104 protein-coding genes and 4 tRNA genes (2 of these 108 running past the window's edge) are annotated in these 114,750 nt (G+C 70.7%); 71 read left to right on the forward strand and 37 right to left on the reverse strand.

Annotated features, from left to right (window positions below):
• Both DEU37_RS02710 and ccsB read left to right on the forward strand, forming a co-directional pair.
• Positions 1–807, forward strand: partial view of a cytochrome c biogenesis protein ResB gene (locus tag DEU37_RS02710; protein WP_121189137.1) — the final stretch only. It extends 963 nt beyond the left edge of the window; only the last 807 of its 1,770 coding nucleotides appear in the window; its start codon lies beyond the left edge, outside the window; the stop codon is at positions 805–807.
• Between the two features lie 39 nt (positions 808–846).
• On the forward strand, positions 847–1,935 hold the full coding sequence (ccsB, locus tag DEU37_RS02715) for a c-type cytochrome biogenesis protein CcsB (protein ID WP_121189138.1): 1,089 nt from the start codon (positions 847–849) through the stop codon (positions 1,933–1,935).
• Between the two features lie 124 nt (positions 1,936–2,059).
• On the opposite strand, the gene DEU37_RS02720 is transcribed toward ccsB, so the two are convergent.
• Complete coding sequence (locus DEU37_RS02720) at positions 2,060–4,021, reverse strand: YhgE/Pip family protein (RefSeq protein ID WP_121189139.1); 1,962 nt, start codon at positions 4,019–4,021, stop codon at positions 2,060–2,062.
• Positions 4,018–6,909, reverse strand: a complete 2,892-nt coding sequence (locus tag DEU37_RS02725) for an MMPL family transporter (RefSeq protein WP_121189140.1) — start codon at positions 6,907–6,909, stop codon at positions 4,018–4,020. The genes DEU37_RS02720 and DEU37_RS02725 overlap by 4 nt, the downstream gene beginning before the upstream one ends.
• Before the next feature lie 172 nt (positions 6,910–7,081).
• On the opposite strand from DEU37_RS02725, the gene DEU37_RS02730 reads away from it, so the two are divergent.
• On the forward strand, positions 7,082–7,741 hold the full coding sequence (locus DEU37_RS02730) for a TetR/AcrR family transcriptional regulator (protein ID WP_121189141.1): 660 nt from the start codon (positions 7,082–7,084) through the stop codon (positions 7,739–7,741).
• 6 nt (positions 7,742–7,747) lie between these two features.
• On the opposite strand, the gene DEU37_RS02735 is transcribed toward DEU37_RS02730, so the two are convergent.
• On the reverse strand, positions 7,748–8,725 hold the full coding sequence (locus DEU37_RS02735; protein ID WP_121189142.1) for an o-succinylbenzoate synthase: 978 nt from the start codon (positions 8,723–8,725) through the stop codon (positions 7,748–7,750).
• Positions 8,722–8,883 carry a hypothetical protein gene (locus DEU37_RS14795; RefSeq protein ID WP_183043562.1) on the reverse strand — a complete coding sequence of 54 codons (162 nt, stop codon included), beginning with the start codon at positions 8,881–8,883 and terminating at the stop codon, positions 8,722–8,724. Before DEU37_RS14795 ends, DEU37_RS02735 begins: the two co-directional genes overlap by 4 nt.
• A gap of 69 nt (positions 8,884–8,952) precedes the next feature.
• On the opposite strand from DEU37_RS14795, the gene DEU37_RS02740 reads away from it, so the two are divergent.
• Positions 8,953–12,684, forward strand: coding sequence for a homocysteine S-methyltransferase family protein (locus tag DEU37_RS02740; protein WP_121189143.1), 3,732 nt, complete (start codon positions 8,953–8,955; stop codon positions 12,682–12,684).
• A 24-nt stretch (positions 12,685–12,708) separates the two neighbouring features.
• Here the strand turns inward: DEU37_RS02740 and DEU37_RS02745 are convergent, their stop codons facing one another.
• The 6 genes from DEU37_RS02745 to DEU37_RS02770 all read right to left on the reverse strand — a co-directional run bounded on the left by DEU37_RS02745 (position 12,709) and on the right by DEU37_RS02770 (position 18,774).
• Complete coding sequence (locus DEU37_RS02745; RefSeq protein ID WP_121189144.1) at positions 12,709–13,272, reverse strand: hypothetical protein; 564 nt, start codon at positions 13,270–13,272, stop codon at positions 12,709–12,711.
• Between the two features lie 9 nt (positions 13,273–13,281).
• Positions 13,282–13,479 (reverse strand): hypothetical protein, encoded by a 198-nt coding sequence (locus DEU37_RS14975; RefSeq protein WP_259457108.1) that lies wholly within the window; start codon positions 13,477–13,479, stop codon positions 13,282–13,284.
• Positions 13,480–13,635: 156 nt separating this feature from the next.
• Positions 13,636–14,043, reverse strand: a complete 408-nt coding sequence (locus tag DEU37_RS02755) for a glucose-6-phosphate dehydrogenase (protein ID WP_121189146.1) — start codon at positions 14,041–14,043, stop codon at positions 13,636–13,638.
• 170 nt (positions 14,044–14,213) lie between these two features.
• Positions 14,214–15,248 (reverse strand): bifunctional GNAT family N-acetyltransferase/class I SAM-dependent methyltransferase, encoded by a 1,035-nt coding sequence (locus DEU37_RS14920; RefSeq protein WP_220699811.1) that lies wholly within the window; start codon positions 15,246–15,248, stop codon positions 14,214–14,216.
• Positions 15,245–18,181, reverse strand: coding sequence for an ATP-binding cassette domain-containing protein (locus tag DEU37_RS02765; RefSeq protein ID WP_121189148.1), 2,937 nt, complete (start codon positions 18,179–18,181; stop codon positions 15,245–15,247). The genes DEU37_RS14920 and DEU37_RS02765 overlap by 4 nt, the downstream gene beginning before the upstream one ends.
• 44 nt (positions 18,182–18,225) lie before the next feature.
• A complete protein-coding gene (locus DEU37_RS02770; RefSeq protein ID WP_259457109.1) occupies positions 18,226–18,774 on the reverse strand; it encodes a hypothetical protein in 549 nt (182 codons plus the stop codon).
• Between the two features lie 114 nt (positions 18,775–18,888).
• Here DEU37_RS02770 and DEU37_RS02775 point away from each other — a divergent pair, with 114 nt between their 5' ends.
• From DEU37_RS02775 to DEU37_RS02785, 3 genes are read left to right on the forward strand one after another with little or no spacing between them, the layout of a single operon-like run.
• Positions 18,889–19,755, forward strand: coding sequence for a 1,4-dihydroxy-2-naphthoyl-CoA synthase (locus tag DEU37_RS02775; RefSeq protein WP_051498786.1), 867 nt, complete (start codon positions 18,889–18,891; stop codon positions 19,753–19,755).
• Between the two features lie 17 nt (positions 19,756–19,772).
• Positions 19,773–20,933 carry an AMP-binding protein gene (locus tag DEU37_RS02780; protein WP_121189150.1) on the forward strand — a complete coding sequence of 387 codons (1,161 nt, stop codon included), beginning with the start codon at positions 19,773–19,775 and terminating at the stop codon, positions 20,931–20,933.
• A gap of 55 nt (positions 20,934–20,988) precedes the next feature.
• Entirely contained in the window at positions 20,989–21,972 is a 984-nt protein-coding gene (locus tag DEU37_RS02785; RefSeq protein WP_121189151.1) for a 1,4-dihydroxy-2-naphthoate polyprenyltransferase, read from the forward strand.
• Positions 21,973–22,002: 30 nt separating this feature from the next.
• On the opposite strand, the gene DEU37_RS02790 is transcribed toward DEU37_RS02785, so the two are convergent.
• Positions 22,003–22,281, reverse strand: coding sequence for a DUF4229 domain-containing protein (locus DEU37_RS02790; protein ID WP_121189152.1), 279 nt, complete (start codon positions 22,279–22,281; stop codon positions 22,003–22,005).
• A 75-nt stretch (positions 22,282–22,356) separates the two neighbouring features.
• On the opposite strand from DEU37_RS02790, the gene DEU37_RS02795 reads away from it, so the two are divergent.
• From DEU37_RS02795 to DEU37_RS02805, 3 genes are read left to right on the forward strand one after another with little or no spacing between them, the layout of a single operon-like run.
• Positions 22,357–22,758, forward strand: a complete 402-nt coding sequence (locus DEU37_RS02795; RefSeq protein WP_121189153.1) for a PLD nuclease N-terminal domain-containing protein — start codon at positions 22,357–22,359, stop codon at positions 22,756–22,758.
• A gap of 1 nt (position 22,759) precedes the next feature.
• On the forward strand, positions 22,760–24,565 hold the full coding sequence (gene menD, locus DEU37_RS02800) for a 2-succinyl-5-enolpyruvyl-6-hydroxy-3-cyclohexene-1-carboxylic-acid synthase (RefSeq protein WP_121189154.1): 1,806 nt from the start codon (positions 22,760–22,762) through the stop codon (positions 24,563–24,565).
• A gap of 41 nt (positions 24,566–24,606) precedes the next feature.
• On the forward strand, positions 24,607–25,470 hold the full coding sequence (locus tag DEU37_RS02805) for a PPK2 family polyphosphate kinase (RefSeq protein ID WP_121189155.1): 864 nt from the start codon (positions 24,607–24,609) through the stop codon (positions 25,468–25,470).
• Positions 25,471–25,481: 11 nt separating this feature from the next.
• Here the strand turns inward: DEU37_RS02805 and DEU37_RS02810 are convergent, their stop codons facing one another.
• The gene (locus tag DEU37_RS02810; protein WP_121189156.1) at positions 25,482–26,744 is read right to left on the reverse strand and encodes an isochorismate synthase MenF; all 1,263 of its coding nucleotides are present in this window, start codon (positions 26,742–26,744) and stop codon (positions 25,482–25,484) included.
• Between the two features lie 71 nt (positions 26,745–26,815).
• On the opposite strand from DEU37_RS02810, the gene DEU37_RS02815 reads away from it, so the two are divergent.
• The 5 genes from DEU37_RS02815 to DEU37_RS02835 all read left to right on the forward strand — a co-directional run bounded on the left by DEU37_RS02815 (position 26,816) and on the right by DEU37_RS02835 (position 31,862).
• A complete protein-coding gene (locus DEU37_RS02815; RefSeq protein ID WP_121189157.1) occupies positions 26,816–27,373 on the forward strand; it encodes a hypothetical protein in 558 nt (185 codons plus the stop codon).
• A 39-nt stretch (positions 27,374–27,412) separates the two neighbouring features.
• Positions 27,413–28,126 (forward strand): class I SAM-dependent methyltransferase, encoded by a 714-nt coding sequence (locus DEU37_RS02820; RefSeq protein ID WP_121189158.1) that lies wholly within the window; start codon positions 27,413–27,415, stop codon positions 28,124–28,126.
• 137 nt (positions 28,127–28,263) lie between these two features.
• Positions 28,264–29,325, forward strand: coding sequence for a polyprenyl synthetase family protein (locus DEU37_RS02825; RefSeq protein ID WP_016464333.1), 1,062 nt, complete (start codon positions 28,264–28,266; stop codon positions 29,323–29,325).
• 64 nt (positions 29,326–29,389) lie between these two features.
• Positions 29,390–30,763, forward strand: a complete 1,374-nt coding sequence (locus tag DEU37_RS02830) for an FAD-dependent oxidoreductase (protein WP_121189620.1) — start codon at positions 29,390–29,392, stop codon at positions 30,761–30,763.
• Positions 30,764–30,905: 142 nt separating this feature from the next.
• Positions 30,906–31,862: an alpha/beta hydrolase gene (locus DEU37_RS02835; protein ID WP_121189159.1), complete on the forward strand. Its 957-nt coding sequence runs from the start codon at positions 30,906–30,908 to the stop codon at positions 31,860–31,862.
• Positions 31,863–31,886: 24 nt separating this feature from the next.
• On the opposite strand, the gene DEU37_RS02840 is transcribed toward DEU37_RS02835, so the two are convergent.
• Positions 31,887–33,320: a D-alanyl-D-alanine carboxypeptidase family protein gene (locus DEU37_RS02840; RefSeq protein ID WP_259457154.1), complete on the reverse strand. Its 1,434-nt coding sequence runs from the start codon at positions 33,318–33,320 to the stop codon at positions 31,887–31,889.
• A 281-nt stretch (positions 33,321–33,601) separates the two neighbouring features.
• Here DEU37_RS02840 and DEU37_RS02845 point away from each other — a divergent pair, with 281 nt between their 5' ends.
• Positions 33,602–35,356 (forward strand): long-chain fatty acid--CoA ligase, encoded by a 1,755-nt coding sequence (locus DEU37_RS02845; protein ID WP_121189160.1) that lies wholly within the window; start codon positions 33,602–33,604, stop codon positions 35,354–35,356.
• A gap of 32 nt (positions 35,357–35,388) precedes the next feature.
• The gene (locus DEU37_RS02850; RefSeq protein ID WP_121189161.1) at positions 35,389–36,264 is read left to right on the forward strand and encodes a DUF1295 domain-containing protein; all 876 of its coding nucleotides are present in this window, start codon (positions 35,389–35,391) and stop codon (positions 36,262–36,264) included.
• Positions 36,265–36,407: 143 nt separating this feature from the next.
• On the opposite strand, the gene DEU37_RS02855 is transcribed toward DEU37_RS02850, so the two are convergent.
• Positions 36,408–37,076, reverse strand: a complete 669-nt coding sequence (locus tag DEU37_RS02855) for a L,D-transpeptidase (RefSeq protein WP_183043563.1) — start codon at positions 37,074–37,076, stop codon at positions 36,408–36,410.
• A 213-nt stretch (positions 37,077–37,289) separates the two neighbouring features.
• The gene (locus DEU37_RS02860; RefSeq protein WP_121189163.1) at positions 37,290–37,778 is read right to left on the reverse strand and encodes a YajQ family cyclic di-GMP-binding protein; all 489 of its coding nucleotides are present in this window, start codon (positions 37,776–37,778) and stop codon (positions 37,290–37,292) included.
• A gap of 86 nt (positions 37,779–37,864) precedes the next feature.
• Between DEU37_RS02860 and DEU37_RS02865 the strand changes: the two genes are divergently transcribed.
• From DEU37_RS02865 to DEU37_RS02880, 4 genes are all read left to right on the forward strand, one after another.
• On the forward strand, positions 37,865–38,731 hold the full coding sequence (locus DEU37_RS02865; protein ID WP_121189164.1) for a phosphotransferase family protein: 867 nt from the start codon (positions 37,865–37,867) through the stop codon (positions 38,729–38,731).
• Between the two features lie 38 nt (positions 38,732–38,769).
• Positions 38,770–39,255 carry an FBP domain-containing protein gene (locus DEU37_RS02870; protein ID WP_061682544.1) on the forward strand — a complete coding sequence of 162 codons (486 nt, stop codon included), beginning with the start codon at positions 38,770–38,772 and terminating at the stop codon, positions 39,253–39,255.
• Positions 39,256–39,353: 98 nt separating this feature from the next.
• Positions 39,354–39,435: transfer RNA gene (locus tag DEU37_RS02875), tRNA-Tyr, on the forward strand.
• A 112-nt stretch (positions 39,436–39,547) separates the two neighbouring features.
• Positions 39,548–40,600: a hypothetical protein gene (locus DEU37_RS02880; protein WP_121189165.1), complete on the forward strand. Its 1,053-nt coding sequence runs from the start codon at positions 39,548–39,550 to the stop codon at positions 40,598–40,600.
• Positions 40,601–40,603: 3 nt separating this feature from the next.
• On the opposite strand, the gene DEU37_RS02885 is transcribed toward DEU37_RS02880, so the two are convergent.
• Entirely contained in the window at positions 40,604–42,169 is a 1,566-nt protein-coding gene (locus DEU37_RS02885; RefSeq protein ID WP_121189621.1) for an NAD(P)/FAD-dependent oxidoreductase, read from the reverse strand.
• Between the two features lie 31 nt (positions 42,170–42,200).
• On the opposite strand from DEU37_RS02885, the gene DEU37_RS02890 reads away from it, so the two are divergent.
• The 10 genes from DEU37_RS02890 (at position 42,201) to DEU37_RS02935 (ending at position 51,651) form a co-directional block, all read left to right on the forward strand.
• Positions 42,201–42,992, forward strand: coding sequence for an inositol monophosphatase family protein (locus DEU37_RS02890; RefSeq protein WP_036282812.1), 792 nt, complete (start codon positions 42,201–42,203; stop codon positions 42,990–42,992).
• 177 nt (positions 42,993–43,169) lie between these two features.
• The gene (locus DEU37_RS02895; protein WP_121189166.1) at positions 43,170–44,591 is read left to right on the forward strand and encodes a M23 family metallopeptidase; all 1,422 of its coding nucleotides are present in this window, start codon (positions 43,170–43,172) and stop codon (positions 44,589–44,591) included.
• A gap of 63 nt (positions 44,592–44,654) precedes the next feature.
• Positions 44,655–44,726, forward strand: a tRNA-Thr gene (locus DEU37_RS02900).
• A 35-nt stretch (positions 44,727–44,761) separates the two neighbouring features.
• Positions 44,762–44,838: transfer RNA gene (locus DEU37_RS02905), tRNA-Met, on the forward strand.
• Positions 44,839–44,997: 159 nt separating this feature from the next.
• Positions 44,998–46,725 carry an ABC transporter ATP-binding protein gene (locus tag DEU37_RS02910; protein WP_121189167.1) on the forward strand — a complete coding sequence of 576 codons (1,728 nt, stop codon included), beginning with the start codon at positions 44,998–45,000 and terminating at the stop codon, positions 46,723–46,725.
• Positions 46,722–48,758, forward strand: coding sequence for an ABC transporter ATP-binding protein (locus DEU37_RS02915; RefSeq protein ID WP_121189168.1), 2,037 nt, complete (start codon positions 46,722–46,724; stop codon positions 48,756–48,758). Before DEU37_RS02910 ends, DEU37_RS02915 begins: the two co-directional genes overlap by 4 nt.
• Positions 48,755–49,564, forward strand: coding sequence for a sulfite exporter TauE/SafE family protein (locus tag DEU37_RS02920; RefSeq protein WP_121189169.1), 810 nt, complete (start codon positions 48,755–48,757; stop codon positions 49,562–49,564). The genes DEU37_RS02915 and DEU37_RS02920 overlap by 4 nt, the downstream gene beginning before the upstream one ends.
• Before the next feature lie 91 nt (positions 49,565–49,655).
• Positions 49,656–50,105 carry a MaoC family dehydratase N-terminal domain-containing protein gene (locus DEU37_RS02925; protein WP_016464349.1) on the forward strand — a complete coding sequence of 150 codons (450 nt, stop codon included), beginning with the start codon at positions 49,656–49,658 and terminating at the stop codon, positions 50,103–50,105.
• Positions 50,102–50,515, forward strand: coding sequence for a MaoC/PaaZ C-terminal domain-containing protein (locus tag DEU37_RS02930; RefSeq protein WP_121189170.1), 414 nt, complete (start codon positions 50,102–50,104; stop codon positions 50,513–50,515). The genes DEU37_RS02925 and DEU37_RS02930 overlap by 4 nt, the downstream gene beginning before the upstream one ends.
• On the forward strand, positions 50,515–51,651 hold the full coding sequence (locus DEU37_RS02935; RefSeq protein ID WP_121189171.1) for a UDP-N-acetylmuramate dehydrogenase: 1,137 nt from the start codon (positions 50,515–50,517) through the stop codon (positions 51,649–51,651). Before DEU37_RS02930 ends, DEU37_RS02935 begins: the two co-directional genes overlap by 1 nt.
• A 15-nt stretch (positions 51,652–51,666) precedes the next feature.
• On the opposite strand, the gene DEU37_RS02940 is transcribed toward DEU37_RS02935, so the two are convergent.
• From DEU37_RS02940 to DEU37_RS14720, 4 genes are all read right to left on the reverse strand, one after another.
• Positions 51,667–52,425, reverse strand: coding sequence for a phosphatase PAP2 family protein (locus DEU37_RS02940; protein ID WP_259457110.1), 759 nt, complete (start codon positions 52,423–52,425; stop codon positions 51,667–51,669).
• A gap of 84 nt (positions 52,426–52,509) precedes the next feature.
• Complete coding sequence (locus DEU37_RS02945; protein ID WP_121189173.1) at positions 52,510–53,715, reverse strand: pyridoxal phosphate-dependent aminotransferase; 1,206 nt, start codon at positions 53,713–53,715, stop codon at positions 52,510–52,512.
• Between the two features lie 28 nt (positions 53,716–53,743).
• The gene (locus DEU37_RS02950; RefSeq protein WP_121189174.1) at positions 53,744–55,273 is read right to left on the reverse strand and encodes a DUF4127 family protein; all 1,530 of its coding nucleotides are present in this window, start codon (positions 55,271–55,273) and stop codon (positions 53,744–53,746) included.
• An 18-nt stretch (positions 55,274–55,291) separates the two neighbouring features.
• Entirely contained in the window at positions 55,292–56,008 is a 717-nt protein-coding gene (locus DEU37_RS14720) for a GntR family transcriptional regulator (RefSeq protein ID WP_183043564.1), read from the reverse strand.
• Positions 56,009–56,210: 202 nt separating this feature from the next.
• Here DEU37_RS14720 and DEU37_RS02965 point away from each other — a divergent pair, with 202 nt between their 5' ends.
• From DEU37_RS02965 to DEU37_RS02990, 6 genes are read left to right on the forward strand one after another with little or no spacing between them, the layout of a single operon-like run.
• Complete coding sequence (locus tag DEU37_RS02965) at positions 56,211–57,497, forward strand: ABC transporter substrate-binding protein (protein ID WP_183043565.1); 1,287 nt, start codon at positions 56,211–56,213, stop codon at positions 57,495–57,497.
• Positions 57,497–58,417 (forward strand): carbohydrate ABC transporter permease, encoded by a 921-nt coding sequence (locus DEU37_RS02970; RefSeq protein WP_259457111.1) that lies wholly within the window; start codon positions 57,497–57,499, stop codon positions 58,415–58,417. The genes DEU37_RS02965 and DEU37_RS02970 overlap by 1 nt, the downstream gene beginning before the upstream one ends.
• Entirely contained in the window at positions 58,398–59,276 is an 879-nt protein-coding gene (locus tag DEU37_RS02975) for a carbohydrate ABC transporter permease (RefSeq protein ID WP_121189176.1), read from the forward strand. The genes DEU37_RS02970 and DEU37_RS02975 overlap by 20 nt, the downstream gene beginning before the upstream one ends.
• Positions 59,257–59,943, forward strand: a complete 687-nt coding sequence (locus tag DEU37_RS02980) for an N-acetylmannosamine-6-phosphate 2-epimerase (RefSeq protein WP_259457112.1) — start codon at positions 59,257–59,259, stop codon at positions 59,941–59,943. The genes DEU37_RS02975 and DEU37_RS02980 overlap by 20 nt, the downstream gene beginning before the upstream one ends.
• The gene (locus DEU37_RS02985; RefSeq protein WP_121189177.1) at positions 59,940–60,878 is read left to right on the forward strand and encodes an ROK family protein; all 939 of its coding nucleotides are present in this window, start codon (positions 59,940–59,942) and stop codon (positions 60,876–60,878) included. Before DEU37_RS02980 ends, DEU37_RS02985 begins: the two co-directional genes overlap by 4 nt.
• Positions 60,879–60,882: 4 nt before the next feature.
• Positions 60,883–62,178: a chloride channel protein gene (locus DEU37_RS02990; protein WP_121189178.1), complete on the forward strand. Its 1,296-nt coding sequence runs from the start codon at positions 60,883–60,885 to the stop codon at positions 62,176–62,178.
• 3 nt (positions 62,179–62,181) lie between these two features.
• Here the strand turns inward: DEU37_RS02990 and DEU37_RS02995 are convergent, their stop codons facing one another.
• From DEU37_RS02995 to aceA, 4 genes are all read right to left on the reverse strand, one after another.
• Complete coding sequence (locus DEU37_RS02995; protein WP_121189179.1) at positions 62,182–62,757, reverse strand: TetR/AcrR family transcriptional regulator; 576 nt, start codon at positions 62,755–62,757, stop codon at positions 62,182–62,184.
• Complete coding sequence (locus tag DEU37_RS03000) at positions 62,750–63,592, reverse strand: alpha/beta fold hydrolase (protein WP_259457113.1); 843 nt, start codon at positions 63,590–63,592, stop codon at positions 62,750–62,752. The genes DEU37_RS02995 and DEU37_RS03000 overlap by 8 nt, the downstream gene beginning before the upstream one ends.
• 107 nt (positions 63,593–63,699) lie before the next feature.
• Positions 63,700–65,325 carry a malate synthase A gene (gene aceB, locus DEU37_RS03005; protein ID WP_121189181.1) on the reverse strand — a complete coding sequence of 542 codons (1,626 nt, stop codon included), beginning with the start codon at positions 65,323–65,325 and terminating at the stop codon, positions 63,700–63,702.
• A 129-nt stretch (positions 65,326–65,454) separates the two neighbouring features.
• Positions 65,455–66,771, reverse strand: coding sequence for an isocitrate lyase (gene aceA, locus DEU37_RS03010; protein WP_121189625.1), 1,317 nt, complete (start codon positions 66,769–66,771; stop codon positions 65,455–65,457).
• 138 nt (positions 66,772–66,909) lie between these two features.
• On the opposite strand from aceA, the gene DEU37_RS03015 reads away from it, so the two are divergent.
• Positions 66,910–68,391, forward strand: coding sequence for a helix-turn-helix transcriptional regulator (locus DEU37_RS03015; RefSeq protein ID WP_121189182.1), 1,482 nt, complete (start codon positions 66,910–66,912; stop codon positions 68,389–68,391).
• A 257-nt stretch (positions 68,392–68,648) separates the two neighbouring features.
• Positions 68,649–68,840: a hypothetical protein gene (locus DEU37_RS14725; protein WP_147424844.1), complete on the forward strand. Its 192-nt coding sequence runs from the start codon at positions 68,649–68,651 to the stop codon at positions 68,838–68,840.
• 28 nt (positions 68,841–68,868) lie between these two features.
• Here DEU37_RS14725 and DEU37_RS03020 read toward each other — a convergent pair whose 3' ends face one another.
• A complete protein-coding gene (locus DEU37_RS03020; RefSeq protein WP_259457114.1) occupies positions 68,869–69,552 on the reverse strand; it encodes an amino acid deaminase in 684 nt (227 codons plus the stop codon).
• Positions 69,553–69,630: 78 nt separating this feature from the next.
• Between DEU37_RS03020 and DEU37_RS03025 the strand changes: the two genes are divergently transcribed.
• The 16 genes from DEU37_RS03025 (at position 69,631) to DEU37_RS03100 (ending at position 86,342) form a co-directional block, all read left to right on the forward strand.
• Complete coding sequence (locus DEU37_RS03025; RefSeq protein ID WP_121189184.1) at positions 69,631–70,293, forward strand: hydrolase; 663 nt, start codon at positions 69,631–69,633, stop codon at positions 70,291–70,293.
• A 42-nt stretch (positions 70,294–70,335) separates the two neighbouring features.
• Positions 70,336–71,316: a phosphate/phosphite/phosphonate ABC transporter substrate-binding protein gene (phnD, locus tag DEU37_RS03030; RefSeq protein WP_121189185.1), complete on the forward strand. Its 981-nt coding sequence runs from the start codon at positions 70,336–70,338 to the stop codon at positions 71,314–71,316.
• Entirely contained in the window at positions 71,313–72,131 is an 819-nt protein-coding gene (gene phnC / locus DEU37_RS03035; RefSeq protein ID WP_121189186.1) for a phosphonate ABC transporter ATP-binding protein, read from the forward strand. Before phnD ends, phnC begins: the two co-directional genes overlap by 4 nt.
• The gene (phnE, locus tag DEU37_RS03040) at positions 72,128–72,940 is read left to right on the forward strand and encodes a phosphonate ABC transporter, permease protein PhnE (protein WP_121189187.1); all 813 of its coding nucleotides are present in this window, start codon (positions 72,128–72,130) and stop codon (positions 72,938–72,940) included. The genes phnC and phnE (DEU37_RS03040) overlap by 4 nt, the downstream gene beginning before the upstream one ends.
• On the forward strand, positions 72,937–73,770 hold the full coding sequence (phnE, locus tag DEU37_RS03045; protein ID WP_121189188.1) for a phosphonate ABC transporter, permease protein PhnE: 834 nt from the start codon (positions 72,937–72,939) through the stop codon (positions 73,768–73,770). Before phnE (DEU37_RS03040) ends, phnE (DEU37_RS03045) begins: the two co-directional genes overlap by 4 nt.
• Positions 73,760–74,617, forward strand: a complete 858-nt coding sequence (locus tag DEU37_RS03050) for a MurR/RpiR family transcriptional regulator (RefSeq protein WP_121189189.1) — start codon at positions 73,760–73,762, stop codon at positions 74,615–74,617. The genes phnE (DEU37_RS03045) and DEU37_RS03050 overlap by 11 nt, the downstream gene beginning before the upstream one ends.
• A gap of 149 nt (positions 74,618–74,766) precedes the next feature.
• Entirely contained in the window at positions 74,767–76,383 is a 1,617-nt protein-coding gene (locus DEU37_RS03055; RefSeq protein ID WP_121189190.1) for a glucoamylase family protein, read from the forward strand.
• Between the two features lie 30 nt (positions 76,384–76,413).
• Positions 76,414–77,049, forward strand: coding sequence for a TetR/AcrR family transcriptional regulator (locus tag DEU37_RS03060; protein WP_121189191.1), 636 nt, complete (start codon positions 76,414–76,416; stop codon positions 77,047–77,049).
• Between the two features lie 228 nt (positions 77,050–77,277).
• Positions 77,278–78,540 carry an extracellular solute-binding protein gene (locus tag DEU37_RS03065; protein WP_121189192.1) on the forward strand — a complete coding sequence of 421 codons (1,263 nt, stop codon included), beginning with the start codon at positions 77,278–77,280 and terminating at the stop codon, positions 78,538–78,540.
• Between the two features lie 5 nt (positions 78,541–78,545).
• Entirely contained in the window at positions 78,546–79,499 is a 954-nt protein-coding gene (locus DEU37_RS03070; RefSeq protein ID WP_121189193.1) for a carbohydrate ABC transporter permease, read from the forward strand.
• 12 nt (positions 79,500–79,511) lie between these two features.
• Positions 79,512–80,372, forward strand: coding sequence for a carbohydrate ABC transporter permease (locus tag DEU37_RS03075; RefSeq protein ID WP_121189194.1), 861 nt, complete (start codon positions 79,512–79,514; stop codon positions 80,370–80,372).
• A 31-nt stretch (positions 80,373–80,403) separates the two neighbouring features.
• Positions 80,404–82,296: a glycoside hydrolase family 3 protein gene (locus DEU37_RS03080; RefSeq protein WP_121189195.1), complete on the forward strand. Its 1,893-nt coding sequence runs from the start codon at positions 80,404–80,406 to the stop codon at positions 82,294–82,296.
• 46 nt (positions 82,297–82,342) lie between these two features.
• Positions 82,343–83,473: a LacI family DNA-binding transcriptional regulator gene (locus DEU37_RS03085; RefSeq protein ID WP_259457115.1), complete on the forward strand. Its 1,131-nt coding sequence runs from the start codon at positions 82,343–82,345 to the stop codon at positions 83,471–83,473.
• A 94-nt stretch (positions 83,474–83,567) separates the two neighbouring features.
• The gene (locus tag DEU37_RS03090; RefSeq protein ID WP_121189197.1) at positions 83,568–84,983 is read left to right on the forward strand and encodes a ferric reductase-like transmembrane domain-containing protein; all 1,416 of its coding nucleotides are present in this window, start codon (positions 83,568–83,570) and stop codon (positions 84,981–84,983) included.
• A 19-nt stretch (positions 84,984–85,002) separates the two neighbouring features.
• Complete coding sequence (locus DEU37_RS03095; RefSeq protein WP_121189198.1) at positions 85,003–85,536, forward strand: FMN-binding protein; 534 nt, start codon at positions 85,003–85,005, stop codon at positions 85,534–85,536.
• Positions 85,533–86,342 carry an FAD:protein FMN transferase gene (locus tag DEU37_RS03100; RefSeq protein ID WP_121189199.1) on the forward strand — a complete coding sequence of 270 codons (810 nt, stop codon included), beginning with the start codon at positions 85,533–85,535 and terminating at the stop codon, positions 86,340–86,342. Before DEU37_RS03095 ends, DEU37_RS03100 begins: the two co-directional genes overlap by 4 nt.
• A gap of 5 nt (positions 86,343–86,347) precedes the next feature.
• Here DEU37_RS03100 and DEU37_RS03105 read toward each other — a convergent pair whose 3' ends face one another.
• The 3 genes from DEU37_RS03105 to DEU37_RS03115 form a co-directional block, all read right to left on the reverse strand.
• On the reverse strand, positions 86,348–87,337 hold the full coding sequence (locus DEU37_RS03105) for a sensor histidine kinase KdpD (RefSeq protein ID WP_121189200.1): 990 nt from the start codon (positions 87,335–87,337) through the stop codon (positions 86,348–86,350).
• On the reverse strand, positions 87,334–88,008 hold the full coding sequence (locus DEU37_RS03110; protein ID WP_121189201.1) for a response regulator transcription factor: 675 nt from the start codon (positions 88,006–88,008) through the stop codon (positions 87,334–87,336). The genes DEU37_RS03105 and DEU37_RS03110 overlap by 4 nt, the downstream gene beginning before the upstream one ends.
• Positions 88,009–88,072: 64 nt before the next feature.
• Positions 88,073–89,608: a PucR family transcriptional regulator gene (locus DEU37_RS03115; RefSeq protein ID WP_121189202.1), complete on the reverse strand. Its 1,536-nt coding sequence runs from the start codon at positions 89,606–89,608 to the stop codon at positions 88,073–88,075.
• 154 nt (positions 89,609–89,762) lie between these two features.
• On the opposite strand from DEU37_RS03115, the gene gabT reads away from it, so the two are divergent.
• The 6 genes from gabT to DEU37_RS03145 are packed head-to-tail and all read left to right on the forward strand — an operon-like array spanning position 89,763 to position 97,809.
• Positions 89,763–91,112 (forward strand): 4-aminobutyrate--2-oxoglutarate transaminase, encoded by a 1,350-nt coding sequence (gabT, locus tag DEU37_RS03120; RefSeq protein WP_183043566.1) that lies wholly within the window; start codon positions 89,763–89,765, stop codon positions 91,110–91,112.
• A 36-nt stretch (positions 91,113–91,148) separates the two neighbouring features.
• Positions 91,149–92,510 carry an NAD(P)/FAD-dependent oxidoreductase gene (locus DEU37_RS03125; RefSeq protein ID WP_121189204.1) on the forward strand — a complete coding sequence of 454 codons (1,362 nt, stop codon included), beginning with the start codon at positions 91,149–91,151 and terminating at the stop codon, positions 92,508–92,510.
• The gene (locus DEU37_RS03130) at positions 92,507–93,391 is read left to right on the forward strand and encodes a universal stress protein (RefSeq protein WP_121189205.1); all 885 of its coding nucleotides are present in this window, start codon (positions 92,507–92,509) and stop codon (positions 93,389–93,391) included. The genes DEU37_RS03125 and DEU37_RS03130 overlap by 4 nt, the downstream gene beginning before the upstream one ends.
• A complete protein-coding gene (locus DEU37_RS03135; protein WP_121189206.1) occupies positions 93,388–94,941 on the forward strand; it encodes an APC family permease in 1,554 nt (517 codons plus the stop codon). Before DEU37_RS03130 ends, DEU37_RS03135 begins: the two co-directional genes overlap by 4 nt.
• A complete protein-coding gene (locus DEU37_RS03140; RefSeq protein WP_121189207.1) occupies positions 94,938–96,392 on the forward strand; it encodes an NAD-dependent succinate-semialdehyde dehydrogenase in 1,455 nt (484 codons plus the stop codon). Before DEU37_RS03135 ends, DEU37_RS03140 begins: the two co-directional genes overlap by 4 nt.
• 52 nt (positions 96,393–96,444) lie before the next feature.
• Positions 96,445–97,809, forward strand: a complete 1,365-nt coding sequence (locus DEU37_RS03145; protein ID WP_121189208.1) for an NAD-dependent succinate-semialdehyde dehydrogenase — start codon at positions 96,445–96,447, stop codon at positions 97,807–97,809.
• 22 nt (positions 97,810–97,831) lie between these two features.
• On the opposite strand, the gene DEU37_RS03150 is transcribed toward DEU37_RS03145, so the two are convergent.
• Both DEU37_RS03150 and DEU37_RS03155 read right to left on the reverse strand, forming a co-directional pair.
• Positions 97,832–100,633: a hypothetical protein gene (locus DEU37_RS03150; protein ID WP_121189209.1), complete on the reverse strand. Its 2,802-nt coding sequence runs from the start codon at positions 100,631–100,633 to the stop codon at positions 97,832–97,834.
• Positions 100,630–102,459: an HSP90 family protein gene (locus tag DEU37_RS03155; protein ID WP_121189210.1), complete on the reverse strand. Its 1,830-nt coding sequence runs from the start codon at positions 102,457–102,459 to the stop codon at positions 100,630–100,632. Before DEU37_RS03155 ends, DEU37_RS03150 begins: the two co-directional genes overlap by 4 nt.
• A 99-nt stretch (positions 102,460–102,558) precedes the next feature.
• Between DEU37_RS03155 and DEU37_RS03160 the strand changes: the two genes are divergently transcribed.
• The 6 genes from DEU37_RS03160 to rplA all read left to right on the forward strand — a co-directional run bounded on the left by DEU37_RS03160 (position 102,559) and on the right by rplA (position 105,888).
• Entirely contained in the window at positions 102,559–102,993 is a 435-nt protein-coding gene (locus DEU37_RS03160; protein ID WP_036290181.1) for a pyridoxamine 5'-phosphate oxidase family protein, read from the forward strand.
• Between the two features lie 131 nt (positions 102,994–103,124).
• A tRNA-Trp gene (locus DEU37_RS03165) sits at positions 103,125–103,197 on the forward strand.
• A gap of 96 nt (positions 103,198–103,293) precedes the next feature.
• On the forward strand, positions 103,294–103,557 hold the full coding sequence (gene secE, locus DEU37_RS03170; protein WP_167626531.1) for a preprotein translocase subunit SecE: 264 nt from the start codon (positions 103,294–103,296) through the stop codon (positions 103,555–103,557).
• Positions 103,558–103,610: 53 nt separating this feature from the next.
• Positions 103,611–104,609, forward strand: a complete 999-nt coding sequence (nusG, locus tag DEU37_RS03175; protein WP_121189211.1) for a transcription termination/antitermination protein NusG — start codon at positions 103,611–103,613, stop codon at positions 104,607–104,609.
• Positions 104,610–104,753: 144 nt separating this feature from the next.
• A complete protein-coding gene (gene rplK, locus DEU37_RS03180) occupies positions 104,754–105,185 on the forward strand; it encodes a 50S ribosomal protein L11 (protein WP_005050009.1) in 432 nt (143 codons plus the stop codon).
• A gap of 13 nt (positions 105,186–105,198) precedes the next feature.
• Positions 105,199–105,888 carry a 50S ribosomal protein L1 gene (gene rplA, locus DEU37_RS03185; RefSeq protein ID WP_121189212.1) on the forward strand — a complete coding sequence of 230 codons (690 nt, stop codon included), beginning with the start codon at positions 105,199–105,201 and terminating at the stop codon, positions 105,886–105,888.
• Between the two features lie 62 nt (positions 105,889–105,950).
• Here the strand turns inward: rplA and DEU37_RS03190 are convergent, their stop codons facing one another.
• Complete coding sequence (locus DEU37_RS03190) at positions 105,951–106,226, reverse strand: acylphosphatase (RefSeq protein ID WP_121189213.1); 276 nt, start codon at positions 106,224–106,226, stop codon at positions 105,951–105,953.
• A gap of 56 nt (positions 106,227–106,282) precedes the next feature.
• Positions 106,283–106,939, reverse strand: coding sequence for a LysE/ArgO family amino acid transporter (locus tag DEU37_RS03195; RefSeq protein WP_121189214.1), 657 nt, complete (start codon positions 106,937–106,939; stop codon positions 106,283–106,285).
• Positions 106,940–106,966: 27 nt separating this feature from the next.
• Between DEU37_RS03195 and DEU37_RS03200 the strand changes: the two genes are divergently transcribed.
• On the forward strand, positions 106,967–107,887 hold the full coding sequence (locus DEU37_RS03200) for a LysR family transcriptional regulator ArgP (RefSeq protein WP_121189215.1): 921 nt from the start codon (positions 106,967–106,969) through the stop codon (positions 107,885–107,887).
• On the opposite strand, the gene DEU37_RS03205 is transcribed toward DEU37_RS03200, so the two are convergent.
• The 4 genes from DEU37_RS03205 to DEU37_RS03220 form a co-directional block, all read right to left on the reverse strand.
• The gene (locus DEU37_RS03205; protein WP_121189216.1) at positions 107,874–108,926 is read right to left on the reverse strand and encodes an NADP-dependent oxidoreductase; all 1,053 of its coding nucleotides are present in this window, start codon (positions 108,924–108,926) and stop codon (positions 107,874–107,876) included. The two genes, DEU37_RS03200 and DEU37_RS03205, sit on opposite strands and share 14 nt — an antisense overlap.
• Positions 108,927–109,081: 155 nt before the next feature.
• Complete coding sequence (locus DEU37_RS03210; RefSeq protein WP_036316898.1) at positions 109,082–109,546, reverse strand: MarR family winged helix-turn-helix transcriptional regulator; 465 nt, start codon at positions 109,544–109,546, stop codon at positions 109,082–109,084.
• Positions 109,539–111,245 (reverse strand): MDR family MFS transporter, encoded by a 1,707-nt coding sequence (locus DEU37_RS03215; RefSeq protein WP_121189217.1) that lies wholly within the window; start codon positions 111,243–111,245, stop codon positions 109,539–109,541. The genes DEU37_RS03210 and DEU37_RS03215 overlap by 8 nt, the downstream gene beginning before the upstream one ends.
• Before the next feature lie 140 nt (positions 111,246–111,385).
• Positions 111,386–112,078, reverse strand: coding sequence for a YqaJ viral recombinase family protein (locus tag DEU37_RS03220; RefSeq protein WP_121189218.1), 693 nt, complete (start codon positions 112,076–112,078; stop codon positions 111,386–111,388).
• 318 nt (positions 112,079–112,396) lie between these two features.
• Between DEU37_RS03220 and rplJ the strand changes: the two genes are divergently transcribed.
• A complete protein-coding gene (gene rplJ / locus DEU37_RS03225; protein WP_005051470.1) occupies positions 112,397–112,885 on the forward strand; it encodes a 50S ribosomal protein L10 in 489 nt (162 codons plus the stop codon).
• 49 nt (positions 112,886–112,934) lie between these two features.
• Complete coding sequence (rplL, locus tag DEU37_RS03230) at positions 112,935–113,318, forward strand: 50S ribosomal protein L7/L12 (protein WP_005051460.1); 384 nt, start codon at positions 112,935–112,937, stop codon at positions 113,316–113,318.
• 69 nt (positions 113,319–113,387) lie between these two features.
• On the opposite strand, the gene DEU37_RS03235 is transcribed toward rplL, so the two are convergent.
• Positions 113,388–114,407, reverse strand: coding sequence for a LacI family DNA-binding transcriptional regulator (locus tag DEU37_RS03235; RefSeq protein WP_121189219.1), 1,020 nt, complete (start codon positions 114,405–114,407; stop codon positions 113,388–113,390).
• 227 nt (positions 114,408–114,634) lie between these two features.
• Between DEU37_RS03235 and DEU37_RS03240 the strand changes: the two genes are divergently transcribed.
• A protein-coding gene (locus tag DEU37_RS03240; RefSeq protein WP_121189220.1) for an ABC transporter substrate-binding protein crosses the window boundary here: on the forward strand, positions 114,635–114,750 show its 5' end (the start). 1,219 nt of this gene lie beyond the right edge of the window; the window shows 116 of its 1,335 coding nt (coding positions 1–116); the start codon lies at positions 114,635–114,637; the stop codon falls past the right edge of the window.

A 114,750-nucleotide genomic window follows, 5' to 3' on the forward strand; every position in this document is an offset into this window, starting at 1 on the left:
CATCCCATCGACATGGCCGGCGACCGCGTCTACCTCATGGGCAACGGCTATGCGCCGACCATCACGGTGCGAAACCCCGCGGGCGACGTCGTGCTGCACGAAGACGTCGAGTTCCTTCCGCAGGGCGCGACGATGACCTCGCTCGGGGTCGTCAAGGTCCCCGACGGGCTGTCGCAGCAGGTCGGTCTCGTCGGGTTCTTCTACCCGACAGCGGTCAAGATGGACACCGGTGCGCTCACGTCGTACTATCCGTCGCTGGCGAACCCCGTTCTCACCCTCGACGTGTACACGGGCGATCTCGGCATCGACGACGGCACGCCCCGCAACGTCTACGCGCTCGACGTCAGCGGCATGACGCAGTTGACCGGCCGCAAGATCAACGTCCCCTCGCTCGAGCTCGCCCCGGGCCAGACCGTGAACCTGCCGAACGGCCTCGGCACGATCACGTTCGACGACGCGAAGGCCAGCGGGGCTCGCGAGCAGGTCAAGCGCTACGTGTCCCTGTCGATCCACCGCGACGTCGGCGCGCCGTGGGTGCTCGGCTTCGCGATCGTCGCCCTCACGGGACTGCTCGCGGCGCTGTTCATCCCGCGCCGGCGCATGTGGGTCAAGGCCACGCCGGGTGACGGCGTGGTGCACCTCGAGTACGCGGGTCTCGCGCGCGGTGAGGACCCCGCGATCGCGGTGGCGGTCGCCGACATCGTCCGCGACCACGGTGCCGCGATGGATGCCGCGGGCACCGCCGGGTCGGCGCGTGCGCAGACCGCGGCATCCGCGGGTCAGGACGGCGGCGCCGGCCGGTCGTGACCGGTCCGGCGTGCAGCACGCCGACGTAGACTGATCGTCATGCCCGACGGCCTCCCTCTCGACGAAATCTCCCGGCTCCTGGTGTGGACCGCGGTCGCGATCTACGCGCTCGCGTTCATCGCCTACGCGATCGACCTCGGGCGCCGCTCCGACATCGCGATCCAGCAGAAGGATGCCGCGAAGCAGCGCGAGCTCGTCGGCGCGGGCGCGGGCGTCTCGGCATCCGCATCCACTGCTCCCGGCGGGTCTCTCGACGAGATGCGGGCCGAGCAGCAGGCGGCCAAGGCGGAGCTGGAAGCGCCGCTCGCCCGCCGCGCGCGCTACCTGTGGGCGCGCATCGGAACCTCGTTGACGGTGCTCGGCTTCCTCTTCCACGTCGCCGGCGACGTGCTGCGCGGCGTCGCCTCGGGGCGTGTGCCGTGGTCGAACATGTACGAGTTCGCCCTCACGGGAACGATGCTGATCGTCGCCGTCTACCTGGTGGTGCTGTTCAAGTACGACCTCCGCTTCCTGGGCACCTTCATCACCGGTCTCGTGGTCGTGCTGCTCGGCGGCACGGTGATCTGGTTCTACACCGCCGTCGTCCCGCTGTCCGACCCGCTGAAGAGCGTGTGGCTGGTGATCCACGTGTTCGTCGCGTCGCTGGCCACCGCGCTGTTCGCCCTCGCCTTCGCGCTGTCGGTGCTGCAGCTGATGCAGACCCGCCGCGAGCGGCTGGCGATCGCCGCCCTGTCGGCGCCGGAGGAGGGCGGAGCCGCTGCGGCCGCCTCCACGCCGCGCCGCCGCGGCCTGCGCTTCCTGCGGACGCTGCCGGCCGGCGACGTCCTGGAGGCGCTGGCCTACCGCTTCACGATCATCGGCTTCATCTTCTGGACCTTCACCCTCATCGCCGGATCGATCTGGGCCAACGATGCGTGGGGACGCTACTGGGGCTTCGACACGAAGGAAGTGTGGACCTTCGTCATCTGGGTGCTCTACGCCGGTTACATCCACGCGCGGGCGACCCGCGGCTGGCGAGGCACCCGTTCGGCGTGGCTGTCCATCGTCGGCTTCGCCGCGGTGATGTTCAACTTCACGATCGTGAACCTCTTCTTCAAGGGCCTGCACGTCTACAGCGGCCTGAACTGAGCCCGCGCTGCGGGCGCGCGGGCGGAGACGTCCGCACGGTCGCCGAGCCGGTGTGAGCTGCAGAAAACGGCTCGCGCTGCGGATATTGTCGCAGCGCGAGCCGTTTTGTGGCGCGGGGGCGGGGTCAGGCCAGGGCGGGGGATGCCGCGAGCAGCGCCCGGGTGTTCGCCGTCCGGCGGCGGGTCACCGCGATCGTCGTGGCGACGAACGCCAGTGCCGCCCACGCGATCATGCCGGCGAGTCCCGCACCGAGGCCGCCGGCGGGAGTGATCGCCGCCAGCAGCGCGGTGTAGGCGGGCGCGGTGGGCATGACGGCGGCGACCGAGGCGAGGATGCCGGGGATCGTCGAGACGATCCCGGTCGCCACCGCGAGCACCCCGACGAGCGTCGAGATCCAGCGGCCGGCGCCCCCGAAGACCGCGACCAGCGCCTGGTTGACCGCCGCGAACGAGACACCGGCGACGACGGCGAGGCCGGCGAACGCGAACCAGGTGCCGGCGTCGTAGTTCGCCGCGATCTGGGCGACACCCGCGACCAGCAGGCCCTGGGCGGCCCCGATGCCGGCGGCCGGTGCGAGACTGCGCAGGGCCAGGAGCACCGACGGACGCCGCGAGCTCAGCGCGTGCCGCGGCACGGCCTGGAGCGCGATGAACGAGCCGAGGCCCCCGAACCACAGCGCGAGAATCGCCAGGAGCGGGATCGCCGACGCGCCGAAGAGGTTGGTTCCGATACCGTCCGCGCTCACCGGGTTCGCGACGACCTTGGCGGTCGCGTCGGCCTGTTGCTGCGAGTAGGTGGGGATCTGCGAGACGGCCGAGTCCAGGCCCTGCGCCAGCGAGCTGGATCCGGTGGCGAGCTGGTTCACACCGGTGCTGAGCTGGGTCGCGCCGTCGGCGAGCTGCGAAGCTCCGTCGGCGAGCTGCGAGGCGCCGGTCGACAGTCCTGTGGCGCCGGTGGCGGCCTGGCCGATGCCGCCGGCGAGCTGGCCGAGGCCGGACTGCAGCGACTGCGCCCCTCCGGCGAGCTGGTTCACGCCCTTCACCGCCTCGGGGACGGCCTCGTTCTTCAGGCCGTTCGCGTACCCCGCCGCGTAGCCGGCGTTGGTCGCGGAGCTCTGGACGTCCGTCGCCAACGTCAGCAGCGCGGCGCAGGTGGGCGTCTGGACCGGCGACGCCGGGTTGCAGGCGTTCTCCACGAGCTGCTTCTGGTACTTCGCCGCGAGCTCTTGCGTCGCCGCCGCTGCCGCCGACGCGTACTGCGCCGTGGTCGACACCGTGCCGCCGAAAGTTTTCGGATCCGTGGAGGTGAACTGCGCGGACAGCTGTGTCAGTCCATCGGCGAGCTGGCCGGCTCCCGCCGCGGAATCGTTGGCGCCGGTCGTCAGCTTGTCGAGCCCCGACGACAGGTCGCTCGCCCCCGTGCCGAGCTGACCTGCGCCCGAGGCGAGAGCGGTCGCGCCGCTGGGCAGCTGGGCGGCTCCGTTGGCCGCCTGCTGCGCGCCGCTGGCGAGCTGGTCGGCACCGCCGGCGGCCTGACCGAGCTGGTCATGCAGGTTCGTGAAGCCCATGAGCACGTTGGTGAGGTACTGCTGTGACACGGCGCTGCCGAACACGGATGCCGCGGTCTGCGTGATCGTCGCGGTGATCGCGCCGTCGACGACGCGGCCGTCCGGAGCGGTCTGGACCTGGATCGTGGCCTTCTCGGGCGTCTTCCCCGGTGCGGTCGAGGTCGCGGCGGCGGAGAAGTTCTCCGGAATCGTGATCACCGCGTCGTAGTTGCCGTCGGCGAGGCCCGCGGCCGCGTCGTCGGTGTTGGAGATCACCCAGTCGAGGTTGCTGGGCACATCGGGGGAGCCTTCCACCAGACCCGCGGTGAGCTGGCGGCCCAGCGGAGCCGTCTGCCCGTTGATCGTGACCGGCTTGTCGTTGTTGACGATCGCGGCGCGCACGTTGTCGAGGCGCTCGGTGGGGTTGTAGAGCGCCGCGAGCAGGATGCCGCCGATCAGCACGGGCAGCAGGAGCACGCCGAGCAGCGTGAGCCAGGTGACGGGGCGACGGGAGCGGGCGCGTTCGAGGGAGAGAGTCATGCGGAGATCACCTGCGTGGGAGAGTCGGCGGTGCCGGTGGTGAGGGCCAGCGCGGTCACGCTCTGGCGGTGGGCGTCGGCGAGCACGTCGAGGGCGGGGCCCTCGCGACGGGCGGAGGCGACGATGGTGAGCGGATGGGCGGGAGCGCCGCTGCGGGTGGTGCGGGCGGCGGCGCGCTCCTGCGCGTCGCGCAGCAGCGCGGCAGCCTGATCGCGATCGGCGCCGGTCAAGGTGTCGAGACCGTCGATGACGACCATCGTGGTTCCGCCGGCGAGCGCCCGGCGCAGCTCGGTGAGGGGCGCGGCGGCGCCCTCCAGCAGAGCGACACCGACGTGCGCGCGCACCCAGGCGCCGCGTCCGGGCAGCAGGTGACCCGCGACGCGCAGGCGTCCTTCGCTCGGGTCGACCCGGCCCGCGACGGTGAGGACGAAGGCGCGACCGGCGCGCGGGTCGGCCGCGGTCGCCAGGAGCGTCCCGCCCTGCTCGAGGCGGATGGAGGAGGCGCGGAAGAGCGTGATGTCGCCGACCCCCTTGCCGCCCTCGACGCGGACCGACAGGTCGTCTGCGGCCAGCGCGCCGGTGTAGTCGGGCTCCGGCCAGGCGGTCAGCGCGAGCTCGCGCTCGACGGCCTCGCCCTCGATGTCGAAGTGCGGCAGTGCGCGGTCGAGCCACCTCGGCATCCACCAGGCCTTCTCGCCCAGCAGCGCCATGATCGCCGGTCCGAGCGTCATACGCACGAGGAACGCATCGACGGCGATGCCGACGGCGAGTCCGAGCGCGATCGGTTTGATCGACGTATCGCCTTCGGGGATGAAGGCCGCGAAGACGGCGAACATGATGACCGCGGCGGCGGTCACCACGCGCGCCGACGCCGTGAAGCCGCTGCGCACCGCCCCGACGGCCGTCTGCCGATCGGCCCGTCCGCCGCGAGCACGTCGGGTGTGCACGTAGTCCTCGCGCATGCGGGAGACGAGGAAGACCTCGTAGTCCATCGCGAGCCCGAACAGCACGCCCATGAGGATGATCGGCATGAAGCTGATCACCGGTCCGGTGCGCGTCACGTGCAGCGCGTCCGCCAGCCAGCCCCACTCGAACACCGCCGCGACGGCGCCGAACGCGGCGAGGATCGACAGCAGGTAGCCCAGGGTCGCCTTCAGCGGCACCCAGATCGAGCGGAACACGATCATCAGCAGGATGAACGACAAGCCGACCACGAACAGTCCGAAGGGCACCAGGGCGGCGCCCAGCCGGTCGGAGATGTCGATCGCGATCGCCGTGAAGCCGGTGACCTTGAGGTCGATGCCGTACTTCTGCAGCCATTCGTCGTGGTGGGCGCGCAGCTCCCGCACGAGGTCGGCCGTCTGAGGGGCGTCCGGTGCCGTGGTCGGCACGATCTGGACGAGTCCCGTGTCGGCGGTCTGGTTCGGCGTCGCGAGCGCCACGGTCTTCACGCCCGGGATCTTCTCGACGTCGGCCTTCAGATTGGCCATGAGCGTCAGCGGGTCGGTCGAGGTGACGATCGTGCCGGCGAGGATGAGCGGTCCGTTCGCGCCCGGCCCGAAGTGCTCGGCGGTCAGGTCGTAGGCCTGCCGCGCTTCGCTGGAGGCGGGCTGCATGCCCGCGTTCGGCAGGGCGAGCTGCAGGCTCGACGCGGGAATCGCCGCGATGCCGAGCACCAGGATCACCGACAGGGCGCTGACGACCGGATGCCGGGTCACGAGCGCCACCCACGGGTTCGTCTTCTTCGAAGCTGACGACGCCGCCGGTGCGGCGCTGTCCTCGGCATCCCCCCGCGTGCGCGCCGCGCGGCGACGGCGCCCGAACGGGATGCCGCGCCCCAGACCCCGCGGCCAGCCGGCGACGCGGCCCTTGGCGAAGCCGAGGAGCGCCGGGGTGAGGGTGACGGCGACGGCGACCGCGACGGCGACGGCGCCCGCGGCGGCCAGACCCATCGTGGTGAGGAAGGGGATGCCGGCAAAACCCAGACCGACGAGCGCGATCAGCACCGTGACACCGGCGAACATGACGGCGGAGCCGGCCGTGCCGGTCGCGCGCGCGGCGGACTCCTCGGGATCGATACCGGCGCGCACCTGGTCTTGATGTCGCGCGACGATGAACAGCGCGTAGTCGATGCCGACGGCCAATCCGAGCATGATCGCGAGCATCGGCGTCGTGGAGGACACCGTCGCGAAGGCCGTCGAGGCGAAGATCAGTACGACCGAGAGCACCACCCCGATGATCGCGCTGACGAGGGGGAACCACGCGACGGCGAGGGAGCGGAACGTGATGATGAGCACGAACAGCGCCACGAGCACGCCGATGATCTCCGTCACCGACAGGCTGGGCAGCGATGTCGAGAACAGATCGCCACCGACCACGACCGTGGATCCGGCCGGGAGGGCCGAGCCGAGACTCGTCGCCATGTCTTGAAGGGCGGTCTTCGTGGCGGCGGGGACATTGGTGACGCTGCCCTCGAACTGCAGGCGGATGAGCGCGGCCTGGCCGTCGTCGCTGACCATGCCGGTCACGTTCTTGTTGAACGGATCGGTGACCGCCAGCACGCCGTCGAGTTTTCCGAGATCGGTGACGGTCGTCGCGATCTGGTCGTTGTAGGGCGCGTCGTCGACGTGCTGACCGGGCGCCGCCACGATCACGTACTGCGCACTGGTGCCGGCCGCCTGGGGGAAGGTGCGGTTGAGAAGCTCCAGGCCCTCCTGCCCTTCGGTCCCCGGGATGGAGAAGGAGTTGTCGAACCCCTTCACGGCGCCGGTGGCGACACCCACCCCGACGGCGCCGCCGATCACGCCCAGCAGCAGCAGCCACGACACGAGGACCCGCCAGGAGTGGCGGTACGACCAGCGGCCGAGCGAAAACAGAAGTGTGGACACGGGGTGCTCCGGTTCAGACGTTCGGGACAGTGACGGACAGGGAATGTTCGATACACCGCTGTATCCGATACACAGATGTATCCTAAGAGCAGGGATTCGCGCAATCCTGAGCACTCGATGTGAACTGAGACGCACGACGACGGCGACACCGTCGTCGACGAAGGGAGGGACAGTGACCGACATCGCCGACCGCACGGATGCCGGCCGCCCGCCCAGCCAGCGCCGGGAGCAGACCCGCGCTCGTCTGCTGGATGCCGCTCACGAGGTCTTCTCGGAGGTCGGCATGGATGCCGCTTCGGTGGAGGCGATCTGCGAGCGGGCCGGCTTCACGCGCGGCGCGTTCTACTCCAACTTCGAGACGAAGGACGAGCTGTTCCTGGCGCTCGTCACGCGCCTGTCCGACGCCAAGCTGGACGCCGTGGAGAGTCGGGTGCAGCGCCTCTCACCCGACGGCCAGATCGACATCTCCGATCTCGTCGGTCATCTCGGAGCGCCCTTCGGCGAGGAGATGGACCCGCACCTGCTCACCGAGATCCGCGCCCAGGCTCTGCGCGACGAGCGTCTGGCCGACGCCTTCCTCACGCTGCAGCGACGCGTCATCGAACGGATCGAGGGCTTTCTCCAGCACATCGTCGCCACCTACGGGCTCACGCTCCGGATGCCGATCCCCGATGCGGCGCGCGTGCTCCTGGACGTCTCGAACGAGACCTGCACGACGGCCACCCTGGAGGGCAAGTCCTCCGATCGCGTCACGGACGACCTTCGTCGCCGTATCGAAGCCCTGGTGCCGGCGATCGTCGCCGACGACGGCGCCGCGGTGTTCCGCTCCTAGACGCTCCTAGATCAGCGCGGCGCAGCGCTCGAGGCGTTCGAGCCACCAGGTGCGACGATCGGGGGATGCCGCGTGGCGGGCCAGGAGCTCGGCATCCGGTGTCACACGCCCGACCGGCAGGCTGCCGTCGACGGGCCGCAGCGGTGCGCGCGTGACGTCGGCGGCGAGCAGCGATGCCGTGCCGAGGCCGCAGTCGTAGGGCAGTTCAGGGAGCGCGGCCGCCAAGGTCACACCCATCGCCAGGCCGATGCTCGTGTCGAGGGCGCTGGAGACGACCGCGGGAAGGCCCGCGTCGGCGACGATCGACAGGGCGCGCGCGACCCCGCCGAGCGGCTGCGCCTTGATGACGAGCAGGTCGGCGGCGCCCCGGCGCGCGACGTCGAGGGGGTCCGCCGCCTTGCGCACCGATTCGTCGGCGGCGATGGGCAGGTCCCAGTCGGCGAGGCGTTGGCGCAGCTCGGCGAGCTCGTCGACCGACGCGCAGGGCTGCTCGAGATACTCCAGGTCGAACCCGGCCAGGGCGTGGGCGGCATGTTCGGCCTCATCGACGTTCCAGCCGCCGTTCGCGTCGAGTCGCACGCGACCTTCGGGACCCATCGCCGCCCGCACCGCGCGCACCCGCGCGACATCGTCGGCGAGCGTCTGCCCACGCTCGGCGACCTTGACCTTCGCGGTGCGGCAGCCGTCGAAGCGGGCGAGCACCGCCGGCGCCTGGTCTGCGGCCACGGCGGGAACGGTCGCGTTCACCGGAACGCGATCGCGCACCGGCGACGGCTGGTGCCGCCAGCCGTAGTCGATCGCGGCCGCCAGCCAGACGGCGGCTTCGGCGTCGTCGTACTCGAGGAACGGCGAGAACTCCGTCCATCCTTCGGGGCCTTCGAACAGCACGGCCTCGCGGTGCTCGACGCCGCGGAAGCGGGTGACGAGGGGGAGTGAGACCACGTGCGCCGCAGCGAGCAGATCGGCGACGGACGGCGTCGTCACGGAATGAAGTTCACGTAACGCGCTTGGCTGACGGCGAGGTGCTGGGCCTGCAGCATCTCCTGCTCGCGGCTGGGCTTTCGCGCGTTGCGCTGATCTTGGGTCTCGGGCGGGCCGAGCACCGCGTCGCGGATGCGGGTGAAGATCGTTCGGATCGACATGATGCCTCCTTTCATCCACCTTGTCACACGGCGCCGCCGCGCAGAAGGTGGTGACCGTAGAATCGGGCGGTGACCGCCTCGATCGCCGCCGCCCGCTTCGCGCTCGACATCGACGGTGTGCCCCGCACCGCCCGCGCGCAGGCGCTGCTGGACGCCCTGTCGCAGCGGGTCGTCATCGCCGACGGCGCGATGGGAACCATGCTGCAGCGCCACGATCTGCAGATCGACACGGACTTTCAGGGCCTCGACGGCTGCAACGAGATCGTCAACGTCACACGTCCCGATGTGGTCGGTGCGATCCACGACGCCTACTTCGCCGTCGGCGTGGATGCCGTGGAGACCAACACGTTCGGCGCGAACTGGTCGAACCTCTCCGACTACGGCATCGACGACCGCATCACGGAGCTCGCCGCCGCCGGGGCGCGGATCGCCCGCGAGCGTGCGGAGGCGGCGGAAGCGGCCGACGGGCGGATGCGCTGGGTGCTCGGGTCGATGGGGCCCGGGACGAAGCTGCCGAGCCTCGGCCACACCACCTACGCCCATCTGAAGGAGACGTTCGCGCTGCAGGCCGAGGGCCTCATCGACGGCGGCGCCGATGCGTTCCTCGTCGAGACGAGCCAGGACCTGCTGCAGACCAAAGCCGCGATCAACGGCTGCAAGCAGGCGATCGTGGCCCGCGGCATCCGGCTGCCGATCTTCGTCGAGGTGACCGTCGAGACCACCGGCACCATGCTCATGGGCTCGGAGATCGGGGCGGCGCTCACGGCGCTGGAGCCGCTGGGCGTCGACGCGATCGGCCTGAACTGTGCGACCGGGCCGGCCGAGATGAGCGAGCACCTGCGCCACCTCTCGAAGCACTCGTCCGTGACGATCGCGTGCATGCCCAACGCCGGGCTGCCGGTGCTGACCGCCGACGGCGCCCACTATCCCTTGACACCGACGGAGCTCGCGACCGCGCACGAGCAGTTTGTCCGCGAGTTCGGGATCGGGCTCATCGGCGGATGCTGCGGCACGACGCCCGAGCACCTCGCCGCGGTCGTGGAGCGGGTGGGCCGGCTCTCCGTGGGGACCCGCACCCCTGACCGCGAGACACCGCCGGGGCACCGAGACACCGAGAGTGCACCGGTGTCTCGGCGCGAGAACGGTGTCTCGCTGGCGTCAGCGATCGAGACCGAGCCGGGCGTCGCGTCGCTGTATCAGCACGTGCCGTTCCGGCAGGATGCCAGCTACCTCGCGATCGGGGAGCGCACCAACGCGAACGGGTCGAAGGCGTTCCGCGAGGCGATGCTGGAGGGCCGGTGGGACGACTGCGTCGAGATCGCCCGCGGGCAGATCCGCGTCGGCGCTCACCTGCTCGACGTCTGCGTCGACTACGTCGGGCGCGACGGCGTCGCGGACATCCGCGAGGTCGTGTCGCGGTTCGCCTCGGCATCCACTCTTCCGCTCGTGATCGACTCGACCGAGCCCGCCGTCATCCAGGCCGGGCTGGAGCTGATCGGCGGACGTCCCGTCGTGAACTCGGTGAACTACGAGGACGGCGACGGCCCGGCATCCCGCTTCGGGCGCATCATGCCGCTCGTCAAGGAGCACGGCACCGCGGTCATCGCCCTGACGATCGACGAACAGGGGCAGGCGCGCACCGCCGAGGACAAGCTGCGCATCGCGTCGCGCCTCGTCGACGAGCTGGTCGGGGCGTGGGGCATGCGGGTCGAGGACATCATCGTCGACTGCCTCACGTTCCCGATCGCGACCGGCCAGGAGGAGACCCGCCGCGACGCGATCGAGACGATCGAGGCCATCCGCAGCCTGGTCGCGAAATACCCGGGCATCAACACGACGCTCGGCGTCTCGAACGTCTCGTTCGGACTCAACCCCGCCGCCCGCTCGGTGCTCAACTCGGTGTTCCTGCACGAGGCGACGCAGGCGGGGCTGACCAGCGGCATCATCGACGCCGCGAAGATCGTGCCGTTGGCCTCCCTCCCCGACGAGCAGCGGAAGGTCGCGCTCGACCTCGTCTGGGACCGGCGCGAATGGGATGCCGACGGCACCCTCACCTACGACCCGCTCGCGACGATGCTCGACCTGTTCGCCGGGGTCGACACGGCGGCCCTGCGCGATCAGCGGGCCGCGGAGCTCGCGGCCCTGCCGGTCGGCGAGCGACTGGAACGCCGGATCATCGACGGCGAGCTGAAGGGTCTCGAGGCCGATCTCGACCTGGCGCGCGCGGGCGGCCCGGACGCGGCCCCGCTCACGCCGCTGCAGATCATCAACGACCACCTCCTGGAGGGCATGAAGGTCGTCGGCGAGCGTTTCGGGTCGGGTCAGATGCAGCTGCCGTTCGTGCTGCAGTCCGCCGAGGTCATGAAGACCGCGGTGGCCTTGCTCGAGCCGCACATGGAGAAGACCGACGAGGCCGGCAAGGGAACGATCGTGCTGGCGACGGTGCGCGGCGACGTGCACGACATCGGCAAGAACCTCGTCGACATCATCCTCACCAACAACGGCTACACGGTGATCAACCTCGGCATCAAGCAGCCGATCGCCGACATCATCGCCGCCGCCGAGGAGCACAATGCCGACGTCATCGGCATGAGCGGCCTGCTCGTCAAGTCGACGGTGGTGATGAAGGAGAACCTGCAGGAGCTCTCGGCGCGCGGGCTCGGCACGCGATGGCCGGTGATCCTCGGCGGCGCGGCGCTGACGCGCGCGTACGTCGAACAGGATCTCGCGGAGCTCTTCGACGGCGAGGTCCGCTACGCGAAGGACGCGTTCGAAGGGCTCGCCCTCATGGAGCCGCTCGTGCGGATCGCGCGCGGCGAGGCCCCGGATGCCGTCGGCCTGCCGCCGCTGAAGAAGCGCATCCATGCCGCGGGGTCTCGCCTGACCCTCACCGAGCCCGAGGCGATGCCGGCGCGGTCGGACGTGGCATCCGACAATCCCGTGCCCGCCCCGCCGTTCTGGGGGACGCGCATCGTCCGCGGCATCGCGCTCGCCGACTACGCCGCGTTCCTCGACGAGCGGGCGACCTTCATGGGGCAGTGGGGGCTGAAGCCCGGCCGCGGCGAGGGCGGACTGTCGTACGAGCAGCTCGTCGAGACCGAGGGCCGGCCGCGCCTGCGGTACTGGCTCGACCGCATCCTCGCCGAGCGCATGCTCGACGCCTCGGTCGCCTATGGGTACTTCCCGGTCGTCTCCGAGGGCGATGACATCGTGGTGCTGCACCACGGGGATGACCCGACCGGTGTGCTCGGTGTGCCGGGGCTCCTCGCGCCGGATGGCGGCTCGGGCGGCCCGCTCGGAGCCGAACGGCTGCGCTTCCCCTTCCCGCGCCAGCGCCGCGACCGGCACCTGAACCTCGCCGACTTCGTACGCTCACGCGCGTCGGGACAGGTCGACGTCCTGCCCGTGCAGCTCGTGACCGCCGGAGCGGCGATCGACGCCGTGACCGCGAAGATGTTCGCCGAGGACCGCTACCGCGACTACTACGAGCTCAATGGCCTGGTCATGCAGCTGACCGAGGCGCTCGCCGAGTTCTGGCACGCCCGCATCCGCGCCGAGCTCGGTTTCGCCGCGGAAGACCCGGCCGACACCGCCGGTCTGTTCACGCTCGACTACCGCGGTGCGCGCTTCTCGCTGGGCTACCCCGCCTGCCCCGACATGGAGGACCGCCGCAAGGTCGTCGAGCTGCTGCGTCCGGAGCGGATGGGCGTCGAGCTCAGCGAAGAGCTGCAGCTGCACCCCGAGCAGTCCACCGACGCGTTCGTGTTCCACCACCCCGAGGCGACCTACTTCTCGGTCTGAACGGGGCGCGGCATCCGTCGCCGTTCAGCTCTGCGGCAGGGCGGCGACGTGGGCGGCGATGCGGGCGAACACCGTCTGCTGGGCGGCGTACGACGCGCGCCAATCGCCGGGGATCAGCAGGCTGTGGTCGGCATCGGCGACCTCGGCGACGTGCGCCCGAGTGCCGTCGATGCGGTCGCGGCGCCAGGCGGCATCCGCTGTTCCCGCCACGACGAGGTGATCCTCGGATGCCGCGTTCAGCGCCTGCGCGACGACGTCGTGATGCACCAACGGGGTGAGCCAGACACCCGGGATGCCGGCGGCGATCGCGAGCGGTGCGGCGAAGGTGCCCAGCGACTTGGCGACGACGAGGTCGGGGACGCCCTCGAGTAGCGCTGTCACGTCTGCCCAGGCTCGGCGGCCGAACGCGGCCGGATCGTCGGCTGCGGCATCCGTCCACGCGACGGCGTACACGTTCCAGCCCGCCTCGGCGAGCATCAGTCCGCTCCAGTGAAGCAGTGGCGCCTGCGCCGTGTAGCCGCGCCCAGGGAGCAGGACCGCCGTGCGGGCGGCATCCGCGTCGGGGGTGAGGCGGTGCAGGACGACCATTCCGCGATGCTAGCGGCCCGCGGCTGGGGTCCGGCGGCGGAGCAGGACCGACGCTCCGACGGCGATCAGCGCGACGAGCGCCGCGAAGCTCAGGGCGTACAACGGTCCGGCCCACGGCGAGTAATCGCCGCCGTTGATCTGGAACGTGTCGGCCATCCCCATGCCGATGTCGAACGATGCCCAGAAGTAGCCGGGGGCGCCGAGCACGATGAGTGCGAGGTAGACGCTCGCGACCGAGGTGATGGAGAGGTCACGGCGGCGGACGGTGACGATGAGCGCGGCGATCGCGAGGAGGGGGCCGATCGCGAGGGTGATGTAGACGCGGAGCGCCCGCGCGAACGGCGAAGCTCTGCGGGCCGGGTGTCAGCCGACGCGAGCGCCGCACATGCCGCACACGCCCGTGGCGGGCACCTGCACGAAGCAGTCGGGGCAGAGCACGGCCTCGCGCTCGGGGATGATCGGCGCGGGCGCCTTGCGCGGCGCCGCCGAGCCGGCAGCGGCGCGCGTGCGGCGAGCGCGTTCGGGTACCGCGGCGGCGGCGGGTGCGAGCTTCGCGGCCGGCTTGTGGTCGGAGCAGTAGAACCGCACGAAGCCGGCGGGGTTCGTCGGATGCCGGTGCTTCACCACCCACAACGCTTCGCGCGGCCACGGCTCACTCGTGGGACCGCAGCCGGAGCATCGCGTGGCATCGCCGGGCACGGCCTCGGCTGCGGCGACGGGCAGCTCGAAGGGGAGGGCATCGCGCCAGTCCGAGGAGTTCCTGATCTGCACGATTCGTCCTTCCGGCGGCATCCTCGGGTGGATCACGCCGTGCCCCATTCTCCCACGCCGGTGGATGCGCGTGCCCCGCCTCACCGGCCGCGACGACGCAGAAGCGGTTGCCTTCAGGATCTCGGCGGAGAGGTCGCCGACGCGGATCACCACCGACCCGACGGTGAGGATCAGTCGCGGCTTCCGTTGCGCGCCGTGACCGTGATCCACGCCTCTGCTGCGTGCGGTGAGGACGAATCCCACACCTCGACGTCGGTCCAGCCGGCGGTGGCGAACGCGTCGGCGAGAGCATCCTCACGCCAGAGGACGAAGTGCCGCGGCACCTCGAGTTTCGCGTCCGACCAGTGCTCACCATCGCCCTTCTTGAATGACGCGATCATCACGCCGCCCGGTCTCGTCGCCATACGCGCGCGGCTCAGCACGCCGCCCAGTCGTGGTCGCTCCACGTGCAGCAGGACGGCGCTGGCGAAGACCCCGTCGTACGGTCCGCCGAAGTCGGCATCGCGCACGTCGAGCAGCCGTGCGCGATGACCAGCGTCGTGCTGCATGGCCACGAAGGATGCCGCGGCATCCGTGCGATCGACCGCAAAACCGGCCGCTTCCAGCGCGTCGGCGTCGCGACCCGGGCCGCTGCCGAGTTCCAGCACGCACGAACCCACGGGCAGCCGTGCGGCGAGCTCGGCGACGAGCGGCGATGGCGTCGCGGGCGTGCGCTGCGCGTAGCGCCGAGCGTGCGCACGGTAGGCGTCGAGCGTGAGCTCGGCCGGCTCCCCCAGAGGGTCCAGGAGGCAGTCGTAGCGCTGTCTGGTCGGCCAGCGCGGGTCGCGTGGCGCGTCTGCGACGACGAAGCCGAGGCGACGGTAGAAGTCGACGGCGTCATCATCGGTGCTCGCATACAGGGGTCGCGTCGTGTCGGCGCGGCGCGCGGCATCCACGAGACGGGAACCGAGCCCCGTTCCGCGTGCCTCGTGTGCGACGGCGATGTAGTGCAGCTCGGTGCGGTCTTCGCCGTGCGTGTCGGCGCCGAACGCGGCGAAGCCGAGCACGCTGCCGTCGACCGTCCCGACGACGGTCATGGTGGGAAACTCGACGTCGCGGATGCGGATGAGGGCGTCGGTGTCGAGACCCGCAGCCTCCCCGAGCAGGGCGAGGAACCCGTCGGTGTCGATCTCCTCGGCCGTCAAACGCCGCACCGTTGCCGTCACGATTCGACTGTAGCGAGAGCACTCCGAGGGCGTGCGCCGGGGCCGTGTGGTGGCGCGGCTGCCACCGGCTTCGCCCGGCGCAGGCAGCGCAGCACGGCGCGCCCGACGAGACAGATCCCGATGATCGTGGTGAGCGCGCGCACCGTGTCCCAGCTGAGGGTCGAGGTCACGAGCGAGTAGACGAGGAAGGTGCCCAGATTCTGCGGCAGTGGCGCCCCCGGAACATACGAGATCGATGTTCCGGCGCCGACGGCGAACGGCCAGAACCACATGTTCATGATCAGCCCGAACGCGTACGCGGCGGCGGCGCCGTAGCCCACGAGCATCGCGATCTCCGCCCCACCGCGCACGCGCCGCGGCAGGAGCCCCGCGCCGGCCGCGACCCACGCGCAGGCGAACATCTGGAACGGCAGCCACGGCCCGACGCCTCCCCACAGCAACGCCGACAGCCCCACGGATGCCGCGCCCAGCAGCAGCCCGAAACGAGCGCCGTAGGCGCGGCCGGCGAGGATGAGGAGCACGAACAGCGCCTCCACGCCGCCGACGCCGGTGCTCGCGATGCGGACGGCTGCCCCGATGGCGGCGAGCACCGCCAGCAGCGCCAGCGTCTGGGCGGAACGGACCGTCGTGTCGAGCGCGGCGAGCACCGTGAGCACGGCCAGGGGAGCGAGGGCCAGCGCGATCGGACCGATGGCGGCCCCTGCCTGCGCGGGCACGGCGGCGGCGACCAGAGGCCACAGGAACGCCGCCGCCGCCGCGACGTTCGCCGCGACCAGCGCGACGGTCAGCGCTCGTCGACGCGGCGGGAGGCTCACCGGCGGGGGAACCGGCGCGCCCCGAAATCCTCGACTGTGCGTCGGATCGTTGCGTGGCGGCGCCTCGACGTGATCGGGGGCCACGGATGGGAGGGGTTCGGCGCGGGATCCGACCGGTGCCGTGGTGTCGAGGACCGACGCGGGACGGCCCGTGGCCGGGGTGTGCGACGTGGCAGCGTGTACGTCTTCGGGGGCCGTGGTGAGCCGCCCGGCCTCCATGCCGAGCACGCGGTCGGCGCGGGAGATGACCGCGGCGTCGTGGGTCGCGACCAGCACGGCGGTCCCGGCATCCGCGACGCGTGCGAGGGCGGCATCGACCATCCGCCGTGCGCCGGGGTCGAGTCCGCGCGTCGGCTCGTCGACCAGCAGCACGGAGGGGCGCGTCGCGGTCTGGATCGCGAGAGCCAGGCATCGCCGCTCGCCGGCGGACAGATCGCGCGGATGCCGGCGCCCCAGCTCTCCGTCCTCGTCGCCGCGTCCGAGCAGCGCGGCGACGCGCGCGAGGGTCGTCCCCACCGACATATGCGCGCGCCGGTCGGCTCGTCGGCAGTCGGCGGCGACCGTGTCGCGCACGAACAGCGCGTCGGCGTCGTCGGGCACCAGCCGCACGTCGCGAGCGTGCGCGCCCGTGGCGAGGGCGACCAGAAGGCTCGACTTGCCGGCTCCGTTGGGCCCGACCAGCGCCACCACCTCGCCCGGGTGCAGCGTCACGGCGACATCGTCGACGGCCAGGCGCTGCCCGTAGCGGACGGTCACCCGCGTCGAGAGCGCCGGTTCACAACTCCGGAGATCCGCTGCGGTCGCGGCCCGCGACGGCCCTTCGGCGGGGAGGGGAGGCGGAAACTCCGGAGTTGTGAACGGCGCGGGTCGGGTGGTGACGGTCGCGGGCGTCGCTGCGGATGCCGCGGTGAGATGCAGCCACACGTCCGCGACGCCGGCGAGCTCGGCGCCGCGGTGCTCGGCGACGATCACGCACATGCCGGCCTCGTGCGCGAGTGCGCCCAGCAGCGTCACGATCCGGGAGCGCGCGGTGCGGTCGAGGTCGGCGAGCGGTTCATCCACGAGCAGCAGCACCGGCTGCTCGATGATGGCGGCGGCGATGGCGACGAGCGTCGCCTGGCCGGCCGAGAGCTCCCGCAGCGGCCGGTCGAGCAGTCCGGCGACACCCACCCGGCCGGCGACGTCGCGGACGCGCTCGTCGACGAGCAGGCGGGCGAGCCCGCGCAGCTCCAGCGCCAGCCCGATCTCATCGCGCACGGTCGTCGTCACGAAGCCGGCGCGGGGGTTCTGCAGCACCACGCCGACGAGTCGCGACAGGTCGCGCGGCGGCGTGTGGACGCGGTCGTGCCCCGCGACCTGCAGGACGCCGTCCAGCCACCCGCCGTCCAGGTGGGTGTGCAGCCCGCTCAGCGCGCGCAGCAGCGTGGTCTTACCGGATCCGCTGGCGCCGGTGATCACCGTCAGCGAGCCGGCGCGGATGCCGTCGCCGGCCCGATCCGCCCCGACGCTCCACCCGTCGACGGCCACGACCGCGTCGCCGGCGAAGCCGAGGGTGAGAGGTGCGAGGGCGACCGGGCGGTGGCAGTCGCCCTCGAGCCCACGGCCGGCGTATCCGCGCAACTCCAGCGACGCTCCGACGGCGGTGGCCCGTTCGATCGTCGCCTCGAGCAGTGGCGCCAGCGCCCGGATGCCCGCGCCGAACCCGCGCTCGCCGCGCAGGCGTTGCGCGCGCCGGGCCGTGCGTGCCGCATCGGCGAGCGCCGGAAGCGTGGCCCACGCGATCGACAGCGCCCGCGCGAGCCCCTGGAAGGGACCGCGCCGTGCCCCGCGCGCGAGCAGTCGCGGCAGATCGAGCAGTGCGCTGAGCACCCCGAAGGCGATGATCGTCAGCGAGATCGGCAGCGCGCCGACGACGGCCGACGCCAGCCCGTCGACTGTGACCGGGCCGAACATCTGGACGTGGGCGAGAGGTGGAGCGAGTCGCCACACCGGCAGCGGCAGCAGCACCGTGCCGCTGCCGTCCGCGCCGTGGAAGAGCACCCGGTACACGACCCGGACCGCCACGAAGCCGACCGCCAGCGCGAGGGCGGCGCGCAGGGGACCGGGGCGGAAGCTCACGCGCCGAGATTACGCGCGTCGGCAGCGATCAGCGGCGCTCGGGTTCACGCCGCGGGTGCAGCGGGGACACCGTCGAGGGTGAACAGCAGCTCGACGCTCTCACCGGGTTGCGCCGTCAGCGTCGACAGGCCCTCCTGCGCATAGTCCCAGGTGCCGCCCTCGGTCTTGGTCCACAGAGCCCAGTACGCGAAGCCCGCGGGCATCGATTCGCACTTCTCGATGTACGCGGGGTCCTTCGTCGAGCCGACCGGCTCGGATGCCGAGGGCAGCCCGTTGACGCGGCAGACGACCTGGTCGCCGTACTGCTTCGTGCCCTCGACGGTCAGGCCCGCAGCGGCGACGATGTCGGCAACGGCGATCTTCTCGGTGGTGGCGTAGCACCAGGTCTGGGACGTGCCGCCCTTCAGCGCCGAGGAGTCGACGGCGAGAGTGACCCCTTTGCCTGTCGGACAGGTGCCGTCCACGAGGGTCTGACCCGGATCGGGTGATTCGGTCTCGGCGCGCTCGGCCCCGCCGGTCGACGCGCAGGCGGACAGGCCGAGCGCGAGGGCGCCGGCGGCGAGCAGGGTCAGGATGCGGGGAGTCGACGTCACCGCTCCAGCGTAGGGGGAGCGGGAGGTGCGTCCCGGCCGGATCACGGCGCCCGCGCGTAGGCTGGGCGGGTGACCGACTCCTTCGTCTCCGAGCTGTTCGATCCCGCGGAGTGGATGCTCGCTGCGGGTGCGGACGCGTACACCGACATCACGGCGCACGTCTCGCGCGACGGTCGCATCGCGCGCATCGCGTTCGACCGTCCCGAGGTGCGAAACGCCTTCCGCCCGCACACCGTCGACGAGCTCTACCGCGCCCTCGACATCGCCCGCCAGGACCCGCGCATCGGGGTCGTGCTGCTGACGGGCAACGGTCCGAGCCCGAAGGACGGCGGCTGGGCGTTCTGCTCGGGTGGCGACCAGCGCATCCGCGGTCGCGATGGCTACACGTACGCCGCCGACGACGCGACCGCTCCCGACCCGGCCCGCGCCGGTCGCCTCCACATCCTCGAGGTGCAGCGCCTCATCCGTTTCATGCCGAAGGTCGTCATCGCGGTGATCCCGGGGTGGGCCGCGGGCGGAGGGCACTCGCTGCACATCGTGTGCGACCTGTCGATCGCGAGCGCCGAGCACGGCCGTTTCAAGCAGACGGATGCCGATGTCGGATCGTTCGACGCGGGTTACGGGTCGGCATACATGGCCCGCCAGGTCGGCCAGAAGATCGCCCGCGAGGTGTTCTTCCTCGCCGAGGAGTACTCGGCCGCGCGCGCCTACGAGATGGGTGCGGTCAACCGCGTCGTGCCGCATGCCGAGCTCGAGCGCGAGGCGGTCGCGATGGCGCGCACCATCCTCGGCAAGTCGCCGACGGCGATCCGCATGCTCAAGTTCGCTTTCAACGCGATCGATGACGGGATGGTGGGTCAGCAGGTGTTCGCGGGGGAGGCGACCCGACTCGCGTACGGCACCGACGAGGCCGTCGAAGGCCGCGACGCCTTTCTGCAGAAGCGCGATCCCGACTGGTCGCCCTACCCCTACCACTACTGACCTCCCCGGAGACGAACGTGCGCCTGGAGAGGGTCGACGCGACGGATGCCCGCGCGGTGCTGCGCGGTCTGCGCTCGGCGGTGCTCGGCGCCGGGCCCGCGATCGCGCTCGGCGGAGAGGACGACCTGCCTCGGGACGTGCCGGCCGGGACGGCGGTGGTGGTCACCACGTCCGGTTCCAGCGGCTACCCGAAGGCCGTCGCGCTCAGCCGGTCGGCGCTGACGGCGTCGGCGATGGCGACGGCCGCGCGCATCGGCAGCGGATCGTGGCTGCTCGCGCTGGCTCCCGGCTACATCGCCGGTGTGCAGGTGCTGGTGCGCGCGCTCGTCGCAGGCAACGAGCCCGCGGTCGTCGCGGGACTGTTTCGTACCGCGTCGTTCGTGGCGGCGGCATCCTCGATGGCGTCCAGTCGCGGGGGCGAGCGGGTGCCGACGTTCACCTCGCTCGTCCCCGCACAGCTGCAGACGCTTCTCGACGACCCCGCCGGATGCCGCGCGCTCGCCGGCTTCGCGGCGGTGCTCGTGGGTGGGCAGGCCCTGCCGCCGGCGCTCGCCGCCCGCGCGGATGAGGTCGGCATCCGTGTCGTGCGCACCTACGGATCGAGCGAGACGGCCGGCGGCTGCGTGTACGACGGCATCCCGCTCGACGGCGTGGACGTGCGGATCGTCGACGGAGAGGTGCAGGTGTCGGGGCCGACTCTCGCGGACGGCTACCTCGGCGATCCGGCGCGCACCGCCGCCGCGTTCGTGCGCGACGAGGCGGGTGTGCGCTGGTATCGCACCGGCGACGCCGGTCGCTTCGACGGTCGGCTGACGGTCACCGGCCGCCGCGACAACGTCATCGTGTCGGGTGGAGTCAACGTCTCGCTCGACCGTGTCGAGCGGATCGTCCGCACCCTGCCCGGATTCGTCGATGCGGTCGTGGTGCCGGTCGCCGACGAGCGCTGGGGTGAGGCGTCGATCGTCGTCGCGGTCGGCGCCACGTCGTCGGACGCGCCGGTCGATGCCGACCTGCCGGGCGTCCGTGACCTCGTCGGCGATGAGCTCGGCGCCCCGGCGCGGCCGCGTGCCATCCTTCGAGTGCCGCGACTGCCGACGCTCTCCAGCGGCAAGCCCGACCGGGCCGCCCTCACGGCGCTCGCGCGTACGTGGGCGGAGCGCGCCGGCGACAGCCGCTGACGCGGGCCGTCGGCGTCACAGCGGATCCATGCCCATCCGGGCATAGGATTCTGGCGTGGCAGGCAGCACCCGGAAGAAGAAGTCGCGCGCGGCGCATCACCCGAAGCAGAAGCCGCGCGGCAACCCGCAGCGCGCGCGGGTGTCGGGCGACCCCGCGCACGTGACGCGGGCCACCGCGCGCGACTGGATCGGCGCCGCGCGCCTGCGGACGCTCCCGCTCGCCGTCGCGCCTGTGGTCATCGGTACGGGTGCGGCCCGGCTCGACGATGCGCCGCTGCGCTGGGTGCTGGCCCTCTGCTGCCTGATCGTGGCGGTCGCGATCCAGATCGGCGTCAACTACGCGAACGACTACAGCGACGGCATCCGCGGCACCGACGACCACCGCGTCGGCCCCGCCCGCCTCACCGCCTCGCGCCGGGCGAAGCCGCGCACCGTCCTCACGGTCGCCCTGGTCTTCTTCGCCGTCGCGGCCGTGGCGGGCCTCGCCATCATCATCCGCACCGGTTACTGGTGGATGGCCCTCATCGGGGCGGCCTGCCTCGTCGCCGCGTGGTTCTACACCGGCGGAAAGCGGCCCTACGGCTACGCGGGACTCGGCGAGCTCTTCGTCTTCGTGTTCTTCGGTCTCGTCGCCACCGTGGGCACCACGTTCGTCCAGATCGGCACCGTCCCGCAGGAGAGCTGGTTCGGCGGCGTGATCGCCGGCCTGCTGGCCTGCGCCGTGCTGCTGGCGAACAACCTCCGCGACATCGATCAGGACCGCCTCGCCGGCAAGCGCACCCTCACCGTGCGCATCGGACGCCGTGCCACGCAGGTGCTGTTCACGGCGCTCGTCGTCGTCGCCTTCGCACTGGTCGCCGTCCTCGCGCTGTTCTACCCGCTGGGGTGGCTGGCGATGCTCGCGCTGATCCCCGCGGCGTGCGCCGTGCTGATCGCCTGGACCTACCGCGCACCGCGCGAGCTTGTCGTCGCGCTGGGGCTGACCTCGCTCACCTCGCTGGCCCTGTCGATTCTGCTTTACTGGGCCTTCACCGGCTGAGCACACGCCCTCGCGGGGCGCCCGAGGAGCTCACTCCGAGGGCGTCGAGGTGACCTGGTCGGCCGCGGCATCCTCGGCGTCCTCGTCGCGGTCGCGACGGGTGCGGCGCCGCGCGGCGAGACCCGCGGTCAGATCGTCCAGCGGGCGGCGCAGGAACAGCACCGAGAGGCTGAGTCCGATGAGGGCTGCGAAGATCGCCGACAGCCAGTAGTACTCGCGCATGATCTGGAAGAGCATCATGATCGCGAACGGCACCACGAACACCAGCAGACGAAGGACGGTGTAGACGAGGGCCGAACGGACACGCATGCGTCCAGCCTACGCGCGCGGCGTCGCGCCGCCGACCTCGGATCTCGCGGTGTTCGCGCCGCCTAGGATGGAAGGGTGGTGCGCGTTCTGCTGCCTCTGGCGCTGTTGCTGATCGCCTTCTGGGTGTACAGCATCGTCGACTGCGCCCTGCAGCCGCCCACGCGTCACCGCGGCGTCAGCAAGCCGCTGTGGATCGTGATCGTCGTGCTGCTTCCCGTCATCGGCGGCCTGATGTGGTTCGTCGTGGGTCGCGGCCGCGCACAGCGCCAGAGCGCCTTCCGGGCGCCGGACGACAACCCCGACTTCCTCGGGAGCCTGCGCAGCGTCTCGATCGCCGATCAGGACGAGCGCATCCGCCGCCTCGAGGAAGAGCTCGCCGCCCTCGACGCGGAAGGCCCCGACCCCGACCGCGGCCCGCGTCCGCCGGTGACCGGCGATGACGACCCGGACGAGCACCGGCGCGGCAGCGTCGCCTGACATGGACGACAGCGCTCTGGCCGGTCGCGCACCGGCGACGGATGCCGCGGCCGCCCTCCTGGGCCGGTTGGCCGAGCTCGGGGTCGCGCACATCGTCGTCAGCCCCGGGTCGCGCTCGCAGGCGCTCGCACTCGTCGCCGCCGAGTTGGAGAGCCGCGGCGACGTGCGCGTGCACGTCCGCATCGACGAACGCGTCGCCGGGTTCACGGCGCTGGGCATCGGCCGCGAGTCGGGCATGCCCGCCGTCGTCGTGTGCACCTCCGGCACGGCGGTCGCGAACCTGCTGCCCGCGGCTCTCGAAGCGCATCACGCCGGAGTGCCGCTGCTCCTGCTCACCGCCGACCGTCCGCCGGAGCTGCGCGGGGTGGGCGCCAACCAGACGACGCGCCAGCCCGGCATGTTCGCGCCGAACATGCGCCTGGAAGAAGACCTGCCCGTCCCCGACGCGCTCGATGTGGACGGCACCGGCGAGCAGTCGATGATGCTCCGGCGCGTCGCGGAGGACGCGGTCGCCGCCGCTCTGGGCACGGGTACGCGCCAGGCCGGACCGGTGCACCTGAACCTGCCGTTGCGCGAGCCGCTCGCCGGCGCGCTGCCGCCGTGGCTGGGCGCCACCGAGCTCGACCTGCCCGCTCCGGCGCTCGGCCCCGACGTCGCCGGCGACGAGCTGAGCACGACCGAGCCGTCGGGAGCGCTGTACCAGGGCGGCGGCGGCATCGGCGAGGCGAACCATCCCGCCGATCCCGAGCTCGACCCGCACGTGCTGGTGCGCGGTCCCCGCACCGTGGTGGTCGCCGGCGCCGACGCCGGACCCGCCGCCGAAGCACTCGCCCACGCGGGCGGATGGCCGCTGATCGCCGAGATCGTCAGCGGCGCCCGCTTCGGCCGCAACCTCGTCCACGGCTACCGCGGGCTGCTGCGCGACCCGGAGCTCGGCGGGCGCATCGAACGCGCCGTCGTCTTCGGCCATCCGACGCTCACCCGCGAGGTCACGGCGCTGCTGTCGCGTGCCGAGGTCGAGGTGCTCGCCGTGCGCGGGCCGGGAGAGCCCCTGAACCTCAACGGCGTCTCGGCATCCGTCGACGCCGTCGTGGCCGCCGTCGGCGACATGGACCGCGACTGGTTCGGCGCCTGGATGCGGGCCTCGCGCGCGGCATCCGTCGATCTCGCCCCGCCGGCTCCGGATGCCGCCGCGCTGTCGTCCGCGGTACCCGCCGAACGCCTCGGCGCCATCGCGTCCGAGCTCGCCGTCGCGCGCGCCCGGATCGATCGGGTGGGCCTCGTGGATGCCGTGTGGCGGGCGACCTGGCCGCACGACCGGTTGTTCTTCGCCTCGTCGCGCCTCGTGCGTGTGGCTGACGGCGTGCTCGCCGGCAAGAAGGTGCCGGTCCACGCGAACCGCGGTCTCGCCGGCATCGACGGCACCATCGCAACAGGCATGGGGATCGCGATCGCGAGCCAGACCGGCGGCGACGTCGGCGTGACCCGCGTGCTGACCGGAGATCTCGCGTTCCTCTACGACGTGGGGGCGCTCTTGCTGCCGGTCGGTGAGACAGCGCCGCGGCTGCAGGTCGTGGTCGGCAACGACGGCGGGGGCACGATCTTCGACGGCCTCGAGGTCGCCGAGATCGCCGGGCCCGACGCCATGCAACGCGTGCTGTACACGCCGCAGGACGTGGATCTGGCCCCGCTGGCCGCCGCGTACGGCTGGGAGTACGTGCGCGTCGCCACGCGCGCCGAGCTCGACCAGGCCCTCACCGCCCGCGTCGTCGGGCGACAGATCATCGAAGTCGCCCTCGCTCGCTGAACGTCCTGGCCCTCTCCGCCTGCCCGCGCCATGATGTGGGGATGACCGCGAGAAGCCAGAAGAACTGGAACGCCGATCCCGCCGACCTGCTGCGCGCCGGCCCGGGCTTCCGCCTCGCCGACCTCGATCCGGCATCCACCCCGGGCTACGACGGCGACAAGGACCACGGGCAGAGCGACCTCGAGGCGGGCGCGGACGAGCTCGATGAGCTGCAGGAGCGCCTCTACGCGCAGAGCCGTATCGAGGAGGGGGCTCCGGCAGTGCTGCTCGTGCTGCAGGCGATGGACTCCGCCGGCAAGGGCGGCATCGTCCGCCATGTCGTCGGAGCGGTCGATCCGCAGGGCATCGCGCTCGCCGCGTTCAAGAAGCCCACACCGGAGGAGCTTGCGCACGACTTCCTGTGGCGAATCGAGAAGCGGGTGCCCGAACCCGGCTTCATCGGGGTGTTCGACCGGTCGCACTACGAGGATGTGCTCATCGGGCGGGTGCGCGCGCTCGCTCCTGCCGAGGAGATCGAGCGCCGCTACGACGCCATCGTCGCCTTCGAGAAGGGGCTCGTCGATCGCGGCATCCGGATCGTCAAGGTGATGCTGCACATCTCGGCCGACGAGCAGAGGGATCGGCTGCGGGAGCGGCTGGAGCGGCCCGACAAGCACTGGAAGTACAACCCCGGCGACGTCGACGAGCGGCGCCTGTGGGACGAGTACATGGCGGCGTATCAGACGGTGTTCGAGCGCACCTCGACGCCCGAAGCCCCGTGGTTCGTCGTGCCCGCGAACCGCAAGTGGTACGCGCGCCTCGCCGTCCAGGCGCTGCTGCTCGACGCGCTCGAGGACATCGATCCGCACTGGCCCGTCGCCGACTTCGACGTGGATGCCGAGAAGAAGCGCCTCGCCGACAGCTGACCCGAAACGCGCTACGCCAGGGCGTCGACGATCGGGCGGAACTTCACCCGGGTCTCGAGCATCTCTGCCTCGGGGTCGCTGCCGGCGACGATCCCGGCGCCGGCGTGCGCGCGGAACGGGATGCCGTCGGCATTCGCCGCCGCGAGATCGAACTGGGCCCCGCGCAGCGCGATCGCCCATTCGCCGTCGCCGTTCGCGTCGACCCACCCCACGGGCCCGGCGTAGCGGCCACGGTCGAACGGCTCGATGCGACGGATCGCGGCCAGGGCGGCGGCCGTCGGCGTTCCCGCGACGGCGGCGGTCGGGTGCAGGACGCCGAGCAGGTCGAGGGCGGAGGTCTCGGGCGCGGTCGTGGCCTCCACATCGGTCGCGAGGTGCCAGACGTTCGGCAGTGCGAGAGTGAACGGCTGCTCGGCGGCCGCCAGCGCGGTCGCGTGCGGCGAGAGGGCATCGACGAGACTGCGCACGGCGTACTGGTGCTCGGCGAGGTCCTTCGCACTCGTCGCCAGGCGCAGCGCCGCCTCACGATCGGCATCCGGTCCCGACCCCCGCGCGACGGTGCCGGCCAGCACGCGCGCGGTCACCTGGCCGCCCGAGACGGTGACGAGCGTTTCGGGGCTCGCGCCGATGAGCCCGTGCACGGCGTAGACCCACGTGTCGGGGTACGCGGAGGCGAGCGAGCGTGCGAGTCGGCGCAGGTCGGCGCCGGCGGGAACCGTGCCGGCCAGTTCCCGCGCGAGCACGACTTTGCTGACCTCGCCGGAGGCGATGGCGGCGAGCCCGGCACGGACCGCATCCTGATAGCCCTCCGGGGTCAGCGCGCCCGGTCCGACCGCGGCCGACCAGTGCGGGCCGTAGCCGATGGCCCGGGGCTCGTCGGGCTCGGGAGCGCCGTCGTCGGGCAGCACCCAGGTCACCCACGTGCGACCGTCGCGCGCGCCGACCGTCATCCGCGGCACCGTCAGCACCGCGGTCGCGGACGACTGCGCATCGAACGGCAAGGCGCCGAAGGCGATCAGACCGCTGCCGGGAACGCCGACGTGGTCGTCCACCGTGGCCACGTCAGCAACCGCGCGCCAGCGGTCGGCGAGCGTCGCGGCATCCGCTGCGGGCACCTCGATGCGCAGCGCCGAGCCGACGCCGACGAGCCACGATCCGCGACGCGCCCACACCAGGGGGTCGGCCGGGTCGGCGTATTCGAGGAGGTCGTCGAGCTCCGCGATCTCCCGGCTCACGATGCGCAGACGGGGCGGGAAGAGCGGCGCGGAACTCACCCGATCAGCCTAAACCGCCGGTCGACCACCGGAGTCGGGCGACGAAGGTCAGGGCGGGTTAGGCTCCGGCTATGACCGATCGACCCGCGCCCGGCACCCCGCTCGTCTTCCGCTGGCGCAAGTGGGACGGCGCGCCGCACTGGGAGCACGACTGCGTCTACCTCGGCAGCGACGTCCACGGCGATTGGGTGGGTCAGCGCGACGGCTGGCGCAGCGCCCGACCGGGCATCGACACGGTCAGCGACGGCGACAACGTCACTCTGATCCCGCCGAGCGGCGAGTACGCCGCCACCCTCAATGCGACCCACCCGCGCATCGCGATCTACATCGACGTCGCGTGGGATCTGCGCTGGGATGCCGCGGCGGACCCCGACGGCATCCCGAGCCCCACGGGCATCGACATGGACCTCGACGTCGTGCGCGCCCGCGACGGGCGCGGCATCTGGATCGACGACCGCGACGAGTGGGAGGAGCACCGCGTGCAGTACGGGTACCCGCTGGACATCGTCGAGCGGCTCGAACGCGTCGCCCTCGAGCTCGAGGGTGAGGTCCGCGCCGAACGGGCGCCGTACGACCAGGCGACGGCGGCGCGCTGGCTCGCCGTTCTCGCGGCGCTGCCGACGCGCTGAGCGCCGCCGCGGCGTCGGCAGCGCGCCTAGGATCGAAGGGTGAGTGAGCACCGCGCCGACCTGGGCAAGGATCCGTCCCGCGTGAGCGGCATGTTCGACGAGGTCGCGGCCGGCTACGACCGCACCAACACCGTGCTGAGCCTCGGCAACGACCGGCTGTGGCGCATCGCCACGACGCGTGCCATTGCCCCGCGGCCCGGCCAGCGCATCCTCGATCTCGCCGCCGGAACCGGCGCGAGTTCGGTGGCCCTGGCCCGCAGCGGCGCCGAGGTGGTCGCCGGCGACTTCTCGCCCGGCATGATCGCCGAGGGCCGCCGTCGGCACGGGCACGTGCCCAACGTCACGTTCGTCGAAGCCGACGCGATGGCACTGCCGTTCTCCGATGGAGAGTTCGACGTCGTCACCATCTCGTTCGGCCTGCGCAACGTCAACGACCCGAAGAAGGCGCTCGCCGAGATGCTGCGGGTGACCGCCCCCGGCGGCATGCTGCTGGTGTGCGAGTTCTCGCACCCGCAGAACCCCGCGTTCGCGAGCCTCTACCGCTTCTACAACGACCGGATCCTGCCGACCGTGGCGCGCACCGTGAGCTCGAACGCCGACGCGTACGACTACCTCAACGAATCGATCAAGGACTGGCCCGACCAGGTGACGCTGTCGTCGTGGATCCGCGATGCCGGCTGGACCCGCGTCGCCCACCGCGATCTCACCTTCGGCATCGTCGCCCTGCACCGCGCCGTCAAGCCGCTCGCCTGACACCGCTTTTCGACCCGCTGCGCTCGCTCGACGACCGGGCGGGGGAGCGACTCCCGGTCGTCGAGCGAGGGCGCGCAGCGCCCGAGTCGAAACGGCCTCCGCGACCGCGCGTGCGGCGGCCCGGGTAGGCTGGGAGGGTGACTGCGAGCTCCTCCGCTGCCGGTGCGCGATTGACGGCCAACCTCGGTCTGACCGAGCGTGTGCTCGCCGGTCCCCGGATGCGCAAACTGCTCGCCGTCGTGGAGGACGGCCTCGACCGCGTCGAGGACACCCTCGCCCGTGAGCTGCGCGTCAGCGACGCCCTCGCCGATGCCACGACCCGCTATCTCTACGAGGCAGGCGGCAAGCGGGTGCGGCCCATGCTCACCCTGCTCACCGCGCAGCTGGGCGAAGGCACCACAGAGAACGTCATCACGGGTGCCACGGCCCTGGAGATGACCCATTTGGGCTCGCTCTATCACGACGACGTCATGGACGGCGCGGACGTGCGTCGCGGGGTGCCCAGCGCCCACGCCGTCTGGGGCAACAACGTCGCCATCCTCACCGGCGACCTCATGTTCTCGCGCGCCAGCCAGCTCATGGCGCAGATCGGCGAACGCGCGATCCGTCTGCAGGCCGACACGTTCGAGCGTCTCGTCCTCGGACAGATGCACGAGACGGTCGGCGCTCAGGCCGGAGAGGACCCCGTCGAGTTCTACCTCCAGGTGCTGGCCGACAAGACCGGATCGCTGATCGCGGCATCCGCTCAGGCCGGCATCCTGTTCTCGGACGCGCCGTCGGAGTACCGCCGTCCCGCGCTGGAGTACGGCGAGAAGGTCGGCGTGGCCTTCCAGCTGCTCGACGACGTCATCGACCTCTCCGACGATCCCACCGAGACCGGCAAGGTCCCCGGCACCGACCTGCGTGCCGGCGTTCCGACCATGCCCTACCTGCTTCTCGCCCGGGCCGCCGACCCGGCCTCGCGCGCGTTGAAGGCCACGATCGACGACGGCGTCGCGCGCATCGCCGACGGGGCCGACCCCGCGATCCTCGATGAGGCGATGCAGCAGCTGCGTGCGCACGCCGTGACGGCCGAGACCCGTGCGAAGGCGTACGAGTGGGCGGATGCCGCGATCGCGGCGATCGATCCGCTTCCGGCCGGGCCGGTGCGCGACGCGCTCGTGAAGCTCGCCCACGTCATCGTCGACCGCTCCAGCTGATCGCGTCTCGACCCGGGCCTGCCGGCCCTCGCCCCACGACCGGATGAACACGAAGGACACACCCATGACCAAGCTGAGGCTGGCCATCGTCGGCGCGGGCCCCGCCGGCATCTACGCGGCGGACATCCTGTTGAAGGCCGAGCGCAAGTTCGACGTCTCGATCGACCTGTTCGACCACCTCCCCGCTCCCTACGGACTCGTGCGCTACGGCGTCGCCCCCGACCATCCCCGTATCAAGGGCATCATCACGGCCCTCCGCGACGTGCTCGATCGCGGCGACATCCGCATCTTCGGCAACGTCCGCTTCGGTGAGGACATCACGCTCGACGATCTGAAGCAGCACTACAACGCCGTGATCTTCGCGACCGGTGCGATCAAGGACGCCGACCTCGACATCCCCGGCATCGACGCGGCCGGCTCGTTCGGCGCGGCGGACTTCGTCAGCTGGTACGACGGTCACCCGGACTTCCCGCGCGAGTGGCCGCTGGATGCGGCATCCGTCGCCGTGATCGGCAACGGCAACGTCGCGCTGGACGTCGCCCGCGTGCTCGCCAAGCACGCCGCAGACCTGCTCGTCACCGAGATCCCCGCGAACGTGCAGGCGGGTCTGGAGGCCTCGCAGGTCACCGACGTGCACGTGTTCGGTCGACGCGGCCCCGCCCAGGTGAAGTTCACGCCGCTGGAGCTGCGCGAGCTCGGCGAGCTGCGCGACGTCGACATGGTCGTCTACGACGAGGACTTCGACTACGACGAGGCGTCGCGCGCCGCGGTCGCCAGCAACAAGCAGGTCATGGTCATCGACCGGGTGCTGCAGTCGTGGCGTCAGCGGCCGGGCGTCAACAACGCCGGCGGCGAGGCGTCGCGCCGGCTGCACCTGCACTTCTGGGCCAAGCCCGTCGAGGTCAAGACCGATGAGACCGGCCGCGTGGCGGCTCTGGTCTACGAGCGCACGCGACCCGACGCCGAGGGCGGCGTGGTCGGCACCGGCGAGCTGCGCGAGGTGCCGATTCAGCAGCTGTACCGCGCGGTCGGCTACTTCGGATCGCCCCTGCCGGGCGTGCCGTTCGACAAGAAGCACGGCGTGATCCCCAATCACGAGGGACAGGTGCTGCACAAGGACTCCAACGAGCGCGTGCCCGGCGTGTACTCGACCGGCTGGATCAAGCGGGGCCCCGTGGGACTCATCGGCCACACGAAGTCCGACGCGATGGAGACGATCAGCCATCTCATCAACGACCAGGCGTCGTGGTGGCAGCCGGCCGATCCCTCTGTCGAGGCGATTCCGGCGCTGCTGGCCTCGCGCGGGGTCGCCTGGACGGATCTCGACGGGTGGCACCGCCTCGACGAGCACGAGGTCGCCCTCGGCGCCCCGCACGAGCGCGCGCGCATCAAGGTCGTCGACCGCGACGAGATGGTCCGGGTCTCGCGCGGCGAGTAGGCCGCCGGCGCGCCTCGGGAGGAGATTTCGCGTCGGGAGGTCGTTTTCGCGGCATCCGTCCTCCTGAATGGAAACCTCCGCCGGTCCTGCGGCCGTAACCGGCGTCGATGCTTCGCACGCGGCCCGCGGATAGGCTGGCGGCATGGCGGGCGATTGGGGTGCGGACATCCTCGGGCCGGGCTTCGAACAGCAGACGCTCGAGCTGGCGGCGGACGCCGGTCCCGCCACGCTCGTGCGCTCCCTCCCGCGGATGCCGTGGCTGCGGCCGCTGAACGGCGTGGACGTCCTGTACGTGCACGGCTGGTCGGACTACTTCTTCCAGACGGAACTGGCGCGGTTCTGGACCGGGCTGGGCGCCCGGTTCTACGCCCTGGATCTGCACGGGTACGGGCGGAGCCTGCGTCCGGGGCAGACGCCCGGATACGTCACGACGCTCGACGACTACGATCCCGACATCGCCGCCGCCCTCGCCGCGATGGGCACGCACGATCGGGCCCGGCGGCTCGTGCTGCTCGGGCACTCGACGGGCGGGCTCACCCTCAGCCTCTGGGCGGCGCGGCATCCCGGCGCGGCCTCCGCCGTCGTGCTCAACAGCCCGTGGCTCGAGTTGCAGACCGGTGCGATCGGGCGTCAGGCCATCGCGCCGATCATCGCGATGCGCGCCCGCATCGATCCCCTCGGCGCGCACCCGGTCGTCGATCTCGGCTTCTACACGCGGGCGCAGCGCGAGCTGGGCACCCTGCCCGACAGTCCCGAGGGGTGGCGGCCCGAGCGGGGCTTTCCGACTCATCCGGGTTGGCTCGCCGCCGTGATGAGAGGCCACGCCGCGGTCGCCGGGGGGCTGACGATCGACGCTCCGGTGCTCACCCTGCTCTCGGCCGCGTCGACCACGCCGCTGCAGTGGACACCGGAGATGACGTCAACCGACAGCGTGCTGGTGGTCGCCGATATCGCCCGCGCGGCGACGCGACTGGGGCCGCTCGTGACGATCGCGCACATCGACGGTGCGATCCACGATGTGTTCCTGTCGGCGCCGGCGTCGACGGATGCCGCGTACGGCGTGCTGCGCCGCTGGCTCGTCTCGGGCGCGCTCGGCTGACCCGTCCGCTCAGCCGCCGGGCGCTCAGCCGCCGGGCGTCGGACTCGGGGTCGCGGTCGGACTCACACTCGTGCTGTTCGTCGAGCTCGGCGACGGCGCGAGGCCGCCGAGCAGCGAGGGATGGGTCAAGCGCCACCCGTCGTCGGGCGGCGCGATCGTTCCCCGCACGGCCACCGCGACACTGGCGCTGCGCCCGCCGGAGGTCCAGGTCGCGATCCCGACCTGCTGACCGTCTTCGCCGGTCGGCGGGATCGTCAGCGTGATCGAGGCGGTGATCGGCGTGTCCGACCAGGTGAGCAGGCTCTCATCGCGCGACAGCACGAGCTGCGCCTCGCCGCCCCAGGGGCTGGTCACCGTGCCGACGGGCGTTCCCGCTTTCGCAACCGGGACCAGGTGCACGCCGGCGGCGACGCTGCGCAGTGCGGCCGTGACGTCGGCATCCACCTGCTCCCGCGATTGCCCGTCCAGCGAGACGCCGACGATCTTGAGCGGTTCGCCCAGTCCGGGGTTGCTCGTCGCGGTGTAGAGCAGGGCGAACGTCCCGGCGCCGAGGTTGCCCGTCTTCAGGCCGGTGACACCGTCGCTGCCGAGCAGATCGTTGGTGTTGTCGACCTCTCCGACCGTGGGGACGGTGGCAGACGGCATCGACGTGATCCGGGCGAGGGCCGGATCGGCTGCGGCGAGCTGTCCGATGGCGAGCAGATCGCTGGGCGTGCTCGTGTTGCGCTCATCGATGCCGGTGGGCTCCACGATCGTCGTTCCGTTCAACTGGTGAGCCTGGAGCCACGCGCGCGTCGCGGACACGTAGCCCGAACGCGACCCGAATGCCCACATCGCCACCGCATCGGCGTAGTTGCTCGCGGACGGCAGCAGCATGGTGGTCAGGGCGTCGCGCAGCGACATGGAGCTGCCGGTCGGCATGGCGGCCACGGTGGCGCCGAGCACGTAGTACTGGTCGTAGAGGGCGTGGTCGGCCTTGTCGAACGTGATCGTCGGGCCGGGATCGTCGGCATTCTGCAGGGGATGCGCGTCGAGCACGACGAGCGCGGTGATCAGCTTGCTGATGCTCGCGATCGGTCGCGGCTGGTCGTCACCGCTCACCGCGTGCAGCCCTGCCGCACCCAGGTCGCCTGCGGCGCCGACGACCGAGATCGCGGCGGCCCGACCCGAGGGCATCGTCAGAGCCGCCGGGGCGCCCGGGGCCACGGTCGGAACGCGTGTCGACGTCTCGAGAGCGGGTAGCGGCGCGGAGAGGGCCCACGCCGTGTAGCCGCCGGCGCCGGCGACGATCGCGAGCACGACACCCGCGGCGATCAGCCAGCCGCGCGTCCGGCGCCGGCGACGACGGCGCAGGCGCTCGGCATCCGCGTCGGACAGTGGCGCGCGCGAGGCGCCGCCGGGGGCCGAGGCCATCAGGTCGGCGAAGTCGTCGAGCCCGTCACCGTGCGGCGTGTTCATCGGCACCGCCGCACGATGTCCGGACGGGCCGAGAGGGTCAGTGTGACGGCGAGGGAGCTCACCCTGCGAGCGTATCGCGTGAGTGTCGCGCGCCCGGAGTGCGGCGGGGGCGTCTCCGCGGCGGTGGCGACGGTGGCTCATACCGTGTCGGCGGGCGTTTCGGCAACCCGTCCGGGTATCGGACCCGGTCGTGTCAAGATTCTTGAGCGGACCTCCGATCCGATCGGGCCACGGCTCCGAACAAGAGGCAATCATGCCCGTCCCGAAGGAGAGTTCTGCCCGTGAGAGAAGTCTCGACTGCGCCGCTCGCCGACCTCTCGGCCTACCGCAACGTCACCGACTTGCTGATGCGTCGGGTCGACGAGGCTCCCGCCCACGTCGCGTTCGACGTGCGCGAGGGATCGGGGTGGCGGCCGGTGACGACGGCGGAGTTCGCCGCGGAGGTGCGCGCGGTCGCCAAGGGGCTGCTGGCCGACGGCCTCCGACCGGGTGATGCCGTCGCGATCATGGCGCCGACGCGTTACGAGTGGGCCGTCGCCGACTTGGCCGTCTGGTTCGCGGGCGGCGTCGTCGTGCCGGTGTACGACTCGTCCGCGCCGAGCCAGGTCGCCGCGATCGTCGCCGACGCCGGCGTGCGGGTCGCCTTCTTCGGCGACGAGCGCTCGAGGGCGGCGCTGACGGCGGCGGGTGTGCCGGTCGTCCTGGCGCTGACCCGCGGCCTGGCGCGTCTTGCCGCACGAGGGGTCATCGTGGATGATGCCGCGCTCGAGCGCGCCCGCACGGATGCCGGGCCGAGTTCGCCCGCGACGATCGTCTACACCTCGGGAACGAGCGGCACCCCCAAGGGCGTCGTGCTCAGCCACGAGAACTTCCTCGGGCAGGTGCTCAACATCGCCGCCGCGTACTCCGACATCGTGCGCGCGGACGGCAGCACCGTCATCTTCCTCCCCCTGGCGCACGTGCTCGCCCGCGGGCTGCAGCTGATCTGTCTCGCCAGCGGTATGCGCATCGCTCACCTGTCGGAGCCGTCGGAGGTCGTCGCCTCGCTGGCCGAGCTGCGGCCCACCTTCCTCGTGGTCGTGCCTCGCATCCTCGAGAAGATCGCCGCGGCGGCCGGGGCCAAGGCCGCCGACAAGCGCCTGGGGCGCGTCTGGGCTGCCGCGGTGCGCACCGCCACCGAGCTCGCACGGCGCGAAGAGCAGATCGACGACGGCCAGACGCCGGCATCGTCCTGGAGCCTGCAGCTGCGTCGCCGCGTGTTCGATGCCCTCTTCTACCGCCGCATCCGCGCTCTCATGGGCGGACGCATCGGCTACGTGCTCTCGGGCGGGGCGACGCTGCCGTCACGGCTGTCGTTGCTGTTTCGCGGCATGGGCATTCCGGTGATCGAAGGATACGGACTGACCGAGACCACAGCGCCGCTCACCGGCAACCTGCCCGGTCGCATCCGGTCGGGCACCGTCGGCGTGCCTCTTCCCGGCTCGACGGTGCGGATCGCCGACGACGGTGAGGTGCTCGCCAAGGGCGTCGGCGTGTTCGCCGGCTATCGCGACCCGGACGATGACCGCGACGCGTTCGTCGACGGCTTCTTCCGCACCGGTGACCTCGGCAGGCTCGACGAGCGCGGCCGTCTCGTGCTGGAGGGGCGCGTCAAGGACGTGGTCACGACATCCGGCGGCAAGACCGTCGCCCCGGCGCGGTGGGAAGCGGCGATCGAAGAGCACCCTGTCATCTCGTCCGCGGTGACCGTGGGGGAGGGGCGGCCGTATCTGACCGCGCTCATCGTGCTCGATCAGGACGCGGTGACCGCCGCGCGCGGTGGCGCCGTGGCGTTGGATGACCCCGATTTGCGCGCGGAGGTGCAGCGGGCGGTCGACGCCGCCAACGCGCTGGTCTCGCGCAGCGAGCAGGTGCGCCGCTTCGCGCTCGTCTTCGCGGATGCCGAGGACCGCGAGATCGTGACCCCGACGCTGAAGATCCGGCGCCGTCAGCTGCTCGATCGCGAGTCGCGCACGATCGACGCCCTCTACCTCTGACCCGCTGCACGTCCCTCAACCGGAGATCTCCCATGTCACAGCGCCCGGGCGCCATCATCGTCACCATCCTCGTCGCGCTCGGCATCGGCGCGGGGCTCGCCGTCGCGGGAGGAAGCGCCGGTCCGACCTGGGGCGGCATCCCGCTGTTCGCGCTCGCGGTCGTCGCTGCGTTCGTGATCCAGGTCGTCGCCTACATTCCGGCGGCGCTGCTGCGCACCGAGAAGTTCTTCGACCTGACCGGAGGTCTGACGTTCGCGCTGGTCGCGGTCGGACTGCTGGCGGCGGTCACGCCGGCGTCGGTGCGAGCGTGGGTGCTGGCCGCGATGATCGTCGTGTGGGGCGTGCGACTGTCCGTGTTCCTGTACGTGCGTGTGCACGCGCAGGGCACCGACGGTCGTTTCGACGACATCAAGGTCAACCCGTTGGCGTTCCTGCGGGTCTGGATCATCCAGGGCCTGTGGGTCGCCGTCACGTCGTCGGCCGCGTGGGTCGGCATCACCGCCGCGACGGCGGATGGGCTCGACGTGTGGATCATCGTGGGTGCCGTGGTGTGGCTCGTGGGTCTGGTCATCGAGGTCGTCGCCGACGCGCAGAAGGCGGCGTTCCGCAAGGATGCCGCCAACAAGGGGCGTTTCATCGACTCGGGCGTCTGGGCGTGGTCGCGGCATCCGAACTACTTCGGCGAGATCCTCGTCTGGGTCGGCGTCGCGATCGTCGCGCTCCCGGCGGCCGTCGGCTGGCAGTGGGTCACCGTGATCTCGCCGCTGTTCGTGATCCTGCTGCTGACGCGGGTGAGCGGCATCCCGATGCTGGAGAAGCGCGCCGACGCGCGCTGGGGTGACGAGCCCGCGTACCAGGAGTACAAGAAGCGCACGCCGGTACTGGTGCCCGGTTTCGGCCGGGGGTAGGGCCTCGGGCGGCCGGGGGTGAGGGTCGCAGGCGGTCGGGGACAGGCGATCGGCTCGGCGCAGGCAGATCGCCCCGCGATACGCCTGTTCTCGCCGGATCGCCTGTTCTCGGCATCCGCCTGACGGCGGGGGATGCCGAGGATTCAGCTCACGGTGACGCGGGTGCCGACCTCGACGTCCGCGTAGAGACGCGCGATCGCGTCGGTGGGCATGTGCACGCAGCCGTGCGAGCCGTTCTGCAGGTAGCCGTCGGTGCCGAACGGGAAGGTCTGCCACGACGCGTCGTGGAAGCCGACGTCGCCGCCCTGGAAGGGCATCCAGTACGCGACCTGGTCGTCCCAGGAGCCGTGACGGTCGTGGCCGGCGAGTTCGGTGTTCCGCGTCATGCGGGTGATCGCGAAGGTGCCGGTCGGCGTGGCGTAGTCGGGGTCGAAACCGGAGGCGCCGGTGGTCACCGCCGAGTCCATCAGCAGGTTCTCACCCGAGCACTCCCAGAGGTGCTGCGCCGCGATGCTGACGTACACGTGCAGCACGCTGTTCTGGGCCGCGGCGCGACCGGGCCCGGTGCAGTGCGCGTCGGGGACCGGGCTGGTGTGCACCGTCCACACCGCCGGGGTCGGAGTCGGCGTGGGTGTCGGTGTCGGCGTGGGGGTGGAGGTGGGCGTCGGGCTCGCGCTCGGCGTGGCGGCCGCCGTCTGCTGCGCGGATGCGGCCGCAGCCTGAGACCCGCAGCCTGCGAGAAGCAGCATTCCCGCGGCGGTCACCGCGGTCGCCGCTACCAGGCGGCGTGAGCGTCGTCGGATGTCATGCACGCCGAAACCTTACGGTTCCCGGTGATGAATCCGGTGAGTGCCGGGGCGAGGTCGGCCGTTCGCCCCGGTGCCCCGTCGCCTCGTCGACCGGGTGCCCCGTCGCCGCGTCGCCCCGGTGCAGGCAATCTGCCCGGCGCAGGCGAAGACGGCCCAGATCGGCCTGTTCTCGGCAGATCGCCTGCGCCGAGCCGGCCGCTGTGCCCGGTGGCCGCCTTACCGGTAGTTGACGAACTGCAGGTCGACGTCGAGGTCGGCCGCCTTCAGCATCCGCTGCACTTCCTGCAGGTCGTCGCGCGACTTGGACTGCACGCGCAGCTCATCGCCCTGGATCTGCGCCTTGACCGACTTGGGTCCCTCGTCGCGGATGAGCTTGGTGATCTTCTTCGCATTCTCGGAGGAGATCCCCTCCTTGAGCGTGGAGGTGATGCGGTACTCCTTGCCAGAGGCCTGCGGCTCACTCGACTCGAGCGACTTCAGGGAGATGCCCCGCTTGATCAGCTTCGACTGGAACACGTCCAGCACGGCCTTCGCGCGCTCTTCACTGTTGGCCTTGATGAGGATCGCCTCGCCGCTCCAGTCGATCGACGCGTCGGTGCCCTTGAAGTCGTAGCGCTGCTCGACCTCTTTGCGGGCCTGGTTGAGCGCGTTGTCCGCCTCCTGGCGGTCGATCTTGGAGACGATGTCGAAAGAGGAGTCAGCCATGCGTGGCAGTCTAATCGCGCGCGCTCGCGCGGGCCGAGGATGCCGAGGGCCGGCCGCTCATCGTGCGACCCCCATAGGGTCGAATCATGTACACCGGCTTCGTCGCTCCCGCCGATGATGTCGTCGACGATGTCGTCGCTCGCGCGCTGGGCGCTGCAGGGGAGCGGGTGCCGCGCGGCGACTGGCAGCGCGTGGAGCACGGTTCGGCGAACCTCGTCGTGCTCGCGGGGCGCGTGGCCGTGCGAGTGGCTCGCACCGCGGACGCGGCATCCGAGGCCCTCCGGGCCCAGCGGCTCATCGACGCACTGCCGGCACTGCCTTTCGCGGTGCCGCGCTCCGCGGCGCCGGCGATCGATGACCGTGCCGCGGGCGGTGTGGTCGCGATCGCGCAGGAGCGCGTCGACGGCGAGCCGCATCCGAGCGGCAGCGGCGACCCCGTCGAGCTCCGACGCCTCCTCGACACTCTTCACGAGACCGACCTCGCCCCGCTTCGAAGGCACCTGGCTCATCGACACACCTTCTTCGGTGGCGAGGAGGGGCTGCGTCTCATGACCGGCGAGGCCGTCGCGATGCTCGCTCCGACGGCCCGTGAGGGCGCTCGCCGCGCGGCCGAGGCCTTCGTCGAGCTCGCGCCGCACGGTGATGTGCTGACGCATGGCGACCTGGCCGGCAGCAACGTGCTGTGGACCGATTGCGTCGCCTCCACAGTTTCGGGGCTGATCGATTGGGATCTCGCTGCCGCCGACGACGAGGCGAAGGACGTGGCGGCGCTCGCGACATGGCATGGGTGGGATGCCGTGGCGCAGATCGTGCCACCTGAAGTCACCCACCGCGCACGTGTCACGGCGGCGACCTACCCTCTGCAGCTCCTGTGCTTCGCGATCGCGGGAGGCCGACCCGCGACGGAGATCGAGCGCGCCCTCACGCGGGCCAACGACACGTACGCGAGCTGACCGGCCCGGCGCGGCGGGCCGGTTCGTAGACTGGACGGATGCAGCCGCTCACGGAGAACCAGGTGCGCGCCGCCCTCGTCAACGCGACACCCGATGAGCTCGACCGCGTGGGCGTTCCGCTCTCTCTCGTGCTCGCGGACTGGGATCACCTCGATTTCCTCGCGTGGTCCGACCCCGACTTCCGAGGTCGGGGCTACATGATCGTCGAGCGTGACGGCGTGCCCACGGGGATCGTGCTGCGCGCGGCATCCGGTTCCCGTCCGCGCGCGGCGATGTGCAACCTCTGCCACACGATGCAGCCCGGCAATCAGGTCGCCCTGTTCACGGCGCGACGGGCGGGGGATGCCGGGGATCGCGGCGACAGCGTCGGCACCTACATCTGCGCCGATCTGGGCTGCCACGAGAACGTCCGCCTTGCGGCGCCGCTCGCGCCGAGCGAGGTGCGTGCCAGCGTCGATCGCCGCATCGACGGGACGCGCCACCGCGTGGAGGCCTTCGTCGAGCGGGTCGTGGCGCCGGTCTGACGCCGGCTGCGGCCTCTGGTTTTTGGGAACGCGTGCGGCCGGGTAAGATGGTTGATCGCGCCTCCGGTCGACTGTAAAAGCCGGGCGGGTGCGCACTTGGCGAGTTACCCAAGCGGCCAAAGGGATCTGACTGTAAATCAGCCGTCTTCGACTTCGGGGGTTCGAATCCCTCACTCGCCACCCACCGAAAGGCCCCGCAGATGCGGGGCCTTTCCTGGTCTGCGCTCTCCACGCGGACCGACCCCCGTGACAGGATGGGGGCACGGCTGGATGCCCGACGAAGGGGAGAGACATGACCGAACCGACGAGTTCGCCGCAGTCGAACAAGATCCTGCGCGCGACGATCTGGGTCGCGATCGGCGCTCTGATCGCCGCCGCGCTCGTGTGCGTGGTCTGGGTGCTGATCGGGGACTCGAACGGCATCGTCGGCAAGGCGTTCCTGACGATCCTGCTGCTCGCGGGCTTCGCGGGCGTGGCGATCGCCGAGTCGAACATGGCGCAGAACCGGCCCACCTGGCTCGCGCTGACGAGCATGATCTCGTGGGTGCTGATCCTGCTGGTCGGGGCGTTCCTCATCTGGATGCCGACCAGTGGCTACTTCGGTGTCGGTGCCGAGCGGCTGTTCAAGTTCATCGTCATCGCGCTCATCGTCCAGGGCGCTCTCCTGCACGCCCGCCTCTTCCTCAAGGCGTTCCAGCGCCACCAGACGACCTTCACCTCCATCGTCACCTACGTGACCATCGGCCTCGTCGTCATCCTCATGGTGATGCTGGTGCTGCCGCTCATGACCGACGAGTTCGTCACCTACCGTCCGCTCTACTGGCGCGTGGTCGTCGCGCTCGCGATCCTGTCGGCGGTGGGCACGGCGCTCCTGCCGCTGGTCAACGCCCTCTTCGCCCCGAAGCGTCCGCGCCCGCACCTCGCCGCCCCCTACGGCGCGGCCCCCTACGGTGCCGCCCCCTACGGCGCGGCTCCTTACGGCGCGGCGCCCTACGGCGCGGCGCCCTATGGTTCGGCCCCGCTCTCCGTGGCGGCGCCCGCGGCGCCGGCTCCCGCGCCCGCTGCCCCCGCTCAGCCGGCGGCTGCCCCCGCTCAGCCGCCTGCGCCGGCACCGGCACCCGCTCCGGCGGCATCCGCACCGTGGCCCACCTTCGCCGACGGCGTCACGCCGCTGCCGGTGTTCCCCGACGGCTCGCCGGACTGGAACGCTTACTACACGGGTCAGCCCTCGCCCGGCGCACGCTTCTGGTTCGCGGAGGGCGCGAGCGCCCCGACGGCTCCGGCCGCGCAGGGGCACGACGGGTACCCGCCGGCCCCGCCGCTGCCGCCCCAGCAGCACAGCTGAGCGTCAGTCGAGCATCTCCAGCGCCGCCATCGCGGCGTTGTGACCGCCGATGCCGCTGACGGCGCCGCCGCGGCGCGCGGCCGAGCCGCACATCAGCACCCGCTCGTGCGCCGTCGCCACGCCCCAGCGCTCGGCCGGCGTCTCGAGCGGCTCGTCGTCGCTCGCCCACGGCCACGACAACGGCCCGTGGAAGATGTCGCCGGCGGTCATGCCGAGCGATCCCTCCAGGTCCGTGGTCGTCCGCGCTTCGATGCACGGCGAGCCGTCGGGCGCGACGTACAGGCAGTCGGCGAGCGGTTCGGCGAGCACCGCGTCGAGCGAGCGGGTCGCGGCATCCACGAGCGTCGACCGGTAGTCGGCGCTCGAGAAGCCGGCGGCCAGTCGGTGCGGAACCTGCAGGCCGAAGAGCGTCAGCGTCTGGGCTCCCGACTGCTGCAGGGCCGGCCCGAGAATCGACGGGTCGGTGAGGGAGTGGCAGTAGATCTCGGCGGGGAGGGGGTGCGGGATGCCGCCATCGGCGGCGGCCGCGTAGGCGTCGTCGAGCTGGGCCATCGTCTCGTTGACGTGGAACGTGCCGGCGAAGGCCGCTTCGGGCGAGACCGTCGTGTCACGCAGACGCGGCAGACGTGACAGCAGCATGTTGACCTTCAGCTGTGCGCCCTCCGGGGCCGCGTCGTCCGCGGGGTCCGCCGCGTCGCCGAGGAGCCGATCGAGCACCGCGGGGCCCACGCCGCTGAGAACCAGGCGTCCGGTGAGGATCTCGCCCGAGGCGAGCGTCACGGTGCCGCCGGGCGCGACCGCGCTCACGGTCGCATTGACGCGGATCTCGGCGCCCGCGCGGCGCGCCGCGTTCTCGAGCGCGGCGCTCACTCGGCCCATGCCGCCGACGGGGACGTCCCAGTCGCCGGTGCCGCCGCCGACCACGTGGTAGAGGAAGCAGCGGTTCTGGCGCAGGGAGGGATCGTCGGCCCAGGAGAAGGTGCCGATGAGACCGTCGGTGAGGGCGATGCCGCGCGCGATGTCGGTGCCCAGCCCGTCGCGCAGCAGGCCGCCCAGCGGTCGCGTCGTGAGCGCGTCCCAGAGCGCCGTGTCGGCGACTTCCGCTCGCATCTCGCCCGCGCGGCGCAGGGGCTCTGTCACCGAGGGGAAGACGGTCGCAGCGAGCGGGAGGACGCGGTCGGTGAACGCCTCGAAGCGCTCCGCCTCGCGGAGGTCACCGGTCGTGCGGATGACGCTCGCGGTGGTGGCCGCGGCATCCGCGTTGTCGATGAGGATGCCGCGGGACGGGTCGGCGGGGTCGGGGGTGTACGACGAGTAGCGGCGCCGTCGCAGGTCGAGGCGCAGATCGAGGTCGTCGATGATCGTGCGGGGCAGCAGGCTCACGAGGTACGAGTAGCGCGACAGGCGCGCATCCACGCCCGCCCACGGCTGCTCCGACACCGCGGCGCCGCCGACGCGGTCCTGCCGTTCCAGCACGACGACGCGCTTGCGCGCCCGGGCGAGATAGGCGGCGGCGGTGAGGGCGTTGTGGCCACCGCCCACGATCACGACGTCGTAGTGCGCGCTCATGAGGCCACGGTAGTGCGCGTAGCGTGGAGGCATGGTGGATGCCGCGCAGTGGGAAAAGATCGCCGTCGACATCGCACGGGAGGCCGGCGCGCTCGCCCGGCGTCGCCGGGCCGAGGGTGTTGCGGTGGCGGCGACGAAGTCCACACTCGCGGACATCGTGACCGAGGCCGACCGCGAGGTGGAGCAGCTCATCCGCGACCGGCTGGCCGCAGTCCGGCCCGACGACGGCTTTCTCGGGGAGGAGTCCGACCCGCAGCCCGGCACGAGCGGTGTGACCTGGGTCGTCGACCCCATCGACGGTACGGTCAACTACGCCTACGGCATTCCGCAGTACGCGGTCAGCATCGCCGCCGTGACCGGGGAGGCGACGCCCGAGACGTGGGTCGCACAGGCCGCGGCGGTCTACAGCCCCGCCGTCGACGAGCTCTTCCACGCGCACCGCGGTGGAGGGGCCTGGCTCGGCGATCAGCCTCTGCACGTATCGACGGTGACGGATGCCGGGGCCCTCCTCGCGACCGGCTTCGGATACGACCCCGCCACCCACGACGGCGATCTGGCGCGGGTGCGCCGGATGATGGTGCTCGCCCGCGACCTGCGTCGCGCCGGCGCGGCCTCGCTCGACCTGGCCTACGTCGCCGCCGGGCGGCTCGACGGGTACTTCGAGCGCGGGCTCAAGCCGTGGGACCACGCGGCGGGGGCGCTGCTGGTGACGGAGGCGGGCGGCATCGTCGGCGGTCGCCCGGGCGGCGCGCCCGGTGCGGAGATGACGATCGCGGCCGGTCCGGAGCTGTTTCCGCGGATGCGCGAGCTGCTGGAGGTGTGAGGCGTCCGCGGGTTGATAGGAACGTGGACCGTGTGTCCATGGCATTCCCAGCGACCACGATGTAGTGTTTACCCGATCGTTATCTTTGCCGGCCCGAACGGCGAAGCGATCCGAAGCCCGTAGTACGTCGTCGTGCGGAGCCCCCCTTCCGCGCGGCCTGACGAGAGCCTGTGTGATTTGACCCCCGACACCCCCGCGGCCGATGCGACGCCCTCGCGGCGTGCCAGCCGACGAACCGAGTCGGCCGCAACGCCGACCGGGCCGGGTGCTCTGACCCGCGCTGAGTACCGTCGCCTGGCTGCCGAGGCCGCCGCCGTGGCCGCGCCCGTGGACGATGCTCTGCCCGCTGCTTCCGCCGTTGTCGTCGAGGTGGCGCAGCCCGAGGCGCCCGTCGAGTCCGCGCCCACCGAGCCCTCCCTCGCCGAGTCGGTCGTCGCCGACGTCGCTGCGGCGATCGTCGCCGAAACCGTCGTCGGCGCACAGCCCGACGAAGCCTCCCGTCGGCGTCTGCGCCGTGCCGCGCGAGCCGTGTTCGAATCGGTCGCCACCGAGGATGCGTCCGCGGTCGCCGTGACGGCGGCCGCCGCCGTCGACCACGAAGCGGATGCCGTGCCCGCTCCGGTCGCCGACCAGCTCCCGAGCGATTCCGCGTTCGTCGCGGCATCCGAGAGCTGCGACCTCGACGAGTTCGAGTTCGCTGCCCGCCTGTTCTCCTTCACGGGGGAGATGCCCGTGCAGCGTCCCTCGACCGCCGCTGCCGAGCCGGCGGAGCCGGTTTCCGCTGCCGAGGCCGTCGTCCATGTCGTCGCACGCCGCCGCCCGCGTGGCGCGGCGATCGCCAAGCGGATGGCTGCGGCGTCGTTCTCGGTGGGCGTCATGGCGGTCGTCGGCCTGCTCGCCGTGGGCACGACCACGCCGGCGGCTGCGATCGCCTCGGCATCCGACTCGTCGAACACCGCCGCGCAGCCCACCGTCGTCGCCGCCAGCCAGAAGCTGACGAAGAGCTCGGATGCCGGTCAGATCCAGGCGTTCGTCGCTTCGGGAACCGATGCTCCGACCGCGCTGGATCGACCCGAAAGCTACAACGTCACGTCGATGTCGGAGCTTGCGGCCGAGTCGGGCGTGCGCCTGTTCGCGAACACGTGGGTGAACGACCCGTCGTCGCCCATCCAGTACCCGTTCCCCGTCGGGGTGCCGATCTCGGCCGCCTTCGGGTCCATCGCGTACCTCTCGGAGTTCGCCACCCCCCACAACGGCGTCGACCTGACCCCGGGTGAGGGCGCGGAGATCCACGCTGTCGCCGCGGGCACCGTGCGCATCGCGACCGAGTCCGGTGGCGACTACGGTGTGACGGTGCTGATCGACCACATCATCGACGGCCAGCTCGTCTCCACTCGCTACGGCCACATGCAGTACGGCTCGCTGCAGGTGAAGGTGGGCGACAAGGTCACCGCCGGACAGGTCATCGGCCGCGTCGGACAGACCGGCAAGGCGACCGGACCCCACCTGCACCTCGAGGTGCTGCTGGGGGGCACCACTCGCATCGACCCGATGCCGTGGCTGGCCGAGCACACCAAGCCCGGCCACACCGTCGGCTGAGCCGATTCTGTCGGACGCCCCGGCTCTGATATTCTTTTCTGGTTGCCCCGAGAGGGGTGGCACGCCCCGATAGCTCAGTGGCAGAGCACTTCCATGGTAAGGAAGGGGTCGTCAGTTCAATCCTGACTCGGGGCTCGCAGCATCCACATCTCGCCGTGTGGGTGCGGCGCGGCGGGGTAGCTCAGTTGGTGAGAGCGCACGACTCATAATCGTGAGGTCGCGGGTTCAAGCCCCGCTCCCGCTACCAAGAACCCAGATCAGCCCCGGACAGTCCGGGGCTGTTTTGCGTTTTGGGCGGTGGAGCTCGTACGCCGCCCCGAGGCACGGTTCGCAGCACGCGACGAGTGCATGTCCGAGCCCGGCGATAGCATGAACCGTTCCCACCCGGCCCGTAGACGGAGTCCTCATGCTCGGAAAGCTCCTCGTCCGGTATCTCTGGACGTACAAATGGTGGCTGCTGGGCGTGCTCGTCTTCCAGTTCGCCTCCGCGATGGCATCCCTCTACCTGCCGCGCCTGAACGCCGACATCATCGACAAGGGTGTCGCCGCGGGCGATACCGGCTACATCTGGTCGCGCGGCGGCTTCATGCTGCTCATCGCGCTGGGGCAGATCGTCGCCTCGGTGATCGCGACGTTCTTCGCCGCGCGCGCCGCGATGAGTGCGGGGCGTGACATCCGCCGCGACGTCTACGACAAGGTCAGCGGCTTCTCCGAGCGGGAGGTCTCGTCCTTCGGCGCCGGCACGCTCATCACCCGCAACACCAACGACGTGCAGCAGGTGCAGATGCTCGCGATGATGGGCGCCACCATGCTCGTCACCGCGCCGCTGCTGGCGATCGGCGGCGTCATCATGGCCGTCCAGCAGGATGCCGCGCTCAGCTGGCTCATCGCCGTCGCGGTGCCGACGCTGCTCGTGATCGCCGGTTTCATCATCAGCCGCATGGTGCCGTTGTTCCGCGAGTATCAGGGCAAGCTCGACGGCGTCAACCGGGTCATGCGCGAGCAGCTGACCGGTGTGCGCGTCGTCCGCGCGTTCGTGCGTGAACGCATCGAAGAGGCCCGGTTCCGCGTCGCGAACACCGACATCATGGTCGTCGGACGCAAGGTCGGCTCACTGTTCGTGCTCATGTTCCCGCTGGCGATGCTGGTGCTCAACCTCACCGTCGTCGGCGTCATCTGGTTCGGCGGCATCCAGGTGGATGCCGGGGACGTCCAGATCGGCACCCTCTTCGCCTTCATGCAGTACGTCGGTCAGATCCTCATGGGCGTGCTCATGGCGACGTTCATGACGATCATGATCCCGCGCGCCGCCGTCTCCGCCGATCGCATCGGCGAGGTGCTCGACTCGACCGATGCGCTGCACCGCCCGGCGCGACCGGTCACGCAGTTCCCCGACCTCGGCGCCGTCGAGTTCGACGACGTCACCTTCAGCTACCCCGGCGCAGAGGCGCCCGTCCTCGAGAACATCTCGTTCCGCGCCGCCCCCGGCCAGACCGTCGCCATCGTCGGATCGACCGGTTCGGGCAAGACGACGCTCGTCTCGCTCATCCCGCGACTGTTCGACGTGACCGGCGGCACCGTGCGCGTCGGCGGCGTCGACGTGCGCGAGGCCGACCTCGACGAGATGTGGCGGGGCATCGGCTACGTCCCGCAGCGCGCGTTCCTGTTCACGGGCACGGTCGCCAGCAACCTCCGCTTCGGACGGGAGGACGCGACCGACGACGAGCTGTGGCAGGCGCTCGAGATCGCCCAGGGGCGCGATTTCGTCGCCGAGATGGACGGCGGCCTCGATGCGCGCATCGCGCAGGGCGGCACCAACGTCTCGGGCGGTCAGCGCCAGCGCCTGTCGATCGCTCGCGCCATCGTGCACCGGCCGCACGTGCTCGTGTTCGACGACTCGTTCTCGGCGCTCGACGTCACGACCGATGCCCGGCTGCGCCAAGCTCTCTGGCGCGCGCTTCCCGAGGTGACCAAGATCGTCGTCGCCCAGCGCATCTCGACCATCGCGGATGCCGACGTCATCGTCGTCCTCGACGACGGGCGCATGGTCGGCATCGGCACGCACGAGGAGCTTCTCGCCGCAAACGACACGTACCGAGAAATCGTCGAATCGCAGTTGGGAGTCGACGCATGAGCGCGCCGAACACCGCCGCCCTCTCCGAAGAGGAACGCGAAGAACTCGAGCTCGCCGAACAGGCGCGGCTCAACTCCGGCTCGTGGGATTCCGTCGCCCCCGGCAAGGCCGCCAACTTCGGTCGCAGCTTCGTGCGGATGATCGGCCTGCTCGCCCCGTACAAGTGGACGTTCGGGTTCGTCTCGCTGCTGGGCGCCATCGGCGTCGTGCTCGCCGTCATCGCACCCAAGGTGCTCGGTGAGGCGACCAACATCCTCTTCGAGGGCGTCGTCTCGGCATCCCTCGCTGCGCAGTTCCCCACGGGGACGAGCCAAACCCAGGTCGTCGACGCCCTGCGCTCCGCGGGGCAGAACGACATCGCCAACATCGTCTCCGCGATGCACGACTTCCAGGTCGGCGCCGGCGTCGACTTCGAGCGTCTGAAGTGGGTGCTCGTCGCTGTTCTCGCGATCTACGTCGTATCGGCCGTGCTCACCTGGCTGCAGGGCTACGTCATCAACGTGATCATGGTGCGCACCATGTGGCGCCTGCGCGAGTCGGTCGAGGCGAAGATCAACCGACTGCCCCTGTCGTACTTCGACCGGGTGCAGCGGGGCGAGCTCATCTCGCGCGTCACGAACGACATCGACAACATCACCCAGACCATGCAGCAGTCGTTGTCGACCGCCGTCACCAACGTGCTGACGGTCGTCGGCGTGCTCATCATGATGTTCTCGATCTCGTGGCAGCTCGCGATCGTCGCCCTCATCGCCCTGCCGCTCATGGGCGTCATCTTCGGAGTCATCGGCCCGAAGTCGCAGAAGGCCTTCGCCACGCAGTGGCGCAAGGTCGGCCGGCTCAACGCCCGCGTCGAGGAGTCGTTCTCCGGTCACGCCCTCGTGCGCGTGTACGGTCGCGAGAAGGATTCGCGGGAGAAGTTCCAGCAGGAGAACGAAGAGCTCTACCAGGCGGCGTTCAAGGCCCAGTTCCTGTCGGGCCTGATGATGCCGGCGATGATGTTCATCGGAAATCTCTCCTACGTCGGCATCGCCGTGCTCGGCGGCCTCATGGTGGCGTCCGGGCAGCTCCGGCTCGGCGACGTGCAGGCCTTCATCCAGTACTCGCAGCAGTTCACCCAGCCGCTGTCGGAGCTCGGTGGCATGGCCGCCGTCGTGCAGTCCGGAACGGCCTCGGCCGAGCGCGTCTTCGAACTCCTCGACCAAGACGAGCAGGAGCCGGATGCCGAAGACGCGCCCGCCCTGCGTGAGGGACGCGGCGTCATCGAGTTCCAGAACGTCGCGTTCTCGTACAGTCCCGACAAGCCGCTCATCCGCGACCTGTCCTTCCGCGTCGAGCCGGGCCAGACCGTTGCGATCGTGGGTCCGACCGGCGCGGGCAAGACGACGCTCGTGAACCTGCTGATGCGCTTCTACGAGCTCGACGGCGGACGCATCCTCCTCGACGGGCAGGACATCTCCGCGCTCACCCGAGACGACGTCCGCTCGCGTACCGGCATGGTGCTGCAGGATCCGTGGCTGTTCGCCGGCACGATCCGCGAGAACATCCGCTACGGCAACGAGGAGGCGTCCGACCTCGAAATCATCGAGGCCGCCGTCGCGACCCGGGTCGACCGCTTCGTCCACTCCCTGCCCGACGGGTATGACACCGTGCTCGACGAGGATGCCGCCAACGTCTCGGCCGGGGAGAAGCAGCTCATCACGATCGCGCGTGCGTTCGTCGCCGAGCCGAGCGTGCTCATCCTCGACGAGGCCACGAGCTCGGTCGACACTCGCACCGAACTGCTGTTGCAGCATGCGATGTCGGCGCTGCGCGAAGGGCGCACGTCGTTCGTCATCGCGCACCGCTTGTCGACGATTCGCGACGCCGACCTCATCCTCGTGATGGAGCACGGCGACATCGTCGAGAAGGGCAGCCACGACGAGCTGATCGCCGCAGAGGGCGCCTACTGGCGCCTCTACCGCTCGCAGTTCGAGCAGGCCGCCGCCGGTGCCGACGACCCGACCCCCGAGGCCGGCGGCGGGACCGACGCGTGAGCGGCGGTGCGCCCGCGACGCCCGCCCGGCGTCGCGACCTTCGCTTCGTGCTGTCGTGCGTCGGCGTCGGCCTCGCCGCCGGTCTGCTGTCGGGCCTGTTCGGGGTCGGCGGTGGCACCGTCATCGTGCCGATGCTGGTGCTCCTGCTGCGCTTCGACCAGCGGCTCGCGGCGGGCACGTCGCTGGCGGCCATCGTGCCCACGGCATCCGTCGGCGTCGTCTCGTACGCGATCCACGGGTCCGTCGCCTGGATCCCCGCGCTCATCCTCGCCGCCGGAGCCGTCGTCGGCGCGCAGATCGGTTCCTGGCTGCTCGCCCGCATCCCGCAGAACGCGCTGCGCTGGGGATTCGTCGGCTTTCTCGCCGTCGTGATCGTGATGCTGTTCATCGTCGTTCCCTCACGCGAGGCCGCTCTCGAGCTCACCGTCGCGTCCGGAATCGGCTTGGCGGTGCTGGGCCTGTTCACCGGTGTGATGGCGGGCTTGCTGGGAGTCGGCGGCGGGGTGATCGTCGTGCCCGCCCTCATCTTCCTCTTCGGCACGAGCGACCTCATCGCGAAGGGTACGTCGCTGCTGATGATGATCCCGACCGCGATCTCGGGTACCGTCGGCAACGTCAAGCGCCACAACGTCGACCTGGTCGCCGCCGTGCTCGTCGGCGTCGCGGCCTGCACGACGACGGCTCTCGGCGCCTGGATCGCGACGCTGCTGTCGCCCTTGGTCGCCAACATCCTCTTCGCGTGCTTCCTCACCTTCATCGCTGCGCAGATGGCGGTACGGGCCCTTCGCGCGCGCCGCGCGCGCTGACGCGTTCATCCGTCCCGAACGGTCGCCTCGGCGGGTTTGATGCGGTGCCGGTGGACGGACGAGCGGGCAGCGCCGTCGGTAGGATCGAGGGGTGTCAGTGAATCCTGAGCTGGTGGGTCGTGTCTTCCCGCCGACCGCTTCCTATCTCGTGGGCCGCGAGAAGGTGCGCGAGTTCGCGCGCGCCGTCTTCGCCGACGCCCCCCAGCACCTCGACCCCGCCGCCGCACAGGCCCTGGGTTACCGCGACGTGGTCGCACCGCCCACGTTCGCGATGGTCATCCAGGACCTGACGATGCAGCAGCTGCTGGCCGTCGAGGACTCCGGCATCGCCCTGGAGCGCACCGTGCACGCCGAGCAGCGCTTCCGCTACAGCCGTCCGATCGTGGCCGGAGACGAGCTGACGGCGCAGCTGAGCATCACCGGCATCCGCCCGTTCGGCGCCGGAGCCATGGTGACCAGCGAGGCGGAGATCACCGACGCCGACGGCGAGCACGTCGTCACCGCCACATCCGTTCTGCTCATCGGAGGCGAGGTCTCGTGACATCCGCAGCCCTGGAAGTCGGCACCGTCGTCGCCGAGCGCACCGTGCACCTGACCCGCGAGTCGCTCGTGCGCTACGCGGGCGCGTCGGGGGATTTCAACTCCATCCACTACCGTGACGACGTCGCCGCGCGCGTGGGCCTTCCCGGCGTGCTCGCGCACGGCATGCTCACGATGGGCCTCGCCGTCGAGACCATCGTCGAGTGGCTCGGTGATGCCGGCCGCATCCTCGAGTACGGCGTGCGCTTCACGCGTCCCGTCGTGGTGGATGCCGAGGATGGTGCCGACCTCTTCGTCTCGGCCAAGGTCGGCGCCCTCGACGACGAGGCCGCCCGCATCGACCTCACCGTCACGTTCGGCGACACGACCGTGCTCGGCAAGGCGCAGGTGCGCGTGCGCCACCAGTCCTGATGGCCGAGATCACGCCGGTCCCGCTCGCCGACCTGACGACCCTGCGTGTCGGCGGCACGCCCCTGCGCATGGTCGAGGCCCGCACCCGCGACGAGCTCATCTCGGCGCTGCAGGAGGCGTGGTCGCAGGGGGAGCCGTGGCTCGTGCTCGGCGGCGGCTCGAATCTGCTCGCCGGCGACGAGCCCTTCGACGGCACCGTCGTGCTGGTGCGCACCTCCGGCATTCAGCGTGTCGAGGGTGCTCGGGAGGGTCACGTCCGCCTGCGCGTCGACGCCGGTCACAACTGGGACGCCCTCGTCGAGTACACGGTCGCGGCCGGGCTGGCCGGCATCGAGGCCATGAGCGGCATCCCCGGCTCTGCCGGCGCGGCGCCCATTCAGAACGTCGGCGCGTACGGGCAGGAGATCGTCGAGACGCTCGTCGAGGTCGAACTGCTCGACGAGGCCACCGGCGAGGTGGAGACCGTCTCGGCCGACGCACTCGGCTTGGGCTTTCGCACGTCGGTGCTCAAGCAGCACTACGGTCGGGGCGCCGAGCGCTCCGGCGTCATCGTCTCGATCACCCTCGAACTGCAGGACGTCGGCGCCGGCGACGTTCCCGTGCGCGGCGCTCAGCTGCGTCAGGCGCTGCGCCTGGCTCCGGATGCCGCGGTCTCGCTCCGGTGGATCCGCGAGACGGTCCTGGCGACACGGGCCGCCAAGGGCATGGTGCTCGATGACGCCGATCCCGACACCCACAGCGCCGGGTCGTTCTTCCAGAACGCGATCGTCTCGGCATCCTTCGCGCGCACCCTCCCGCCCGAGTGTCCTCGTTGGCCGATGGCCGTGGAGATCGAACCGGTCACCGTCATCCCCCTGGCCGCCTTCGACGGCGTCGTGCCTCCGCCGGTCTCGGTGCAGCCGGATGTCAAGGTCAGTGCGGCCTGGCTGATCGAGCACTCGGGTCTCGGCAAGGGCTTCCGGCTGCCGCGCTCACGGGCGGGATTGTCGACGAAGCACGCGCTTGCTCTCACGAACCGCGGCGGAGCGACGGCCGGCGAGGTCGCTGAACTCGCGCGTTACATCCAGCACCGTGTGCAGTCCGAGTTCGGTCTGCTGCTGCAGCCCGAACCGGTGCTGGTGGGCGTCGAGCTGTAGGGCTCCCGCGCTGCGTCAGCCTTCCTGTGTCTCGACGTCGCCGTGGCGGCGCGGTCCCGGCGCGGCCTCTGCCGGCTCGGGTCGCGGCACTTCCCGCAGGAACGGGACGAGCGGCATGAGCATGCGCACCCAGATGATCCGCGCGGCCGGGAAGACACCCAGCGCCCACAGCACCGACGCGAGTGCGTCGGTGGGGTAGTGCACGCCGAGGATCGCGACGGAGAGCACGACCACGACGACCGCGACGGTGCCGAACACGATCGCAGGCCGGTGCCAACGTGTGCCCTTCAGCATGAGCACCAGGGCGAGCACCAGCGCGGTGACGAAGACGACGTGTCCGCTCGGGTACGACGGATCGACCGGCATCTGCGCCACCGGGTGCGGCAGCAGGGTCGCGTCCGGACGCGGGCGGCCGACCGCGATCTTGACGATGTCGGACGGGATCCAGGTCAGGGCGATCGTGCCGGCGAACGCGATTGCCAGAGCCACCCGGCCACTGAGCGCCCAGACGATGCCGGTGACGATCACAGTGATCACGATCGCCGGCACGGGGGAGAACAGGTCGTAGACGAGGGCGGTGACCTGGCCGAGGCCATCGATGTGCCAGCCGTTCATCGCCCGGGACAGATCTGCGTCGATGGGCGCGGCGCGCAGGGCCAGACCGGCGCTGATGAGGAACACGATCGTCGCCAGCCCGACGACCAGCTTGGTCGCCGGGTGCTCAGACGGTGCGAGCAGCGCGTTGCGGCGGCGGCGCGATCTGCGCGACGCCACAAGGAGGGAGGATGTCGACGGGCGCATGGAGTCCGATCGTTCTCCGTCCGGCTATGTGCTGTCTGAGTGTGCGAGGGCGTCGGATCAGTCGGTGCCGAACAGCTTCTGCAGGCGCTGGACGCCCTCCAGCAGCTGGTCGTCGCCGAGCGCGTAGGACAGACGCAGGTATCCCGACGGGCCGAACGCCTCACCGGGAACGACCGCGACCTCGGCCTGGTCGAGGATGAGGTCGGCGAGCTCGAGCGAGGTGTCGACCCGGGTGCCGTTCCATTCCCGTCCGAGGAGACCGGTGACGTCCGGATAGACGTAGAACGCGCCGAGCGGGTTGGGCACCGTGACCCCCGGGATCTTGGCGAGCTCCGAAACGATCAGCCGCCGCCGCCGGTCGAAGGCCTGACGCATGTCCTCGGCTTCGGTCTGCGGTCCGGTGAGCGCGGCCAAGGCCGCGCGCTGAGCGACGTTGTTGACGTTCGAGCTCAGGTGCGACTGGAGGTTGCCGGCGAGCTTGATCGCGTCGGCGGGGCCGACCATCCAGCCCACACGCCAGCCGGTCATCGCATAGGTCTTGGCGACCCCGTTGACGAGGATGGTCTGTCCGGCCAGCTCCGGCACCGCGTCGACGATCGACACGGCCCGCGCGCCTTCGTAGACGAGGTTCTGATAGATCTCGTCGCTGATCACCCAGATGCCGTGCGCGAGCGCCCACTCGCCGATCGCCTTCGTCTCCTCGGGTGTGTAGACCGAGCCGGTCGGGTTGGAGGGGGAGACGAAGACGAGCACCGTCGTCTTGTCGGTACGGGCGGCCTCGAGCTGGTCCACGGTGACCTTGTAGTCCTGGTCGGCGCCGGCGAAGACCTCGACCGGGATGCCGTCGGCCAGCGCGATCGCCTCGGGATACGTCGTCCAGTACGGCGCGGGCAGGAGCACCTCGTCACCCGGGTTCACGACCGCCTGGAAGGCCTGGTAGACGGCCTGCTTGCCACCGTTGGTCACGATGATCTGCGACGGGGCGACCTCCAGGCCCGAGTCGCGAAGGGTCTTCGCGGCGATCGCCTCGCGCAGCACGGGCAGGCCGGCGGCGGGCGTGTAGCGGTAGTTCGCGGGGTCGTGGAGGGCGTGCGCGGCGGCATCCACGATGAACTGCGGCGTCGCGAAGTCGGGCTCGCCGGCCGCATAGGAGATCACGGGGCGGCCGGCCGCCTGCAGGGCCTTCGCCTTCGCATCGACCTTGAGGGTCGCGGACTCGGCGATGGCGGACAGCTTGCGGGACAGGGGAGCGCGTTCGGTCACAGGCAAAAGCGTAGTGCGTCCGGTTCGCTCAGCGCCGTGCGAGGGCGATGTCGATCTCGAAGCTGCGATGCCAGGGCAATGCGACCGAGACCACCGTCCATGGATCGTCGCCGGCGAGCAGGTCGTCCAGGCGACTCTGGAGTTCCACGCCGATGCGGTGGAGGGCTCGGGCTTCGGTCTGTTCGTCGACGGGACCGATCGCGCCTCCGAAGACGTCGTTCTGCATCGCCGGGCGGATGCCGCTCTGATACGCATGGTCATCGAGGATGCGGGTGAGCAGCGCCTCTCGGAGGGCATGAGGGTCGGCAGTGTCGTCGCGGCGCCCGACCCACCACGCCGTCGCCTGCGCGACGGCGCCGCCGATCGCGTTTCCGGCCGTGTTCCAGCCGCCGTACGAGGTGAGGTGCAGCAGCAGCCCCTCCGCAGCGAGCCGGTCGACGAGCAGCGGATCGCTGCCGTTGCTGTAGCGGACGTCGGCCAGCGCGACGATGGCGCCCGACGCGAGCGCGTCGCGCACCGCCGCCACGGTCGCGTCCACGGCCGCCGGATCGGAGCGCGGTACACCGCCGAAGCAGTCGCCGTGGTCGGGATCGGGCGCGTGGGCGACGAGCACCGCGTCGACCGGGCCGGTGTCCTCGGTGACCACGCCACCGGCGGCCACGATCTGTCGCACGAGGCTCTCGCGCACGGGGGCGTTCTCGAAGTTCGGGATGCGGGTGAGGCCGTCGTCTTCGCCGCAGACGATCCGCCACGTCGGGCGGCTGTCCCCGGCGGCGACGAGCGCGCGTGCGACGAGTGCGGCGCCGACCTCGTCGGCGCCGGGGTACATCATCACCTCACCGCCGCGCGGCAGGGCGCGCGCCCAGTGGCGCAGCCAGATCTGTTCCGCCGATCCGGCCGAGTAGGCGGCGGTGTCGTCCGCGGTCACCGCGAGGGCATCGATGACGCCCTCCTCCCGCAACCCGAGAGCGGCGAGGTTGATGATGTGGTTGCGCAGACGCCGACGCTCGAAGTCGCTCCGTTTGCTGCGGGGAAAATCGGTGGCGGGAGTCTGGGGGTGTTCGCCCGGCACCAGATCGGCTTCCAGCGCGTGGTGGAGTGCGCCGCCGAACGCGTGGAGTGCGCGGCCGTACGTGCTCCAGTACTCGGGCTCTTCGACGGCCGAGTAGGAGTCGCTGGCGCGCATGACCAGGGATGCCGCGGTGATCACGAGCGCGGGGTGGTCGGCGGCGGCGCGGAGCTCGTGGAGCTCTCGGAGCAGGTCGAGGCGGTCCAGCGCGATGCGCGGCGAGTCCGCCGTGATGCGGGCGGGGATGATGCCACCGTGCACGAGCGTGTCGATGCAGACGACGAGGTGGTCCACGCCGTCGCCTCCCGCCGAAGCGGCTGCCACCTCGCGAAGCCAGCCGTGCAGCGCGTCCACGTCGGCCGGCGTTCGGAACCTGGGCAGCGCGTCGACGGGCGGGATCAGCAGGTCGACGCCCGCGATGGCGGCGACCTGGCGGGGCAGCTGGATGTTGACCGGTCGTTCGTCGAGCGGAACGAGGGCGATTCGCATGCGGTGGGTCCTGCTTCCTCAGCGCGAACGATGGATCTGGAGCTCGTAGTGGTAGCGATCGCCGCGGTAGGTCGACTCGGCGTACTCGATCGCACGGTCCTGCGCGTCGAAGCTGGTTCGGGTCACGAAGAAGCAGGGCGAGAACGCCGGTGCCTGCAGGATGTCGGCCTGTTCGGGGTCGAGGACGCTCGCCTGGATGCTCTGCTCGGCCCACTCGATCCGCATGCCGTACTGCTGCTCCAGGATCCGGTAGAGCGAGTCGTTCCCGACGTTCTGGATCAGCCCGGGGAAGAACGACGGGTTCAGGTACGAGTCTTCGAGGGCCATGGGCTCTCCGTCGGCCGTGCGCGCGCGGCGGATGTGGAAGACATCCTCCGACGGGCTCATGCGAAGCCGCGCGCCCAGGCGTGCTCCCGCCGGGATCGTCTCCGTGACGAGGAGGGACGAGCCCGGCTCGAGTCCCCGCGCGCGCATGTCCTCGCTGAACGAGGTCAGCTCCACGGATTTGGCGATGCGAGGAGCGGCGACGAAGGTCCCGGCGCCCTGGACGCGGTAGACGAGGCCATCGTGTTCCAGGCGGTCGAGCGCACGGCGGACGGTGAGTCGGCTGACGTCGAACTCCGTCGCCAGGTCGCGCTCGGTGGGCAGGCGGGAATGCGGCTCGAGCCCTTGCCCGATCACCTCGACGAGGTGCTGTCGTAGGCGTTCGGACTTGCTGTGCTGCGCGTCGGTCATGGTGCTCCCGCGGATCCTCGGCAGGGGGGGGGACATCCGCTGCCGTGTGCGAATTGGATCTAACCATTGCACAGAAACGGACCGCATGTCGAGGCGAGAGAACACGATATTTCGGGAATCTCTTGACACGCCCCGAAAAAATGGAGTACACCAATTTCTACCAAGCTTCACCACCCGAACCCACGCACCTCGAAGGAACACCATGGAACTGACCATCACGGGACGGCGGGTCCTCACCCGCGCCGTCGCGCTCTCCGGCGTCCTCGCGGCGTCCGTCGCTCTGGGAGGCTGCGCGGCGGCCGCGCCCTCCGGCCCGACCACGATCACCTTCTCCTATCTGTGGGGCGGAGAGGAGGCGAAGGCGCTGGAGAAGATCATCGCCGACTTCAACGCCAGCCAGTCCGACATCAAGGTCGTCGGTGTCTCAAGCCCCGACGCGCAGAAGCAGCTCACCTCGATGTCCTCCAGCAACGGCAGCTTCGACATCTCCGACAACTTCGGCAACACCGTCGGCTCGTGGGCCTCCAAGGGGATCCTCGCGCCCCTGGACGACTACCTCGCGGCGGAGAAGGTCGACACGTCCGCGTTCGCGCCGGCATCCATGGAGCAGATGACCTTCGATGGCAAGATCTACGCGCTCCCGATCGCGGTGCACACCCAGCAGCTCATGTACAACAAGGACCTCCTCGACAAGGCGGGTGTGAAGCCGCCCACGACCATGGATGAGCTCGCGGATGCCGTGAAGAAGCTGACGGTCGTCGACGGAAGCGGGGCGATCACGCAGATCGGGCTCGGCAACCCCTCGGCATCCACTCTGTTCACGACCCTCGGTTACGCCTTCGGTGGCACCTGGGACGGCGCCGACGGCAAGACTCCCACCCCCGACGACCCCAAGAACGTCGCGGCCCTCGACTGGTACACCACGACACTGACCGACACGTTCGGTGCCGACAAGATCGCGACCTTCGCGTCGGGTCTCGGCCAGTACATGTCCGCGCAGGATCCCTTCTACACGGGCAAGCAGGCGATGGTCGTCGACGGCGAATGGCAGGCGGTGAACATCCCCAAGGTCGCCCCGAACCTCAACTGGGGCGTGATCGACATCCCGGCGGCCACCCCCGCGCTCGCCGGGACCACGCAGGTCACGACCAGCACGCTGTTCATCCCGAGCAACTCGAAGCACAAGGCCGAGGCGGCGAAGTTCCTCGCGTACATGGTGCAGGACAAGCCGATGGTCGATTTCACGCTCGCCCTCGGCAACCTGCCCTCCAAGACTGCCCTGCTGGACGACCCCGCCTACGCCGAGATCCCCCACTTCGACTCGTGGTTGAAGGCGCTCGCGAGCCCCAACGCGAAGTCGCTCGCGAGCCAGCCGTACAGCGCGCAGTACTCCACCGACCTGGCGACGGCCTTCGACGACATCGTCCGCGGCGTCGCCGGCCCCGATGAGGCGCTGGCCTCCGTCGCCGGCAAGGTCTCCTCGTACTGATGGCACCGACCGCCCCCCGCGGCGCGCGACGCCAGACCCTTCTGGGTCTGGCGTTCGCGTCGCCGTTCCTCATCGGCGCCGCTGTCTTCATCGTGTGGCCGGTAGTGGCCTCGGCGGTGTACAGCTTCACCGACTTCAACCTCTTCCAGCCGCCCTCGTGGGTCGGCCTGGACAACTACGCCCAGATGATGCGGGACGACACCTTCTGGAAGGCGTTGGCCAACACGCTGTTCCTCGCGTTCTTGGGCGTGCCGCTCACGATCCTCATCTCCATCGGTGGCGCCCACCTGCTGAACCTCCCGGTGCGCGGTCAGCCGCTCTACCGCGCCCTGGTCTATCTGCCGACGATCGTGCCGATCGTGGTCGGCGGTTACCTGTGGCGGTGGCTGTTGAACACCCAGTATGGATTCGTCAACTACTTCCTCGGGCTGCTGCATCTGCCGCAGCCGGAGTGGCTCGAGCAGCCCCAGTGGGGGAAACCGGCGATCGTGTTGATGTGTCTGTGGACGATCGGCGGAACCATGATCATCTATCTCGCCGCGATCAAGGACGTGCCCGCCGAGCTCTACGAGGCCGCCGAGCTCGACGGCGCAGGCTGGTTCGCCCGGTTCCGCTACGTCACGTGGCCGACCATTTCTCCCGTCACGCTCTTCCAGATCATCGTGACCGTGATCGCCTACCTCCAGATCTTCACGCAGCCGTATCTGCTCACCCAGACGCGACTGAACGAGGCGAGCGGGGGACCTGGCCAATCGATGATCAGCTACGCGATGTACCTGTACCAGAACGCCTTCGTCTTCTTGAAGATGGGCTACGCGTCGGCGATGGCCTGGGTGCTGTTCCTGCTCACTCTCGCGATCACGCTCGTCCTGCTGTGGTCCTCGAAGAAATGGGTCCACTATGGCTCTGACCGCGACTGACCCGCGGCAGGCGGGCGCCTCCCGTCGGCGGACGACGGCGCGCCGCGCCGCGCGCACCACCGCCCGATACCTCGCGATCTGGCTGCTCGTGCTGGCGTTCGTCTTCCCGTTCCTGTCGATGCTGAGCACCGCGTTCAAGCTGCCCGACGACATCTTCAGTGCGCCCCCGTCGCTGTGGCCCACCGAATGGACGCTGCAGAACTTCGTCGCGGTGTTCGAAGAGATCCCGTTCTGGCAGTACCTGCTGAACACGATTGTGATCGCGGGCCTGTCGGTGCTGGGAATGCTCATCGCGTCGCCGCTGGTGGCCTACTCGCTGTCGAAGATCGGATGGCGCGGTCAGCGGCCGCTGCTCGTGATCGTCATGGCGACGATGATGCTGCCGCCGCAGGTGACCATGATCCCGCTGTTCCTGATGTGGAACGGTCTCGGAGCGACGAACAGCATCATCCCGCTGGTCGCTCCGGCGTTCTTCGGCACGCCGTTCCTCATCTTCATGCTGCGCCAGTTCCTGACCTCGGTGCCCAACGAGCTGCTGCAGGCCGCGCGGATCGACGGGGCCTCCGAGCTGCGCATCTACTGGTCGATCGTTCTCCCGCAGGCACGACCCGCGCTCATCACCGCCGCGATCTTCCAGTTCGTCTGGGCATGGACCGACTTCCTCAATCCGCTCATCTATCTCAACGACGCGAGCAAATACACGCTGTCCATCGGTCTGTACTCGTTCTTCGGCGAGCGGAACCTGGAGTGGGGTCCGCTGATGGCGGCATCCGTTCTGTTCACCCTTCCCGCGCTGGTGCTGTTCGTCGTCTTCCAGCGCTACTTCGTAGGAGGTGTCGGTGCCGGTGCACTCAAGTGAAGACGCCGTCGTCGCGGTCGAGGGGAGACTGATCGTCTCGTGTCAGGCATCGAACGGATCTCCGCTGCGTCACACGCCGACGATCGCGCGGCTGGCCGCCAGTGCGCTGCGCGGGGGCGCCGCCGCGCTGCGCATCAACGGCGTGCACGACATCTCCGCTGTGCGAGAGTCGACGCACGTCCCGATCATCGGGCTCGACAAGCGGATGGGGGTGCGCCGGAACGTGATCACGCAGACCGATGAGCAGGTCGTCGCGCTCGTGGATGCCGGGGCCGACATCGTCGCGGTGGATGCCACCCTCGAAGTCGTGGCGGACGTCGCGGCGCGCGTACGCAGCGCGATCACGCACGCGCGCGTCGCGGTGATGGCGGATGTGTCGACGTTCGACGAGGGGATGGCCGCGTGGGATGCCGGGGCCACCTTCGTCGGCACGACGCTGTCGGGCTACACGCCCTACTCGCCACAGCACCGTGGGCCCGACCTCGACCTCGTCGCCCGACTCGCGGCGCGCGGTGTTCGCGTGCTCGCGGAGGGCCGCTTCCAGACGCCCGCCGAGGTGGCCGCGGCTTTCGACGCCGGCGCCCACGCCGTCGTCGTGGGGGGAGCGATCACCGATCCCATCGCCATCACGCGCCGCTTCGTCGCGGTGACCCCTGGAGCGCGATGAGCGTCCGGGAGGAGAGCGCACGGGCCGTCGTCGCCGTCGACATCGGCGGCACCAAGATCGCGGCCGCCCTCGTGCGCGAAGGCGGGCAGATCGGCCACCGCGTCCAGCGGCCGACCCCGGCAGCGAAGGGGGCGGCAGCCATCCTCGATGCGGCGGCCGCGCTCGTGCGCGAGGTGATCGAGGCGGCCGGTCCGGTCGCCGCGGTCGGCGTCGGCAGCGCAGGGGCCTTCGATGAGGACGGCATCGTCACGCACGCTACCGATCATCTCGCCGGGTGGCGCGGCACTGCCGTGGCCGCAGGACTCGTCGCACGGCTCGGTGTCCCGGTCGTCGTCGTCAATGACGTGCACGCGGCCGCGCTCGGGGAGCTCGCCCTGGGCTCCGACCGGGACCGCTTCGTCTTCGTCGCGGTGGGGACGGGCATCGGAGGAGCCGTCGTGTCCGAGGGCGTGCTGCTGCGCGGTGCATCCGGGATGGCCGGATCGATCGGGCATCTGCGCGCAGCCACGATGCGCGGGCGCGTGTGCTCGTGCGGCGGCCGAGACCATGTCGAAGCCTTCGCGAGCGGGCCGGGTATCGAGCGCTCGTTCGCGGAGCGCACGGGCATCGCGGTGCCGCTGCGAGAGGTCGCTCGACGAGCGCGGGAGGGCGACACGGTGGCCGCTCAGGTGATCGCGGCGGCCGCCGACGAGCTGGGCGCGTCGCTCGCTCCGGTGATCGCCACCGTCGACCCGGGCCTCGTGCTGCTCGGTGGCGGCGTCTCCGAACTGGGAGCGGCGCTCGTCGAGCCGCTCACCGAGGGGCTGCGGGCGGAACTTCGTGCCCCTTTCGCCGACGTGCGGATCGAGATCGCGCGCGCCGGCACGGATGCCGCGCTGCGGGGCGCCGCCTGGCTCGCGCGTGTCGGGAACGACGCAGCGCGTGCGCTAACGTGACGACGTGACCGGAGACGCCCGTGCCCGCCCGCCTCGCCGCCTCTCCGGTCTGTGGGGGCTGGTGCGTCTGGGCCTTGCCACCCTCTGCGTCGGTATCGCGACGGGCCTGGCGGTACTGCTGCTCGTCTGGATCGTCCACTCCGTGGAGCACCTGGTCTGGGGAAGCGCCGAGGGGCCGTTCCTCGATGGGCTCGCTCTGCCATCGCCCTGGTGGCTTCCGATCCTCAGCCTGAGCGCCGCCGGCGTGATCGCGGCCCTCGGCTGGTACCTGCTCCGCCGGTTCGGGCGGCGCATCGCGAGCGTCGAAGAAGGAGTCGCCGGAAAGCGGATGCCGGCGCTGGAAACCCTTGCCGACACCGTGATCCAGGTGACCTCTGTCGGCCTCGGCGCCTCGATCGGCAAAGAGGTGGCGCCCCGAGAGCTGTCGGCGATGGCGGGCTCGAAGCTCGTCGGCTGGTTCCGCATCGACGCACGCTGGTCGATGATCCTCGTCGCCTCCGCCGCCGGCGCGGGTCTCGCCGCTGTCTACAACGTGCCGCTGGCCGGGGCGCTGTTCGCGATCGAGATCCTCCTCGCGCGCTTCAGCGCGGGCGCCGCCGTCGTCGCCCTCTCGGTGAGCGCGGTCGCCACGGTCGTCGCTCGTCCCCTGGTCGCCGACGACTCGCTGTACCACGTCGCGCCCGTCGCCGTCACGCCGTCCCTTCTCGTCGCCGCCGTGTTGATCGGGCCCCTCATGGGCTGGGGGGCGACGAGCTTCTCCGCAGTCACCGCCCGGCTGTCGCGGCACCGCCCCACCGGGTGGAAGCTGCTCGTCGTGCTGCCCGTCACGTTCGCCGCGGTCGGTGTGCTCGGCGCGTTCTTGCCGCTCATCCTCGGAAACGGACGTGCCCTCGCGACCGCCGGCTTCGATCTCGCTCAACCCGCCTACCTGCTGCTGGCGCTGGCCGTGATGAAGTACGTGGCCACGTCGGTCTCGCTCGGCTCCGGTGCGATCGGCGGCACCCTGCAGCCGTCGGTGGCGATCGGCGCGGCGCTGGGCGCTGCGGCCGCGGCCGGGTGGGCGTTCATCTGGCCCGGTGCCGACGGCACCGCGCTGGCCATCGTCGCGGCGGGGGCGTTCCTCGCCGCCAACATGCGGGCGCCCTTCACCGCGATCGCGCTGATCATCGAGTTCACCGGAACGGGATTCACCCTGCTGCTGCCGATCTTCCTCGCGGTCGCGGGCTCGCTCGCGGCATCCCGCCTCACGACGGGCGGCGGTCTGCGCCGCTTCGCGCCGATCGATCCCGGTCGGGAGTGAGCCTCAGTTCGGCCAGGTCGACAGCATGCGGTCGAGGCCGGCGATCATCCGGGCGAAGCTCTGCGACATGGTGACCGGAAGGGCGAAGCCGCCCCCGTTCTCGAGTGCGCAGAACCCGTGCAGGGCGGCGCGCAGAGCACGTGTGGCGTCGATCAGCTGATCGTCGGCGATGTCGTAGCCGCGCAGCGTCGCCGAGACGACCTGTTGCACCTCCGCCGCGGCGGCGGCATGCGCCTCCTCTCGCGCCTCACCGGGCAGGGGTGCGCGCTGGGTGGCCGCATATCGTCCTGGATGCCGCAACGCGTACCCCCGATAGGCGTGCGCAAGACTGTCCAGTGCCGCCGTGCGGGACACGCCGACAGCCGCGGCCTGCAGCTCCCGCGCGAGCTCATGCGTCGCCTCGGTGGCCGCAGCCGAGCGCAGCACCTCGAGCGAAGCGATGTGCTTGTAGAGGCTCGGCACCTTCACGCCGGCGCGGCCGGCGATCTCGGCGAGGGTGAGAGCGTCGAGACCGAGCTCGTCGATCGTCTCCAACGCCAGCGTCACCACGGCATCGCGGGTGAGCCCGGCCCTAGGCACCGGCCACCTCGCGACAGAACGCGACCAAGGCGGGACCGACCTGCTCGGGGTACTCGGCCTGCGGGTAGTGCCCGGCGCCCTCCACGAGCACCACGCGGGCGCGCAGGTGCTCGCCGATCCAGGCCGCTTCGCCGCTCGGGTCGCTGAAGTCGGGGTCGGCCGTGCCCATGATGACCAGCGCCGGTGCCGACACCTCGGGGATCCGCTTCTCGGCGAGGCTGTGGTCGGTGCGCGTCGTGCGCGCGAATGCGGCGGCGGCGCCCGGGCGGCGCATCGCGTCGCGGATCGCTGCGCGGTGCTCCGCGAAGTCGGCGGGCCGGCTGCCGGGGGAGAGCTGGGGCAGGTAGGCGAGCCAGGCCGCGCGGGCCCACGGCCGGAGCATCAGCAGGCGGAACGTTGCGGCGGCGAACGGGTTGGTCGGCGCGTTGCGGACGAACGGGCCGACCAGACCCAGGCCGTTGACGGCGGCGGGCTCCTCGGCGGCAGCCCAGACGGCCGCCCCGGCGGCCATCGAGTTGCCGACGACGACGGCGGGGCCGCCGAGATGCGCGATGAGCGCGAGGATGTCGGTGCCGGCCGCCACGTCGTCGTACGCCGTGAACGTCGCATCCGACTCGCCGTGACCGCGCAGGTCCATCACGGCGACGCGGAACCCGGCCTCGCGCAGAGCGGGGACGGTGTAGCGGTAGCTCGCGGCGATCTCGCCCATGCCGGGAACGCACACGACGAGCGGACCGTCACCGCTCACGCGGTACGCGATGCGACCTTCCGGCCGATCGAGGTGATGGACATCCAGCCGGGCGAAGGCAGCTGAGGGAGAGGACGTGGTTGTCATAGCCATAAAGCTAATAGCATTAGCCAACTCTGTCAACGTCCTTCCTGCAGTGCGCGACAGTGGGGGTGGATGCCGCGGCATCCACCCCCACTGTGCGACGCGGACCGTCAGTCGGTCAGGTAGTCGGCGTAGGCCCCGAGCGTCAGGAACGTCGGGAAGTCCTCACCGAGGGCGACATCGCGGAAGATCGCCGCCGCGTCGTCGAACCGGTCGCCGTCCTGGCGCGGCACCTCGGCCAGGACCTGCGCGATGAGACCCTCGATGTACTCGCGCGTGATGCGGGTGCCGTCGTCCGTCGTGCGGTCCTGGTGGATCCACTGCCACACCTGGCTGCGGCTGATCTCGGCGGTCGCGGCATCCTCCATGAGGTTGTCGATCGCGACGGCCCCGAGCCCTCGCAGCCACGCCTCGATGTAGCGGATCGCCACCGACACGTTGCCGTACACGCCCGCCGCCGTGACCGGCAGTCCGATGTGCACGTCGATGAGCTGCGAGGCCTGGACGTTCACCTCGGGGCGCTGGCGGTCGATCTGGTTGGGACGCTCGCCGAGTACGGCGTCGAACTCGGCCCGGGCCACCGGGATCAGGTCGGGGTGGGCCACCCAGGTCCCGTCGAAGCCGTCGCCGGCCTCGCGCTTCTTGTCGGCGGCGACCTTCTCGAACGCCTGCGCCGTCACCTCGGGGTCGCGCCGGTTGGGGATGAAGGCGCTCATGCCGCCGATCGCGAAGGCTCCGCGCTTGTGGCACGTCTTCACGAGCAGCTCCGTGTAGGCCCGCATGAACGGCACCGTCATCGTGACCTGGCTGCGGTCGGGCAGCACGAACCGCGCGCCCCGGCCGCGGTAGTTCTTGATCATCGAGAAGATGTAGTCCCAGCGGCCCGCGTTCAGACCCGCGATGTGGTCGCGCAGCTCGAACAGGATCTCCTCCATCTCGAACGCCGCCGGCAGCGTCTCGATGAGCACCGTCGCGCGGATGGTGCCGTGCGGAATGCCGAGGTAGTTCTCACTGAAGGTGAAGACGTCGTCCCACAGCTTCGCCTCCTCCGCCGACTCGATCTTCGGCAGGTAGAAGTAGGGGCCCACACCGTTGTCGATCAGACGCTGCGCGTTGTGGAAGAAGTACAGGCCGTAGTCGACGAGCGAACCGGATGCCGCGAGGTCGCGACCGGCGCGGTCGGTGTAGCGGATGTGCTTCTCGACCAGGTGCCAGCCGCGGGGACGCATCACGATCGTGGGGGTCTGCTCGGCGGTGACGCGGTACTGCTTGCCCTCGGGGCTCGTGTACGAGAGCTGTCCGCGGATCGCGTCGAACAGCGAGAGCTGACCTTCGATGACGTTCCGCCAGGTGGGGCTCGTGGCATCCTCCTGGTCGGCCAGCCACACCTTCGCGCCCGAGTTGAGCGCGTTGATCGTCATCTTCGGGTCGGTGGGTCCGGTGATCTCGACGCGGCGATCCTCCAGTCCCGGACCCGCCCCGGCGACCTGCCACTCGGCATCCTCGCGGATGTGGGCCGTGTCGGAGCGGAACTGCGGGTCGTGCCCGTTGCCGATCTCGAAACGGCGCCGCATCCGGTCGGCGAGGCGGTCGTGACGCCGGCCGGCGAAGCGGACGTGCAGCTCGGCGAGGAACGCGATGGCCGCGGGGGTGAGGATCTCCTCGTAGCGGTCGCGGATCGGTCCCGTGATGGTGATGGTCGATGCGGGCGCGGTGCCCGTGGCGGTGGGAGTCATGGCCCTGCTCTTTCTGTGTCGTGTGTGCGTGGGGTGCGGCGTGTCGACTCGGCCCTGCGGGCCTCGCTCAACGACCGGGAGTGCGTGTTCCGGTCGTTGAGCGAGCGCAGCGAGTCGAAGCGCGGTGTCTCAGTGGAACTGCTCGGCCTCAGTGGATCCCACCAGAGCCAGGGTCGCGCTGTCGGGGTTGAGCGCCGTGGAAACGACGTCGAAGTAGCCGGTGCCCGCCTCGCGCTGGTGCTTGGTGGCGGTGTAGCCGCGGGCCTCCGCGGCGAACTCGGCTTCCTGCAGCTCGACGTACGCGCTCATGGCACGCTCGGCGTAGCCGGAGGCGAGATCGAACATCGAGTAGTTGAGGGCGTGGAAGCCCGCGAGGGTGATGAACTGGAACTTGTAGCCCAGGTCGGCCAGCTCCTGCTGGAAGGTCGCGATCTGCTCGTCGCTGAGGTGACGCTTCCAGTTGAAGCTCGGCGAGCAGTTGTAGGCGAGCATCTTGCCGGGGAACCGCTCGTGGATCGCGCTCGCGAACGCGCGGGCCAGCTCGATGTCGGGCTCGCCCGTCTCCACCCACAGCAGGTCGGCGTAGGGGGCGAAGGCCAGGCCGCGGCTGATGACCGCCTCCAGGCCCGGGCGCACCCGGTAGAAGCCCTCGCTCGTGCGCTCGCCGGTCGTGAACTCCTGGTCGCGGGGGTCGACGTCGCTCGTGAGCAGGTCGGCCGCCAGCGCGTCGGTGCGGGCGATGATGACGGTCGGCACGCCGGCGACGTCGGCGGCGAGCCGAGCCGCGTTCAGGGTGCGGATGTGCTGCTGCGTGGGCACCAGCACCTTGCCGCCGAGGTGGCCGCACTTCTTCTCGCTGGCGAGCTGGTCTTCCCAGTGGATGCCGGCGGCACCCGACTGGATGAGCGAATGCGCGAGCTCGTACGCGTTGAGCGGGCCGCCGAAGCCGGCTTCGGCATCCGCGACGATGGGCGCCAGCCAGTCCTGCGTGAGGGTGCCCTCGGTGTGCTCGATCTGGTCCTGGCGGATCAGCGCGTTGTTGATGCGGCGGACGACAGCGGGCACCGAATTGGCCGGGTAGAGGCTCTGGTCGGGGTAGGTCTGCCCGGCGAGGTTGCCGTCGGCGGCGACCTGCCAGCCGGAGAGGTAGATGGCCTTCAGGCCCGCGCGTACCTGCTGCACCGCCTGACCGCCGGTGTACGCGCCGAGCGCCCGGATGTAGTCCTCGGTGTGCAGGAGGTTCCAGAGGTTCTCCGCGCCGCGGCGGGCGAGGGTGTTCTCCTCGCGGACCGACCCGCGCAGACGCACGACGTCCTCTGCCGTGTAGGTGCGCTGCACGCCGTCCCAGCGCGGGTCGGTGTCCCAGATCTCCTGCAGCTCGGCGGCGGTCTGCGTCTGGTCGCCCGCGCGGAGGGGCGGCTGACCGGGGGTGGCCTGGATCGTCATGGTGCTCTCCTTCATCGGATGCCGGGGCGGGGCCGGCGGTGGCTCGTGTCTCCACTGTGGGTGAAGTTTGAGGCCAGGAGTAACCAAATCCAGTGTGAAGATTGATCGAAGTTCACATTCTGTGACACAATCCCGGACATGACGAACGTCGATGTTCCCTTCACCGACCTCTCGGGCGCCGCCGACGACGAGGCCGACGCCCTCACGATCGGCCGGCGCATCCGGCAGCTGCGCACCGCCCGCGGCATGACCCTCGACGAGCTCGCGGCGGCCGTCGAGCGCGCGCCGAGCCAGCTGTCGATGATCGAGACGGGCAAGCGCGAGCCCAAGCTCACCCTCCTGCGCACCATCGCGAAGGCCCTCGGGGTGACGGTCGACCAGCTCCTCGAGGCGGAGCCGCTGGATGAGCGCGCCACCCTCGAGATCGCCCTCGAGCGCGCCATGAAGGGCCAGACGTTCCGGGCGCTCGGCATCGAGCCGTTCCGCATCGGCAAGTCGGTCCCCGACGACGCCCTGCGGGCGCTGCTCGCGCTGCAGGGGGAGATCGAGCGGCTCGGCGACGAGCGTTCCGCCACCCCTGAGGAGGCGCGGCGGGCGAACGTGGAGCTGCGCCACCTCATGCGACGGCAGGACAATTACTTCGCCGAGCTGGAGGAGCACGCCCGCGGCATCCTGCGCGCCGTCGATCACCCCGGGGGTCCGCTCACGCAGCGCACCGCGTCGGACATCGCCGCTCATCTGGGCTTCTCCCTGCACTACGTCGCCGACCTGCCGGCGTCGACGCGGTCGGTCGCCGACATCAAGCACGGGCGGCTGTACCTCTCGAGCACGGTGCCCGCGAAGGGTGACTCGCGCACGGCCGTGCTGCAGGCGCTCGCGAGTCGCATCCTCGGCCACGCCGAGCCGCGCTCGTACGCCGAGTTCCTTCGCCAGCGCGTGGAGACGAACTACCTCACGGGGGCGCTGCTGATCCCCGAGGATCACGCGGTCCCGGTGCTCCACGACGCGAAGTCGCGCCGTGCGCTGTCGATCGAGGACCTCCGCGATGCGTACTCGGTGTCGTACGAGACCGCGGCGCACCGCTTCACCAACCTGGCCACGCGTCACCTCGGCATCCCGGTGCACTTCCTGAAGGTGCACGAGTCGGGGACCATCACGAAGGCGTACGAGAACGACGACGTGAACTTCCCCTCCGACCGCCTGGGGGCGATCGAGGGGCAGCTGTGCTGTCGCCGCTGGACGAGCCGGGTCGTCTTCGACATCCCCGACAAGTTCAACCCGTACTACCAGTACACCGACACCGGCAACGGCACGTTCTGGTGCACCGCGCGCGTGGAGGCCTCGAGCGAGGGCGCGCACTCGGTGTCGGTGGGGGTGCGCTTCGACGACACCAAGTGGTTCGTCGGGCGCGAGACCACCAACCGCGGCGTCTCGCGCCATGCCGTCGAGGTGTGCTGCCGCCGTGCTCCCGCCGAGCTCGAGTCGCAGTGGCGCGACCAGGCCTGGCCCAACGTCCGCACGCCCCGGACGCTGCTGGCGACCCTGCCGACCGGCTCGTTCCCGGGCGTCGACACGACCGATCTGTACGAGTTCCTCGAGGCACACGCGCCGCGGGACTGACTGGGGCGCGGCATCCCGCCCTCGCGGGGAGAGGCCATCGGCCGGGGAGAGGCCATCGGCCAGGGAGAGGCCGGCGGCCGGGGAGAGGCCGGATGCCGCGGTCATCGCCTGTTCTCGGCGAAACGCCTGCCCTCGGGTGGTCGGAGTTGGCGGCGGCGGCGCGATCTGATCGAAGGAGATTCCCCCCCCAATGGGAATGATTCGCATTCCGAGACCACCTGCGATCTCACGGCGTTCCTGCCTGCGGCTGCGCGGCCGTGGTCCTGAGGCCGCCCGCGGCACGCGGCGCGCACGCCGTACCGCGCCCTTCCTGGAGGCCCCTGCGCCGCCGGCTGGTGCTCGCCGACCCGTCCGGGTGGATCCGCGCCGTGGACGCCTACAACCCCTCGATCGATTACAACCACCGCGTCGCCGCCGCGGCCGACGAGTACGCGGCACTGGCCGGCTGAACGGCGCCGGCCGGCTGAGCGGCGCCCCTCAGCCGACCGCGTTCCACCGCAGCCGCGGGCCGTCGGCGTCGACGCCGGCCAGCACGTCGTCGACGGCGGCGACGGGGAAGGTCGTGATCAGCCGCGTCGACCCGCCGCTCGTGAGCGCATAGGCCAGGGCGGCTGCCCCGGATGCCGCGGGCCGGTCGACCGCGATGATCGCCTCTGTGCCGCCGAGCTGCTCGCGCCGGACGGCTGCCCGTGCGAGCAGCTCGGCCATCGCCGCCGTCACCCGCGTCAGCAGGGTCTCGCCCGTCGGCAGCGCCCACGGGAGGAAGGCGTCGGCCGCGAGCCCGTAGGCCCGGGCGAGCGCGCCGTCGAGCCAGCGATCACGCTTGAGGCCGTAGGGCGTCGGTGTCGTCGACAGCAGGTAGCCGTAGACGTGCAGCAGTCCCGCGTTGCCGATCGGGAAGCGCGCGTCCACTCCGGCGCGCGCGTGCAGCGCGTCGAAGACGGATGCCGGCACCACCGCCGTGCCGGTGTTCTCGTCGACGACGCTCGAGCGTCCCCATTGCGCGAACCGGTCGGCGGCGGCATCCGCGTCGATCGACGCGCCGAGCCAGGGGAGTGCGTTCAGCGCGGCGAACGGATCGCGCGCCGCCAGCGCCGCGGCGGCGTCGAGCCGCGCGAGCGCATCGCCATCTTTTACCTGTTGTTCATCTGCTGTGGTCATTGCGTCCACAAGTGTCCTTCACTATGGACGAAGCGTCCAGCATCCTGGGCGCTCCGCCGAAAAACCGCAGGGAGCTCCGTGCCTCGTCCGATTCTCATCTTCGACTTCGACGGTACCGTCGCCCTCGGCGACGGGCCGGTGCGCGCCTACGCGCGCGCCGTCGCCGCGGAGGCCGGGCTCGCCGCGTCGTTCGTCGACGACATCCTCTCCGGCCACGCCGGGACGGACGGCGAGGAGATCGCGATCGACGCCTACGACCTGGTGCGGGTGCGCGCCACCGCCGCCGGTGCGAGCGCCGACGACCTCGCCCGCGGCTACGCCGCGAGCCGCGCGCACCTCGCCTCGGACGCCGCGCCGATCGCCGCGCCGGCCGGACTCGCCGCCTTCCTCGCCGACGTCGACGCCGAGCGGGTGCTCGTGACCAACGCCCCCGGGGTGCGCATCCCCGAGGCCCTCGATGCGCTCGGGCTCACCGGCCTCTTCGACCGGGTGGTGGTCGACGCCGGCAAGCCCGACGGACTCGCCGCGCTGCTCGACGCGCTCGATGCGGATGCCGACGTCCTCGCCGTCGGCGACATCTGGCGCAACGACCTCGCCCCGGCGCACACGCGTGGCCACGCCACGGCGCTGGTCGCCGGCTACCCCGACGAGGCCGCGACCCCCGACTTCCACGCCGCCACGCTCTCCGAACTCCTTCCCGCCCTCACCGACTGGGTGCACGCCCACGCGCGTACCCGCTGACCCTCCCGCACACACGCATCACCCGACACCGAAGGACACCTCATGCGCATCACCCGCCTCCGACTGGCCGCAGTCGCCGCGACGGCGCTCGCCGCCACCGTCGCGCTCGCCGGCTGCTCCGGCAGCTCCGACGCCTCCGGCTCCGCCGCGCCCGCCGCCGACCCCACCTCGCTCGTTCTCGCTCTCGTCCCCTCGCAGGACCAGGCCGGACTCGTCGACACCGCCAAGCCGCTGACCGACATGCTCAGCTCCACCCTCGGCATCCCCGTCACCGGTGTCGTGTCGAAGGACTACCAGGCCGCCGTCGAGGCGATGGGCGCGGACCAAGCACAGATCGGCTTCCTCCCGTCCCTGCAGCTCTGGCAGGCCAGCGACCGGTACGGCGCGAAGGTCGTGCTGCAGACCGAGCGCAACGGCGCGATCACCTACCCGGCCCAGTTCATGACGAACAACCCGAGCAAGTACTGCGCGGACACCCCCGTCGACAAGGACGGGATGCTCTACTGCAACGGCACCGACAAGCTCGCCACCCCGAGCGGCCTGGACGCGATCACCAAGATCGCCGGCGCGAAGGTCGCCGTCCTCGGCCCCGGCTCGCCCGCCGGCTACATCTACCCGATGCTCGCCCTCAAGGAGAAGGGCATCGACATCGACAACGGGTTCCAGAAGATCCCCGTCACCGCCAACGACGCCTCGGTGATGGCCGTCTACAAGGGCGATGCCGAGGTCGGCTTCAGCTTCTGGGACGCACGCACGCTCGTCAAGAAGGACACCCCCGACGTGGGCCAGAAGGTCGTCGTCTTCGCACTGAGCGACCCGATCCCCAACGACGGCGTCGCCGTCTCGTCGAAGCTGTCGCCGGCGCTGCAGGACAAGATCACCCAGGCGCTGGAGTCCTACTCCAACACCGACGAGGGCTCGAAGGTGCTCAAGAGCATCTACTCCATCACCAAGCTCGCGCCCGCCAACCCCGCTTCCCTCGACGTCGTGGCGCGCGCCGCGCAGCAGCTGGGACTGCAGTGACGGATCTGATCCACACCCCGGGCGTCGAGGCTGCGGCCTCGGCGCCCTGGGGCATCCGTCTGGACGGGGTCACCGTCCGCTATCCGAACGGCACGGTGGGCCTGCGCGGCGTCGACCTGGAGATCGCCCCCGGTGAGATGGTGTGCATCGTCGGGCTGTCCGGGTCGGGAAAGTCCACGCTGATCCGCACGATCAACGGTCTCGTCCCCGTCAGCGAGGGTACTGTCACGGTCGGCGGCCAGCGCGTCGACAACGCCCGCGGCAGCCGACTGCGCCACCTCCGCGGGCAGATCGGCATGGTGTTCCAGGGGTTCAACCTCGCCGGTCGCACGTCGGTGCTCAACAACGTGCTCGTCGGGCGCCTCACGCACACGCCGTACTGGCGCACTCTCGTGGGGGCCTACCGTGACCGCGACAGGCAGATCGCGTTCGAGGCGCTGGATCGCGTCGGCATCCTCTCGAAGGTCTGGGAGCGCGCGTCCGCCCTGTCAGGAGGGCAGCAGCAGCGCGTCGCGATCGCGCGTGCCCTCGCGCAGCAGCCGCGCATCGTCCTCGCCGACGAGCCGGTGGCGAGCCTCGATCCGCCCACCGCGCACGGCGTCATGGGCGACCTGCGGCGGATCAACGCCGATCTCGGGATCACGGTGCTCGTCAACATCCACCTGCTCGATCTTGCGCGACAGTACGGCGCGCGGATCATCGGCATGCGCGCCGGAGAGGTCGTCTTCGACGGGCCGGCCGCACGCGCGACGGATGCCGACTTCGAGAACATCTACGGGCGGTCGCTGACCGGCGACGATCGGCTCGATCGATGAGCGTCGCGCCCGCGGCATCCGTGCCGGTGGTTCCCGCGCGTCCTCGCCGCCGCGCCGGCACGTGGATCGCGGTCGCGGTCGTCGTCGTGATCACGGTGGTCACGTGCCTTCCCGGCATCGGAGTGGGGCTGGATATCGCCCCTATCGTCGCGAACTGGCGAAACGGCGCCACGAAGATCGTCGAGCTGCTCACGCCCGACTGGTCGTTCTTCCCGCGGACGGTCGCGCCGATGGTCGAGACGCTGCAGATGGCGGTGCTCGGCACCGTCGTGGGCGCCGCCATCTCGCTTCCGCTGTCGTTCTGGGCGGCACGGCCCACCAACCCGCATCCTGCCTTCCGCGGTGCGGTGCGGACGCTGCTGAACGTGATCCGCGCGGTTCCCGAGCTCGTCTACGCGGCGGTGCTCGTCGCGATGGTCGGCGTCGGGGCTCTTCCCGGCATCATCGCGCTCGCGATCTTCAACATCGGCATCATCGTCAAGCTCGTCTCGGAGTCGATCGACGCGCAGGATGCCGGGGCCATCGAAGCCGGTCGCGCCGCCGGCGGCACGCAGGCGCAGATCAACCGCGCCATCGCCCTGCTCGACGCGTGGCCGGCGTTCGTCTCGCAGACCCTCTACGTCTTCGAGCTGAACGTGCGCGCCTCGACCGTGCTCGGCCTCGTCGGAGCCGGCGGGATCGGGCTGCTCATCGACGCCGTCCGCACGTTCTACCGCTACGACCAGCTGTCGCTCATCATCCTCGAAGTGCTCGTCGTGGTCGTCGTGATCGACCTGGTGAGCGACGCCATCCGACGGAGGCTCGTATGACCGCCCTCGCCCCGCGCGCCGCACACCGGCCGCGCGCCCTGCAGGTCCCATCGCGCCGCCGGTCGCCGTGGCGCGCGATCGCCGCGGTCATCGTGACCGTCGTCGTGGTCGCCGCCTTCTGGTCGGTCCAGATCTCGTGGAGCCGTCTGGCCGACCTTCCCGCCGACATCGGCCGCTACCTGTGGCTCATGTTCTCCGCGCCGGAATGGTCGAAGCTGCCCGAAGCGCTCTGGCAGACGTGGCGGAGCATCGAGATGGCGTGGGTGGGCACGGTGCTCGGCATCCTGCTGGCGACGCCGCTCAGCCTCGTCGCGGCTCGTGGATTCGGACCCCTCTGGCTGCGCGCCGCGCTGCGGCTCGTGTTCTCGGTGATCCGCGCGGTGCCGGAGCTGATCATCGCGATCATCATCCTCTCGGTCACCGGGCTGACCCCGCTGACGGGTGCGCTCGCCTTGGCCGTCAACGGCATCGGCACGCTCGGAAAATGGGGCTACGAAGCGGTCGAGGCCGTGCCGCCCGGGCCGATCGAGGCGGCGCGGGCCGCGGGCGGGTCGACGGCGCAGGTGCTGCGGTGGGGCGTGTGGCCGCAGGCGCAGCCGGTGTTCCTGTCGTTCTGGCTCTACCGGTTCGAGATCAACGTGCGCTCCTCGGCCGTTCTGGGCCTCATCGGCGTCGGCGGCATCGGCGATATGCTGACGTCCTACACCCAGTACCGGGAGTGGTCCACCGTGGGGATGCTGCTCATCGTGGTGATCGTCGTCACGATGGCGATCGACGCGGCGAGTGGGACGCTCCGCCGGCGAATCATGGAGGGTCCGCGTGCCCGTTGACGCGCCGACGACGGTGCGCATCGCCGCGATGCGCAACGGCCTGCAGCCCACCGAGCGGCGGGTCGCCGACCTCATCGTGGCCGAGCCCGACGCGGTGGTGGAGCTCACCGCGCAGCAGCTGGCGGACCGCGCCGGCGTCGCCCGGTCATCGGTCGTGCGGGCGTGTCAGTCGCTCGGTTACCGCGGCTATCCGCAACTGCGCGTGGCGCTGGCCGCCGAGCTCGGCGCGCAGCCCGAGCGCGACACCGACCACGGAGACGGCCCCCTGGGCGAGCTGCGCGCGGCCCTCGCCCGCACTGCGCAGTCGCTGACCACGGCGGTGAGTCTGATGAGCGCCGACGACGTGTCGTCCGCGGTCGCCGACGTCGCGGGCGCCTCGCGCCTGCTGGTCGTCGCGAACGGACTGTCGGCGCCCGTCGCGAGCGATCTGGCGATGCGCCTGACCGCCGTCGGTCGCCCCGCCGAGGTGATCGCGGACGCCATCGCACAGCAGATCGCGGCGCGTCAGCTGTCGTCCGCCGACGTGTGCATCGTCGTCAGCGGTTCGGGAGCGAACGCCGCGAGCGTGCGGGCCGCGGAGGCCGCGCGCAGCGCCGGCGCGCGCGTGCTGGCCCTGACATCCTTCGCGTCGAGCCCGCTGGCCGACCTCGCCGACCGTTCGCTCGTGATCACCCCGACCGGCGTGAGCTTCCGCGAGGAGCTGGCCCACACGTCGCGGGTGGCGCACGCCGCCTTCGTGGAGGCGTTCGTGGATGCCGTCGCGAGCGCACTGGGGGAGTGCGCCCGCGTCGTGCGGGCGCACGTGCTCGGCATCCTCTCAGACAACCTCGACGACGGCTCCGCCTGATCGGGTCGGGCGATCCCGCCCGGTCGTGCGGCTGTGGGCTCTGCTCCTTCTCGCGCCCTGCGGGAGGGGTTGCGAATAAACCGTACACATGTAAGGTTTTTTGCGCGGCTCCGACACCGCGGAGCGCTTTCGACGAGGAGAGCATGCCCATGAAGAGAACCCTCGCGGCCACGGCTGTGATCGCCGCACTCACGATCGGCGCCCTGGCGGGTGGAGCACCCGCGACCGCGGCGCCCCCAGGCGACCCCGCGGCGGGCGATGCTGCGACGCACGGGCCCGGCCGCCCTGGCCATCCCGCGGGGAAAGACGCCCGCGAACTTCTGCGCTACGCGACCGACACATGGACGTCGATGGCGGCGATGGCCCACCCCGACACCGGGCTGGTCGACGACAACATCGAGGGCGATCTCGATGCGGCATCCGCGTCGGGCTACACGTCGCCGACCAACATCGGCGGATACCTGTGGTCCACCGTCACGGCGCGGGACCTCGGGATCATCACCGCCGAGGAGGCGCGCCAGCGGCTCACCACGACGATCACCACGCTCGAGCGCATGGAGCGAAACCCCGGCAGCGGCATGTTCTACAACTGGTACGCCCCGGCCACGGGAGCCAAGCTCACGATCTTCCCGACATCGGGCGACACGATCCACCCGTTCCTGTCGACCGTCGACAACGGCTGGCTCGCGACCGCCCTCCGTGTCGTGCGCGAGGCTGAGCCGTCGCTGCACGATCGTGCCGACGCGCTCTACCGGTCGATGGACTTCTCCGCGTTCTTCGATCCGGCCGGCGCCTCGGGGCTTCCGGCGGGGACCAATCGCGGCGGATTCTGGGAGGCGCCTCCCGGTGACGGCTGCGCGGTGGCCGCGCCCATGTACAACGGCAGCGGCGAGACGGCGTACTACACCTGCCACCACTACGACACGACCGTCAGTGAGAGCCGCATCGCGACCTACCTCGCGATCTCGGACGGCGCCATTTCCGCGACGGGTCTCTACGGCACCCACCGCACGATGCCGCCCGGCTGCGATTGGGCGTGGCAGGAGCAGCTGCCCACCGGGACGACCCGCACCTACGACGGGGTCGACGTCTACGAGGGCACGTACTCCTACGACGGCATGTCGTTCGTACCCAGCTGGGGCGGCAGCATGTTCGAGTCGCTCATGCCCGACCTGTTCATCCCGGAGGCGCAGTGGGGTCCGCGCTCCTGGGGACTCAATCACCCGATCACGGTCGAGGTGCAGAAGGAGCACGGCCTGAAGGACGCGAAGTACGGGTATTGGGGCTTCTCGCCGGCCAGCGATCCGTTCGGCGGCTACTCCGAGTACGGCGTGGATCTGGCCGGCATGCGCAGTGACGGCTACACCTCCGACCGCGAGAAGACCGACGTCGACATCGACCGGCCCGGTTGCCACACCGGCACCAACCCTGATCCGACGTTCGGCGACGGCGTCGTCACTCCGCACGCGTCCTTCCTCGCCCTGCCGTACGACCACAAGGGTGTCATGGACAACCTCCGCAAGATCGAGCGGAAACTCGGCGCCTACGGTCCTGGCGGCTTCTACGACGCGGTCGCCGTCAAGAGCGACACCATCGCGAAGCGCTACCTCTCGCTCGACCAGTCGATGATCATGGCGGCGATCGGCAATGCGCTGACGGGCGACTCCCTCAAGGGGTACGTCGTCGACGACGCCATGGAGCGCACCCTCAAGCCGGCGATCGCCCAGCAGGTGTTCGGCTCGTCGTGGGGGCGTCCGCATCACTGAGCCGTAGCGTGGATGCCGGGGAGGAATCTCGTGGCATCAGACAGCGGTGACCGGGTGGCTCCCTCGCGGACGCGGGGGAGCTACCCGAAGGGGCAGGCCCGGCGGCAGCAGATCGTCGACGAGGCGGTGCTCGTGTTCGGCCGCTCGGGGTCGGCGAGCGGGTCCCTGCGCGAGGTGGCCAAGCGTGTCGGGCTGACGCCCGCGGGGCTCCTGCACCACTTCGCCTCGAAGGAGGAGCTGTTCGCCGAGGTGCTCCGCCAGCGCGACGAGCGGGTGCGCGCCGCGGCGGGGGAGCCCGCCGAGCACGGCCTCATCGCGCAGGCGGGCAAGGTCGTCGCGTACAACCAGACGACCCGTGGTCTCACCTCCCTCTACTCGACCGTCGTGGCGGAGGCGGCCGACCCCGACCATCCGCTGCACGACGACTTCGCCGCCCGATACCGGGCGCGCGCCGAGGCCACGGCAGCGCTCCTGCGCGCCGGCCAGCGCGCCGGCGAGATCGCGCCCGACATCGACCCCGAGGCCGGCGCACGCCTCATCAGTGCCGTCATGGACGGCATCCAGCAGCAGTGGCTGCTCGATGCCACCGTGGACATGACCGCCCTGTTCGACGAGTTCGTTCGCGGCTACCTGCGGGCACCGCGCGCCGCGGCATCCCCCCGCTGACCCCGCCGGTCCGCCGACCGACCCCGCCGAGCGTACGCCCCGCGAGACACCATCCCTGCACCGAGACGGCCGCTGTGCACCGGTGTCTCGGTGCGCAGACGGTGTCTCGCGAAAAGGCGGACTCGCGGGCGGTCGGGAGGCGGGCGGGGCGGATGTCTTGACGTTGGTTATGCGCATAAGTAGAGTGAGAGCCGACACCGCAGCGGGTGTCCCGTTCGAGGAGGAACCATGAAACACGTACGACGGGGAGCCGTCGCTCTCATCGCCATCGGCGCACTGGCGCTCACCGGCTGCGGCCGAGGAGCCGACACGCAGAGCGCGCCCGACGCCGCCACGACCATCGGCAGCGAGCCGGCCACGGGCACGATCACGATGTGGGCGATGGGAGCGGAGGGCGAGGCCCTGCCCGACTTCGTCAAGACGTTCGAAGACGCCAACCCCGGCGTCAAGGTCGAAGTCACGGCGATTCCGTGGGATGCCGCCTACAGCAAGATCCAGACGGCCATCGCCGGTGGCACGACGCCCGACATCGCGATGATGGGCTCGACCTGGATGGCGGACTTCGCCGACGCGTTCCAGACCGTGCCGACCGACCTCGACACCTCGGGCTCGTTCCCCGGTGCCGTTTCGTCGACCAAGGTGGGCGATCGGATGACCGGCGCGCCCTGGTACGTCGACACCCGCGTGCTCTACTATCGCACGGACCTCGCCGCCAAGGCCGGGTGGACGAAGGCCCCCGCCACGTGGGACGAGCTCAGCCAGATGGCCGCCGACATGCAGTCCAAGGCCGGCGCCGAGTACGGTATCCGCCTGCCCGGCGGCAACGACTCGTTCCAGGGCACGCTGTGGATGCCGTGGTCCAACGGAGCCTCGCTGACCGACGGAAAGACGTGGACTCTCGACACGCCCCAGATGGTCGAGGCGTACGAGTACTACCAGAGCTTCTTCCAGAAGGGCATCGCCAACCCGGCGGCCGACCGTTCCTCGGGCGCGCAGGAGGCCGACTTCGTCGCCGGCAAGACCCCGATGCTCATCGACGGGCCCTTCATGATCGGCTCACTCGAGAAGGTCGGCGGGGCGGACTTCGCCGGCAAGTTCACCACCGCGGTGCTGCCCACGAAGGAGTCGTCGACGTCGTTCAGCGGCGGCGCGAACCTCACGGTGTTCAAGAACTCGAAGAACGCGCACTCGGCGTGGAAGCTCGCCCAGTGGCTGACCGACCCGGCCACGCAGGCGCAGTGGTACGAGAAGACCGGTGACCTGCCCGCCGTCCAAGCGGCGTGGAAGGAGCAGGCCCTCGCCTCGCAGCCCACGCTCGCCGCCTTCGGCACGCAGCTGGAGACCGCGAAGTCGGTTCCCGCCACCACCACGTGGGTGCAGGTCGCCGCCGCGGGCGACGCGGTGCTCGAGAAGGTGCGTTTGGGCACCCAGAGCCCTGCAGACGCCATGAAGGAGCTGCAGAGCAAGGCCGACGCCCTCGGAATGGGCTGATCGAGATGACGCAGGCATCACTGGCCGCGACCGGAGCGGCCGCCGCCGTCACCGGTCGCGGCCGTGGTCGCCGGCCGGGGTCGTCCCGCCGCCGGCGCCAGGGATGGATCGCGTGGGGGTTCGCGCTCCCGTTCGTCATCGTGTTCGCGGTGTTCATGATCGTGCCGATCGTGGGCTCGTTCGCGATGTCGTTCACCGACTTCCGCGCGCAGGACATCCGCTCCCCGTTCTCGGTGGACTTCGTGGGCCTCGACCAGTACGTCAAGGTGCTGACCGACCCCACGTTCCTGAAGTCGATGGGCGTGACGGCGACGTTCGTCGTCGTCGGCATCCCCGTGACGATGGCCGTCGCGCTCGCACTGGCGCTCGCCCTGAACTCCGGCGGCGGGCGCATCGTCTCGTTCCTGCGCGTCGGCTTCTACGCACCGGTCGTGACGAGCATCGTCGCCGTCGCGGTGGTGTGGCGCTACATCCTGCAGCCGGACGGGCTGCTCAACAGCGCCCTCGCCGTCGTCGGCATCCAGGGGCCGGACTGGCTGAACGACACCACCTGGGCGCTGCCGTCGCTCATCGCGATGGCGGTGTGGCGCAACGTGGGCACGCTGATGGTGATCTTCCTGGCGGGCCTGCAGGCCATCCCGACCGACGTCAAGGAGGCCGCCATGATGGACGGCGCCTCGGCGTGGCGGCGCCTCACCGCGGTCACGCTGCCGATGCTGCGCCCGACGCTGCTGCTGGGCGCCGTGCTCATCTCGGTCGGCTTCCTGCAGTTCTTCGAGGAGGCCTTCGTGATGACCCAGGGCGGCCCGCTCGATTCGACCCTGTCGGTCGCCTATTACACGTTCAAGCAGTTCGGCTTCGGGCAGTACGGCGTCGCCTCGGCGGCCAGCTACATCCTGTTCCTCGCGATCGCGCTGCTGAGCCTGCTGCAGTTCCGGCTGCTGCGGACGAAGGACTGAGAGGACCCCGCCATGACCGCTCCTGTCATCGCCCGCCCGACGCGGCGCGCGCGCCGCGCCGTCACCGGCCGGGCCGTCACCTACACCGTGCTCGTCGTCGGCCTCATCGTGTGGATGCTGCCGTTCGCCTGGATGCTGCTGGGCTCCGTCAAGACCCAGGCCGAGATCCTGCAGCGCCCGCCCACGTGGTGGCCGCGCGAGTTCACGTGGGACAACTTCGCCCAGTGGTTCGGACCGCTCGACATCGGCCGCTTCTTCACCAACAGCATCGTCGTGGCACTGCTGACCGTGCTCGGCAACCTCGTGTTCTGCTCGATGGTCGGCTACGCGCTGGCGAAGATGGACTTCCCCGGCAAGAAGATCCTGTTCGCCGTGGTGCTCGTGACGCTCATGGTGCCGGGCGTCGTCACCTTCGTGCCGCTGTTCGTGATGGTCTCTTCGCTCGGGCTGACCAGCAGCTACGCGGCGCTGATCCTGCCGTTCATCACGACGCCGCTCGGCGTGTTCCTCATGCGCCAGTTCATGCTCGGCATCCCCGACGAGCTCATCGAGGCGGCGCGCATCGACGGGGCGGGGGAGCTGCGCATCTTCGCCCGTGTCGTCATGCCGCTGTGCGGGCCGCCGCTGGCGACCCTCGGCATCCTCACCTTCCTCGCGTCGTGGAACAACTTCCTGTGGCCGCTCGTCGCGGCCCAGACCGAGAACATGTACACCCTCCCGGTGGCGCTCTCGCTGTACTCGACCGGACAGAACGCGACCGACTACGGCCTGCTGCTGGCGGGGTCCGTGCTCGTGATCGCGCCGATCCTGCTGCTGTTCGTCTTCCTGCAGCGCTACTTCATCCAGGGCGTCGCCACGACCGGGCTCAAGTGAGCCCCCGCGACCCGCCTCGAGAAAGAGAATCATGACCCCCACGTATCTCACCGCGCCCGACGGCACCCGCTTCCGCGACCTCAACGGCAACGGGGTGATGGATCCGTACGAGGATCCGCGCCGCAGCGCCGACGAGCGCGCCGCCGACCTCGTGGCCCGGATGAGCCTGGAGGAGAAGTGCGGGCTGATGTTCCAGACCGTCATCGAGGTGGGGGAGGAGGGCGAGCTGCTGGAGGCGCCCGGGCGCATCTCGAAGTCGCCGACGACCACGGTCGTCCGCGGCAAGCACCTGTCGCACTTCAACGTGCACGCCATCCGCTCCGCCCGGCAGGCCGCCGTCTGGAACAACAACCTGCAGGCCCTGGCCGCGCAGACTCCGCACGGGGTGCCCGTCACCGTCAGCACCGATCCGCGGCACGCGTTCGTCGAGAACACCGGCGTGGGCTTCGCCGCCGGGCCCTTCTCGCAGTGGCCGGAGGGTCTCGGACTGGCGGCGATCGACGACGTCGAGACGGTGCGCCGGTTCGCCGACGTCGCGCGGCAGGAGTACCGCGCCGTCGGCATCCGCGCCGCCCTGCATCCGCAGATCGATCTGGCGACCGAGCCCCGGTGGGGCCGCCAGGCGCAGACGCTGGGGCAGGATGCCGCGCGGGTCGCCGAGTTCACCGCCGCCTACCTCCAGGGCTTCCAGGGTGACGAGCTGGGACCGGACAGCGTCGCGTGCACGACGAAGCACTTCCCGGGTGGGGGTCCGCAGAAGGAAGGCGAGGATGCGCACTTCCCGTACGGCCGTGAGCAGGTCTACCCCGGTGGCATGTTCGAGTACCACCTCGAGCCGTTCCGTGAGGCGATCCGGCGGGGTACCGCGGCGATGATGCCGTATTACGGCATGCCGATCGGGCTGGAACGCCACGGGGCGCCGATCGAGGAGGTCGGCTTCGGCTACAACCGTCAGATCGTGACCGACCTGCTGCGCGACGAGCTCGGCTTCGACGGGGTCGTCGTCACCGACTGGGAGCTCGTCAACGACAATCACGTGGGCGATCAGGTGCTGCCGGCGCGGGCGTGGGGCGTCGAGGAGCTGTCGCCGAGCGAGCGCATGCTCAAGATTCTGGATGCCGGGGCCGACCAGTTCGGCGGCGAGGAGTGCGTCGACCTGCTGATCGATCTCGTGCGCGCGGGCCACGTCAGCGAGCAGCGCATCGACGTGTCGGCGCGCCGGATCCTGCGGGTGAAGTTCCAGCTGGGCCTGTTCGACGACCCGTTCGTCGACCCCGACGAGGCCGAGCGCATCGTCGGCAACGCCGCGTTCCGGGCCGAGGGCGAGCGTGCGCAGGCGCGCTCGCTGACCGTCGTGCTCAACCGGTCGGTCGCCGCCGACGCCGATGCGGGCCAGCCGCCCGTGCTGCCTCTGGCAGCGGAGCCGCGTCGCGTGTACGTCGAGGGCTTCCGCGCGGAGGACGTCGCCGAGCTGGGTGAGGTCGTGGCCGATCCCGCCGACGCCGATCTCGCCCTGGTGCGCCTCGGCGCCCCGTTCGAACCGCGCGACGATCTCTTCCTCGAGGCGTGGTTCCACCAGGGCTCGCTCGAGTTCCCGCCCGGGCGCGTCTATCGCCTGCGGCGGATCGCCGAGCAGTGCCCGTTGGTGCTCGTGGTCAATCTCGACCGGCCCGGCATCCTGACACCGTTCGCGGAGTTCGCATCGGCCATCGTCGTCGACTTCGGCAGTTCCGCCCGCGCCGTGCTCGACGTGCTCACCGGTCGTGTCGCTCCCGAAGGGCGCCTTCCGGTGGAGTTGCCGCGGTCGATGGATGCCGTGCGCGCCTCGCGCGAAGATGTACCGTCGGATACGGGCGACCCGCTGTTCCCGGTGCACTTCGGTCTCGAGCTGGCGGTACCGGCGGGACAACGCGACGACCGGTGAGGCGCACGCCAGCCGCCGCAGGCCGACGATGACGAAGGGACAGCCGATGAGTGATGCCGCCTCGCGCCGTCCGACGGTCTACGACGTCGCACAGGAGGCGGGGGTCTCGATCGCCTCGGTGTCGTTCGCCTTCCGACGCCCCGAGCGGATCAGCGAAGCCACGCGCGAGCGGGTGCTGGCTGCGGCGCGGCGGTTGGGGTACGCCCCGAGCGCGGCCGCGCGCGGGCTCGCGAACGGGCGTACCGGCACCCTCGGCCTGCACGCGTTCGACCTCATGCTCGAGCGGGCCGACCCGCGCGACGTCACACCCCCGCGATCCGATGCGCGCTCGCCGCTGGATGCCGCGTCGATCATCCCGTGGTCGCAGTCCGACGACGAGACCCTCGCCGACCCGCGCGCGTTCCCGCTCTACGTCGACGAGGTGCAGCGCGGCTTCGCGCTCGAATGCTGGATGCTCGGACGGCCCGTCATGCTCTCCAGCGGCTCCGACAGCGACGTGTCGGTCGCCGACACGGCGGGTCGGGTCGACGGACTGGCCATCTTCCCGTCACCGGTGCTGCCGGCGGCCCTGCTGCGGATGCCGGCGACGATCCCGACCGTGCTGTTCAGCGTCGCGCCCGGCGACGACCCCCATCACCGCGTCCGCGTGGACAACGCCGGCGGGATGAGCGCGCTGATCGATCACCTCGTCGCCGATCACCACTATGACGATGTCGCGTTCGTCGGACGTCAGGAGGGGTTCGACAATGCCGAGCGCTTCCTCGAGTACCAGGCGTCGTTGAGGCGGTGGGGCCTGCGGCCCCGTGACGAGCCGGTCGACGGCACCGTGCGCGGTCCGCACCGGATGGTCGAGCAGCTCAGCGCCCTGCACGCCCGCGGTGCGCTGCCGCGTGTTCTCGTCTGCGCGACCGACCAGCACGCCCTCATGGCGCTGGATGCCCTCGCCGGCCTCGGCGTGCGCGTGCCCGACGAGGTGGCCGTCACCGGTTTCGACGGCATCCTGGCCGGTCGGCTCAGCACGCCCACGCTCACCTCCGTGCGCCAGCCGATGGAGGCGATGGGGCGCGCCGCCGCCCGCATCCTCGCCGGCACCGCCGGTCCGCTGCCCGAGGGGCACGCCCGCTTCGACGCGGTGTTCGCGCCGCGGGTCGTGCTGCGGCGCAGCTGCGGATGTTGATCGTCCGTGTCGGCGGGCTGTCAGATTCCTATGGATGCCGCGTGAGCCGCTGATTCTTGGCCTTGTCTCAGAGCCGGTCGGCGACGCTCGACGCATGACCACACAGGCCGCCACGCGATCCACGTTCATCGCCGCCGCGCCGCGCGTCGGCATCCGCTCGCGCCGCCCCCTCTGGCGGCTGCTCGCGATCGGCGTCATCTGGGCGACGAGCCTGTTCGTCGTCGCACTGTGGATCGCCGGTGGCGCCGTGCAGGACCTGCGCGCGTGGGATGCCGACACCCTGAACACGCTGGGGCGGATCACCGGTCTCGTATCGGCGAATCTGCTGCTGTACCAGGTGCTGCTGATGGCGCGCGTGCCGCTGTTCGAGCGAGCCTTCGGGCGCGATGCGATCACGCGGATGCACCGCTGGGTCGGCTTCTGGTCGTTCTGGCTGCTGCTGGCCCACATCGCCCTGCTGGTGGTCGGCTACGCCGCCCAGGCCGGTGTCACCGTGATCGTCCAGCTGTGGGACTTCGTCTGGAACTACCCCGGGATGATGCTCGCGACGGCGGGAACGGGCCTGCTGATGCTCGTCGTGGTGACCAGCATCCGCCGAGCGCGGCGTGCCATGCGCTACGAGTCGTGGCACCTGCTGCACCTGTACGGGTACCTCGGTGTCGGGCTGGCGATTCCGCACATGCTGTGGACCGGCGCCGATTTCGCCGCGCATCCGCTCGCCGAGGTGTACTGGTGGGGACTGTGGGCGGCGACCGCCGCCGCGGTCATCGTCTTCCGCGTGGCGCTGCCGCTGTGGCGCTCCGCGCGTCACGACATCCGCGTCGTCGCCGTCGAGGCCGACGGGCCGATGGGCGTCGTGGTCCGCATGCGCGGACGCGGCTTGGAGCGCCTCGGCGCCCGCGCCGGTCAGTTCTTCGTCTGGCGGTTTCTGGGCGGCCCGGGCTGGACACGGGGAACCCCGCTGTCGCTGGCCGCCGATCCCCGCCGCGGCGAACTCGTCGTCGCGGCCCGCATGGTCGGCGACGGGACGCGCCGGTTGGCGACTCTCCGCCGGGGCGCGCGCGTGTTGATCGAAGGGCCCTACGGCGAGTTCACGGGCGAGGCGCGGACGCGGCGGGGGATCGTCATGATGGGTGCCGGCGCCGGCGTCGCACCCCTCGTCTCGCTTCTCGAGGCCGAGCCGTATGCGCCCGGCGAGGCGATCCTGATCACTCGCGACCATGCGGCGGCCGAGTCGATGCGCGTGCGCGAGATCGAGCGCCTGGTCGCGCGCCGGGGCCTGCACCACGTGGCTCTGCACGGTCCGCGCCGTCGCGCCGGATCGACGTGGCTGCCGGTGACGTTCGCCGATGGGCGCGGTGCGGAGTTGCTGCGGCGGATGGTGCCCGGCATCCACGATCACGACGTCTACCTCTGCGGCCCCGAGCCCTGGATGGCCTCGGTGCGTCGCGACCTGCGGGCTGCCGGGGTGCCGGCCGCTCAGATCCACAGCGAAGCCTTCGGCGTCTGAGCTCGGAGAGGACACCCCGATGAAGAGAATCGTGTACGCGCTGCTCGCGACCGTCAGCGGTCTCGTGCTGCTGTTCAGCTACCGCACCTCCCTGCCCGAAGAGGCAGCCGCCGCGGCGCCGGCCGACACCACGCTCACCGATGCGCGTCATATCGCCTCGGCGCCGCGGGCGGCCTCGCCCTCGCCCTCGCCGTCCCCGAGCGCCGCGTCGCCGTCGGGCTCCGCCGACACCGGCGGCACGGGCGCCGCCGGGGCGACGAGCAGGACCGGCCTGAGCGACGGCACGTTCACCGGCTCGGCGGTCAACACGCGCTACGGGGCGGTGCAGGTGCAGATCACCGTCTCGGGCGGCGTGATCACCGACGTGCAGACGCCGGCCTACCCCGATCACAGCAGCCGCGACCGTCAGATCAACCAGGACGCCCTGCCGCAGCTGATCTCCGAGACGCTCTCGGCCCAGAGCGCGCAGATCGACATGGTGTCGGGGGCGACGTACACGAGCACCGGGTACCTCGACTCCCTCCAGTCGGCGATCGACCAGGCCTCGGCATGAGCGAACCGAGCCGCCGCGCCTGGACGGCGGAGCTCATGGGCACGACCGCCAGCATCCACGTCATCGGCAGTCCTGACGCGTGCGCGGCGGCGACGGATGCCGCGGCATCCACCGTCGCGATGCTCCGCGAGCTGGAGGCGATCTTCTCGACCTACCGCGCGGATTCGGAGCTCTCGCGCCTGCGCCGCGGCGAGCTGACCTTCGCCGACGCCGATCCGCGGCTGACGGAAGTGGCGGATGACTGTCGACGCCTCGAGGAGGCGACCGGTGGGCGCTTCAGCGCCTTCTGGCGGGAAGGCTTCGACCCCACCGGCTACGTGAAGGGGTGGGCGACCGAGCGTGCGGCGACGGCGCATCTGGAGCCTCTGCTGGCGATGGCCGGTGTGACGGCCGTCGGCATCAACGTCGGCGGCGACCTGAGAGTGTGGACCGCCCCCGACGCGCACTGGTCGTGGACCGTGGGGATCGCCGATCCGGCGCGGCAGGGGGCGGCTCTCGCCACGCTGCGGGTGCGCAACGGTGCCGTCGCGACCTCCGGTACCGCAGAGCGCGGCGCCCACCTCATCGACCCGCGATCAGGCGTGCCCGTGTCGGCTGCGGTGAGTGCCACGGTCGTCGCGGACGAGCTCACCACCGCCGACGTGTGGGCGACCGCCCTCGCCGTCGCCGGTGACGAGGACGCCGGGTGGCTGTGGGACGCGCCGCTGCGCTCGGCGATGACGGTCACCGCCGCCGGTGTCCGTCGGTGGGTCGCCGGCGTCGGCATCGAGACCGTCGCGGCGACCAGCGTCGCGCCCGCCGCCTGAGCCCCTCACGGCGCCTGCGGCACCCAGAGCAGCATGGTGGTGCCGGCTGTCGACGTCCGCTCGATCTCGATCCGGCCCCCGGCGGCCTCGGCCGCTTCGCGCACGAGCGCGAGACCCAGTCCGAAGCCGCGGCGCCGACCCGACTCCGGACCGCGGGCGAAGCGCTCGAAGATGCGCTCGCGATCGGCGTCGGCGATGCCCGGGCCGCCGTCGCGCACCCGGATCGCCACGCCCCGCCCGTCCGATCGCGCCGACAGCGCGACCTCGCCGCCGGCCGGGGTGTGCTGCACCGCGTTGTCGAGCAGCGCGACACAGAGCCGGTCGAGCGTGACGCGGGGAAGGCGCACCCGCAGGCGTGCCCCGTCGTCGTCTGCGCCGAGGCTGACGCGTACGCCGGCCTCCTCGGCGAGAGGCGCCACCGTCGCAGCCGCGGCCCGCAGCGCCGCGTCGACCGTCGCGGGCTCGGCATCCGTCGCCGTACCTTCCGCCGTCAGCAGCATGTCGGTGAGCACGGCATCCATGACCGACGCATCGGCGCGCAGCGCCGCGAGCGTGTCGGAAAGGTCCTCGCCGCGGCGGTAGCGGCGCTCCAGGATCTGTGTGCGGCTCGTGAGGGCGGTCAGCGGCGTGCGGATCTCGTGGCTCGCATCGGCGACGAAACGGCGCTGCAGACGCAGCGCATCGGCGAGCGGCGCCACCGCACGTCGCGCGGCGAACCAGGCGACCAGGGCGAGCAGCGCGACCCCGGTGAGGCCCAGCACGACGACCCAGGGCAGGACATGGTCGACGTCGACCACGATGCGGTCGCCGTCCGGCGGTCCGATGCGGCCCCCGCCGTCGCCGTCCCGGTGCAGTTCGGGGCGGGCGGACAGCAGCAGCACGGCCACCAGGATCGCCACGCCCGCCGTCACCACCACGGCCGACGCGGCCCCGACGAGCAGACCGACGTGCGCCGCGGCGCGACGGATGCGGCGGCGGTCCGCCTCGTCGCTCACGCGGGGCTCCCCGCGCGGTAGCCGCGCCCACGGACGGTCTCGATGATCTCCGGCGACGCCTTGCGGCGGATGTAGTGCACGTAGGTGTCGACCGAGCTCAGCGCGTCATCGGAGGAGAAGACGGCGCGGAGGATCTCGTCGCGGGAGAAGACGTGCTCGGGGCTCTCGCTCAGCAGAGCGAGCAGGCGCGCCTCGGTCGCCGTCAGCGTGACGCGTTCGCCGCCGCCGCCGTAGAGTGCGCGCGACTCGGCGACGAAGGTCCAGTCGCCGAGGTGACGCCGGCGTCCCTCGGCGTGGTGACCGCGCACGAGGGCGCGCAGCCGCGCGAGCAGCTCCTCGAAGTCGAACGGCTTGACGAGGTAGTCGTTGGCGCCGCTGTCGAGGCCGTCGACACGGTCGGCGACGGCGCCGAGAGCCGTCAGCAGCAGCACGGGGGTCGTGAGGCGTGCGGTGCGCATCGCCTGAACGATCTCCACACCGTCCAGCCCCGGCAGGCGCCGGTCGACGACCAGCACGTCGAAGCGCTCCGCGAGCACGCGCTGCCGTGCGGCCGGACCGTCGGTCAGGTGCGTGACGTCATAGACCTCGGAGAGCACCTCGACGGTCATCCCCGCGATCGTCGGGTCGTCTTCGACGTAAAGCAGTCGCGGCCGTGCGTCGTCGCGGGTCATCGCTCCTCCGATCCTCGCCGCCACCATTCACCCACATCCGCGCCAAGAATCCGCCAAGACCGCATCACCCGGCGGCGACGAGCGCGGCCCACAGCTCCGCACGTGCCGGAAAGCTCGACAGGTCCACACCCAGCAGCTGCTGCGCCTGCGCCACCCGGGCGCGCACCGTGTGGCGATGGATGCCGAGAGCCCGCGCGGCCTCGTCGATGCGCGCGTCGTGGGTGAGCCAGGTGCGCACGGTCTCCACGAGCGCTGTGCCCTGGGCCTCGTCGTGCGCCCGCAGCGGGCGCAGCCGCGCGTCGGCGAGGGCGCGGGCGGCAGGGGAGTCGAGGCTCGACAGCACGCCGGCGGCATCCGCGAAGCGCGCAACGGTGCCGCTCACGGCGGTGCGCAGCGCGGTGAGGGCCTGCGCGTGGGCGCGTGAGAATCCGCTGTAGTCGGTGGGCTCCGACAGCCCCACTGCGGCATCCAGCAGACCCGCGAGCGCGGTGGGCGTGCCCTCGTCGGCGGCGGAGACGACCACGACGATGCCGTCGCCGCTGCGCGCGTAGAACAGGCCGCCGCGTTCGGCGGCCTGCAGCTCGAGCCAGTCGACGGCGGCGTCGGTGCGGTTGGCGGCGACGGCGGCGACCCCGACCACGACGGGGCTCGCCGGCAACGGTCCCCACAGCTCGCGCGAAACGCGTCGCGCGAGGTGCGGGTCATCGCCGAGGAGCGTCTGCAGCAGTCCGGCTCGCAGCGCCGCGCGGGCGCGGCCGAGTCCGACGTTCTGCTCGAGGGCGAGGCCGGCCATCGCGATCACCGACGTCACGACGCTGCGTCCCTCCAGGTCGAGATCGGCGCCGACGATCGCGATGAGGCCGCGGAGGTGCCCGCCGCGGCCGAGGGTCTGCATCGTGACGCGTCGATCATCGATCTCGAGCGTCGATGCCGCACGCGCCCCGCGGCGGAGCACGGCGCCGGCTTCTGTCGTGACGGCGGCGACGGCTCCGTCGTCGAGGGCGCCGGCGGGGGCGCTCTGGGTCAGCGTGCCGGCGGCGTCGAACAGCCCGACCCATGCGCCGAGCTGTGAGGCGAGTTCGGCGACGGTCGCCGCCAGCCCGTCGGGACGCAGCGCGGCCAACGAGATCGCCCGCTGCGCCGACAGTGCCCAGGTTCGCCGGGCGTAGGCCTGGGCGGCGATGGCTTCGGCGTTGGCCCGTGCCAGCGCGATGAACGGGGTGCGGTAGGGAACCTCGAACAGCGGCATCCGCTGCACGGCGCAGGCGAGAACGAGGGCGGGCGGGATGCCGTCGCGCACCACTTCCGTGCCGAACCCCAGCCCGCGCACGCCGCGAGCGCGCAGGCGTGACACGTAAGCGGCGGCGGCGTCCTCGCCCGACTCGCCGTCGCCGGCCGGCCCGACGAACTGCGTGCCCGTCGTCAGCAGCAGCAGGTCATCGGCGAGGAAGGGGGTGGGGTCGATGAGGTCGGAGCTGTGCACCCAGCGCAGCGGCGCGTCCAGCGCGCCGTCGTCGAGATCGTCGGCACTCGAGGCGAGCCGCAGCTCGAGGTCGCGGCGCGCGAGAAGCGCGCGCAGGGTCGGCTGCGTCTCGGTCATGGGCGGCAGCCTCCTCCGTGGCGCGATCCTCGGTCGATCCGGGGCCGGTGCCCGACGACGGGCACGACGTGGCTGTACGCCGCGTATGCGCCTGATCACAGAATGTACACGGCGGAGGGTGTGGCTCGGCATCCGCGGCTCATACGCTCGCGGCATGAGCATCATCGACAGCGCCGTCGTCGGCGGTCCGTCCCTGGCGCAGGAGCGCCGTCTCGTCACCGCGATCCCCGGCCCCCGGTCGCAGGAGCTGCTGGCGCGCAAGAGCGCCGCCGTCGCATCGGGTGTCGCTCACACGGTGCCCATCGAAGCCGTCGCGGCCGGCGGCGGCGTCGTGGTCGACGCCGACGGCAACTCGCTCATCGACCTCGGCAGCGGCATCGCCGTCACCAGTGTCGGAAATGCCCACCCGGGCGTCGTGGCGGCGGTGCAGGCCGCCGTCGCGCAGATGACGCACACGTGCTTCATGATCTCGCCGTACGAGTCGTACGTCGCCGTCGCCGAGAAGCTCAACCGCCTCACCCCCGGCGATCACGCGAAGAAGTCGGCGCTGTTCAATTCCGGCGCCGAAGCCGTCGAGAACGCGATCAAGATCGCCCGCAAGGCCACCGGCCGCCAGGCCGTCGTCGCGTTCGACCACGCCTACCACGGTCGCACCAACCTCACGATGGCCCTCACCGCGAAGTCGATGCCGTACAAGAGCGGATTCGGCCCGTTCGCCTCCGAGGTCTACCGCGTGCCGGCCTCCTACCCGTTCCGCGACGGCCTGAGCGGCGCGGATGCCGCGGCGAAGGCCATCTCGCTCATCGAGAAGCAGATCGGCGCCGACAACCTGGCGGCCGTCATCATCGAGCCGATCCAGGGCGAGGGTGGCTTCATCGTGCCCGCGGAGGGATTCCTGCCGGCGGTCGTGGACTGGTGCCGTGCGAACGGCGTCGTCTTCATCGCCGACGAGGTGCAGACCGGCTTCGCCCGCACCGGTGCGATGTTCGCGAGCGAGCTGTTCGGCATCGTTCCCGACCTCATCACGACGGCCAAGGGCATCGCCGGCGGCATGCCGCTGGCGGCGGTCACCGGTCGCGCCGAGATCATGGATGCCACCCATGGCGGAGGCCTCGGCGGCACCTACGGCGGCAACCCGGTCGCCTGCGCGGCGGCGATCGCCGCGATCGACGCCTTCGAGAACGACGGGATGCTCGAGCGGGCGCGCGAGATCGGGGGGATCCTCCGCGCCCGCTTCGAGTCCCTGCAGCAGACCGACGCGCGTATCGGCGAGGTGCGCGGAGCCGGCGCGATGATCGCGGTCGAGTTCGTCGACCCCGAGACGAAGGCCCCGGATGCCGCGCTCACGTCGGCCGTGGCCAAGGCCGCGATCGCCGAGGGTGTGATCGTCCTCACCTGCGGCACCTACGGCAACGTCATCCGCTTCCTGCCGCCCCTGTCGATCTCCGACGAACTGCTCACCGAGGGCGTCGACGTCGTCGCCGCCGCCCTCGCCGCCCACTGACCCCGCCCCGGCCCCCACGCCCACAGAGGAGACACAATGACCGAGATCACGCGCGACATCGTCGTCATCGGCGCCGGTGCGGCGGGACTGACCGCCGCCAACCAGCTCAAGAAGGCGGGCCTGTCGGTCGCCGTGCTCGAAGCCCGCGACCGCGTCGGCGGGCGTTTGTGGACCGACACGATCGAGGGCGCGATGCTCGAGATCGGCGGCCAGTGGGTCTCGCCCGACCAGGATGCTCTCAAGGAGACCATCGCGGAGCTGGGGCTGGAGACCTTCGACCGCTACCGCGACGGCGACAGCGTGTACATCGGTCCCGACGGCATCGCCCACCGCTACACCGGCGAGATGTTCCCCGTGAGTGCCGAGACCGAGAAGACCATCGCCGAGGTCACCGCACGCCTCGACGCGATGGTCGCCGAGATCGACCCCGACCGCCCCTGGGCCCATCCGCAGGCGGCGCAGTGGGACACCGTCTCCTGGGATGCGTGGCTGCGCGAGCAGACCGATGACGACGAGGCCATCCGCAACCTCGCCTTCCCCACCGGATCGGCGATGCTCACGAAGCCGACCCATTCCTTCTCGCTGCTGCAGTCGCTGCTGATGGCGGCATCCGCCGGGAGCTACACCAACCTGGTCGACGCCGACTTCATCCTCGACAAGCGCGTCGTCGGCGGACTGCAGCAGGTGCCGCTGCTGTTGGCCGAACGCCTGGGCGACGACGTCTTCCTCGGCCAGCCGGTGCGCACCCTCGAGTACTCCGAGGCAGAGGGCGTCGTGGCCGTCGCCGACGGTGTCACCGTCCGTGCCCGCCACGCGATCCTGGCGCTCGCGCCGGTGCTGTACAACCGCATCTCGTTCGTTCCGCCGCTGCCGCGTCTGCAGCATCAGATGCACCAGCACATCTCGATGGGCTTCGTCATCAAGGTGCACGCCGTCTACGAGACGCCCTTCTGGCGCGAGAAGGGCCTGTCGGGCACGGCGTTCAGCCCCTATGAGCTCTCGCACGAGGCCTACGACAACACGAACCACGGCGATGAGCGCGGAACCCTCGTGGGCTTCGTCTCCGACCGCACGGCCGACGACCTGTTCCGCCTCAGCGCAGAGGAGCGCAAGGAGCGCATCCTCGAGTCGCTCAGCCACTACTACGGTCCCGAGGCGAAGGATCCGGTCGTCTACTACGAGAGCGACTGGGGCAGCGAGGAGTGGACGCGCGGCGCGTACGCGGCATCGTTCGACCTCGGCGGCCTGCACCGTTACGGGGCCGACCTGCGCACCCCCGTCGGACCGATCCACTTCGCCTGCAGCGACATGGCCGGCGCGGGCTACCAGCACGTCGACGGAGCCATCCGCATGGGGCGCCTCGCGGCGCAGCAGATCCTGGACGAGATCCACACATGAGCGGGCACGTCGTCGTCGGATACACCGCGACCAAGCCCGGACGCGACGCCGTCGCGTTCGCCGCACGGCTCGCGGCGGCCCTCGACGCCGTGCTCGACGTCGCGATCATCCTGCCCAGCTCCGACCGCAGCGTCATCACGCCCCCGGATGCCGGGTACGAACGGCACCTGCACGCGCAGGCGCAGACCTGGATCGCCCAGGCGATCGACCGGATCCCCGCCGACGTCGTCGCGCACGCCCATGTGCGCCCGGCCGAGTCGTTCGCCGAGGGCCTCATCGAGATCGCCGACGAGCTGGGTGCCTCGTACATCGTGGTCGGCGCCGCCGACGGCGCCTCGCGCGGCCGGCACCGCCTCGGCTCGACGACGAGCGAGCTGCTGCACTCGTCGGATGTGCCGGTCGTCCTCGTCCCGCGGGGGGCGCGCAAGATCGCGCCCGAGACCGGCATCACCCGGCTGACGGTCGCGATCGGCATGCGGCCCGGGGCCGACGCCCTCATCGCCGAGACCGCAGCGCTCGCGGAGACCCTCGGCGTGCCCGTCCGACTGCTCTCCCTGCTGCCGGTCGATCTTCCGCCGTCCGCCGACACGGGCGCCATCCGCCTCGCCGGCACGACGAAGGCCGACGAGGTGCTCGCGGCGGCTCGGGCGGAGCTTCCTGCCGGCCTGCACACCGATGTCGCGGTCGCCGCCGGCGACAGCATCGAGGAGGCCGTGTCCTACCTCGACTGGCAGCCGGGTGAACTCGTGCTCGTCGGCTCGAGCCGCCTCGCGCAGCCGCGCCGCCTGTTCCTCGGCTCGACCGCGGCGAAGATGCTGCACGAGATCACCGTGCCGGTGATCGTCGTCCCCCGAACCCACTCCGAGGAGTCTCGACGATGAGCACACCCTCCACGACCGACGCCGCCTCCACGACCGGGGCCCTCTCCAGCAAGGGACTCAGCGCCGGCACGATCGGCCTGATCGGCGCCGTCGTCATCGGGATCTCCTGCATCGCCCCGGCGTACACGTTCACGGCGGCCGTCGGCCCCACGGCATCCGCGGTGGGCGCGCAGATCCCGGCGATCATCCTCGTGGGATTCATCCCGATGCTCCTGGTCGCCTTCGGCTACCGCGAGCTCAACAACCGCATGCCGGATGCCGGGACCAGCTTCACCTGGGCGGCGCGCGCCTTCGGACCGTGGGTCGGCTGGATGGCCGGGTGGGGACTGGTGGTCGCCACGATCCTCGTGCTGTCGAACCTGGCCGGCGTCGCCGTGGACTTCCTCTTCTTGCTGCTGTCGCAGGTGACGGGCAACGCCGAGATCGCCGACCTCGCGTCGAACACGTGGATCAACGTGGGCGTGTGTCTTCTGTTCATGCTCGCGGCCACCTTCATCTCCTACCGCGACATGCAGACCACCCAGAAGCTGCAGTACGTGCTCGTGACCTTCCAGGTCGCCGTGCTGCTGTTCTTCGCGATCGCCGCCATCGTCGAGGCCGTCAGCGGCAAGGGCTTCGACTTCCAGCCGTTCGACATCGGCTGGTTCAACCCGTTCGCCGTCAGCTCGTTCAGCGCGTTCGCCGCGGGCCTGTCGCTGTCGATCTTCATCTTCTGGGGGTGGGACGTCACCCTCACGATGAACGAGGAGACGAAGGACCCCGAGCGGACGCCGGGTCGTGCGGCGACCATCACGGTGCTGACGATCGTCTCGATCTACCTTCTGCTGGCCGTCGCGATGATCATGTACGCCGGGGTCGGCACGGGGGAGCTGGGCCTGGGCAACGAGGACATCCAGGGCAACGTGTTCTTCCACCTGTCCGGACCGATCCTCGGGCCACTCGCCTTCCTCGTGTCGCTCGCGGTGCTCACCTCGTCGGCATCGTCGCTGCAGTCGACGTTCGTGGGACCGGCGCGCACGCTCCTGTCGATGGGGCACTACGGCGCCCTCCCGCCGGCATTCGCGCGGGTCAGCCCGCGCTTCTTCACGCCCGGCTTCGCCACGATCGTCTCGGCGGTGGTCGCCTCCGCGTTCTACGCGGTCATGCGCGTGGTGAGTGAGAACACCCTCTGGGACACGATCCTCACGCTCGGCATGATGATCTGCTTCTACTACGGCATCACGGCTTTCGCGTGCGTCTGGTACTTCCGCAAGCAGTGGTTCGACTCGGTGCGCAACGTCTTCTTCACATTCCTGTTCCCGCTCGTGGGCGGCGTGATCCTCGGCATCCTGTTCTTCACGACGCTCATCGACTCCATGAAGCCCGAGTACGGCTCCGGCGCCAACGTCGGCGGCGTCGGGATCGTCTTCATCCTCGGCATGCTCATCATCGTGGTGGGTATCGCCCTCATGATCTGGCAGTCGGTGACACGTCCCGCATTCTTCCGCGGCGAGACCCTCGCCACGGACGCCCCTGCCAGCACCCGTCGCCTGAAGGAGGCCGCACGTTGATCACGCAAAGCGCACTGCTCGAGAAGGTTCCCCGCGGACTGTTCATCGGCGGCGAGTGGGTCGCCGGCTCGGCCGGGACCTTCCCCGTCGTCGATCCCGCGACCGGTGAGACCCTGGTCGAGATCGCCGACGCGTCGCCCGAAGACGGCATCCGCGCCCTGGACGCGGCGGTCGCGGCTCAGGAGGAGTGGGCGGCGACCGCGCCGCGGCGCCGCAGCGACATCCTCCGCCGGGCATTCGACCTGCTGATGGAGCGCGCCGACGAGATCGCCCTGCTGATGACCCTCGAGATGGGCAAGCCTCTCCCGGAGGCGCGCGGCGAGATCACCTACGGCGGCGAGTTCCTGCGCTGGTTCAGCGAGGAGGCGGTGCGCATCTCGGGCCGGTTCGGTTCGAACCCCGAGGGCACGGGACGCATGATCGTCAGCCAGCGCCCCGTCGGACCGTGCTTCTTCATCACCCCGTGGAACTTCCCGCTCGCGATGGCCACCCGCAAGATCGCCCCGGCGCTCGCCGCCGGCTGCACGGTGGTCATCAAGCCGGCCGAGCTCACCCCGCTGACGACGCTCGCCTTCGTCGACATCCTGGTCGAGGCGGGCCTTCCGGCGGGGGTCGTCAACGTCGTCACCACGACCCGCTCGGGGGCGCTCTCGGCGCCGATCATCGCCGACCCGCGCCTGCGCAAGCTCTCCTTCACCGGCTCGACGCCGGTCGGCAAGAAGCTCATCGCCCAGGCGGCCGAGGGCGTGCTGCGCGTGTCGATGGAGCTGGGCGGCAACGCCCCGTTCGTCGTGTTCGACGACGCCGATCTCGACAAGGCCGTCGACGGCGCGATGCTCGCCAAGTTCCGCAACATCGGCCAGGCGTGCACCGCCGCCAACCGCTTCATCGTGCACGCGTCGGTCGCCGAGGAGTTCGCCCGTCGCGTCACCGAGCGGGTCGCCGCGATGCGCGTGGGCCGCGGAACCGAGGACGGCGTGCAGATCGGTCCGCTCATCGACCGCAAGGCCGTCGAGGGCGCCGAGGCGCTCGTCTCGGATGCCGTCGCGCGCGGTGCACGCCTGCTCACCGGCGGATCGGCCATCGATGGCCCGGGGACGTTCTTCGAGCCCACCGTGATCACGGACGTGGCCGGCGGCAGCGACATCCTCCGCGAGGAGATCTTCGGCCCGGTGCTGGCGATCGCCACGTTCCGAGACGAGGAGGAGGCCGTGCGCCTCGCCAACGACACGGAGTACGGTCTGGTGTCCTACGTCTTCACCGAGGATCTCGCGCGCGGCATGCGGATGATCGACCGTCTGGAAACCGGCATGATGGGCCTGAACGCGGGCGTCGTCTCCAACGCGGCGGCGCCGTTCGGCGGTGTCAAGCAGTCCGGAGTGGGTCGTGAGGGGGGCCTCGAAGGCATCCACGAGTTCCTCTCGACCAAGTACACGCTGATCCCCGCCTGATCCCTGCCCCTGACGCCACCCGACACTCAGTCGACACGAACGGAGAACGACGATGACGTATGCGGTTGTGAACCCCGCCACCGGCGAGACGCTCGCCACCTACCCCGACTTCACGACCGCCGAGGTCGAGGCCGCCGTCGCGGCCGCGCACGAGGCGGCCCAGACGTGGGGACGCACCTCGACGCCGGCGGATCGTGCGGCGCTGCTGCGCCGCGTCGCCGAGCTGCACCGCGAGCGGCGCGACGAGCTGGCCGCGATCATCGTGCGGGAGATGGGCAAGCCCCTCGCCGCGGCGGAGGGCGAGGTCGACTTCGCGGCGGACATCACGCAGTTCTACGCCGATCACATCGGCGAGATCACCGGTGACCGGCCGATCGACATCCTCGGGGAGGGCACCGCGGTCATCCGCCGCTCGCCGCTGGGCGTGCTGCTGGGCATCATGCCGTGGAACTTCCCGTACTACCAGGTCGCGCGCTTCGCGGCGCCGAACCTTGCGATCGGCAACACCATCCTGCTCAAGCATGCGCCGCAGTGCCCGCAGTCGGCCGCCGCGATCGCCCAGATCTACGCCGATGCGGGCTTCCCCGTCGGCGCGTACGTTGATCTCCGTCTGACCAACGATCAGGCCGCCGAGGTCATCGCCGATCGGCGTGTGCACGGCGTCTCGGTGACCGGCAGCGAGCGCGCGGGAGCCGCCGTCGCCGAGATCGCGGGGCGCAACCTCAAGAAGGTCGTTCTCGAGCTGGGCGGCTCCGACCCGTTCATCCTGCTGTCCACCGACGACCTCGACGCGGCGGTGCAGGCTGCCGTGGACGCACGCCTGGACAACAACGGGCAGTCCTGCAACGGCGCCAAGCGTTTCCTCGTCGCCGACGACCTCTACGACGGCTTCGTCGAGAAGTTCGCCGCCGCGATGGACGCGGCGAAGGTCGGCGATCCCTTCGCCGAGGACACCGTGCTGGGGCCGCTGTCCTCGCTCGCGGCCGCCGAGCGGCTTCAGGACCAGGTCGACCGCGCCGTCGCGCAGGGCGCGACCGTCGTTACGGGGGGCTCGCGCGACGGGGCGTTCTTCCCCGGCACGGTGATCACAGGTGTGACGGCCGACATGGACGCGTATCGCGAGGAGTTCTTCGGACCCGTCGGCGTCGTCTATCGGGTCAGCGGCGAGGACGAGGCGATCGAGATCGCCAACGGCACCGAGTTCGGTCTGGGCTCCTACGTCTTCACCACCGACGAGGAGCAGGCGGAACGCATCGCCGATCGCATCGACGCCGGCATGGTCTACGTCAACATCGTCCTCGCCGACTCACCGGAGCTGCCCTTCGGCGGCATCAAGCGCAGCGGCACCGGACGCGAGATGGGGCTGCTGGCCGCCGAGGAATTCGTCAACAAGAAGCTCATCCGCATCGCCGGCTGACGTGCCGGTGCTGCCGGCCGGCTCAGGCCGGCAGCACCGCGCGGACGTCGGCGGCCTCGCCGTGGCGCCCGAGCGCCTCGAGCAGGTCGCCGAGCTCGAGCGCGACGGCCTGCCGCAGCGGCTCCGCGTCGCTCGCGTGCTCGAACGCCGCGCGGTAGAGCGCGACGGCGTCGTCGGCGCGCTCGGCTTCGCGCAGCACCCGCGCGGCCAACAGCTCGGACCCTCCGGCGGATGCCGGGTCGCCGGCATCCGCGAACGTGTCCGCGGCCTGCAGCGCGGTCGCCACGGCGGCATCGGTCTGTCCCTGACCGGCGAGCAGCCGGGCGCGCGTGTCCAGGACGTCGGCCACGAACCACGTCGCCTCGTGCCGGCGGCCGAGATCCAGCGCTTCGTCGATGAGCGTCACCGCCTCGTCGTCGCCCCGCTGCTGGTGCGCCTGCGCGAGCACGTGGAGGCCGTCGGCGAGCAGTCCCACTTCGTCCTCATTGCCGCGGACGAGATCGACGGCCTCGGTGAGAACCTCGATGGCGTCGTCCGTGGCCCCGAAGCGACCGAGCAGGCGTCCCTGCTGCACGAGCGCGTACGCGCGTCCGACGGCGTCCTCGGCCTCTTCTCGGAGGTCGGCCGCGTAGGCCCAGGCGCCGACCGCGTTGCCGTACTCCTCGGCGGCATGCAGCGCCTGAGCGAGCAGCACCGCGGTCAGAGCCCGCGATCCCGGCTCCACGCCGTTCTCGCTCTCTTCGCGCAGCACGTCGTTGAGCGTGTCCACCGCTTCCGCAGCGTAACCGGCCGCCAGCATCGCGCGGCCCTGGCGGAAGCGCACGTCGACGCTGGGCAGACCCACCGCGTCGCGCCGCTCCGCCGCGACCCGGTAGCGGCTCACGGCGGCCGAGGGCTCGCCGTCGTCCTCGTGCAGCATGGCCGCCAGCAGGAACATCTCCGAGACCATCGCGTCGTCCACACCGATCGACACCGCGACCCGCGCCGCCTCGTCGGCGGCCGCGGCACCCTCCGTGAACTCCTCGGCGACCCCGTGCAGACGGGCGCGGGTCGCGAGCACCCGCACCCGGCGCCCGTCCTCGAGCGCAGGGTCGCCGAGCAGCGCGTCCAGCAGGCCGGCGCCGCCGGCCGTGTCGCCGTCGGCGGAGACGGCGTCGGCCTCCAGCAGGCGCATGCCGTGAGCGCGGCGGGTGTCGCCGGCCTGAGTGAACAGTGCGGCGGCGGCGCGGGCGGGCTCGGCGGCGTCGGCGTGTGCGCCCGCCCACATCCGGCCGATCGCGAGCGTCGACAGCAGGTCGGCGCGCTCGAGGAGGTGCTCGTCGCCGAGCGCGTCGAGCTCCTCCTGCACCCGCGGCAGCGACTCGACGAGGTCGACGCCGAAGAGCACGAGCCCGAGACGCTCCTCGAGGCCCGCCTGCACGTCGCGGCCCGCCTCGCGGAGCACTGCGAGACGGGCCGGCAGTTCTGCCGCGGCCTCCTCGGTGCGTCCGTAGGAGCACAGGGCCGACAGCAGGTGCGAACTCAGCGCGACGCGGTCCTCGCCGACGGCGTCCGGAAGCGCTGCGCGGATCGCGTCGATCGCGGCGCTCGAGCCGGCGCCAGTCAGCACCAGCGCGTGCTGCACGCGCTCCTCGGGCGTCCGTGCAGACGGAGCCGGGGAGGTGGCGCGCGCGGAGAACTCGTGCGAGTGGATCGGCACGTCGTAGCGTTCGCGCGCGGCGTCGCGCAGGCGGGCGAGGGCGCGTCGATGCGCGTCGGTGCCGTTGCGCGCGTCGAACGCGGCGGCGATCGTGTCGGCGAGCTCCCACGCGCGGCTCGCCAGGGCGGACGCGGTCCACGCTCCATCGTGCGGGCCCCACAATGCGACGAGGTCTTCCGCGTCGGAGCCGCGCACCGGGGTGTCGGGATGGCCCGCGGCGGCGACCGCGTCCAGGCCGACGGCGAAGGACGCGAGAGCGGTCTCGTGCGCGGCGGCATCCAGCCCGTCGTGGACGAGCCAGGGCAGGTGCTTCTCCACCAGCGCCAGAGCGCGGGCCTCGTTGCCGGTCACCGCGCAGAAGACGACGTTGTCGGCGATGATGGCGAGGTTGGCGGGGTTGTCCTTCGCGAGCCGGTAGCTGCGCAGGTGGGCCGCCCGCGCCTGGTCGAGCATGCCGGCGCGAAGGTAGGGCAGCAGGATGCGGGCGAGGGCGTGCTCGGGCTCCTCGCCGCACGAGAACCCGCCGTCGATCATCTCCTGCACCAGACGGATGGCGTCCTCTTCCCGCCCCGTCTCGGCGAAGAAGCCGGCGAACTGGCTGCGCACGCAGGCATCGCAGTGGCTGTAGTCGTCGCGCGGCGTCGCCTCCAGAATGCGCTGCAGCGCGGTCGCCTCCTCGACGCGTCCGGCCGACCAGGCGTCTTCGAAGCGCGCCATCAGCACGCCCGACTCGCCGACACCCGCGCGGCGGTAGTGCTCGTGCATGTCATCGAGCACAGCGGCGATCTGGGCGGGAGCGAACTCGGGGGAGTTGGACAGCGCTCCGGCCATCCACTTGTACTGCCAGAGCAGATCGCCCGCGGGCTCGAGCACGGCGGGAAAGCGCTCGGGGTCGGCGTCGTGATGGGCCAGGCACCACGCGAACGAGGTCAGCATGAGGTCGGTGTCGCCCGACATGTTCGCGCTCGACGTCTGTCGCAGTCGCGCCTCGTATTCGAGGCGCTCGTCGTCGCTCTCCTGCGCCAGCGCGACGGCCTCGGCGACGAGAGCCCGCTCCTCGGGACCCCAGGGCGTGCGGTCGATCTCGTCGAAGAGGGCGCGGATGCGGGTGCCGTAGCTCGTCATGATTCTCCTTGTTCTTCGTCGGTCTGGGCGCGCAGGGCGTGCTCGAGCAGCTCTGACAGCGAGGTGGTCATGAGCGCGCGGTCCGCCGCGCCGAGGGGGTGGTGTCCGGCCAGCAGCGACTGCACGTACAGCAGCCGCACGCTCAGCGCGAAGACCCGCTCGCCGGTGTCGCGGGGTGTCGTCGCGAGCCGGCGTACGAGATCGTTGTTCCAGTTCAGGCACAGCCGCGACGCCGAGGCCGCCGACCGCTCCCCGTCCCGGGCGACCGCGGCGGCGCGGTCGAGCACGCCTCCCCAGAGGGTCCCACCCGCGCTGCGCGCCCGTCCCCGGTCGAGGGCGCGCAGCACGGCCGGGTCCGAGACGAACAGCCCCGGCAGCTCGGTGCGCTCGAACACGCGCACGATGACCTCGACGTCGGCCAGCGTCGCCGCCGCGCGCCGCTCGAGGGCGACCGCTGCGTCGCGATCGTCGAGCGGGGGAAGATCGAGACGGTCGATCTCATCGACGACGTCGACACGCTCGACGGTGATCTCGGGGAACAGCCTCGGCAGCAGGCGCACGAGATCGGCGTCGTAGACATAGCCGCCGTCCACCAGCACACCGCTCGTGTCGGCGACACTCGCGACCTGACGGAACTCGTCGACCGTCTCGGTGTAGCGCACGTGCGGATAGCGGCGCACGAGCTCCTCGATGCGCAGACGCCCCTGCGTCGTCTCCACCGACAGCCACCGCACGATGAAGCGGGCGAGCTCGTCGTCGTGGCGCACGAGCGACTTCAGCGCCACCTCGTGGATCGCCACGAACTGCGCCAGGCGCGCCGGGTCGTGCAGGGCCAGCTCGAGGATCCACCGGCGGATGCCGTCGCCGAGCTCTCGCCGCGTCTGCTCGAGGGCATCGTCATCGACGAGCGACTCCCGACTGGCGGTGGGGTGCAGCCCCTCCGAATCGATCACCGCACGGGCGAAGAACGCCCAGTCGGGGAGGATGTCGTCGGCGCGCTCGGTCAGGAGCATCCGGTGCAGGTACACCCGCGTGCTCTGCCGCGCCGACGGGGGCGGGGCGTAGGGCAGCACGTAGGCGACCCCTCGGGTCAGGGTGGCCGGCACCGACAGCGCGATGGCGTCCAGAGGCTCGGCGCCGATGAGGTCGCGGCCGTAGGCGAGACGGGCGTCGCGGTCGTCGGCGAGGAACGGCGGCTCGGTCGTGATCGTCATCTCGCCGCCGGCGGGCAGGTCCACCACGATCGTCACCGGCAGATAGGCGGCGAACGTCTCTGCCAGCTCGCGTACCGTGGCCGTCTCGACCAGCGTCCGTGTCTCCGCGCGGGGGGACAGGTGCACGCTGGTGCCGACGGGAATGTCCTGCGTGCACGGCCCGACGCGGAAGGTGCCGTCGGAGCGACCCACCCACTCCACGGCTTCGCCGGTGACCGCGCTGCGGGAGCGGATGACGATGGTGTCGCAGACCATGAAGCACGACAGCATCCCGATGCCGAACTGCCCCAGGTACCCTCCGCGCGGCAGGTCGAAGATGTCGCGTTTGGAGCTGCGTCCGACGGTGGCGAGCAGGTCGGCGACCTCGGCGGCCGTCAGGCCCACGCCGTCGTCGCGGAGGACGAACTCGTCGGATGCCGCGCTGACCGGTGTGATCCGCACACGACCGCCCCCGCCGTCGACGCCGCGGCGGGCGCTGATCGCGTCGACCGCGTTCTGCAGCAGCTCGCGCAGGTACACGCGGGGGCCGGAGTAGATGTGCCGGCTGAGCAGGTCGATGACTCCGCGCAGGTCGACCTGGAACTGATGTGCGGCGTTCTCGTTCAGCGTCATACCTCGGTGTGGAGCGTCGGGGGATCTGTCCAGGCTATTCGAGAATTTGCCCGGCGCGAGGGGCTGGCGCTGTGCGCACGAGCGGAGCAGGATGTGCCCATGGACACCTCGGATGCGGTCAGCTTCCTCGATGACCGGCAGTGCTGGCAGCGCCTCGCGGAACAGGAGCTCGGGCGCCTCGTGACGCACGTCGGCGCCGTGCTCGACATCTTCCCCGTGAACTACATCGTCGACGGTGACAGTGTGCTCTTCCGTACCGCGGAGGGCAGCAAGCTGACCGAGCTGACGATCAACGACGACGTCCTGTTCGAAGTCGACGAGTACAGCGACACCGATGCCTGGAGCGTCGTGATCCGCGGGCACGCGCAGCGGCTCACGAGCGCAGACGAGGTGCGCGCCGCCGACGAGCTGGGGCTTCGGCCCTGGATCCCCACGGTGAAGTACAACTACGTCCGGGTGCGCGCGGCATCCGTGTCGGGCCGAGACTTCCGCAGGGGACCCGAACCCGACCGCTACGGGGTGCAGCAGTACTGACGGTTCGCGCGCCCAGATGGCATGACGTACACTGGACAGTGCAGTTGAAGTCTGCATTCTTTCGCCGTGCCCGCGCTCCACGTGGCGCTCGTGCGGAGAAGTGGCCTTCACCCCGGGATCTCAGGATCTCTAGGGCGGTAGCTCAATTGGCAGAGCAGCGGTCTCCAAAACCGCAGGTTGCAGGTTCGATTCCTGTCCGCCCTGCGCGTCAGCGATCAGCTGACACCGCAGGTCGCGCCGGTTCACGCCGGTGTGGGAAGCAAGTCCGAGCACGTCCGAGCACGTCACATGGGTGGGTACATGGTCCAGGAAGAGGCGCACGGCGAGGTCGTCGCAGCAGGCGGCACGCCCCGTGAGAAGAAGCTGAACTTCTTCCAGCGGATCGCGCTCTTCATCCGCCAGGTCTTCGGCGAACTCCGCAAGGTGGTCACGCCGACCCGCCAGGAGCTGCTGAAGTTCACCGGTGTCGTTCTCGGCTTCGTCGTCGTGATGATGGCCGTCGTGTACAGCCTCGACTTGCTCTTCACCTGGGTGGTGCAGGTCGTCTTCGGCGTGCCGAGCTGATCCAGCCGACGCCCGAGCTGTCACCGCACGACCCCCGAGGGAAGAGGACATACGTGTCTGAGAAGTACACCGACGACGTCGACTGGGCCACTGCCGCCGAGCAGTCCAGCGAGGACGACGAGGCGCAGGAAGGCAACATCCTCGCCGCCGAGGAGCTGTCCTCGGAGCCTGCAGAGCACCTCGCCGTGCACGTCGTCGACGATGAAGACGACGCCGAGGGCGAAGACGAAGACATCGACATCGACGACCCGGAGGCAGACGCCATCGTGAACGACGCACTCGAGATCGACGAGGCCGCCGAGGCCGAGGCCGCCGCAGAGGTGCTCACCGACGCGCTCGCCGAGGAGGAGGCCGAGGCCGCCGCCCACGCCGCCGAGGAGATCGCGCCGTACGACGGTCCCGACGTGAACGGCGAGCCCGACGCGGCTCCGGAAGACCCCTACGAGGCTTTCCGCGCCGACCTGCGTTCGCTGCCGGGCAAGTGGTACGTCATCCACTCCTACGCCGGCTTCGAGCGCAAGGTGAAGGCCAACATCGAGCAGCGCAAGAACTCGCTCGAAGTCGAAGAGGACATCTATCAGGTCGAGGTCCCGATGGAGGACGTCGTCGAGATCAAGAACGGCCAGCGCAAGATGGTCAACCGGGTGCGCATCCCGGGCTACGTCCTGGTGCGTATGGAGCTGAACGAAGACACCTGGTCGGTCGTGCGCCACACGCCCGGCGTCACCGGCTTCGTCGGCAACGCCCACAACCCGACGCCGCTGCGGTTCGAAGAAGCCTTCAACATGCTGAAGTCGCTCGTGCAGGTCACCGAGACGGCCCCCGCCAAGGGCGGCGCCGGCAAGGGGACGTCCACCCCGGCGCGCAGCGTCATCACCGAGGTCGACTTCGAGATCGGCGAGACCATCACGATCAAGGAAGGCTCGTTCGCGGGTCTGCCCGGTTCGATCAGCGAGATCAAGCCCGAGAGCGGCAAGCTCACCGTGCTCGTCTCCCTCTTCGAGCGCGAGACGCCGGTCGAGCTGTCGTTCGACCAGGTCACCAAGCAGTGATTCCTGCCGGATGCCGCGGCATCCGGTAGAATCATCAGGTTGCGCGCTCGTCGCGCGACATCCCCACCACCTTTCGGGTCCGCCGATCGTGTGGAAGCGCGCCCCGATGCTCCGGCCGACGGGCGCTCGACAGAAGGAAAGAGAATGGCACCGAAGAAGAAGGTGACCGGCCTGATCAAGCTTCAGATCAACGCCGGTGCCGCCAACCCGGCGCCGCCGATCGGCCCCGCGCTCGGTCAGCATGGCGTCAACATCATGGAGTTCTGCAAGGCGTACAACGCCGCGACGGAGTCGCAGCGCGGCAACGTCATCCCCGTGGAGATCACCGTCTACGAGGACCGCAGCTTCACGTTCATCCTGAAGACCCCGCCCGCCGCGGAGCTCATCAAGAAGGCCGCCGGCGTGCAGAAGGGCTCCAAGACCCCGCACACCGTCAAGGTCGCGAAGCTCACCAAGGACCAGGTCCGTCAGATCGCCGAGACGAAGATGCCCGACCTGAACGCGAACGACATCGAGGCCGCCTCGCTGATCATCGCCGGCACCGCCCGCTCCATGGGCATCACGGTCGAGGACTGAGGGGGAACGCACAATGGCTAAGTCCAAGGTTTACGAAGCAGCCGCGGCGAAGATCGACCGCGACAAGTTCTACACGTCCACCGAGGCCGTGAAGCTCGCGAAGGAGACGGGGTCGAAGAAGTTCGACTCGACCGTCGAGGTCGCCCTCAAGCTCGCGGTCGACCCGCGCAAGGCGGACCAGATGGTCCGTGGCACGGTCATCCTGCCGCACGGCACGGGCAAGACCGCCCGCGTCATCGTGTTCGCGACGGGCCCGGCCGCCGAGGCCGCCATCGCCGCGGGTGCGGACGAGGTCGGCGGCGCCGAGCTCATCGAGAAGGTCGCCGCCGGCTGGACCGCGTTCGACGCGGCTGTCTCCACGCCCGAGCTCATGGGCCAGGTCGGTCGCCTCGGTAAGGTCCTCGGTCCCCGTGGCCTCATGCCGAACCCCAAGACCGGCACCGTGACCCCCAACCCGGCCAAGGCCGTCGAGGAGATCAAGGGCGGCAAGATCGAGTTCCGCGTCGACAAGCACGCCAACGTGCACTTCGTCGTCGGCAAGGCCTCGTTCACGGCCGAGCAGCTGGAGGAGAACTTCACCGCTGCGGTCGAGGAGATCGTGCGTCTGAAGCCCTCGAGCTCGAAGGGCCGCTACATCCAGAAGGGCGCCGTGTCGACCACCTTCGGTCCCGGCATCCCGCTGGACGTCAACTCCCTCGTCTGATCCTCGGATCGACGTCACGATGGGGCTCCACCTTCGGGTGGGGCCCCATCGTCGTCTCGCGCTCACCCGTCGCGGCGGATCTCGAAGACGCTCGAGCCCTCCTCGGCTCTCTCCGTGACGCGCAGCTGATCGACCCAGCCACCGCGCGGTCCCGTTCGCGCCCACGCCACGACGGCGGCGACCGCGTCGGGCGTGCCCTCGATCTCGGCCTCGACCGTGCCGTCCGCGCGGTTGCGCACCCACCCCGTCGCACCCGCACGGGTGGCCACCGTCTGCAGGGTGAAACGGTAGCCGACGCCCTGCACGCCGCCCGCGGCGATCAGATGAACCCGTGTCATCGGTCCATTCTGCCCGTGCCCCGTCGGACGGTCGGTGCGCGCGACTGCAGCCGCCGTCAATGGGGCAGGACGAGGCTGACCGCCAGCGCCAGCATGACGACGGCGATCGCACCGTCCAGCACCCGCCAGGCCCGCGGCGTCGCCAGGCGTCGGCCCAGGTGGCGCGCGCCGAAGCTGAGGGTGCAGAACCAGGCGACCGACGCCGTGACGGCGCCGGCGGCGAAGGCCCACCTCGTCGAGCCGTGCGTGTTGGCGACGGCGCCGAGGAGGAACACCGTGTCGAGATAGACGTGCGGGTTGAGCCAGGTGAGGGCCAGGCAGGTGAGGATGACCGACGCACGGCGGGAGACGTCGGATGCCGGGCCGTCACCCGTGAGGCCGGCCGCCGATCCGCGCAGAGCCCGCCGTGCCGCCACGAGCGCGTAGCCCGCGAGGAAGAGCGCACCGGCCCACCGGACGACCTCGATCAGGCCCGGGAGCGCCTGCACGGCCGCGCCGATGCCGGACACGCCCAGCGCGATCAGCAGCGCATCGGAGAGCGTGCAGACCACCACCACCGCGGTGACGTGCTGGCGACGGATCCCCTGGCGCAGCACGAAGAGATTCTGCGCGCCGATGGCGACGATGAGGGACAGGCCGAGGCCGAGGCCGGCCAGCGCAGAGGGAAGCACGCACGCGAGCGTAGACCGGGGAGACCCACAAGCCCAGATCATGATTCTGAGGCTGCGTAAGCTGAGCTGATGATCCGCATTCCGGCTGAGCTCGCGCACACCCTCGTGACGGTGCTCGACGAGGGCACTCTGGACGGCGCCGCGCGTCGCCTGCACGTCACCCCGTCTGCGATCAGTCAGCGCATCAAAACGCTCGAGGAGACCCTCGGACGCGTCCTGCTCGTGCGTACCAAGCCGGTGCAGGCAACCGATGCCGCACATCCCGTCGTGCGCTATGCGCGTCAGCTCGCGCTGCTGGAGGCCGACGCGGCGCGGGCGCTGGGCGACGACGCCGCGCCCGTGCGCATGCCGCTCGCCGTCAACGCCGACTCGCTGTCCACGTGGTTCCTCTCGCCGCTGGCACGGCTCGCCGAGCGGCATCCGGTCGTCTTCGACCTGCACCGCGACGACCAGGACTTCACCGCCGCGCTCCTCGAATCCGGAACGGTGACCGGCGCCGTGACCTCGCGCGCACACCCCGTCGCCGGATGCCGCGTGGTCCCTCTCGGTGAACTCGTCTACGAGGCCGTCGCCACTCCCGCCTTCCGCGATCGGTGGCTCGACACGGCGGCATCCGATGCCGCCGCACGATTGCGTGACGCGCCGCTCATCGACTTCGATCGACGCGACGACCTGCAGACACGGTGGCTGCGCACCCGTGGCGTCGATCCGGCGGATCCGCCGCGGCACCGGGTGCCCGCCTCGCACGACTTCGCCGCGGCGGTGCAGCTGGGCCTGGGCTGGGCGCTGCTGCCACGGTTGCAGTCTCAGCACGCGCTGGATGCCGGCACGCTCGTCCGGCTGGAGGGTGCTCCGGTGCGCGTGCCGCTGTACTGGCAGCAGTGGAACCTGCGCTCCGTGCTGCTGGATGCCGTGGCGGAGGAGATCGTCCAGGAAGGGCGCCGGGTGCTCGCTCCGGCGCAGCGGACCGATCCGGTCAGCGGTCGCTGACCGAGAGCACGATCTTTCCCCGCGTGTGGCCGCGTTCGATCTCGCGATGCGCGGCCTCGGCATCGCCGAGATCGTAGACGCGGTCGACGAAGACGCGGATCGCTCCCGAGTCGAGCAGTCGGGCCAGGGTCGCGAGCACGCTGCCGTCGGGTACGACCTTGTACGACGTGGCCCGCACACCGGCCGCCTCCGCAGCATCCGCGTAGCCGGGCCACGCGCCGGTCGGCACGAGGATGTACAGCCCGCCGGGACGCAGGACCGACAGCGATCGGGTTCCGGTGTCATCGTGGACGTTGCCGATGAGGTCGATCACCACGTCGACCGTTCCGACGACGTCTTCGAAGCGGGTCGAGGCGTAATCGATGACGACCGAGGCGCCGAGCTCGCGCAGCCAGGGCAGATTGGCGGCCGATCCGGTCGCGATCACCTGCGCGCCGAAGTACGAGGCCAGCTGCACGGCGAAGTGGCCCACCCCGCCGCCACCGGCGTGGATGAGCACCCGTTGCCCCTCGTGGGCGTGCGCGGTCTCGACCACCAGCCCCCATGCCGTCAGAGCCGCCAAGGGAACGGCGGCCGCCTCGACGTGAGAGAGGGCGGCGGGTTTGCGGGCGACGGCGAGGGTGGGAACGACGGCGTAGTCGGCGTACGAGCCGGGTGAGCGCGGGAAGGCCGTCATGCCGAACACCTCTGTTCCGGGAGGCAGCGGGTGCGACTCGTACGGGGTCGACACGACGACGCCACTGAAATCGAAGCCGAGACTGTGAGGCTGATCGGAGAGGGCGCCGTACACGCCGGCGCCGGAGCGGGTCTTGGCGTCGATCGGATTCACGCCGGCCGCGATCACGCGCACCAGCAGTTCGCTCAGCACCGGTGTCGGCACCGGGACGGTGTCTTCGCGCAGCACGTCGGCCGCGCCGGGCTCGTCGAAGACGATCGCGCGCATCTGCGCCGGGGGTTCGGGAACGGAGGCCTGTCCGGCGGCATCCTTCGTGGATGCCGATCGCAGCGGCCGGAATCTGGTGAGACGGTGAGAGACCATCTGGTCGCTCCTTCCCGTGCGTGTCGGCGTTGGCTGCACGTGCTGCCGCGGCGGCGCGGTGCCCCCGTGAAGACAGTCAACCCCGGAGATGTCTCGACCGTGTTACGCGAGTGCTACCGGGCGACTAATCTCCTCGGCGCCGAGCGGCATCGCCGTCAGCGCCGGGTCACGCTGTCGCCGAGCGCCCGCAGCAGCCGGGTGAGGGCGTTGATGTCGTCCAGCGGCCAGTCCACGATCGCGTCGAGCAGCAGTCCCTGCTGGGGCGCGCGGGCCGCCTCGAGACGGGCAAGACCCTCCGGCGTCGGGGCGAGGAGGCTCGAGCGGCCATCGGCCGGGTCGGGGGAACGGGAGATGAGGCCGAGCGACTCGAGTTCGCGGATGGTCCGGCTCAGCTGGCCCTTGTCCATCATCAGCAGATCGGACAGGGACGACAGCGTCACGCCGTCGCGGCGCGCGATCGTCGTGAACACCTTGTAGGCGCCGGGGAGAAGGCCGGGGCTCACCCGGTTCGCGATCTCGCTGATCACCCGCTGGAAGCGGGTGATCAGCTCACCGAACTCGGACTCCAGTTCCCGCACCGCGGCGGTGCGGGAACCGGAGTCTTCGGTCGTCTCAGCCATCGTTTCGGGTTCCGGCAGGCACGGTGCGCACGGCGCCGGTGGCTGTGAGCGTCTCCATCGCCTCGGGAACCGAGACCGTGGCGAGGTCGGCCTCGCTGGCCTGCATGCGCTCGACGGTGGTCATCGTCGTGAGCGGCTTGTTGGGCAGGAACACGATCGCGATGAGCGAGACCACCGCGAAGGGCACCGCGATCAGGAAGGAGTGCGAGATGCCGTTGGCGTAGATGTCCTCGAACACGACTCGAAGCGTATCGGGCATGGCCGACACCTTGGGCAGCGAGCCGGCCTGCAGCTGCTGGGCCCAGTACGAGGCCTGGTCGCCGAGCCCCATGATCGCGGCGGTGATGTCCTCCTTGCGCTGTGCGACCAGATCCACGACGCGTGCCGCGAGAGCGGCGCCCATCACCGAGACGCCGATCGTGCCGCCGAGGCTGCGGAAGAAGGTGACTCCCGAGCTCGCCACGCCGATCTCCTCCGGCCGGGTGGTGTTCTGCACGACGAGAACGAGGTTCTGCATCGTCATGCCGACGCCGGCGCCCAGCAGGAACATGTACACCGACACGAGAGCGAAGTTCGTGTCGTAGTGGATGGTCGACAGCAGCGCCGACCCGGCGATCAGCAGCACCGCTCCGACGATGAGGTAGGGCTTCCACCGGCCGTAGCGGGTGACGAGGGTTCCCACGCCGACGGAGGCGACCAGCAGGCCGGCGATCATCGGGATGGTCATGAGGCCCGCCTCGGTGGGCGTCGCGCCGCGGGCCAGCTGCATGTACTGGCTGAGGAAGACCGATGCGCCGAACATCGCGATGCCGGTGGCGATCGAGGCGATGACCGACAGGGTGAAAGTGCGGTTGCGGAACAGCGTCAGCGGGACGAGCGGCTCGCGCGAGCGCAGTTCGACGATCACGAACAGCAGGGCCGAGAGGATCGCTCCGCCGACCATCAGCACGGTGGTCAGGCTCCACCAGTCGTTGTTGCCGAGATCCCACCAGTCGCCGGTCGTGGTCGTGCCGGCGTTGGTGACCCAGATCAGCAGCAGCGAGACGGCCGCCGACAGTAGCACGATCCCGAGGTAGTCGATGGTCGTCTTCTTGCGGGGTCGTGCGGGCACGTGCAGAGTCGCCTGCACCAGGACCAGCGCCACGACGGCGACGGGAAGCGACACGAAGAAGTTCCAGCGCCAGCCCCACGCGTCGGTGATGACACCGCCCAGCAGGGGGCCGCCGATCGTGGCGAGGGCCATCACCGCTCCGAACAGGCCCATATAGCGGCCACGTTCGCGGGGGCTGATGATGTCGGCCATGAGCACCTGGCTGAGGGCAGCGAGGCCGCCGGCGCCGATGCCCTGGACCGCGCGGAACGCGATGAGCATCTCGGGGCTCTGCGAGAACCCGGCGGCGGCGGTGGCCAGCACGAAGATGACGATCGCGAGCTGGTAGAGCACCTTGCGGTTCGTGAGGTCGGCGAGCTTGCCCCAGATCGGCGTGGAGATCGCCGTGGTCAGCAGCGTCGCGGTGACGACCCAGGTGAACGCGGTCTGGTTGCCGTCGAGGTCGTGGATGATGACGGGCAGCGAGCTGGAGACGACGGTCGAGGCGAGCATGGAGACGAACATGCCCAAAAGGAGTCCCGACAGGGCTTCGAGGACCTGACGGTGGGACATTCGCGGCGGCGTGCCGGCGGCGAGGGTTTCTGACATGGGGGTACTTCCTAAAGTGCTGCGGTGCGGAGGAGTCGCCGTGGCGGCGAAATGGTTGACGTAAATCAACGGTTGAGCTTGGTCAACCATATTGTCAACGTTGACCTGCGTCAACTATTCCCGGCTGTTCCCGCCGCGGCTCAGTCGCTGAGTGCGAGGGCGCGGAAGGGCTCGCGAGGGCGGGATGCCGCGGCATCCCGCGCTGCCTGCACGTCCGTCCGGCGCAGCATCGTGCGGCGGTAGAGCTCGTCGATCAGCTCGGTCGCCAGGCGTACGAGGTTGCCGATCTCGCGCTCGTCGCGATCGACCCAGGCGCAGCGGGGCTCGTCTCCGACGGGCACGAACCCGTCGTGCTCCTCCCAGACGACCAGTGTGCGCTCCGCGCCCAGAACGTGCTGCTGCCACCAGACCTGGCGAAGGTAGGTGCGGGGGATCGATTTCCACGTCTTGTTCGTGGTCTTGATCTCGGCGAGCGTCACGCGACCGTCCGCGTCGACGGTGATGCCGTCGGGGGTGGCGAGATGACGCTTCTCCACGACCGCGTGGAAGAGCGCCGACGACGGGTGGATGCCGTGGGTCGCCGCGACCCACGCCGCGATCTCGGGCTCGCGACGGCGCCCGTGGTCGGTGAAGGCGTTGCCGGAGAAGCCGCGGCCGGCGCCGAGCTTGGCGTCGGCCGCACGTGCGATGGCGGCGGGGCTCGTCAGCTGCGCGACGTCCGTGGCGGTGATGCCGCGAGATCGCGCCCGCATCCATCCCACGCGATCGCGGGAGTCGGCGACGATCCGCTCTGCCAGCTCCGGCGCGACGCGCGCGAGAGCTTCCGGAGTCATGTCATCGAGGCTAACCCGCGCCGTCGACGTGGACGGACGCGACACCCGAGCCGCCGCCGATTTGGCGCGTCCGGTCGGCTCACGTATGCTGGACGAAGCCAAAGACCGCTGGTCTCGTTGTCCGCTACGGCGGACGCCGACGAAGCTCTGCATCGCAGGGGCCCGCGCAGGTGTCACAGACAGTCTCCGGGAAACCGATTCGAAGCTCCGTGCGCTTGCGCCGGAGCTTTTTCGCGTTGTGGGCGTCGCTCGCGAGAGCCGCGATCACGGCCGATGCTCCGCCACCGCGGAGTGTCACATTCACATCAAGGAGTGACCATGGCGCAGAAGGATGCATCGGTCGCCGAGCTCACGAAGAACTTCGAGGACTCGACTGCCGTACTGCTGACCGAGTACCGCGGTCTGACGGTCGCCCAGCTCAAGCAGCTGCGCAACAGCATCCGTCAGGACGCGAGCTACGCCGTGGTGAAGAACACGCTGACCAAGATCGCCGCGAACAACGCGGGGATCACGGCGCTGGACGAGGACCTGAAGGGTCCCTCGGCCGTCGCGTTCGTGCACGGTGACTTCGTCGCCACCGCCAAGGCTCTGCGTGACTTCGCCAAGGCCAACCCGCTTCTGGTGATCAAGGGCGGCATCTTCGAGGGCAACGCCCTGAGTGCCGACGAGATCAACAAGTACGCCTCCCTGGAGAGCCGCGAGGTTCTGCTGGCGAAGGCGGCGGGCATGATGAAGGCGACGATGGGCAAGGCTGCGGCCACCATCGACGCGCTTCGCGAAAAGCTGGAGACCGCCGAAGCCGCGTAAGCGACCGGCGAGCTCTTTCCCCACACCCCACCTATCTAGGAGATACATCATGGCGAAGCTCACCACTGAGGAGCTGCTCGAGCAGTTTGCCGGCCTGACCCTCGTCGAGCTCAGCGAGTTCGTGAAGGCGTTCGAGGAGAAGTTCGACGTCACCGCTGCTGCCCCCGTCGCCGTTGCCGGCGCTGCGGGTGGCGCGGGTGGCGCGGAAGAGGTCGAGGAGAAGGACTCCTTCGACGTCATCCTCGAGGCCGCTGGCGACAAGAAGATCCAGGTCATCAAGACGGTCCGCGAGCTCACCTCGCTGGGCCTCGGCGAGGCCAAGGCTGTCGTCGACGGTGCCCCCAAGGCCGTGCTCGAGGGCGCGAACAAGGAGACCGCCGAGAAGGCGAAGGCTGCCCTCGAGGAAGCCGGCGCGACGGTGACCCTGAAGTAATCAGCTCTTCTCGAAGAACTGCAGCGAAGGCCCCCGGGATCTCCCGGGGGCCTTCCGCGTTCTCCGCGTTCAGGCGCCGTTCTCGGCGGGGACGATGCCTGCCGTGGAGGCGCGCACGACCAGCCGTGCCGGGATCCGCAGCTCGGTGCGCGCGCGCCCCGGCTCCGCGATCTCGGCGAGGAGGACACCCACCGCTGCGCGCCCCTGCTCCCGCGGCACCTGCTGCAGGGTGGTGAGGGAGAACATCTCGGCGAACTCGTGATCGTCGATGCCCGCGACACTGAGCGCGGCCGGCACCTGGATGCCGAGACGGCGTGCGGCGATGATGGCGCCGATCGCCACTTCGTCGCACACCCCGACGATGGCGGTGGGACGCCGGCGGGTATCGCTCAGCAGGTCGGCGGCGGCGGCGTAGCCGGCGGGCAGTGTCACCTCGGAGTGCGCGTGGCGGATGAAGCTCGCCAGCCCGGCCTCGGTCATGGCGTGCTGGTAGCCCGACAAGCGCTCCTGGTCGACGTGCGCCCAGTGGCTCTGTGGCGCGCCGCCGACGAACGCGATGTCGCGATGTCCGAGAGCGATCAGGTGCTCCGTCGCCCGCCGCGCCGCGTAGTCGTCGTCCACCGCGACGACGCTGGTCAGCTCGCTGGAGCCGACGACGCTGACGATGGGCCGATCGATGCGGGTCAGGCGCTCCAGTTCGTGATCGACCGGTTCGAGTCCGACGGCGATGAGACCGTCGAACCTCTTGCGCGCGAGGAAGTCGTCGAAGATCCGGGCGCGGCCCTCGGTGCCCGGCTTGGCGTCGTAGAGGGTGAGGTCGAGGCCGCGCTCCAGCAGCGCCTGCTGGATGCCTTCGAGCACCTCCGCGAAGAACCACCGGTTGACGTACGGCATGACGACGCCGATGTTCTGGGTGCGTCCCGTCGCCAGTCCCACCGCTCCCGCGGACGGCACGTATCCGAGTTCGGCTGCGGCCGCTCGCACGCGCGACTTCGTCGCCTCCGACACGTACCCGGCGCCGCTCAGAGCGCGGCTGGCGGTCGCTTTCGACACGCCTGCGTGGGCGGCGACTTCGGCGATGCCGGCCATCGGGGCTCCTCCTCGAGCGTTGTGCGCTGACATTCTCACGGCTCAGTATGGAACCGGTTGCTCTCATCTTCGTGTCGCGGGATGCCGCGCGGTAGTGGTTGTTATCGGGTTGTGACAATCCTCGGGTTGTGTCGTGGGAGCGGGTCCAATAGCTTGGCCTGGAATCGGTTCCGGAACGGGGCCGTGTGCACCAGGAATCATCCGAGCACTCAATGAGGAGGAATCACATGGGGATGTCACGGCGGCGCTGGATTGCGCCTCTTGCCGTCATGGGCGTGGCGGCATTCGCACTCGCGGGCTGCGCCGAGGGCGGCAGCAGCGGCGGCAGCGCCAGCGGAACGGG

The sequence above is a fragment of the Microbacterium sp. AG790 genome (assembly GCF_003634765.1).
Classification (GTDB): domain Bacteria; phylum Actinomycetota; class Actinomycetes; order Actinomycetales; family Microbacteriaceae; genus Microbacterium.

Coding starts and splice junctions, on each gene's coding strand:
- ccsB (WP_121189138.1), top strand. CDS start 847: ATGCCCGACGGCCTCCCTCTCGACGAAATCTCCCGGCTCCTGGTGTGG.
- DEU37_RS02720 (WP_121189139.1), bottom strand. CDS start 4,021: ATGACTCTCTCCCTCGAACGCGCCCGCTCCCGTCGCCCCGTCACCTGG.
- DEU37_RS14795 (WP_183043562.1), bottom strand. CDS start 8,883: ATGTCGATCCGAACGATCTTCACCCGCATCCGCGACGCGGTGCTCGGC.
- DEU37_RS02745 (WP_121189144.1), bottom strand. CDS start 13,272: ATGGTCGTCCTGCACCGCCTCACCCCCGACGCGGATGCCGCCCGCACG.
- DEU37_RS02775 (WP_051498786.1), top strand. CDS start 18,889: ATGCTCGCTGCGGGTGCGGACGCGTACACCGACATCACGGCGCACGTC.
- DEU37_RS02790 (WP_121189152.1), bottom strand. CDS start 22,281: ATGCGTGTCCGTTCGGCCCTCGTCTACACCGTCCTTCGTCTGCTGGTG.
- menD (WP_121189154.1), top strand. CDS start 22,760: ATGGACGACAGCGCTCTGGCCGGTCGCGCACCGGCGACGGATGCCGCG.
- DEU37_RS02805 (WP_121189155.1), top strand. CDS start 24,607: ATGACCGCGAGAAGCCAGAAGAACTGGAACGCCGATCCCGCCGACCTG.
- DEU37_RS02815 (WP_121189157.1), top strand. CDS start 26,816: ATGACCGATCGACCCGCGCCCGGCACCCCGCTCGTCTTCCGCTGGCGC.
- DEU37_RS02830 (WP_121189620.1), top strand. CDS start 29,390: ATGACCAAGCTGAGGCTGGCCATCGTCGGCGCGGGCCCCGCCGGCATC.
- DEU37_RS02835 (WP_121189159.1), top strand. CDS start 30,906: ATGGCGGGCGATTGGGGTGCGGACATCCTCGGGCCGGGCTTCGAACAG.
- DEU37_RS02840 (WP_259457154.1), bottom strand. CDS start 33,320: ATGAACACGCCGCACGGTGACGGGCTCGACGACTTCGCCGACCTGATG.
- DEU37_RS02850 (WP_121189161.1), top strand. CDS start 35,389: ATGTCACAGCGCCCGGGCGCCATCATCGTCACCATCCTCGTCGCGCTC.
- DEU37_RS02860 (WP_121189163.1), bottom strand. CDS start 37,778: ATGGCTGACTCCTCTTTCGACATCGTCTCCAAGATCGACCGCCAGGAG.
- DEU37_RS02865 (WP_121189164.1), top strand. CDS start 37,865: ATGTACACCGGCTTCGTCGCTCCCGCCGATGATGTCGTCGACGATGTC.
- DEU37_RS02870 (WP_061682544.1), top strand. CDS start 38,770: ATGCAGCCGCTCACGGAGAACCAGGTGCGCGCCGCCCTCGTCAACGCG.
- DEU37_RS02880 (WP_121189165.1), top strand. CDS start 39,548: ATGACCGAACCGACGAGTTCGCCGCAGTCGAACAAGATCCTGCGCGCG.
- DEU37_RS02885 (WP_121189621.1), bottom strand. CDS start 42,169: ATGAGCGCGCACTACGACGTCGTGATCGTGGGCGGTGGCCACAACGCC.
- DEU37_RS02890 (WP_036282812.1), top strand. CDS start 42,201: ATGGTGGATGCCGCGCAGTGGGAAAAGATCGCCGTCGACATCGCACGG.
- DEU37_RS02910 (WP_121189167.1), top strand. CDS start 44,998: ATGCTCGGAAAGCTCCTCGTCCGGTATCTCTGGACGTACAAATGGTGG.
- DEU37_RS02915 (WP_121189168.1), top strand. CDS start 46,722: ATGAGCGCGCCGAACACCGCCGCCCTCTCCGAAGAGGAACGCGAAGAA.
- DEU37_RS02935 (WP_121189171.1), top strand. CDS start 50,515: ATGGCCGAGATCACGCCGGTCCCGCTCGCCGACCTGACGACCCTGCGT.
- DEU37_RS02950 (WP_121189174.1), bottom strand. CDS start 55,273: ATGCGAATCGCCCTCGTTCCGCTCGACGAACGACCGGTCAACATCCAG.
- DEU37_RS14720 (WP_183043564.1), bottom strand. CDS start 56,008: ATGACCGACGCGCAGCACAGCAAGTCCGAACGCCTACGACAGCACCTC.
- DEU37_RS02965 (WP_183043565.1), top strand. CDS start 56,211: ATGGAACTGACCATCACGGGACGGCGGGTCCTCACCCGCGCCGTCGCG.
- DEU37_RS02970 (WP_259457111.1), top strand. CDS start 57,497: ATGGCACCGACCGCCCCCCGCGGCGCGCGACGCCAGACCCTTCTGGGT.
- DEU37_RS02975 (WP_121189176.1), top strand. CDS start 58,398: ATGGCTCTGACCGCGACTGACCCGCGGCAGGCGGGCGCCTCCCGTCGG.
- DEU37_RS02985 (WP_121189177.1), top strand. CDS start 59,940: ATGAGCGTCCGGGAGGAGAGCGCACGGGCCGTCGTCGCCGTCGACATC.
- DEU37_RS03000 (WP_259457113.1), bottom strand. CDS start 63,592: ATGACAACCACGTCCTCTCCCTCAGCTGCCTTCGCCCGGCTGGATGTC.
- aceB (WP_121189181.1), bottom strand. CDS start 65,325: ATGACTCCCACCGCCACGGGCACCGCGCCCGCATCGACCATCACCATC.
- aceA (WP_121189625.1), bottom strand. CDS start 66,771: ATGACGATCCAGGCCACCCCCGGTCAGCCGCCCCTCCGCGCGGGCGAC.
- DEU37_RS03015 (WP_121189182.1), top strand. CDS start 66,910: ATGACGAACGTCGATGTTCCCTTCACCGACCTCTCGGGCGCCGCCGAC.
- DEU37_RS03020 (WP_259457114.1), bottom strand. CDS start 69,552: ATGACCACAGCAGATGAACAACAGGTAAAAGATGGCGATGCGCTCGCG.
- phnD (WP_121189185.1), top strand. CDS start 70,336: ATGCGCATCACCCGCCTCCGACTGGCCGCAGTCGCCGCGACGGCGCTC.
- phnE (WP_121189187.1), top strand. CDS start 72,128: ATGAGCGTCGCGCCCGCGGCATCCGTGCCGGTGGTTCCCGCGCGTCCT.
- phnE (WP_121189188.1), top strand. CDS start 72,937: ATGACCGCCCTCGCCCCGCGCGCCGCACACCGGCCGCGCGCCCTGCAG.
- DEU37_RS03055 (WP_121189190.1), top strand. CDS start 74,767: ATGAAGAGAACCCTCGCGGCCACGGCTGTGATCGCCGCACTCACGATC.
- DEU37_RS03065 (WP_121189192.1), top strand. CDS start 77,278: ATGAAACACGTACGACGGGGAGCCGTCGCTCTCATCGCCATCGGCGCA.
- DEU37_RS03070 (WP_121189193.1), top strand. CDS start 78,546: ATGACGCAGGCATCACTGGCCGCGACCGGAGCGGCCGCCGCCGTCACC.
- DEU37_RS03075 (WP_121189194.1), top strand. CDS start 79,512: ATGACCGCTCCTGTCATCGCCCGCCCGACGCGGCGCGCGCGCCGCGCC.
- DEU37_RS03080 (WP_121189195.1), top strand. CDS start 80,404: ATGACCCCCACGTATCTCACCGCGCCCGACGGCACCCGCTTCCGCGAC.
- DEU37_RS03085 (WP_259457115.1), top strand. CDS start 82,343: ATGAGTGATGCCGCCTCGCGCCGTCCGACGGTCTACGACGTCGCACAG.
- DEU37_RS03090 (WP_121189197.1), top strand. CDS start 83,568: ATGACCACACAGGCCGCCACGCGATCCACGTTCATCGCCGCCGCGCCG.
- DEU37_RS03095 (WP_121189198.1), top strand. CDS start 85,003: ATGAAGAGAATCGTGTACGCGCTGCTCGCGACCGTCAGCGGTCTCGTG.
- DEU37_RS03100 (WP_121189199.1), top strand. CDS start 85,533: ATGAGCGAACCGAGCCGCCGCGCCTGGACGGCGGAGCTCATGGGCACG.
- DEU37_RS03110 (WP_121189201.1), bottom strand. CDS start 88,008: ATGACCCGCGACGACGCACGGCCGCGACTGCTTTACGTCGAAGACGAC.
- DEU37_RS03115 (WP_121189202.1), bottom strand. CDS start 89,608: ATGACCGAGACGCAGCCGACCCTGCGCGCGCTTCTCGCGCGCCGCGAC.
- gabT (WP_183043566.1), top strand. CDS start 89,763: ATGAGCATCATCGACAGCGCCGTCGTCGGCGGTCCGTCCCTGGCGCAG.
- DEU37_RS03125 (WP_121189204.1), top strand. CDS start 91,149: ATGACCGAGATCACGCGCGACATCGTCGTCATCGGCGCCGGTGCGGCG.
- DEU37_RS03130 (WP_121189205.1), top strand. CDS start 92,507: ATGAGCGGGCACGTCGTCGTCGGATACACCGCGACCAAGCCCGGACGC.
- DEU37_RS03135 (WP_121189206.1), top strand. CDS start 93,388: ATGAGCACACCCTCCACGACCGACGCCGCCTCCACGACCGGGGCCCTC.
- DEU37_RS03145 (WP_121189208.1), top strand. CDS start 96,445: ATGACGTATGCGGTTGTGAACCCCGCCACCGGCGAGACGCTCGCCACC.
- DEU37_RS03150 (WP_121189209.1), bottom strand. CDS start 100,633: ATGACGAGCTACGGCACCCGCATCCGCGCCCTCTTCGACGAGATCGAC.
- DEU37_RS03155 (WP_121189210.1), bottom strand. CDS start 102,459: ATGACGCTGAACGAGAACGCCGCACATCAGTTCCAGGTCGACCTGCGC.
- DEU37_RS03160 (WP_036290181.1), top strand. CDS start 102,559: ATGGACACCTCGGATGCGGTCAGCTTCCTCGATGACCGGCAGTGCTGG.
- secE (WP_167626531.1), top strand. CDS start 103,294: ATGGTCCAGGAAGAGGCGCACGGCGAGGTCGTCGCAGCAGGCGGCACG.
- rplK (WP_005050009.1), top strand. CDS start 104,754: ATGGCACCGAAGAAGAAGGTGACCGGCCTGATCAAGCTTCAGATCAAC.
- rplA (WP_121189212.1), top strand. CDS start 105,199: ATGGCTAAGTCCAAGGTTTACGAAGCAGCCGCGGCGAAGATCGACCGC.
- DEU37_RS03190 (WP_121189213.1), bottom strand. CDS start 106,226: ATGACACGGGTTCATCTGATCGCCGCGGGCGGCGTGCAGGGCGTCGGC.
- DEU37_RS03195 (WP_121189214.1), bottom strand. CDS start 106,939: ATGATCTGGGCTTGTGGGTCTCCCCGGTCTACGCTCGCGTGCGTGCTT.
- DEU37_RS03200 (WP_121189215.1), top strand. CDS start 106,967: ATGATCCGCATTCCGGCTGAGCTCGCGCACACCCTCGTGACGGTGCTC.
- DEU37_RS03205 (WP_121189216.1), bottom strand. CDS start 108,926: ATGGTCTCTCACCGTCTCACCAGATTCCGGCCGCTGCGATCGGCATCC.
- DEU37_RS03210 (WP_036316898.1), bottom strand. CDS start 109,546: ATGGCTGAGACGACCGAAGACTCCGGTTCCCGCACCGCCGCGGTGCGG.
- DEU37_RS03215 (WP_121189217.1), bottom strand. CDS start 111,245: ATGTCAGAAACCCTCGCCGCCGGCACGCCGCCGCGAATGTCCCACCGT.
- DEU37_RS03220 (WP_121189218.1), bottom strand. CDS start 112,078: ATGACTCCGGAAGCTCTCGCGCGCGTCGCGCCGGAGCTGGCAGAGCGG.
- rplJ (WP_005051470.1), top strand. CDS start 112,397: ATGGCGCAGAAGGATGCATCGGTCGCCGAGCTCACGAAGAACTTCGAG.
- rplL (WP_005051460.1), top strand. CDS start 112,935: ATGGCGAAGCTCACCACTGAGGAGCTGCTCGAGCAGTTTGCCGGCCTG.
- DEU37_RS03235 (WP_121189219.1), bottom strand. CDS start 114,407: ATGGCCGGCATCGCCGAAGTCGCCGCCCACGCAGGCGTGTCGAAAGCG.